We start from the raw sequence: 84525 nt of genomic DNA on the forward strand, positions 1-84525 counted from the left end.
GCGGGAACGAGGAATCCAGGCCGATGCCGAACTCGGTTTCCCATCCCGAGGCCACGCGGCGCACGCGCTGCTCGAGGTCGCCGGCGGCCTTGAGCAGGTGGCGGCCTTCGCGCAGCAGTTCGTGGCCGGCCGCGGTCAACGCCACCCGCGGCCCCATCCGTTCGAACAACTGCACGCCCAGTGCGTCCTCCAGCGTCGACACGGTGTAGGAGATCGTGGACGGCACCCGGAACAGTTCCTTCGCCGCCCCCGAGAACGAACCGCGGCGATCGATGGCATCCAGTACCTGAAGCGCGTCGAGGCTGATCCTGAGCATCCCGGTGTCCCGCTCGCGGGGCAATGGTCCCGCCATGTTCGAAATTATCGATGATAAATCTGCAAAAAGCTCGCTTTCCAAGCGCGGGATGCTGGCGCAGACTGCACTCCAGCCGACAGAACAAGGTGATTCGCGTAGCTTCAAGGCCGCCCGGCCACTGTCGACAGAATCGAAACAGGAGCTTGCCATGCATCAGATCCGCAAAGCCGACGACCGGGGCCCCGCCGAGCACGGCTGGCTGTCGTCCCGCCACAGCTTCTCCTTCGGCCACTACCACGACCCCGCGCACATGGGCTTCGGCCCGCTGCGGGTGATCAACGAAGACAAGGTGCAGCCGGGCATGGGGTTCGGCACGCACGGGCACCGGGACATGGAGATCATTTCCTACGTGCTCGACGGCGCGCTGGAGCACAAGGACAGCCTGGGCACCGGTTCGGTGATCCGCTATGGCGACGTGCAGCGCATGAGCGCAGGCACCGGCGTGCAGCACAGCGAGTTCAACCATTCCCGCACCGACAAGGTGCACTTCCTGCAGATCTGGATCATCCCCGATCGCACCGGCATCGAGCCCAGCTACGAGGAGAAGCATTTCGATGCCGCCTCCAAGCGCGGAAAGCTGCGGCTGATCGCCTCCAGCGATGCCCGCGACGGTTCCGTGCGCGTGCACCAGGACGTCTCGCTGTTCGCCTCGATCCTCGATGGCGACAACCGGCTGGAGCATCCGCTGGCCGCAGGGCGGCTGGGCTACGTGCATGTCGCCCGCGGCAGCGTGACCGTCAATGGCATCGCGCTGGACGCCGGCGACGCGCTGAAGCTCGCCGACGAGGACGCCGTGGTGCTCGAACGCGGTACGGACGCTGAAATCCTGCTGTTCGATCTTCCCCGCTGATTCCACCGGGCGCTGTGCATTGGCCGACGTGCCCAACCCTCCCCAACACGCAACCCCCTTGCAAATGGACATCCCATGAACACCTTCAACCAATCGCTCTCGTTCGCGGCCCGCCGGCTCGCACCGGCCATGGTCGGCCTGCTGTTCCTCGTGGCCGGCTACAACAAGATCGGCGGCTTCGACCATGTCGCAGGCTGGATGGCGGCCTCCGGCCTGCCTGCCGCCTCGCTGCTGCTGGTGCTGACCATCGCACTGGAAATCGGCGCGGGCCTGATGCTGATCGTCGGCTTCAGGACCCGCTGGGCAGCGTTGGCGCTGGCCGCCTTCCTGGTGCCGACCACGGTCATCTTCCACGGCTTCTGGAGTGCCGAGGCTACGCAGGTGCAGGAGCAGCTGACGGCGTTCCTGAAGAACCTCGCCATCCTCGGCGCGACGCTGATGATCGCCGCGCAGCCGCAGGCCGCGACGGCGAATGCACCGACCGGTGTGCGTCCGGCGGCGGGCATTGCCTGAAGCTGGCTTCGGATGCCGCGTGCTTGCACGTAGCCAAAAGGCGAAGGCCGGCGTGATTGCCGGCCTTCGTGCATCTGTCATCGAACGCAAGTTTGGTTGGGCAGGCCGGACGACCGGCTATCCAACCGCATTGCAAGCGACGTGCAGCCGGTTTGCGCGGGTCAGTTCGCGGGCGGCGGCGTGGTCGGTGCCGGATCGTCGGTCATCGGTGGCTCCGGCGGCGGCAGCGGCTGGGTTTCGTCGATCACCGGCGGCGTGGCCATTTCGGCCTGGCGGCGCAGGCATTCGTCCAGCTCGGTGCCCATCAGTCCGGCACAGGGATCCATTTCCTGCATCGGTGCCGGCGGCGCCATGGTGTCGACCGGATCGGCGGGCGGCATCGTCGTCGCATCGTCGGTCGGCGCCATCAGCGTGTCGTCGGTGCGCTGCTGGCACGCGGTCGTGGCGAACACCAACGCGAGTGCGGCAATCAGGGGTTTGAACGGGATCAATCGAGTTTTGATGGTTTTCATGCGGTCGACTCCTTCAGGTCCTTCAGGCGAGGCTGGTCGCCCCGGGACAAGGTCGCAAAGCGCACGCTGCGCAAGCGTGAAAGAAGTAGGCGCGGTACTTCACGCCTCGACAACGGAATGCACGCAAGCCGGCGCCCATGAATGCGCCAGGCGCGGTGCAGCGGCTGGTTCCGGGCGCGTCGGATGACGGGTGCGCATTCATCCGCGCAACGCCCTCGGCATGTCGACGCCGCGATCACGCCAGCTACGCGCCGCGTTCACCGGGTGCTGCGTAACGTCGCCTTACGGACCAGGGATGCATCGCGGTATCGCACCGGTCGCATCCCTGCACCAGGCGACCAACGATCCATCCATTCCCAACGCGCTGGACTCAAGCCAGACACAACGAGACAGACAGGAGCTACGCCATGAACCTCCGCAACCGCCGCAACCGCCGCAACCGCAAGGCCATCAACCGCGTCCTCATCACGTCGCTGCTGGCCGCAGCCGTTGGCCTCGCCCATGCCAATGCCCAGGCGCAGGATGCCAGCGAGCACCACGATGCCACGCACGGTGAGTCCGAGCAGCCGGCCGGCGATACCTGGATCACCACCAAGGTGAAAGCCTCGTTGCTGGCCAACCAGGATGTGTCGGGGCTCGACATTTCGGTCGAGACCGTCAATGGCGTCGTCACCCTCACCGGTGAAGTGGATACGCAGGCAGAAGCGGATCGCGCCGTTGCCGTCGCTGGCGAGATCGAAGGCGTCACCCGCGTCGACGCAAGCGGCATCACGGTTCGAGGTGGAGAGACTGCACGCAACGAGCGATGAGCTGCGGATCGCGAAGGCATGGACGCCGGCCCACCGGCGTCAGGACAAGGATCCAGTGACCTGCCGCCATGGAGGGTGGCACTGCCCCCTGGTCCTGACGTCACTGCCTCGTGCGAAACGCGCAAGCCGCACCAAGTTGTGCCGGTAGTCCGGACGACTCTTCTTCCAAGCCGCAAGGAGGCTACTCAAATGACACACAAGCGTGTTTACAGCGCATCCACCGGCGAGCAGGTCGTGCGCGCCGTGGACCTGGCGCGTGCAAGCGGTCTGGATGAGGACGAAATCTCGTTGATCGCGCGTTCCGACATCGAGCTGGAAGCGATCCCCGATGCGTTCAAGTCAGCCGAAACCGACATGGTGCCGGCAGCCACGCGCGGCGCAGGCTACGGTGCCGTTGCCGGGACCTTGGCCGGCCTGGCCGCGTCCACGTTCCCACCGCTTGGGTTGACGCTGGCCGGGGCGATGCTGGGCGGTGGTGCCGCGGGTGCCCTGGTGGGCTCCTGGGCGTCCGCACTCGTCGGCGCATCATTGCCGGACCCGGTCCGCCGGCAGTTCGAGGCGGAGATCGAGGCTGGGCGCATCCTGGTGGTCATCGATGCCGATGACGAGCACCAGGTGCTGCTTGCCCCGCAGTTCGCCGACGCCGGGCTGGCGCGGCTGGAATACGAGGACAGCGTGGCCGCTGCAGCAGACTAAGGCCATCCGGGCCAAGGCCATTCTCCGGAGGCGCTGTGGCTGCGCGTCCTCCATCTTGTGGCGAAGCACGGAGCAGCGGGATCATGCGAGGCATGAATCCGCGCAAGATCCTTCACATCGACATGGATGCGTTCTACGCGTCGGTCGAGCAGCGCGATGATGCGTCGCTGCGCGGCCGCCCCGTCGTCGTGGCATGGCGCGGCGCCCGTTCGGTGGTCTGCGCCGCGTCATACGAGGCGCGCAGGTTCGGGGTGCGTTCGGCCATGCCGGCGTTGCGAGCGGAGCGTCTTTGCCCGGACGCGATCTTCGTGCCGCCGGACTTCCCGCGCTACAAAGCCGCCTCGCGCCAGATCCGCGACATCTTCCTCTCGCATACCGACCTGGTGGAGCCGGTGTCGCTGGACGAGGCGTACCTCGACGTCACCGTGCCGAAGATCGCCTCGCCCAGCGCCACCGCGACGGCTGAGGCGATCCGGACGCGCATCCGCGAGGAAACGCAGCTCACCGCGTCGGCAGGGGTGGCGCCGAACAAGTTCATCGCCAAGATCGCCTCGGACTGGAACAAGCCCGACGGCGTCTTCGTGGTCAAGCCGACGCAGGTGCAGGCTTTCCTGACGCCGCTTCCGGTGGCCAGGATCCCGGGCGTTGGCAAGGTGATGCAGGCGAAGCTGGCGGACATGGGCATCGCCACCGTCGGCGACCTGCGCGCCTTCTCGTTGCAGGACCTGCAGCAGCGCTTTGGCAGCTTCGGCGTGTCACTGCACCGGCGCGCGCGCGGCATCGACGAGCGCCCGGTGGAGCCGGACCAACCCGTCCAGTCGATCTCGGCCGAAGATACCTTCGCCACCGACCTGCCGCTCGGGGAACTGGAGCCGCACATCCGTCGCATCGCGGAGAAGGCATGGACCGCCACGCGCAGGACCGATCGCGTGGGCCGCACCATCGTGCTGAAGCTCAAGACCGCGCAGTTCCGCATCCTGACCCGCAGCTTCACGCCCGAGTCGCCGCCGGTGTCTCTGGAGGCGTTCACCGCGATCGCGCTGTCGCTGCTGGCGCGGGTGGAGTTGCCCGAATCCACGCGCTATCGGCTGGTGGGCGTTGGCCTGTCGGGCTTTCGCGAACGCGACGAGGTAGCGATGCAGGCGGCGCTGTTCGATGGCGATCGAGCGGGAGGTACGCATGCGCTGGTTCACGAGGAATCCTCTGGAAAGCCCTAGCATGTAAAGGGAATCCCGATCGGCGTGATCGATGCTTCGCCGCCCCTTGTCCGCCCTGCGGGCCTTCTCCCGGAGGGATGGAACAAGAAGCCCCTCTCCCTTCGGGGCGAAAGCGCACGGTTTGCGCGCCATTGGCGCGCGTGCGCAGGAGCGCCCGTGCCACTGGCGCGGGCCGGGGCGCGGAGCGGGGGGTTGGGGGTGAGGGGCGGCGAAGCGACCAAAGCGCCGATCGCCACGGCCCTGTCGCGAGATGCGCCAACCGAAACATCCCCCTTCGCAACTTCTGCTTTCCACGTGGAAGCGTCGCCGTGCGCGCAGGGCCGCATCGACGCCACTGGCTACACTGTGCTCCCCCACGGATCGCCAACCCGATGCCATCTCCCCTGCGTGCCGCGCTGTTCGATCTGGACGGCACCCTCATCGACAGCGCCACCGGCATTGCCAGTGCGCTCAACCACACGCTGCAGGCCCTTGGCCATGCCCCCGAACCGGAAACCCTGATCCGCACCTGGATCGGCGATGGCGCCCGACAGCTGTTGCGGCAGGGCCTGCAGCATGCCGGCGGTGACCTGCCCGACGGCGAAGCCTTCGAGTCGGCCTATGCCTTGCTGATGCGGCACTACGCCGACTCGCTACCGCTGCAGGCGCGCGCCTATCCGGGCGCCGAGGACGCGCTGCAGGGCCTGCATGCGCGTGGCGTGCGCGTGGCGCTGTGCACCAACAAGCCGCAGCGCTTCATCGCGCCACTCTTCGAGGCGTTGGGCTGGAACGACCTGTTCGATGCCGTGGTCGGGGGCGACACGCTGCCGGTGCACAAGCCGGATCCGGAACCGCTGTGGCACATCGCGCGCGGGTTCGGGATCGATCCCGCGCAAAGCGTGATGGTCGGCGACTCGCGCACCGACGCCGAGGCGGCGCGTGCGGCCGGCATGCCGCTGGTGCTGGTGGACTACGGCTACCGCCGTGGCTACGACCTGCAGACAGCGGGTGCGCTGCAGGTCACGGCGGACCTGCGCAGCCTGCTCGATCTTGCCGTGGAATGAGGCAACCGGCGCTCGGGTCGATGGCGTGGGCCGTCGCCATCGACCCGCGCACCGTCAGTCGCGCGCCTGGTAACGCAGGCTCAGGCCGTACTCGCGACCGGGCTGGTTGTACCAGGCGATGGTTTCGTAGTCGCGATCGAAGACGTTGGTGGCGCGCGCCTGCAGGGTCCACTGCGGGTTGATCGCGTATTCCACCCGCAGGTCGAGCGTGCCGTAGCCGGACAGGCGCACGCTGTTGGCGGCATTGTCGAAGCGGTGGCTGGCACCGAAGCCGGTGGCGCCCACGCGGAATGCACCAAAGGCGCGGTCGATGTCCACGCGCGCGGTGTTGCGCGAGCGCCTCGGCAGCAGGTTGCCGTCGTTCGCGCCCGTCGTGCGATTGCGCGGATCGGTATGGCTGAGCTGGGTGGACAGGTCGAAGCCCGCCAGTGACGTGGCGAACGTCGTTTCCGCGCCGCGGATGCGCGCTTCCTCGATGTTGCCCGGCATCCAGTTGGCGTCCAGCGCCACCAGGTCGTCGATGCGGGTTTCGTAGGCGTTGAAGGTCCAGTTCCAGCCTTCGGCGTACTGCGACACGCCCAGGTTGAACGTCTTCGACTGCTCCGGCAGCAGGTCGGGATTGCCGGAGAACGGGAAGTACAGGTCGTTGAACGAGGGAGCGCGGAAGCCCGTGCCCGCGCTGGCGGTGAGCTGCATGCCGTTGCCGAAACCGTAGCCCCAGCCGAGGTTGCCGGTGACGTGGTTGCCGAACTGTTCGTTGTCGTCGTTGCGCACGCTGGCCTGCACGCGTTGCGCGCCGAAGTGGCCCTGGTAGCCGACGAACACGCCGGTGTTGTCGCGGCGGTCCACGTCGAAGTCGGTGGTGCTGGTGATCTCGTCGCGCAGCCAGTCGGCCCCGGCGGTCAGCAGGTGGGCCCGGCCGAGCTCGAAGTCGCCCTGCAGCGAGGCGCTGTCGCGCCGGGTGTCGAAGGTGCTGACGAAGCTGCGCGTGCCGGCGGTGGCATCGGCAAAATAGTTGTCCGACCGGTCCGCAGTGCGCCCGAGCTGCAACACCACGCGCGCCGCATCCGACGGCGTCCAGGTCGCCTTGCCGCCGAGGACGCGCTGCAGGTTGTCGGCCTCGTTGCCGCCGAACACCGTGCCGTCGAACTCGTTGAAACTGTCGGCATTGAGGAAGTGGCCTTCCACGCTGAACGCCGGCGACAGCTGCAGGCCGCCGCGCAGGTTCAGCGACAGGTTGCGATAGCCGTCCAGGTCCGGCTCGTCGGCGAAGCAGCCCTGGAACAGCGTGCCCGAACCGCGGCAGGCATTGATGCCGCCGGTCGAACGATAGGCGGCGTCGGCGCCGACCCAGCCGCGCTCGCCGCCATGGCTGAAACCGCCGCTGTATTCGCGCAGGTCGTGGCTGCCGCCGCCGATGCGGAAATGCCGAGACAGGCCGGCGCCACCGCGGCGGGTGAAGATCTGGATCACGCCGCCGATGGCTTCCGAGCCGTACAGGCTGGAACGCGGACCGCGCACGATCTCGACGCGTTCGATCTGGTCGAGCGGCAGGTCCTGGAACGCCGCGAGGCCCGCGGTGGCCGAGCCGATGCGCACGCCATCCACCAGCACCAGTACGTGGTCGGCCTCGGTGCCGCGCAGGTTGAAGCCGGTCAGCTTGCCGGCGCCACCCTGGTTGGTGAAGCCGATGCCCGCGCGGCCCTTGAGCAGGCCGACGAGGTCGCGCGCCTGGCTGCGCTCGATTTCCTCGAGTTCGATCACTTCGACCGGCGCAAGGCTGTCGCGCACCCGCACTTCGGTGCGGGTGCCGGTCACCACCACCTGGTCGAGGTCGGTGGCGTCGAAGGATTCGGCCGAGGCGGCCAACGGGAGGGAGGCGGTGGGGACGAGCAGGGCGGCCGCGATGGCCAGGGACAGGCGTGACATGGGCGATCTTCTCCGTCGCGTGCACCCGCGCACGCGGTGGGTTGCGGGAATCGCGACGGGAAGGGACGGGCTGCGTGGGCCGCGCGGGCAGGCGTCGGCATCATCGCCGCCACGACGCCCTCCGCATCGCAACCAGTGGGCTTCGTGGCCGGTCTCCGGACTCGCGCGCTGAGCAGGGTGCTCCGGCCGTCGCGCCTTCCCATGCCCATCGGCACAGTGGCGGTTGCGTCGGCCTGACGCGCTTACCGTTGCGGGGGCAGTGCCGGACTGGACGCGTCGCGCGATGCGACGGCGTTGTCACCGGCTTCCCGTTTCAGCCCTTGGACGTATGTCCGCGGGCCACCTCGAAGCAGGCGGCATTGTAAGCCAACTGCCGTGGGGGATGCCTCAGTCGTCGCCGCTGCCGCTGCCACCCGGATCGTCGAGGAACCCGAATACAGGCGCGGCCGGGTGCTCTTCCTGCACCTGGGTGTGGGTAACGGGCGCGGCGGCGGGACGGCCGCGCGGCGGTGGCAGCAGCGCGGTGGCGGCTTCGGCCGCTTCCACCAGTTCGGCGCGACGTGCTTCGGGCACCTCCTGCCAGTGGCAGTCCTGCAGCGCGCCTTCCAGCGCGTACAGCATGTTGAGGCTGGGCTTGAAGCCGGCGCGGCGCACGCGCATGAAGGCATCGACGGGGCCGGCGGCTTCCAGGTCCTCGCGCGTGCGCAAGCCCACCTGGCGCAGCCAGGCAGCGGATTTGGGGCCGATGTTGCGCAGCTTGAGGGGGGCGGTCATTGAAGCGCCTCGACGTAGATGGCAGCGATGGTTTCGATCCCCCGTTGGTCTTCAACGTCGAAACGCGCCAATTCCGGACTGTCGAGGTCCAGCACGCCGACCAGTTCGCCGTCGCGCACCAGCGGCACCACCAGCTCCGAGCGCGAGGCCGCGTCGCAGGCGATGTGGCCCGGGAACGCGTGCACGTCCTCGATCCGTTGCGCCTGGCGCGTCGTGGCGGCTGCGCCGCACACGCCCTTGTCCAGCGGGATGCGCACGCAGGCGGGCAGGCCCTGGAACGGGCCGACCACCAGCTCGGTCCCGTCGAAGAAGTAGAAGCCCGCCCAGTTCAGCGCGGGCAGCGCGTGGTAGAGCAGGGCGGACAGGTTGGCGGCATTGGCGATGCGGTCGGGCTCGCCGGCCAGCAGGGCGCGCGCCTGCGCGGCGAGCTGGGCGTATTGCGCGGGCTTGTCGCCGCTTAGACTGGTGGCGGTGAACATCGCTGCAGTGTAGCAGCGGCCCCTGCGGACGGAGGACACGATGCACCCGGATGCAAAGACGGATCGGGACGCCGCCGGTTTCCGGTTGCGCGGCGCGCAGGTCACGCGCCTCGAGACCTTCGTGGATGCCGCATTTGCGTTCTCGCTGACCTTGCTGGTCATCTTCACCAACGACCTGCCGCAGACCGTGGCCGAGCTGCGCGAGGCGCTGGGGCGGGTGCCGACGTTCGTCGCGTGCTTCGCGGTGCTGATGATGTTCTGGGCGGCGCACAACCGCTGGAGCCGGCGCGCCGGCCTGGAAGACGGCAAGGCGACCGTGCTCAGCCTGGCCTTCGTGCTGGTGGTGATGGTGTACGTGTATCCATTGCGCATGGTGATGTCGAGTTTCCTCTCGCTGCTTACCGGCGGGTGGGTGCCGAACGAACTCGGCTTCGCGGACGGCGCGTTGATGCGCGACCTGCAGACCGCGTTCATCGTCTACAGCATCGGTTTCGGCCTGCTGGCATGGCTGCTGTGCCTGCTCAACGCGCATGCCTTGCGCCGCGCCGACGCGCTTGCGCTGGACGCCAACGAGCGCCACGTGCTGCGCACCGAACTGGGGTCGCACCGCATCCTCGCCCTCGTCTCGCTGGCGGCGCTGCTGGCCGCATCCGCGCTCTATGTCTTCGACCCCGTGTTTTCCGACGCATGGCGCGCGCTGGGCGGCCTGCCGATGTGGGCCTACGCGACGCTGGGCCTGTGGATGCCGTGGTACCACGTGCGCCGCGAGCGCTTGCGACTTGCATTGTCGACGCGCGAGGCGGACGCGGCATGAGCCGCACATGGCTGGTCACCGGCACCGACACCGGCATCGGCAAGACCTTCGCGACGACCTCGCTGCTGCACGCGTTGCGCCGCCAGGGCTTGCGCGCAGCCGGCATGAAGCCGGTCGCCGCCGGTTGCGACGCCACGCCGTCCGGCTGGCGCAACGAGGACGCGCTGGCCCTGCAGTCGGCCAGTGAACCGCAGCCCGCCTACGACGACGTCAATCCGTTCGCGCTGCCCGCAGCGACCGCGCCACAGCTGGCGGCGCGCGATGCCGGTATCGATGTCGCACTGCCGGCCATGCGCGCGGCGCATGCGCGACTCGCCGCGCATGCCGACGCGGTGGTGGTGGAGGGCGCCGGCGGCTGGGCCGCGCCGTTGGGCGACGGCATCGAACATGCCGACCTGGCCCGTGCGCTGGATGCCGGCGTGGTGCTGGTGGTCGGCCTGCGCCTGGGCTGCCTGAGCCATGCGCGACTGACCGCGCGCGCCATCGATGCCGAGGGCTGTCGCCTGGTCGGCTGGATCGGCAATCGCGTCGATCCAACGTTCGACCGCGTCGACGACTACCTCGACCTGTTGCGAGATGCCCTGGCGGCACCGTGCCTGGGCGTGTTGCCGCACGATCCCGCGGGCGATGCGCGCCTGGCGTCGGCGTGCCTGCGGCCGCCAGCACCGGCCTGAGCGGCGCGTCCGGCAGGCTCGTCCGCTCGCGCGCCTTCTACAATGCGCCGCATCCAACAGGAGAATGCGATGTCGCTGTCCGGCAAAACCCTCTTCATTACCGGCGCCTCGCGCGGGATTGGCCTGGCGATCGCGCTGCGTGCCGCGCGTGATGGCGCCAATGTCGCCATCGCCGCGAAATCGGACGTGCCCAATCCGAAACTGCCCGGCACCATCCACAGCGCGGCGAAGGCGGTGGAAGAGGCGGGCGGCCGCGCGCTGGCGATCAAGTGCGACATCCGCGAGGAGGCCGAGGTGAAGGCGGCGATGGCGAAGACGGTCGAGACGTTCGGCGGCCTCGACATCCTGGTCAACAACGCCAGCGCCATCTGGCTGCGCGGTGCGCTGGACACGCCGATGAAGCGCTTCGACCTGATGCAGCAGGTCAACGCACGTGGCAGCTTCCTGTGCGCGCAGGTGGCGATGCCGCACCTGCTGAAGGCAGGCAATCCGCACATCCTCACGCTGGCGCCGCCGCCGTCGCTCGACCCGAAGTGGTGGGCGCCGCACACCGGCTACACCCTGGCGAAGATGGGCATGAGCTTCGTCACCCTCGGGCTGGCGGCGGAATTCCACGACCAGGGCGTCGCCATCAACGCGTTGTGGCCGCGCACCCTGATCGCCACCGACGCACTCAACATGATTCCCGGCGTGGACAGCGGCAACGGCCGTTCGCCCGCGATCATGGCCGATGCCGCGCATGCGGTGCTGACGCGCCCGGCGGCGGGCTTCACCGGACACTTCCTGATCGACGACGAAGTGCTGGCCGACGCCGGCGTGACCGACCTGTCGCATTACGCCGTCGACCCGACGAAGCCGCTGCTGCCCGACCTGTTCCTGGACTGAGCGATCCCCATGTCGACGGCCTCCGCATCCTCTGCCCGCCAGTCGCTGGCGCTGATCCGCGTCGGGCTGGCGACCTTGCTCTTCGTGCATGGCATCGCGCGGGTCTACCACGATGCGGTCACGCCCTTCGGCGCCTTCCTCGACAATCGCGGATTCCCGTTCGGGCTTGGTTTCGCCTGGGCGGTGACGCTGTTGGAACTGTTTGCAGCGCCCCTGTTGGCCTGGGGGCGATGGGTGGCGCCGATCGCGCTGGTGTTCGCCGGGGTCTATGCCTGCGGGATCTGGCTGGTGCACGCGTCGTCGGGCTGGTTCGTGGTCGGCCTGGGGCGCAACGGCATGGAGTACAGCGTGCTGATCATCACCTGCCTGCTGGCCCTGGCCTGGGCGCATCGCGGGCGCTAGCGCGGGCCGACGCGGCCGGCGGCGTGCACGTGGCGCCCCGCTTGCGCACAATGGCCGCTTCCCTCCGCCCATCCCAAGCAACATGTCGAACATCGCCCACCTGCTGGCCCTCGGCCGCGACGTCTACCTGCCGGTGTACCGCCCGCGCGAAGTGATCCTCGAGCGCGGCCAGGGTGCACGCGTCTGGGACAGCGAAGGCCGCGAGTACATCGATCTGTCGGCCGGCATTGCCGTCTGCGGCCTGGGCCACAACGATCCCGACCTGGTGGCGGCGCTGACCGGACAGGCCGGCAAGCTGTGGCACACCAGCAATGTGTTCTACAGCGAACCGCCGTTGCGGCTGGCCGAGGAACTCGCCGCCGCCTCGCGCTTCGCCAGGCGCGTATTCCTGTGCAATTCCGGCGCCGAGGCCAATGAAGCCGCGATCAAGCTGGTGCGCAAATGGGCGTCGGCGCAGGGCCGCACGCCGGACAGGCGCGTCATCGCCACCTTCCGCGGCAGCTTCCATGGACGCACGCTGGCGGCAGTCACCGCGACCGCGCAACCCAAGTACCAGGAAGGCTACGAACCGCTGCCCGGCGGTTTCCGCTATGTCGACTTCAACGACGTCACGGCACTCGAAATCGCGATGGCCGGCGGCGACGTAGCGGCGGTCATGCTGGAGCCGGTGCAGGGCGAGGGTGGCGTGATGCCGGCCGCGCCCGGGTTCCTGCGCGCGGTGCGCGAGCTGTGCGACCACCATGGCGCGCTGCTGGTGCTGGACGAGATCCAGAGCGGCATGGGCCGCACCGGCACCCTGTTCGCGCACTGGCAGGACGACGTGAAGCCCGACATCGTCACCTTGGCCAAGGCGCTCGGCGGAGGCTTCCCGATCGGCGCGATGCTGGTGGGCGACAAGGCGGCCGAGGCGATGCAGTTTGGCGCGCACGGCACCACCTTCGGCGGCAACCCGCTGGCGGCTGCGGTGGCGCGCGCAGCGCTGCGCAAGCTGTCGTCACCGGCGATCACGCACAACGTCGCGCGGCAATCTGCGGCGCTGCGCGCGGGACTCGACGCGATCAACGCCGAACTCGACCTGTTCACGCAGGTGCGCGGACGCGGCCTGATGCTCGGCGCCGTACTGAAGCCTGCCCATGCCGGCCGCGCCGGCGAGATCCTCGACCTGGCCGCCGCCCAAGGGTTGCTGCTGCTGCAGGCCGGTCCGGACGTGCTGCGTTTCGTGCCGGCGTTGAACATCACCGACGAAGAACTCGCCGAGGGCCTGCGCCGACTCAAGCTGGCACTTGCAGGGATGGCTACTTGATGGATGGGGCGCTTCCGCTGACCGCTGCATTCTTGCTCGCAGTCATTCCGGCAAGCGCTGACGCGTGCAGCCTCGCGACATCGCCTGAATTCACTGCGCAGCCGAGTACAGAATGACGGCTGGTGCCGGCGCATCTCGTCATCCACGAAGTCGGGTTTGTGCCATGGATGGATGGCGATGATTCTTGTGCGGGACTGGGCTATCTCGCAATCGGGATCGGATTGCTTGGTCGATCCGGCCGAGTGGCACGAGAATATGGCTGCCGTGTGCGAGCGATCGACAAGCACGATGCTTCCATATGCGTCCCCGCGTTCGTACTCGGCACCAGTGGATTGGGGCAGCGGGCGACCGTTCATCCAGTGGCGCTGGCGTGGCCTGGCGCCAGGCGCCGATGGACATGTGCGTTGGAGACTTGAAGTGACCCCGGTGTCGCCACCAGGCGTCTACGGTGAGCCGGTGAGGGTTTGTGCATCCACAGACCAGACTTGTCCAGAAGCGGCAGCTGCGAAATCCTGAATCCAAGGGCGCTTGCTGGTCTGGCGAAAAGTGAGGTATCGACGTGTTTGATCGCAGCGAATGCCGGGATCCGGCGCCTTCGCCGAAACGCGAAATGTCTGAGCTTTGGCCGAGAATCCGTGTTCGCCGTGCCTTCTCGCTGCGCGGGCGGTACCCGCCCGCCTCGTCGAGATGACGACATGCTGCCTTACAGGTGTCGCCAGCCTGCCAACGGGCTCGTCCAAGCCAGAGGGCCGAAATGAGAAAACCCCGGCGCATCGGTGCACCGGGGCTCGGAGAGGCAGGCTTGCCTGGGATCGGCGTGGATATGGTGGTCAGAACTTCAACCGCAGCCCCACCGCATAGCCGCGCGGTGCATTGCCGCGTGCGCCGTCCGCGCCGCGGTGGGTGATGCGGCGCTCGTCGAGCACGTTGTCGATGCGCGCATAGACTTCTGCCGTCGACGACAGCGGATAGGCGGCCGCCACGTCCACGGTGAACAGGCTCTGGGTGCGCTGGTAGGTGTCGTCCACGCCAGGACGACCCGCGGTGTTGGTGGTGTATGCGCCGTCGGAGTAGTTCAGCGCCGCATAGGCATTCCAGCCGCCTTCGCCTTCCACGCCCAGCTGCAGTTGGCCGATGTGCTTCGGCGTGTACTCGATCACGTCGCCCTTGAGCACGCTGCCGGTGTCGGAGTCACGGGTGTACTCGCCATCGGTCCAGGTGTAGGCCAGGCGTAGCGGCACGCGGATCGCGCCGTTGTCGTACAGCGTGGCGAAAGCGCCCAGCTCCAGTCCGTACACTTCCTTCGATCCGGTCTGTTCGGTGCCGTCGACCACGCCACCGGAGCACGGATTGGCGACGAGGCAGGTGCGCATGGCGTTGTCGTAGTCGCTCAGGAAGCCAATGGCATCCATCCCGAAGCTGCCGTTGCGATAGCGCACCCCGGCTTCGAAGTTGGTGCTTTCCTCGCCCTTCGTGCCCTCCGCCGATCCGTTGCCCGGAGGCGCGAAGCCCTGGTGCACGCCACCCAGCAGCGTCCAGTTCGCGTTGAGGGCGTAATTGGCGCCAAAGCCGGCGGTGGTCTTGTCGATGCTGTTGCTGTTGCGTGCGGCGATCTGCGCCGGCGTGGCATCGGTGGCGAGGTTGGCGCGGCTGCGGATGCGCTCGTGGCGCAGGATGGGCAGCAGGCTCCAGTTGCCAACCTCGATGCGATCGGCCAGCCATGCCGACCACGCATCGGCATCACCGCGCTGCGGGGTGACGAAGTCCGTGCGCAGGTACACCAGGTCGCCGTTGACCTGGGCGTAGTAGCTGTTCGACCGGCCCTTGTCGACGTTCTTGGTGGTGTCTTCGTGGTAGCGCACGCCCGTGGTCAGTGTGTGCTGCACGTCGCCGGTGGCGAAGCCGTGCTCCAGTTCCACCTTCAGCCCCTTCGACACGAACGCCTGGTGGTTGTGGCCGTAGCGCACGCCGTTGGGGTGCGTGGTGTTGGCGGTGCCCTGCAGGATGCCCTGCAACAGCGCCGCATTGGCGCCGCCGGTGTTGACGATGTCGGTGATGCCGCCGAGGTTGACGCCGTTGACCTGGTTCAGCCGGTCGTAATAGCGGTAGGTGTCCACCAGGTAGGCCGTGGTGGTGAGCCAGGTGCTGTCGGTGAACCCGATCTGGTGCTGCAGGCTGGCCGACTTGCGGCCGCGGTCCATGCGCTCCAGTTCGCTCAGGCCGTAGCGACGGTCGGGGTCCGCTCGGAAATCGGCGTCGGTCAGGCCGAGGTAACTCACCCGCGCGGTTTCCTCGTCGTAGTGCAGCTTCAGGTCCACCTGCTGCGAGAAGCGCGCGTCGGGCGCACTGCTCCAGCGCACCTTGCCGACATATTCGTTGATGTCGTGGCCGGCGCCCAGGTCCGAACGGTCGATGTTGTGGAAGCCATCCCCGCGGTTCTGGTAGGTCTCCAGCAGGAAGCCCCACTGGCCGGCGGTGGTGCCGTAGTAGGCATGCAGCTTGCGCGTGTCGAACGAGCCCAGCTCTGCCTTCAGTTGCCCCTGCGCACTGTCGGGGATCGGCGTGGACAGCAGGTTGACCACGCCCGAAGTGGTGTGCGGGCCGTGCAGCAGGATCTCCGGACCCTTCAGCACTTCCACGCTGGACATGCGGCCGATGTTCGGGAAGTAGTACGCGGAGGTGTTGGCATAGGGCGCCATCGCCGCCGGTACGCCGTCTTCCAGCACCGAGATGCGATCGCTGCGCCCTGACGACGAGGCGCGGATGCTGATGCGCGGGAACACGCCTTCGCCACTTTCCTCGCGGGTGTACACCCCGGGGACGCTGCGCAGGACGTTGTTGACGTTGCCGCGCTCGAACTTGTCCAGCTCGCGCGGGGTGAGCACGTACGCCGAGCCGGTCGAGCTCTGCGGGTCCTCGGGATTGGCGATCACGCGCACGGCATCGAGTTCCTTGACCCGAGCCGCTTCGGCGTCGGTGGCCGTTTCGGCGAAGGCCATGCCAGTGGACAGGATCAGCGCCACGGCAACGGCGGCAGCCAGCGGGGTGGGGCGGGTGGAATGGACTGCTCCGCGCATGCGGGGGATCTCCGGAACGTGGGGTATGGGGTGGCGTCAACGCGCGGGGTCGGCTGCGTACAACGAATTGTAATTGTAATGATATTGATTCCCATTTTGAAGGATCGGTTGCCAAGGGCATGCCCTGGCGGACGCTCGGATGGCTCCGGATGGCCCGCCGGGCGGCCCGAGGGCCGTCAGGCCAGGCCGTGCCGCTTCAGCACGCGCCGCAGCGAGCGGCCGTCCTTCACCGTATCGGCGTGGATCCCCAGCGTCCGCGCGGCCTGCACGTTGGCGAAGCTGTCGTCCACGAACAGGGTGTCGCCGGCCTGCCACCCGAGCCGGTCGAGGGCCCGGCGGAAGACCGCCGGGTCGGGTTTGCGCAGTTGCAGCGCACCGCTGCACAGGATGCGGCCCTCGAACCGGCGGCAGCCAGGGCCGAGGATGCGCGGGATCGCATCCGCCATCAGTCCGCCATTGTTGGTCAGGATGCCCAGCGTGATTTCCGGGGCCAGCCCCTCGACATGGACGAGCACGTCGCGCGCGGCGTCGCTGCCCGCCATCCGTGAAGCGATCCAGTGCGCCTCGTCGACGGGCGCGCCGATGCCGTCGCCCAACCGCGCCAGGTAGGTCGCGGTATCGAGCAGCCCGCTGTCGTACGCCGCTTCAAGCCCTGAAGTGAACAACACCTCGCGCACCCGCTCATGCGCGCAACCGGCGGTGTCGGCCAGGTGCGCGATCCTGCGTTCGTGCCGGTACCGCGCCAGCACCTGGTCGAAGTCGAACAGGACGTGGCGGATGCGCGGTACCACGCGATGTCAGCCGGCAACCACCACCGCGAAGGCCTCGCGCGCTGCGGCCAGCGTGGCATCGACGATGGCGTCATCGTGCGCACTGGACACGAAGCCCGCTTCGAAGGCCGATGGCGCGAGATATACGCCGCGTTCCAGCATGGCGTGGAAGAACCGGTTGAACGCGGCGGTATCGCAGGCCACGGCCTGGGCGTAGGTATCGACCTTGCTGTCGGTGAAGAACAGGCCGAACATCGCGCCCACGGCATTGGTAGTCAGCGCCACGCCGGCCTCGCGCGCGGCGGCTACGAAGCCCTCGCACAGTGCCACGGTGGTCGCGGACAGGCGGTCGTGGAAGCCGGGTTCGGACACGAGGTCCAGCATCGCCAGCCCGGCCGCCATCGCCACCGGATTGCCGCTCAGCGTGCCGGCCTGGTAGATCGGGCCGGCGGGCGCGATCTGCTCCATCAGGTCGCGGCGGCCGCCATAGGCGCCGACCGGCATGCCGCCGCCGATGATCTTGCCGAAGGTGCTCAGGTCCGGCACCACGCCATACAGCGCCTGCGCGCCGCCCAGCGCGACGCGGAACCCGGTCATCACTTCATCGAAGATCAGCAGCGCGCCGTGTCGCGTACACAAGTCGCGCAGGTGCTGCAGGTAGCCTTCGCGCGGCGGCAGGCAGTTCGCATTGCCGACGACCGGCTCGATGATGACCGCGGCGACTTCGCCACCGATGTCCTCGAACAGCTGTGTCGCGCCCTCGAAATCGTTGTAGCTGAGGGTCGCCGTCAGTTCGCTCAGCCCAGCGGGAACGCCCGGCGACGTCGGCACGCCCAGCGTCAGCATGCCGCTTCCGGCCTTGACCAGGAACGAGTCGCCGTGGCCGTGGTAGCAGCCTTCGAACTTCACGATGCGCTGGCGGCCGGTGGCGCCGCGCGCCAGCCGGATCGCCGACAGCGTGGCTTCGGTGCCGGAGTTGACCATGCGCACCATCTCGCATGAGGGCACCAGCCGCGTGATCGTCTCGGCCATGGTGACTTCGGCCGCGCACGGCGCGCCGTACGACAGCCCGTCGCGGATCGCGCGTTCCACTGCTTCACGGACCTTCGGGTGGTTGTGCCCCGTGATCATCGGTCCCCACGAGCCCACGTAGTCGATATAGCGGTTGCCATCCACGTCGTACAGGTACGCGCCGTCCGCGCGCTGCACGAAGAACGGCTCGCCGCCCACGGACTTGAATGCGCGCACCGGCGAATTGACGCCGCCGGGGATCAGCGCCTTCGCGCGGTTGAACAGGGCGTGGGAGCGGTCGTGGTTCATCGTGGTCCTTCGGTCCGCCGCATGCATGCGGCATAGATACTGTGCGGGTTGCGCGATGCTGAAGCCGCGCGATTGTCGTCTGGATCTAGCCGCCGGCCTGCTCGAACACCTTTCGATAGGCCCGCGCGGCTTCCACGGGATCGGGTGCGTCGAAGACGCCACTGACCACGGCGATGTACTCGGCCCCGGCGGCGACCAGCGCGGGGCTATTGTCGGGCGTGATGCCGCCGATGGCCACGCGCGGCAGGCCGAGGTGTGCCGAAGCGCGGAGCAGCGACGGGTCGGCGCGGCGTGCACCCGGCTTGGTGTTGGAGGGAAAAAAGGCGCCGAAGGCAAGATAGCTCGCGCCGGCGCGTGCCGCCGATTCCGCGCGGTCCAGGCGGTCGTAGCACGATGCGCCGAGGATTGCGCGTGGCCCCAGCACTTCGCGCGCCCGTTCCAGGCCGCCATCGTCTTCGCCGAGGTGGGCGCCATCGGCGCCGATCTCCGCTGCCAGCTGCCAGTCGTCGTTGATGACCAGCGGCACACCCCGTTCCCGGCACGTTGCCAACAACGCACGCGCCTGCTCGCCGCGCAGCACGGCGTCCGCCTGCTTGTTGCGGTACTGCAGCAGTGCCGCCTGCGGCAATACCGCGGCAACGCGCGCCAACAGCCTCGTCGTCTCGGGGTCATCCGGCGTGATCAGGTAGAGGCCGCGGCGAGGTAGCGCGTGTGAATGGTCTGGGTGCGATGCGGACAAAAGGTTTCCTGCCACGTGGCGGAATGGGAGAATGCCGGCGGACACCACCGACAGGCCAGCATTATCCGATGAACGAGACCGCCACCGCCTTCCGCACGTGGATGTGCGTCGTCTGCGGCTTCATCTACGACGAGTCGGCGGGCCTGCCCGAGGAAGGCATCGCCCCCGGCACGCGCTGGGAGGACGTACCCGACACCTGGACCTGCCCCGATTGCGGGGTGACCAAGGACGATTTCGAGATGATGGCGCTTTAGAGCCCCTGCATCGGCATCAGTGCAGGCGCGCGCTGCCGCGCCCGGCCGCGATCAACTGCGTGCGCACTTCCCCCGCGTCCGCAGCGTGGGCGTGGCGTGACAGGTACTGCGACAGGTCTTCGAGCGCGCCGGCCAGGTGGCCGATCTGCAGGTACCCCAGGCCACGGTCGCGCAGCGCATCGGCATCCTCGGGGGACAGCTTCAGCACACGGTCGGCGCAGCGGGTTGCGCGCTCCCAGTCCTGCGCATCGCGGTACACGCCGTGCAGATTGCGCAGGACGCGCATCAGGATCGTGCGGTGCGATGCGGGATCAAGGAAGGTCGACAGTGCATCGTCATCCGGCACGTCGCCGCCCAGGTGGGGCTGTGCGCGTTCGCGCAGTTCGTCCACGCCCAGCGGGCGGCCACGATTGAACGGGTCCATCACCAGCACGCCGTCGTCCACCGGCAGGCGAACGAGGAAGTGGCCCGGGAACGACACGCCGTCCAGCGGCACGCCCAGCCGCCGCGAGACCTCCATCTGCACCAGCGCCAGCGAGATCGGATTGCCGAGGCGACGCTCGAACACCTGGTTGAGATAGCTGTTGCGCGGGTCGTAGTACTCGTCGTGGTCGCCGGCGTAGCCGAGTTCCTCGAACAGGTGGCGATTGATCGCCTGCATCTTCAGCGCCGAATGCTCGATCGCGCTGACGGTATTGTGCAGATGCGCGACATGGCCATCGACCACGGCATCGTAACGCCGTGCGTCCAGCGCCGGGTATTCGTCGCGCGCGATCAGCAGCGCGGTGCCGAGCAGCGGCAGCGACGCATCGTCGACGCCCGCGAGCGCATTCCAGTCGGGCAATCCGGAGCGGTCATGCATGGGGCAAGACTGCGCCGCGATTCGCAACGGCGCAAGCCCCGATCCCACCGCAGTCAGCGCCCATGCGGCAATCCCGGCGACAGCACCAGTTCCTCGCCTTCCTCAAGCCCCAGTTTCGCCGCCTGTCCCGCATTGAGCTCCAGTACGTAAAGCGCAGGCGCGCGACTGGGATAGGAAGGACACGCATTCCCCGCCGAGCAGGGCGGTACGTCGCGCTGCTGCGAGACCAGGCGGCGTTGTGCGTCGAAGTAAAGGATGTCCAGCGCGATCCGCGTGTTCTTCATCCAGTACGCCAGCGGCGCCTCGCGGTCATGGATGAAAAGCATGCCCGCGTCGTCCGGCATTGAGTCGCGGAACATCAATCCCTGCGCGCGCGCGGCATCGTCTGCGGCGACTTCAACGGTATAGCGCGTGCCCGCCAGTTCCACCCACGGCGTGCCTGCGCTGGCGCAGCCGGCCATGGCGATCGTCAGGAGGGCGGCGGAGATCAGGGTCTGCAGGCGCATGTTCGGTGTCCGGGACGGTGATGGCCGACCTTCCCCGACGGGCGGCAGGGCGTCAAGGCCATGGGGGGCTTTGCAAAACAGGAACGAACGTGCAGAATGCGCGCCCCGCAACGGCCGGGGCCTGGAAGCGACACCACCCAGGCCCACGGGACCCGAAAAAATCTTCGAAAGAAGGTATTGACGGTCCGGAAAAACGGGCTAGAATGTGCGGCTCACTTCGACGAAACGCCTTCGGGCGGCAAGCTGAAGCGAAGTCAACAAAGCCTTCACGGGGTGTTGACGAAAGCAAAAACCGCGCTATCATGTGCGGCTCCCTTCGGCGAAACGCCAGCGGGACAGGAGACGAGGCGCTGAGGCCTGTTTCCAGGATCTTTGACAGTGTGCGCAGGTGACTTGTGCGGGCGTCTGGCTGGTGGATGGTTGTCCATCTTGCAGACGTTCGTAACAGAGCAACAAGTCAATTCAAATGCAGAAATGCAAGCGAGTGATTCGAGCTCGGGACGACGACTGCACTCAAAGTAATTTGGACTTCGGTCCAGAAAGTTTAAGTGAAGAGTTTGATCCTGGCTCAGAGTGAACGCTGGCGGCAGGCCTAACACATGCAAGTCGAACGGCAGCACAAGGGAGCTTGCTCCCTGGGTGGCGAGTGGCGGACGGGTGAGGAATACATCGGAATCTGCCTATTTGTGGGGGATAACGTAGGGAAACTTACGCTAATACCGCATACGACCTACGGGTGAAAGCGGAGGACCTTCGGGCTTCGCGCAGATAGATGAGCCGATGTCGGATTAGCTAGTTGGCGGGGTAAAGGCCCACCAAGGCGACGATCCGTAGCTGGTCTGAGAGGATGATCAGCCACACTGGAACTGAGACACGGTCCAGACTCCTACGGGAGGCAGCAGTGGGGAATATTGGACAATGGGCGCAAGCCTGATCCAGCCATGCCGCGTGGGTGAAGAAGGCCTTCGGGTTGTAAAGCCCTTTTGTTGGGAAAGAAAAGCAATCGGTTAATACCCGGTTGTTCTGACGGTACCCAAAGAATAAGCACCGGCTAACTTCGTGCCAGCAGCCGCGGTAATACGAAGGGTGCAAGCGTTACTCGGAATTACTGGGCGTAAAGCGTGCGTAGGTGGTTCGTTAAGTCTGATGTGAAAGCCCTGGGCTCAACCTGGGAATTGCATTGGATACTGGCGGGCTAGAGTGCGGTAGAGGGCAGTGGAATTCCTGGTGTAGCAGTGAAATGCGTAGAGATCAGGAGGAACATCTGTGGCGAAGGCGACTGCCTGGACCAGCACTGACACTGAGGCACGAAAGCGTGGGGAGCAAACAGGATTAGATACCCTGGTAGTCCACGCCCTAAACGATGCGAACTGGATGTTGGGTGCAATTTGGCACTCAGTATCGAAGCTAACGCGTTAAGTTCGCCGCCTGGGGAGTACGGTCGCAAGACTGAAACTCAAAGGAATTGACGGGGGCCCGCACAAGCGGTGGAGTATGTGGTTTAATTCGATGCAACGCGAAGAACCTTACCTGGCCTTGACATGCACGGAACTTTCCAGAGATGGATTGGTGCCTTCGGGAACCGTGACACAGGTGCTGCATGGCTGTCGTCAGCTCGTGTCGTGAGATGTTGGGTTAAGTCCCGCAACGAGCGCAACCCTTGTCCTTAGTTGCCAGCACGTAATGGTGGGAACTCTAAGGAGACCGCCGGTGACAAACCGGAGGAAGGTGGGGATGACGTCAAGTCATCATGGCCCTTACGGCCAGGGCTACACACGTACTACAATGGGAAGGACAGAGGGCTGCAAACCCGCGAGGGCAAGCCAATCCCAGAAACCTTCTCTCAGTCCGGATCGGAGTCTGCAACTCGACTCCGTGAAGTCGGAATCGCTAGTAATCGCAGATCAGCATTGCTGCGGTGAATACGTTCCCGGGCCTTGTACACACCGCCCGTCACACCATGGGAGTTTGTTGCACCAGAAGCAGGTAGCCTAACCTTCGGGGGGGCGCTTGCCACGGTGTGGCCGATGACTGGGGTGAAGTCGTAACAAGGTAGCCGTATCGGAAGGTGCGGCTGGATCACCTCCTTTAGAGACTAAAAGACAGCTAATTGCCTGTCAGGCGTCCGCACAAGTAACCTGCACATTAATCCGTACAACAGACTGGGTCTGTAGCTCAGGTGGTTAGAGCGCACCCCTGATAAGGGTGAGGCCGGTGGTTCGAGTCCTCCCAGACCCACCACTATTCGGGGCCTTAGCTCAGCTGGGAGAGCACCTGCTTTGCAAGCAGGGGGTCGTCGGTTCGATCCCGACAGGCTCCACCAGTGTTGTATTGGATTGATTGCGCACACACATGAAGATTTGAAGCAATGCGGCGCTGAAGCCGGCATTGTGTTCTTTGAAAACAAGGGAAGTAGCGAGCGTTTGAGACGATTGTCCAAAACGTGTCGTAAGAGGCTAAGGCGAAGTATCGAGAGATACTTTTATTTGATGTTGTCGTTGATATTCGCGTCCGGGATTTGTACCCCTGGACATCACGATGACCCCGAGGCGACTTGGGGTTATATGGTCAAGCGAATAAGCGCACACGGTGGATGCCTTGGCGGTCAGAGGCGATGAAGGACGTGGTAGCCTGCGAAAAGTATCGGGGAGCTGGCAACAAGCTTTGATCCGGTAATGTCCGAATGGGGAAACCCACCTCGCAAGAGGTATCGTGCAGTGAATACATAGCTGCTCGAAGCGAACGCGGTGAACTGAAATATCTAAGTAACCGTAGGAAAAGAAATCAACCGAGATTCCCTGAGTAGTGACGAGCGAACGGGGAACAGCCCAAAAGTCTGTTTGGTTCTAGGAAAACGGTCTGGAAAGACCGGCCATAGAAGGTGACAGCCCTGTATTCGAAAGGGCCATACAGATGAAAAGTGAGTAGGGCGGGGCACGAGAAACCCTGTCTGAACATGGGGGGACCATCCTCCAAGGCTAAATACTCCTGACCGACCGATAGTGAACCAGTACCGTGAGGGAAAGGCGAAAAGAACCCCGGCGAGGGGAGTGAAATAGACCCTGAAACCGTGTGCGTACAAGCAGTAGGAGCCCTTCGGGGTGACTGCGTACCTTTTGTATAATGGGTCAGCGACTTATTGTTCGTGGCAAGCTTAACCGTATAGGGGAGGCGAAGGGAAACCGAGTCTGATAAGGGCGCATAGTCGCGGGCAATAGACCCGAAACCGGGTGATCTAGTCATGCCCAGGGTGAAGGTACCGTAACAGGTACTGGAGGCCCGAACCCACGTCTGTTGCAAAAGACGGGGATGAGGTGTGATTAGGAGTGAAAAGCTAATCGAACCCGGAGATAGCTGGTTCTCCTCGAAAGCTATTTAGGTAGCGCCTCATGTGAATCTTCTCGGGGGTAGAGCACTGTCATGGCTAGGGGGTCATCGCGACTTACCAAACCATTGCAAACTCCGAATACCGAGACAGACTGCATGGGAGACACACGGCGGGTGCTAACGTCCGTCGTGAAAAGGGAAACAACCCAGACCCACAGCTAAGGTCCCAAATTTTGTGCTAAGTGGGAAACGATGTGGAAAGGCACAGACAGCCAGGAGGTTGGCTTAGAAGCAGCCACCCTTTAAAGAAAGCGTAATAGCTCACTGGTCGAGTCGGTCTGCGCGGAAGATTTAACGGGGCTAAGCACAGAACCGAAGCTTGGGGTGCATAACTTTGTTATGCGCGGTAGAGGAGCGTTCCGTAAGCCTGCGAAGCGGTGTTGAGAAGCACCGTGGAGGTATCGGAAGTGCGAATGCTGACATGAGTAACGATAATGCGGGTGAAAAGCCCGCACGCCGAAAGCCCAAGGTTTCCTTGCGCAACGTTAATCGACGCAGGGTGAGTCGGCCCCTAAGGCGAGGCAGAAATGCGTAGTCGATGGGAAGCTGGTTAATATTCCAGCACCTCGCGTAAGTGCGATGGAGGGACGGAGAAGGTTAGGCAGGCCCGGCGTTGGTTGTCCGGGTGAGAGAGTTGAGGCGGTGCCCTTAGGCAAATCCGGGGGCGCAACGTTGAGACTAAGGACGAGTCCATTAGGACTAAGCTGCCGATATCACGCTTCCAGGAAAAGCTCCTAAGCTTCAGCTTACGCAGACCGTACCGTAAACCGACACAGGTGGGTAGGATGAGAATTCTCAGGCGCTTGAGAGAACTCGGGTGAAGGAACTAGGCAAAATAGCACCGTAACTTCGGGAGAAGGTGCGCCCCTTTTGGTTCATAGCTGAGAGGGGCCGCAGTGACCAGGCCGCTGCGACTGTTTATCAAAAACACAGCACTCTGCAAACACGAAAGTGGACGTATAGGGTGTGACGCCTGCCCGGTGCCGGAAGGTTAATTGATGGGGTCAGCCGCAAGGCGAAGCTCTTGATCGAAGCCCCGGTAAACGGCGGCCGTAACTATAACGGTCCTAAGGTAGCGAAATTCCTTGTCGGGTAAGTTCCGACCTGCACGAATGGCGTAACGACAGCGGCGCTGTCTCCACCCGAGACTCAGTGAAATTGAAATCGCTGTGAAGATGCAGCGTTCCCGTGGCAAGACGGAAAGACCCCGTGAACCTTTACTATAGCTTTACACTGAACGTTGAGTTCGTCTGTGTAGGATAGGTGGGAGGCTGTGAAGCTGTGGCGCTAGCTGCAGTGGAGCCATCCTTGAAATACCACCCTGTCGTGCTTGACGTTCTAACCTGGGCCCGTAATCCGGGTCGGGGACCGTGTATGGTGGGTAGTTTGACTGGGGCGGTCTCCTCCCAAAGAGTAACGGAGGAGCTCGAAGGTACGCTCAGCGCGGTCGGACATCGCGCACTGTGTGCAAAGGCATAAGCGTGCTTGACTGCAAGATCGACGGATCAAGCAGGTACGAAAGTAGGACTTAGTGATCCGGTGGTTCTGTATGGAAGGGCCATCGCTCAACGGATAAAAGGTACTCCGGGGATAACAGGCTGATACCGCCCAAGAGTTCATATCGACGGCGGTGTTTGGCACCTCGATGTCGGCTCATCACATCCTGGGGCTGTAGTCGGTCCCAAGGGTATGGCTGTTCGCCATTTAAAGTGGTACGCGAGCTGGGTTCAGAACGTCGTGAGACAGTTCGGTCCCTATCTGCCATGGGCGTTGGAGATTTGAGAGGGGCTGCTCCTAGTACGAGAGGACCGGAGTGGACGAACCTCTGGTGTTCCGGTTGTCACGCCAGTGGCACTGCCGGGTAGCTATGTTCGGAAGCGATAACCGCTGAAAGCATCTAAGCGGGAAGCGCGCCTCAAGATGAGATCTCCCGGGGCACAAGCCCCCTGAAGGAACCATCAAGACTAGGTGGTTGATAGGCTGGGTGTGTAAGCACAGCAATGTGTTGAGCTAACCAGTACTAATGATCCGTGTGGCTTGACCATATAACCTCAAGTGGCCTTGGACTCTGCGATTACGTCGCGGACGTTCGGACCAAACCAGTTCGCTACTTCCCCCCTTTGAGAGCGTGAGCGCTGCTCTTGGACGATTCCTGCACTTGCGTGCAGTGTCCAAAGGCTGGCGACCCTCCACGGTCTCCCTGGTGACAATAGCTGAGTGGAACCACCCGATCCCATTCCGAACTCGGAAGTGAAACGCTTACGCGCCGATGGTAGTGTGCAGCCGCATGCGAGAGTAGGTCATCGCCAGGGTCTTTACCCCAAAACCCCCAGCCACGGCTGGGGGTTTTTCTTTGTGCGCTTCAAGAGCCGGATTTGAGGTCGGAGCGCGGCAGGGCGTTGGTTATCGAAGTCAGAACAATGTCCGCTGCGCCGGCCTGGCGGCATCGTCAGATGGCTTGGCGCTGACGCCCCATCCGCCGGCGCCTGCGCGTGGTGCATTGCCGCCGCGAGTTGTCCGCCCGCGTCGTTGTGCCTCGCGGTGGCTGGCTTCCGCCAGCACCTTGAATTGCCGTTCGCGCAGCAGATAGAGTGCTTCGGCGGAGTCGGGGGCATTAGCGCGGGTCAACACGTCCTCGTCGCGCTCTCGCTCGGGGATGGCCTGGAACGGAATCCGCATCGGCGCCGCGCCGCGCGAAATGGCATCGTGCATCGCACCGAAGAACAGGGTGTTGTTGCCGTATTTCCGGTTGATGCGGTCAAGCGCTTCGGTCATCTGGCGGTCACGGCGTCGCGATGGCATCAGCTCACCGCTCGACTGTCCTCGCAGTTCGATGTCGACCAGGGTCACGGCGACCGACAGCGGCGGATTGCGCCGGGCGTTCCAGCGGCCGCGTTGCATCGCCGATTCCAGCGATGCGAGCTCGCCGGCCAGAAGCTGAAGCAACGCAGGCGTGTCGTCAATGGGCGCGAAGCGCAGGTCGCGCTCGAAACGATGTTCCATGCCGACGAAGCGGATCCGGATGGACATGCCGGCTGCAAGGAAGGGGCCTTCGCCGCCGCGCCCGTCGCGCAACCGCATCGCGGCCTTGGCCAGCAGTTTGAACAACACCGCACGCGCGCCTCCAAACGTGCGCAGCGCGGGATCGAGCACGTGGGAGTGCCCGATGGAGCTTTTGCGCGTGGAGCGTTCCGGCACGGCATGGCCGCGCAATTGCATCCAGTAACGCTCGCCCTCGAGGCTGCCCCAGGCTGCACGCAGGTGCTCGCGCGTGGCCGCGCACAGCTGTTCGGCCGTGTGGATGCCAGCCTTGCGAAGCCGCTGCTCCATCGATGGTCCGATCCCGCAGAAATCGCGTAGTTCGAGGACGTGCAGTGCATGCGGCAGGTCGTCCTCGGCGAGCACGGTCAGGCCATCACGCTTGGACATGTCCGATGCGGTCTTGGCCAGGAACCTGTTGGGCGCGATGCCGATCGAGCATTTGATCCAGTCGAACTCATCGGAGATCCGGCGCTTGATCGCGTGCGCGATGCCGATGGCATTGTCGCGCTCACGCTCGCGGCCGACCAGCCAGCATGGCACCTCATCGATGGACTCGGCTTTGCCGTGCGGGATGCAATCGCCGATCGCATTCATCAGCCGGTGATGGAGCTCGACATAGCGTGCCGGTCGCGCTTCGACGAGGATGATGCCAGGGCATTTCTCCACGGCTTCCCAGACTGGCGTGCCGGTCCTGACGGCGTAGTCCTTGGCCTCGGCACTCGCGGCGATGCAGCAAGTGGTGGGCGACATTACCGGGACGATGCCGACCGGTCGACCGCGCAGGCGCGGCTCGTCCTGCTGCTCGACGGCGGCAAAGAACGAGTTGAAATCGACGAACAGACAGCGCAGCGTCACGGGGCTTCCTTACCGGGAAGCCAGTCTCCCACGCGCGAGTCTCATCGTCGGAGATCCTTTTCGGATCAATGTTTTACAGGAGGATGGGGGGCTCGCCACCGACGATCACCACGTCGGCCGGACGGCGGGCGAACAGGCCCACGCTGACCACGCCGGGAATCTGGTTGATCGCCTGTTCCATCGCCACCGGATCCACGATCCGCAGCCCATGGATGTCGAGCACCCAGTTGCCGTTGTCGGTAACCACGCCCTCGCGCCAGGCCGGCTGCCCGCCGGTCATGGCCAGGATCTTGCGCGCCACCAGGCTGCGCGCCATCGGAATCACCTCGACCGGCAGCGGGAACCGTCCTAGTACGTCGACACGCTTGGCCGGATCGATGATGCAGACGAACTTGGTGCTGGCCTCGGCGATGATCTTCTCGCGGGTCAAGGCAGCGCCACCACCCTTGATCAATCGTTTGTGCGGATCGCACTCGTCGGCACCATCCACGTAGAGGTGCAAGGGGGCAGTGGCATTGAGGTCGAGCACTTCAATGCCGTGCTGCTTCAATCGAGCGGTGCTCTGCTCGGAACTGGAGACGGCGCCGCCGATGCGATCCTTGATACGGCCCAGTGCATCGATGAAATAGGCCACCGTCGAGCCGGTGCCGACGCCGACGATCATGCCATCCTCGATGTAATCGATGGCTTTTTCGGCCGCCAGGCGCTTGGCTCCGGACATCACTTCTTCTCCAGCGACAGCAGGATCTTCCACTGCGCGGCGGTTACCGGCAGCACGGACAGGCGTGTGCCCTTGCGGATCAGCGCGAACTCTTCGCCCAGCCGTTCGGCATGCAGGCGGATTTCATCCAGTGCGATACCGTGGCTCAACTTGCGCACGAACGACACGTCCACGAGCTCCCAGCGTGGCTGTTCGCGGGTCGCCTTTTCATCGAAGTACTTCGACTTCCTGTCGAATTGCGTAGGATCGGGATAGGCCGTGCAAGCGACTTCGGCGAGGCCGTAGATGCCTGGCACGTCGGTATTGGAGTGGTAGAACAGCACGCCGTCGCCGACCTGCATCTGGCGCATGAAGTTGCGCGCCTGGTAGTTGCGCACGCCGGTCCACGGCTCGGTGCCGACGCGTTCGAGGTCGTCGATGGAGAAATCCTCCGGCTCGGATTTCATCAGCCAGTGGCGCTTTCGTGTCATGGGCGTGTCGGTTCAGGCAGGTGCGTGGCGCGTTCGGTGCAGACGCCATCGAGCGGAATGTCCCACGCCTCGGCCTGCAACGTGTCCACCCGCTGTAGCTCGAAGGCGGCGCCGAGCAGCAGCGGGGGTGCGGGCGACTCCGCGCGGAACGCGAAGGTGCGATCGTACCAGCCGCCGCCCATGCCGAGCCGGTGGCAGCGCGCGTCGAACGCGACCAGCGGCACGATTGCGGCATCGAGGGTGTGTGCATCCAGCAGGAGCTCGCGCGGCACGTCGGGTTCGGGAATGCCGTGGCGATTGGCGGCCAGTGGCTCGCCCGGACGCCACGCGGCAAAGCGCAGCCGACCGTCTTCGTGCAGCACCGGCAGGCAGTACGTCGTCGCCGGAGGCAGCCCGAGTTGCCATGCGTGGAGGGCGATTTCGCCGTCCATCGCCCAGTAACCTGCGACGCGGCCGTGTATCGGTGCGCCGGGAAAGTCGAGCAGGCGACGGGCAACCGCATTCGCGGCGGAAACGCGGGAAGGCGGGTCGAGCGCACGCCGCGCATCGCGCATGCACCGGCGCAATGCGGCGCGCGGATCGGCCGTTCCCGTCATGCAGGATACGCTGGCAGGTCAGGGCAACCCATGCGCACGATCGAAAAGGAAGGAAAATACGTCCTCCGCCATGACGATGCCTGCGAAACGACCTTGAACCCGGGGTTCAAGTGGGGACGCTTGGATTCCATCGGGCTTCCCGCTGCAAGGCGGACCTGCACACCCGGTTTCCGCTGCATCCCCGTGGTCGTCATTAAGGGACAAGGCGAATGTTTGCGCATGCCGTCGACCACGGCAGAGGACGTAGGCGAAGTATAGCGCCGGCGCCGTGAAGCCGTGTTCCGTCCGTCGGCAGGCAGACAGCTCGCGGTGGGATTGCGTGGCGATGCATGCTCACCGCCGGGCGCCGGGCGCCGGGCGCTGGGTCCGGGGACATGGGGCGCGCGGGTCAGGCGTGCCCGTCGAGCAGTCCGTCGAGCTTGCGCTGCAGGTCTTCCAGGGTGCGCGAGAGTTCGCGATCGCGCCGTTGGCTGTCATCGCGCAGCTGTTGCAGTTCATGCGCAAGGTTGAGCGCGGCCAGTACGGCGACGCGATCGACTGCAGCCATGCGGTTGGCACCGCGCACCTCGCGCATCTTGCCGTCAAGCACGCGTGCGGCCGCCATCAGGCTGTCGCGCTCGTCCGGAGAGACGCCGACGGTGTACTCGCGGTCCAGGATGCGGACGCTGGTCGGCTCGCTGCTGTTCACGTGTGCTGCTCCAGCGACTTGAGCCGCGCGATCATCGCCTCGACCCGCGAGCGCGCCTGCTCGTTCTTGGCCAGCAGCTGCGAACGCTCGCTGCTGGCCTGTTCGTTCTGCTGGCGCAGGGCACGGTTCTCGTCGCCGAGTTTGCGGGTGCGCTCGGCCAGCCGGTCGATCCGGTCGGCGACGGCGCGGAGCTGGGCGATCACGTCCGGAGTGTCCATGTCGGCACGATAGGCAGGCGGCGGGGGGCGGTCAAGGCACGGCCGGCGTTGCAAGGGGCGCAGCCGGCAACGGCGCAGGCAGGCGATCCGGCGTCCAGTGGCGGATGAAGGCGAGGCAGGCATGCGCGTCGAGCGGCTGCGACAGCCAGAAGCCCTGGATCTCGTCGCAGCGATGGCTGGCGAGGAACCGCATCTGCGCCTCGGTCTCCACGCCTTCGGCCACCACGTTCAATCCCAGCGAATGCGCCATGGTGATCACGGTGCTGGTGATCGCTGCGTCCTCCGGATCGTGGGTCAGGTCGCCGATGAAGGCCTTGTCGATCTTGATGGTGGTGATCGGCAGGCGTTTCAGGTAGGCCAACGACGAGTAGCCGGTGCCGAAGTCGTCGATCGCCAGCGACACGCCGAGTGTGCGGAAGGCCTGGAGTTTCACCGCCGTGTGCTCGGCATTCGCCATCAGCACGCTTTCGGTCAACTCCAGCTCGAGCGCACTTGGCGGCAACCCGATGTCCTGCAGGACGCGCGCCACCACCTCGGGGAAATCGCCGCGCAGCAGCTGCAGGACGGACACGTTGACCGCCATCGACAGCTGGCCCAGGCCATGCTGGTGCCAGCGATGGAGGGTCAGGCACGCTTCCCGCAGCACCCATTCGCCGATCTCGAGGATCAGGCCGCTTTCCTCTGCCATCGGGATGAAGTCGGTTGGCGCGATCTCGCCATGTTCATCGCTGGACCAGCGCAGCAGGGCTTCGACTCCGGTGATCCGCGAAGAATCCAGCGCAAGCCTGGGCTGATAGACCAGGTGCAACTCGCCGCGGTCGAGCACCTTGCGCAGCGCGCCGGAGATGGTGGCTCGCTGGCGCACCACCAGGTCCATGGCGTCGTCGTAGCGCATGAAGGTGCGACGGCCCGCGGCCTTGGCCTGGTACATCGCGGTGTCGGCCTGCTTCAGCAGTTCGGTCGGGACTTGCGCGTGGTCCGGGTAGAGGCTGATGCCGATGGAGGGCGAGATCGCGATTTCGCGGCGGTCGTCCAGCAGCAACGGCGCTTCGAACGCCATGATGATCTCGCGCGCGACCTTGTCGGCATCCTCCGGGGATTCCAGGTTTTCCAGCACCACGGTGAACTCGTCGCCGCCGAGGCGCGCGACCGTGTGGTGCAGGCCGACGGTCTGCTGCAGGCGCGCCGCGGCCGCGCGCAGGATGCGGTCGCCGGCAGCGTGTCCGAGCGAGTCGTTGATGTCCTTGAACCGGTCCAGGTCGAGGAACAGCACCGCGATGCGATTGTCCTCGCGGTGCGCGCGGACGATCGCGCGCGACAGCCGGTCCGACAGCAGCGAGCGATTGGGCAGGTTGGTCAACGTGTCGAAGTTGGCAAGGTAGCGCAGCTCCTGCTCGGCGCGCTTCTGCTGGGTGATGTCGTTGAGCACCGCGACGTGGAGGACCAGCTCGCCATTCCTGTCGTGGACGGTGCTCGATTCGATCGAGCAGAGGAACTCCTCGCCATCCTTTCGCCGCTGCCAGATCTCGCCGCTCCAGCGCCCGGAACGCGAGATCTGCTCGCGGATGTGCTGGTAGAACGCGCTGTCGTGCTGCAGGCTGTCCAGGACACTTCCGTTGCGACCGACGATCTCGCTTTCCTGGTAGCCGGTCATGCGCGAGAACGCGGCGTTGACCGAGATGAAATCGAAGTTGCGGTCGAGCACCGAGACCGCCTCGTTCATGCTGCGCAGCACTTCACTGGCGATCTGTCGTTCGCGTTCGGCCGCGCGCGTGGCGGTGATGTTGAGGGCGGTGCCGGCGATGCGGCGCGCGCGGCCATCGGGCCCCTTGGCGACGATGCGGCCCCGCGCGCGCATCCAGATCCAGCCACCATTGCCGTCGGCCACCCGCAGTTCGGCCAGGAAGGTACTGGTTTCGCCACTGAGGTAGGCATCGAGGCGTTCGAGTGTCGCGGCGTGGTCGTCGGGGTGGACCACTGCGGACACGGCAACGGCATCCTCGGCCATGCGGCCGGGCGCATCGAGCAGCAAGCGGTGCAGCTTGCCGGTGGCGACGTCGTAGTCCCAGTAGCGCTCGCCGGTGGCCCACAGGGCGAGTTTCAGGCGCTCCTCGCGGTCGCGCAGCTGTGCCAGGTGCGTGCGCTCGCTGCGCTTGCGCCGGATCGCCAGCGTGGCCAAGGCCACGACCAGCAGTGCCAGCAACACCGCGCCGACCACCAGCTGCATTTGTAGAGTTGCGATCGGCAAGCGCCTACCCCAGGGCAACCGGCGCAGTGTAGGCGGCGGACGCGAGCGCCGACAAGCGAGCCGGCCGTCCGCCGTTGGCCGGTCTGCGGGTGTCGGCCATGCAACGCGGGAACGCAGGTCGGTGCGGCCTCCGGACACGGTGCTCGCGCGAAGTGCGTTGATACACTATCAGGCGTCATCGGAAGGACGTCGAAGTGAGCGCATCGCTGCCTGCACTGCCTGAAATCGCCGCTGCCTGCCAGGCAATGCGGCTGGGTGTCTCCGCCAGCGAATTACACGGCGGCCTGTGTGGCTGGCTTTGCGGGGGTGGCGAGAATTCACCGCAGTGGCTGCGCCGCGTCCTGGTCGATGAGGACCTGCCGGCGCCCGGCTCGGGCGATCCGTTGGACGCCCTGCGACTCGCCAGCGCGGCCCAACTGGAGGACCGTGATTTCGGCTTCGAACTTCTGCTGCCCGACGCCAACGACTCACTGGAGGCGCGCAGCGGCGCCCTGTTCGACTGGTGCCGCGGCTTCGTGGGCGGCTTCGGCCTGGCGACGGGTGCCGAGCCGCCGCTATCGGAAGAGGGCAGCGAAGCCTTGGCCGACCTGGCCCAGCTGGCGCGAGCCACGGCCGAACCCGATGGCGACGAGGAGGACGAGGCCGCCTATGCCGAGATCGAGGAATTCGTGCGCGTGGCGGCGCTGCTGCTGCACGGCGACTGCGCGCTTGGTCCGCGGCACCGTCGGAGCCTGAACTGATGCGACCGGCGGCCGGCATCTCGGCGGCCGAGTTCGCCCGGCGCCGCAAGCAACTGATGCGGATGGCCGGGGACGAGGCCATCCTGGTGCTGCCGGCCGCGCCCGAGCGCATCCGCAGTCGCGACACCCATTATCCGTACCGGCAGGATTCGGACCTGTGGTACCTGACCGGCTTCCCCGAGCCAGAGGCGGTGCTGGTTCTGGTGCCGGGGCGCAAACATGGCGAAACCCTGCTGTTCTGCCGCGAGCGCGACCCCGACCGGGAAGCCTGGGACGGGCCACGTGCCGGGCCCGAGGGTGCAGTGGAGGCCTTCGGTGCCGACGACGCCTACCCCATCGACGACCTGGACGAAATCCTGCCCGGCCTGCTGGAAGGGCGCACCCGCGTCTATTACCACTTCGGTCGCGATACCGAGTTCGACCTCAAGCTGATCGGCTGGTTGAACCGGGTGCGCGCACAGGTGCGCATGGGCGCGCAGCCGCCGCATGAGTTCCTGGAGCTGGGCCACCTGCTGGACGAGATGCGGCTGTTCAAGTCGCGCGACGAACTGAAGCTCATGCGCCGCGCCGCGGCAATCACGGTCCGCGCGCACCAGGCGGCGATGCGTGCAGCCAAGGGCGGCGTGCCGGAGTACGTGCTGCAGGCTGAACTGGAGCGTGAGTTCCGCCGCCATGAGGCCGAGCCCGCCTATGCCAGCATCGTCGGTGCAGGCGCAAATGCCTGCGTGCTGCATTATCGTGCCAACAGCGCCGTTGCCCGCGATGGCGCGCTGGTGCTGATCGACGCCGGTGCCGAGTACCGCGGCTACGCCGCCGACATCACCCGCACCTTCCCGGCGAATGGGCGTTTCAACAAGGAGCAGCGCGCGCTGCACGACCTGGTCTGCGCCGCGCAGGATGCCGCGATCGCCAAGGCCCAGCCGGGCCTGCCCTACGAGGCCGGCCACGCGGTCGCGGTCGATGTGCTCACCGATGGCCTGCTGGCGTTGGGGCTGCTGAAGGGCAAGAGGCAGAAGCTCGTTGCCGAGGGCGCCTACAAGCGGTTCTACCCGCACAAGACCGGCCACTGGCTGGGCCTGGACGTCCACGACGTGGGCGAATACCGCGTCGACGGTGAGTCGCGCCTGTTGGAGCCGGGCATGGCCTACACCATCGAGCCGGGCCTCTACATCCGTGCCGACGATACCAGCGTGCCGGCGAAGTGGCGCGGCATCGGCATCCGCATCGAGGACGATGTGGTGATCACCAAGGATGGCCACGAGGTGCTGACGACGGGTCTTGCACGCACGGCGGACGAGGTGGAAGCCTGGATGGCCGCGCGCTAGCGCGACACGCGATGCACGCCGAGAGCGTGGCCGGATGATGCGCGGGGAACCCGCCGTGCTCAGGCGGATTCGGCGTACACGTCCCGGGTCAGGTTCACCGGGTCGCCATCGGTGATGACGAGTTCGTCCTCGATGCGAACGCCGCCATAGGGACGGAAAGCGTCGATGCGTGCCCAGTCCACGGCGTCGCCATGGCCCTTGGCCTTGAGCTCTTCGAGCAGCATGTCGATGAAGTACACGCCGGGTTCGTTGGTCACCACCATGCCCGGTTCCAGCACGCGGGTCAGCCGCAGGTAAGGGTGTCCATCGGGCTTGGCAATGGTGCCGCCACTGTCAGAAGCAGCGAACCCGGCGACATCATGGACCTGCAAGCCGATGCCGTGGCCGATGCCGTGCGGGAAGAACGCGCTGCTGACGCCGGTGGCCACGGCCGCTTCCGGCGAGGCCTTCAGGATGCCGAAGTCGCGCAGCACGTTCGCCAGTGCCAGGTGCGCAAACAGATGGACCTGGCGATAGTCGCTGCCGGCGCGGAAGCGCTGGGAGATGTCCTCGCGCTGCACCTTGTCGACGGCGTCCACCAGCGCCTGGAACTCGTCGTTGCCGTCGGCGGCATAGGTGCGCGTGATGTCGCAGGCATAGCCGCCATGACTGGCGCCGGCGTCGATCAGGAAACTACGCACCGGCTTCGGAGGAAGCCGGCCCAGTTCGGTGTAGTGCAGCACGGCACCGTGTTCGTTCAGCGCGACGATATTGCCGTAAGGCAACTCGGTGGCATCCTGGCCAGCGGCCTGGCAGTAGGCCAGGTGGATCCCGAACTCGCTGGCACCGGCGCGGAACGCGCGCTCGGCGGCGCGGTGGGCACGCACGCCGCGTCGCGTCGCCTCGTGGATCATCCCGACTTCGTAGGGCGTCTTGTAGGCGCGGTGGTAATCGAGGTAATCGATGACCGCCTGCGGGTTGTTGGGCTTGAATGCGCCGTACTGTCCCAAGGCGCTTTGCGGCTCGCCAAGGATCGCGCAGCGCGACGCGTTCTTCGGCAGGTGTTGCAACGCCTCCTCGGGCTTGCGGATCACCACGATGTCGAAGTGATCCACCCAGTATCCGGAGGGCGCATCCGGCACGACGTGCCAGTAGTCGCGCGGCTGCAGGTAGACCAGCCTCGGCCGTTCGCCCGGCGTCGCCACCACCCAGCTGCCCGGGTTCCGGGTCAGTGGCAGCCAGTGCTTGAACTGCGGGTTGGCGGCGTAGGGGTAGTCGCGGTCGTCGAACACCTGGACGTGCAAGGTGCCACTGGGGACGACGAGGTGGTCGAACCCGCCGCGCTCCAGCGCAGTGGCGGTGCGCGCCTGCAGCGTCGCGAGGTGGTCGGCGTAGTGGCGGGCAACGGCAATGGACATCGTCTGTTCGATTCTTCGAGGGACGACCATTCTGCCGCAACCCATCCGACGCTGCAGCGCCGGGGCGCTATTCGTAGTGGCTGCCCGGCGCGTCGATCCAGGTGCGCATGCGCTTGGCATGGGCCTCTGGCACCGCGATGAAGCGAAAGCCGGCCCATGCCTGGCCTGGCGCGCTGGCGCCGTCGAGCCAGAGCAGATGCGCGCCGACGTCGACCGCGGTCGCGTCGCCATCGACGCCGGGCAGGGTGAACCTGAACTGGTAGAGCGCGTCGTCGGTCAGCGGTTCGCTGGCGATCAGCAGCAGGCCGGTCTGCGACAAGTTGCCGATGCGTCCGATCACGCGCTCGGTCATGGTGTCGGTGACCAGGACGTTCTCGGGCGCCTTGCGACGCTTTGCGCGGCGGAACTCGTGGATCATGGCTTGGCTCCTGCGGGCTCGCCGCCAGCATCACCCACGCCGGCGAAGCTGCGCAGCGCGCTGACGGCGGCCTGCCAGGCGCGGTCCACCAGGCGCGCGCGGTCGGCAGTGACGATGCGCGCCTGCCCGTTCGCGAGCATGCGCGCGACCGCATCAAGCGAATGTTCGCCGACGCGCTGGCCACGCTGGTTGACGAACAGCGCGTTGTCGGTGATCGGGCTGAACCACGAGAGGCGACGTCGAACCACGTCGCCTTGCTGGTTGGTGATGAACTCGATCCAGGTGCCGAACGGCAATACGCGCAACTGTTCGTACCTTGCCTGCTCCTCCGGGGTGCGTGGCGACAGTTTTGGCTTCTTCGCCTTGGCGTCCTCGCCCAGCCGGGTGCGTGCCTTGAGCTTCATCGCCAGCTCGGTGCGCGATGCCGGATCGTCCTCGTTCTCGGGTGCGCTGCTGGTCAGGCGCTGGGCAATGACGGCAGCTTCTTCCGCGTGGTAACCCACCTGGGCCAGCGATGACTCCACGTGCGCGGTCAGCGCAGGGTCGTTGGCAGCCTCGTCGCGGGTGCAGGTCTCGACGATCTGGCGGGTGACATCGAGCTGCTTGCGCCACGCATCGGAGTCTTCGCCCTGCCGAAGCAGGGTCAGCGTCAACACGTCCGCCCAGGCCTGGTTGAGGAGCGCGCGCGTGAACTTCGGGAGGCGCTGTTCGCCGATCGCGGCGTTCATCATTTCCGCCGCACGCAACTTGGCGACTTCCAGTTTTTCCTTGCCACGCGCGGCTTCGGTATGCCGGCGCTCCAGCATCTCGGCCTTGCGCACCTGCGCCTGGAGGTGGGTCTGCAACTGCTCGTTGGACGAGGCAAACACCTCGGTATCGCCGTCGTACTTCTCGACGACGTCGGTCACTGCCTTCTGCAGCGGGGCGAGGAAGTGCGGGTCGAAATCGTTGTCGTCCAGCCATCTCGCAGCGCTTTCGGCAACGGTATTCAGCAGCTGCCGCGCCGGATGGTGGTTGCGGACGAAGAATGCACGGTCCTGCAGCGCCACCCGCAACAGCGGCACCTGCAGGCGGCGCACGAGTGCAGCGGCCGGCGCATCGACGCGGATCTCCTCCTCGAGGTGCGTGTACAGCATGTCGAGCAATTCGAAAGTGTCGCTGTCCTGTGGCGACAGATCGGCGCCGGTGCCCTTGCGTTGCCTCGCCTGCGCCAGCAGCGTCTGCCTGACGTCTGCCAGCGTCTGTGGCGCGCCCGGGGTCGCCAGCGGTTGAGACTGCAGGTGCCCGAGCGCATGGAAGATCTCGCTGGTGCTCATCTGGTCCTGCGGAGCCACGGCCTTGCCTGGCCGTAGCTTGCCCAGCACCTCGCGACGCCCGGACAACAGCTGCAGCAACTTGTCGATCGCCGCGTTCTCGTCTTCGGCCAGCGGCTCGGGCGGCTCGCCCATCCAGGCGGTATGCGGTCGTTGACCGGGTGCCCAAGTGCCCCGGCCGCCACCGGGGCCGCGATCTCGCGCTCCGGCATGGACCTGGCCGCCTTCTTCGGCGCGGCCAGGATGACCTGCTCCGCCGCTTGCGCCTGGAGCGGGTCGGCTGCCGCGGCGCGGGCGCTGCGCGCCGTCCGCGTCTTCCGACGCTCCCTCCTCCTGCTCGTCGTCGGCCTCCACCGGCTTGGCACGGGTGCGCATCGGCACGTAGGTCAGGCCGGGCAGGATGCCCTCCCGATCCAGCAGCTCGTCCAGCCGCTCGAGGATGCGGGAGTAGGTCGCCATCACCTGGCGGTCGAAGATGCGATAGAGCAGCAGGCGCGAATCGTGCTCGATCCTCAGGGCCTGGCTGGCGGCACGCATGGCGCGGCATAGCGACTGCGGGCCAAGCGGAATGCGTTCGGCGTCGAAGGCGGGTGTGGCGGCCAGCACGCCGAAGCGTTGACCCAGCAGGTGAAGCGGGAGGTTGGCGCGGCCTTCCTGGCGGCTGGCGATCTCGCGCAGCACCGTGCCTTCGTCCATCACGGCCTCGTCGACAAGGCTGAGCTTGCCGAACCCGGGTGCAGGCGCGGCACCGGTGCCCGGTTCGTTGGCAACCGGCATGGCGGAGGCGGGTGCACTGCGGATGCCGGCAACCGAGGCTTCCAGCTCCAGCATGAAATGCGGCACCAGGTCGGAGCGGTTGAGGCGGAAGGTACGCAGGGTCTGCATGTAGCCGGATTCGGTGCCGGGGTTGCGCGCCTGGTCGGCGAGGCGGAACAGTTCCTGCTCGAACTCCGACAGCATCAGCCCAAGGTTGCCGTCCAGGTCCTCGGAGACGAGCGCCAGCGCCTGCTCCAGTACCCTGCGTACGCGACGCGGCAGGCCGGCCGTGGCCAGCGAGCGCGGTGCGGAGGATTCAGTGGTCGGCGGATTGGGCATGCGGTGTCGTGATCCTTGCGTAGCGATGCGTCCGGTATCCCGGGGACGCCCCGCCGGGCGATCCGCTTGCCGTTGTTCGACGGCAAGGCGGTGGCCCGCCGAGGTGCGACGGCTGGTTACATGCTGTCCCCTCGGTTGCCCCCGGCTGGCGCCGTCGTCGGCGGATCCATCGGCAGGCCTCCCCAAACCGGAGTTCCGGCGCCTTTCTTAACACGCTGGTGGCAGCGGGGCTAGCCCGAAGGGTTGCCCGCCGACGCCGCGGCCTCGTCGTGGAGGAACAGCGAGACCAGGTCGTTGTTGAAGCGTTGGCCCTGTGCCGTGGGTCGCCAGTCGCCATCGACGTGCTGCAGCCAGCCGCGCGCTTCGGCTTCGGCCATTTGCGCGGCGATGTTGCTGGCGGCAAGGCCGGTGCGCGCCGCGAACATGGACTCCCCGAAACCCTCCACCAGGCGCAATGCATTCAGCATGAACTCGAACGGCAGATGTTGCGGTGCAATGCGTTCGTCGCCGCCAATCGCGGCGGGGCTGCCGGCCGTGGCCAGCCATGCAGCCGGATGCTTGAGCTTCCAGCGGCGCAGGATCGCCTGCTCGCTGCCGAGCGTGAGCTTGCCGTGCGCGCCTGCGCCGATGCCGAGGTAATCGCCGAACCGCCAGTAGTTGAGGTTGTGCGCGCACTGCCGCCCCGGCCGTGCATAGGCGCTGACTTCGTACTGCACGAAGCCGGCCTGGGCCAGCTGCGCCTGGCAGTGTTCCTGCATGTCCCAGGCGAGGTCGTCGTCGGGAATCCCTTGCGGTGGCCGCGCGGCGAACACGGTGTTGGGTTCCAGCGTGAGCTGGTAGTGCGAGAGATGTGCCGGCTGCAGCGCGAGTGCGCGTTCGATGTCGATCCCGGCCATCGCCAGCGTCTGCCCGGGCAGTGCGTACATCAGGTCGAGGTTGAGGTTGTCGAAGCCGGCGTCCTGCGCCAGCTTCACCGCCGCATCGGCCTGCGCGCTGTCATGGATGCGGCCGAGCCGCTGCAGGCAGCCGTCGTCGAAACTCTGGATGCCGAAGCTGATGCGGTTCACGCCGGCGCGACGGTAGTCCTCGAAGCGGCCGTGCTCGGCGGTGCCGGGGTTGGTTTCCAGCGTGACCTCGGCGCCGGGCGCGAAGCGCAGGCGCGCGCTGGCCTGCTGCAGGAAGCGGTCGATCGCGTCGGCCGGGAACAGGCTGGGCGTACCGCCGCCGAAGAACACGCTGTGGATCGTGCGCCCCCACGCCAGCGGCAGGTCGTGGTCCAGGTCGGCCAGCAGCGCATCGACGTAGGCATCGAACGGCAGCGCGCCGCGCGCCTCGTGCGAGTTGAAGTCGCAGTACGGGCACTTCCGCACGCACCAGGGCAGGTGGACATAGAGCGAGAGCGGCGGCGGTGTCAGCATCGTTCGCATTGTAGGAGCGGGCGCCGCCGCGCAGAACCTCGCGCTGCCCTGGCCTGCCGCAGCCATGGCGATGGAGGCGCCGCCGCCCGAGACGATGGCGAGCCGGGGATTTCGTCGCGCCGCCGCTGGCGGTTAGAGCGAAGCCAGCCTCTCGCGCAGCGACGCCATCGCCTGCCCGCGATGGCTGATCCGGTTCTTCTCCGCCAGCGGCATTTCCGCCGCGGACTGCCCCAGCTTGGCGTCGAAGAACACCGGGTCGTAGCCATGGCCGCCGCTGCCGCGGCGGGCGTGCAGGATGCGGCCGTGCCAGCTGCCTTCGACGATGATCGGTTGCGGGTCCTCCGGGTGGCGCAGCAGCGCCAGCACGCAGACGAAGCGTGCGCCGCGCCGTTCATCGGGCACGCCGTGCAGTTCGGCCAGCAGCTTCTCGATGTTGGCATCGGCGTCGCCATGCATCCCGGCATAGCGCGCCGAGTACAGGCCCGGGGCGCCGTCCAGGGCGTCGACGCAGATGCCGGAGTCGTCGGCCAGTGCCGGCAGTCCCGTGGCACGTGCGGCGTGGCGTGCCTTGAGCAGGGCGTTCTCGACGAAGGTCAGCCCGGTTTCATCGGCATCGTCGAGACCGAACTCGCCCTGCGCGCGCACGGCGATGCCCGACTGCGCCAGCAGCCCGCGGAATTCCTCCAGCTTGCCCGCGTTGCCCGAGGCCAGCACCAGCGAGCGCACCGCGGTCATCGTGCCAACGCGTCCCGCTGCTTCTCCAGCAGCGTGGCGATGCCGGACTCGCCCAGGGCCAGCAGCGCGTCGAGCTCGTCGCGGCGGAACGCATGGCCCTCGGCAGTGCCCTGCAGTTCGATGAAGCCGCCGCCATCGTTCATCACGATGTTCATGTCGGTGTCGCAGTCGCTGTCCTCGGCGTAGTCCAGGTCGAGCACCGGCACGCCGCGATACACGCCCACCGACACCGCGGCGACGGCGCCGAACACCGGGTCGCGGCTGATCTCGCGCCGCGATTGCAGCACGCGCACCGCATCCACCAGCGCCACGTAGGCGCCGGTGATCGCGGCCGTGCGGGTGCCGCCGTCGGCCTGCAGCACGTCGCAGTCGAGGGTAATGGTGCGTTCGCCCAGCGCGGTGCGGTCCACGCAGGCACGCAGGCTGCGGCCGATCAGGCGCTGGATCTCCAGCGTGCGCCCGCCCTGCTTGCCGCGCGCGGCCTCGCGGTCGTTGCGGGTGTTGGTGGCGCGCGGCAGCATGCCGTACTCGGCGGTCAGCCAGCCTTCGCCCTTGCCCCGCAGGAAGCCCGGCACGCGGTTCTCCACGCTGGCCGTGCACAACACGCGGGTATCGCCGAAAGACACCAGCACCGAACCTTCGGCATGGCGCGTGAACCCGCGCTCGATGCGCACCTCGCGCAGCTGGTCGGGTGCGCGGCCACTGGGGCGGGCGATGCTCATGCAGGCGGGTCCGGAAAAAAAGGGGGCGCCAGATTACCATTGGCCTCCCACGGCACCGGCCTGAGCCGCGTGCGTCCACTGGAGACACGATGTCGATCCGCAGCATGACCGCCTACGCGTCGGGCGAGCGCACCACCGATCGGGGCACGCTTGGCTGCGAGATGCGCGCGGTCAACCATCGCTTCCTCGAACTGGGCGCGCGCCTGCCCGAGGAGCTGCGTGCGCTGGAGCCCGCCATCCGCGAGCGCGTGTCGGCGCGCGTGTCGCGCGGCAAGGTGGACCTGGTGCTGCGCCTGCGCCCCGCGGAAGGCGAGGGCGGGCTGGTGGTGGACGATGCGCTGGTCGATCGCCTCGCCCAACTGGCGATCGCGCTGTCGGCGCGGTTCCCGGGCATGCATACGCAGTTCGTCGACCTGCTGCAGTATCCCGGCGTGCTGCAGTCGCGCGCTGCCGATCCCGCCGCGTTGCAGGCCGAGGCGCTGGCGCTGGTGGATGCGGTGCTGGCGGATTTCGTGGTGGCGCGCGAACGCGAGGGCGCGCAGCTGGTCGCCGCGATCCTCGAGCGTGTCGACGGCATCGAACGCATTGCCGCCGAGGTGCGCACGCTGGTGCCGGCGATCCGCGCCGGGCAGCGCGCCAAGCTGGAGGCCCGGTTGGCCGAACTGGCGCAGGGCGCCGACCCGGCCCGCGTCGAACAGGAGCTGGTGCTGTCGCTGCAGAAGCTCGACGTGGACGAGGAACTGGACCGGCTGGCCAGCCATGTCGTCGAGATCCGCCGGGTGTTCACCCAGAAGCAGCCAGTCGGGCGCCGCCTCGATTTCCTGCTGCAGGAGTTCAACCGAGAGGCCAACACCCTCGGTTCCAAGTCGGTCGACGCGCGCACCAGCAATGCCGCCGTCGAGCTGAAGGTGCTGATCGACCAGATCCGCGAGCAGGTGCAGAACATTGAGTAGTCCTTCGACCATGCGCGGCACGTTGTTCATCGTCGCGGCACCGTCCGGTGCCGGGAAGTCCAGCATCGTCAACGCCTGCCTGGAACGCGATCGCAACATCTGCCTGTCGATCTCGTTCACTTCGCGCGCGCCACGCCCGGGCGAGCGCCACGCCGAGCACTACCACTTCATTTCCGCCGACGCGTTCAAGGCGATGATCCGCGCCGGTGATTTCTTCGAGTACGCCGAGGTGCACGGCGACTGGAAGGGCACGGCCAAGCAGTCGGTCGAGCCGCAGCTGGCGGCGGGGAAGGACGTGCTGCTGGAAATCGACTGGCAGGGCGCGCAGCAGGTCAAGGCGCAGGTGCCTGACGCGGTGAGCGTGTTCATCCTGCCGCCCTCGCGCGCCGCGCTGGAAGAGCGCATGCGCAAGCGCGGACAGGACAGCGAGGAGACGATCGCGCGGCGCCTGGCCAATGCGCGCGAGGAGATGTCGCACCACGCCGAATTCGACTACCTGATCGTCAACGAGGTCTTCGACACCGCGGTGGGCGAGATGTGCGCCATCTTTGCCGCCAGCCGGCTGCGGCTGGACCGGCAGGTCGAGCGCCATCGCGGCCTGGTCGAGGCGCTGCTGTCCCCGGAGTAAACCCGGCCCGACGCGACGACAGGCGCCAGAACGCCGCTTGGTTGGCCTGCTTTCCCTCGTAACCTGCTGATTTTTCAAGACGAAGCTTGATTTCGATACAAGCCGACCCTAGAATTGCCGGTCCTTTCGAACAGTATCGACGGCCTGCTGGCCGCCGGGAGACGTATGGCCCGCATCACCGTGGAAGATTGCCTGGAAGTCGTCGACAACCGCTTCGAGCTGGTCATGATGGCGGCCAAGCGCGCGCGCCAGCTGGCCAACGGCGTCGACGCCCAGATCGACAACGAGACCGAGGACAAGCCGACCGTGCTCGCCCTGCGCGAGATCGCTGCGCGTCGCGTGGATACGGACTACATCGACGCGGTCGAGAAAGCCGAGCGCGAGCGCAAGGAGCGCGAGGCGCTGGAGTGGGCCGCTGCCGAAGTGGTGGCCGCCGAAGACGACATGAAGGGCGACGACTGAGGTCGCGCCGCGTTCGGCGGGCGCAGGATGCGCCGCCCGGTCGCGATGGCCCGCACAGGGCATGGACGGCTCCGCTCGCGCGGGGCCGTTTTGGTTGTGGTGGCCGGTGCGCGCCGCGATGGCTACCGCCTGCCTGCGTTTGCCCGTAGGCTTCCGGCATGACCCGGGACGCCACCGTCCACGCCGACCTGCCCGCCGCGCCCGACGATGCCGCGACGCCCGACTACGTGCGCGCGCTGGAGCAGGCCGCGCATTACCTGCCGCCCGAACAGCGACAGCAGTTGCGGCGCGCGTGGGCGGTGGGCGCCGCGGCCCATGAGGGCCAGACCCGCAAGTCGGGCGAGCCCTACATCACCCACCCCGTCGCGGTGGCGCAGGTGCTGGCCGAGCAACGGGTGGACGTGGAGACGCTGGTCGCGGCGATCCTGCACGACACCATCGAAGACACGCCGTTGACCTACGCGCAGTTGGCGGAAGGCTTCGGCGAAACCGTGGCCGAACTGGTCGAAGGCGTCACCAAGCTCGACAAACTGCAGTTCAGCAGCCGCCAGGAGGCCGCCGCCGAAAGCTTCCGCAAGATGATGCTGGCGATGGCGCGCGACCTGCGCGTGATCCTGATCAAGCTGGGCGACCGCCTGCACAACATGCGTACGCTGGGCGCGCAGCCGGGACCCGCGCGCGAACGCATCGCGCGCGAGACGCTGGAGGTGTACGCGCCCATCGCGCAGCGCCTGGGCATGAACATGATCAAGGCCGAGCTGCAGGACCTGGGCTTCCACGCCCTGCACCCGCTGCGCCACCTGATCCTGGACAAGCACATCCGTTCGCAGCCGATGTTGCGCCGGGAAGTGATGGCGAAGATCGAAGCGCAGCTCGCGCAGCGATTGACGCACGAGGGACTCAAGTACCGCCTGGTCAGCCGCGTGAAGTCGCCGTGGAGCATCTACAGCAAGATGCGCAGCGAGGGAAAGAGCTTCGACCAGGTGATGGACGTGTTCGGCTTCCGCATCGTGGTGTCGTCGGTACCGGACTGCTACCACGCGCTGGGCGTGGCGCACTCGGTGTACAAGCCGCTCGACGGGCGCTTCCGCGACTTCATCGCGATTCCCAAGGCCAACGGCTACCAGTCGCTGCACACGGTGTTGTTCGGGCCCTATGGCTCGCCCATCGAAGTGCAGATCCGTACCGAGGACATGGACCTGGTGGCCGAGCGCGGCATCGCCGCGCACTGGGCCTACAAGCACGGCGGTTCGCCCAGTGGCGCGCAGGCGCGCGCGCATTCGTGGATCGCCAATCTGCTCGAATCGCAGCGCGCGACCGGGTCGTCGCTGGAATTCCTGGAGAACGTGAAGGTCGACCTGTTCCCGGACGAGGTGTACCTGTTCACGCCCAAGGGCGACATCCTGTCGCTGCCGCGCAACTCCACCGCGCTGGACTTCGCCTATGCGGTGCATACCGACATCGGCAACAAGGCCGTGGCTGCGCGGGTGGACGGCAAGCTGGTGCCCTTGCGCACCAAGCTGGCCAGTGGCCAGAAGACCGAGATCGTCACCGCCAAGTCGTCCGCGCCGCGGCCGCAGTGGCTGGAGTTCGTGGCCACCGGCAAGGCGCGCACCGCGATCCGAAGCCAGCTCAAGCAGCTCGAGCACGAGGATGCGGTGACGCTGGGGCATCGCATGCTCGACCGCGCGCTGGAAGACCTGCGCACGTCGCTGGACCGGCTGCCGCAGGAGCGCGTGGATGCCTACCTCGTGGAGGCGCGCTACCCCCGCCTGGAGGAACTGCTGGCCGACATTGCCCTGGGCAACCGCATGCCGGCACAGGTGGCGGTGGCGTTGGCCCAGCGCGAGGCCGACCAGGAGGATTTCGACGACATCGACGACGTGGTGCGCCACCGCGGCGAACGCATCCTGATCACCGGCAACGAGCGCGGCGTGATCAGCTTCGCCAACTGCTGCCTGCCGATTCCCGGCGACGAGATCATGGGCTACCACACCGCCGGGCGAGGCATCGTGGTGCACCGGCTCGATTGCCCGAACGTGGCCGAGTACCGCAAGTCGCTGGAGCGCTGGGTGGCGATCGGCTGGGATCGCGAGGTGACTGGCGAATACGGTGTCGCCTTGCGCATCGAGGCCGAGAACCGACCGGGCGTGCTGGCGCAGATCGCCGCGGCCATCGCACAGGCCGACTCCAACATCGAGGGCGTCGAATACCTCGAGCGCGACAGCAACGTCGCGGCGATCCGCTTCGCGATCCAGGTCAAGGACCGCGAACACCTGGCCGAAGTGATCCGCAAGACGCGCCGTCTGGGCGTGGTGCACGGCGTGCAGCGGCTGTAGGGCGGGCCCAGGCCCGCCTTTTCGCCGACGCGCCGTCTTGGCTGGCGTGCCGATCGAAACCGAAGATGCGTGGCTCTGCGCAAGGCCATGCCGCGGCACGACCTATAATCGACGCATCCCGAACGGAGTCGCCCCATGCCCCGCCATCCCATCCACACCGACCACGCGCCTGCCGCCATCGGGCCGTATTCGCAGGCCGTGCGCAGTGGCAATACCGTGTACTTCTCCGGCCAGATCGCACTGGATCCGGCGACGGGCGACGTGGTCGATGGCGGCATCGAGGCGCAGGCGCGCCGCGCCTTCGACAACCTCAAGGCGGTCGCCGAAGCCGCGGGCGGCTCGATGGACGACATTGTCCGCGTCGGCCTGTACCTCACCGACCTGTCGCAGTTCGGCGCGGTCAATGCGGTGATGGCGGAGTATTTCGCTGCACCGTATCCGGCGCGTTCCACCATCGAAGTGTCGGCGCTGCCGAAGGGCGTGGTGTTCGAGGTCGATGCGGTGATGGTGCTCGCCTGACCTGGCGGGGAACACGGACGGCATGTCCAAGCCCGCGCCGACCCTGGCGGCCGCCGGACAGGCGCCACTGACCACGCTGTCGGGCGTCGGGCCGGCGGTCGCGGAGAAGCTCGCCGCGCGTGGCTTGGTGACTTTGCAGGATCTGTGGCTGCACCTGCCGCGGCAGTACGAAGACCGCACGCGGATCACGCCGATCCGTAACCTGCAGGCGGGCGTGGCCGCGCAGGTCGAAGGCGTGGTGGAAGCGGTCGAACGCGGCTTCCGCTATCGGCCGATGCTGCGCGTGGCGATGGGCGACGACTCGCGCGGCACCCTGGTGCTGCGCTTCTTCCATTTCCGTTCGCAGCAGGTCAACCAGTTCCGCGTCGGCGCGCGCGTGCGCGCCTACGGCACGCCACGGCCGGGGCAGCATGGGCTGGAGATCGTGCACCCGAGCTATCGCGTGGTCGACGACGCCGAGGCGGGAGTCGTGGGCGAGGCGCTGGACCCGGTGTATCCGGCGGTGGAAGGCGTGGGCCCGGCGACCCTTCGCCGACTGATCGCGCAATCGCTGCAAGGCCTGCCCGGCGAGGACGAACTGGAACTGCTGCCGCGCGAGTGGCTGCAGGCGCAGGGCCTGCCTTCGCTGCGCGCGGCGGTGGCCACGATGCATGCGCCCCCCCGCGATGCCGACGTGCCTGCGCTGCTGGCCGGGCTGCATCCTGCGCAGCGCCGCCTGGCGCTGGAAGAACTGCTGGCGCATCACCTCAGCCTGCGTCGCCAGCGCATCGCGATGCAGGCGCATGCGGCGATCGTGCTGCGCGACGACCGGCTGGCCCGGCGATTGACGTCTGCGCTGCCGTTCGCGCTGACCGGCGCGCAGCAGCGCGTGTTCGATGAGGTCCGTGCGGATCTTGCGCAGCCGTCGCCGATGCTGCGGCTGGTGCAGGGCGACGTGGGCAGCGGCAAGACCGTGGTCGCGGCGCTCGCGGCGCTGCTGGCGGTGGGCGAGGGACGGCAGGCGGCTTTGATGGCTCCGACCGAGCTGCTGGCCGAGCAGCACCTGGCCAACCTGCGCGGCTGGCTGGAACCGCTGGGCGTGCGCGTCGGCTGGCTGGCGGGCAAGATCAGCGGCAAGGCGCGCGCCGCGGCGTTGGTCGATGTGGCGAGCGGCGCGATGCAGGTCGTCGTCGGCACGCATGCGTTGATGCAGGAGGGCGTGGCGTTCCACGGCCTCGCGCTTGCCATCGTCGACGAGCAGCATCGTTTCGGCGTGCACCAGCGCCTGGCGCTGCGCGACAAAGGGGCTGCCGAAGGCATCGTGCCGCACCAGCTGGTGATGACCGCGACGCCGATCCCGCGCACGTTGGCAATGGCGGCCTATGCCGACCTCGACGTGTCCGCCATCGACGAACTGCCGCCCGGCCGAACACCGGTGCAGACCGTGGTGCTCAGCGCCGAGCGCCGCCCGGAACTGGTGGAGCGCATCCGCGCCGCCTGCGCAGAGGGCCGCCAGGCGTACTGGGTGTGCACCATCATCGACGAGTCCGACGAGGTGGTGGCACAGGCCGCGCAGACCACGCACGAGCAACTGTCGGCGTCGCTGCCCGGCCTGCGCGTGGGCTTCGTCCACGGCCGGATGAAGCCGAACGAGAAGCAGGCGACGATGCGCGCGTTCAAGCAGGGCGACGTCGACCTGCTGGTGGCGACCACCGTCATCGAGGTGGGCGTGGACGTGCCCAATGCCTCGCTGATGATCATCGAGAACGCCGAACGCCTCGGCCTGGCGCAGCTGCACCAACTGCGCGGCCGGGTGGGCCGCGGCAGTGCGGCGTCGAGCTGCGTGCTGCTGTACCAGCCGCCGCTGTCGCAGGCCGCCAGGCAGCGCCTGGAAACGATGCGTTCGACCAGCGACGGGTTCGTGATCGCCGAGAAGGACCTCGAACTGCGCGGCCCGGGCGAACTGCTCGGCACGCGCCAGACCGGCATCGCCGACTTCCGCATCGCCGACCTGGCGCGCGATGCCGACCTGCTACCCGAGGTGCATCGCATCGGCGAGGCGCTGCTGGACGACTTGCCGCAGGTGGCCGACAAACTGGTGGATCGCTGGATCGGCGGCGCCGCGCGCTATGCCGCGGCCTGAGTGCCTGGTCGTCTAGACTCCATCGATGACAGACAAGATCCCGCTCCTGATCGATACCGATCCCGGCGTCGACGACGCGCTGGCCCTGCTGATGGCCTTCGATTCGCCCGGACACGACATCGTCGGCCTGACCATCGCCGCGGGCAATGTCGGTCTGCGCCATACCGTCGCCAATGCGTTGAAGCTGTGCGAGGTGGTGGGTCGTACCGACGTGCCGGTGTTCGCCGGTGCCGATGCGCCACTGCTGCACGCCGCGCCGGATGCGGCCTACGTGCATGGTGCCGACGGCTTCGGCGATGTCGGCCTGCCGCCGGCCACCCATGCCGCCGCCGGCGAGCATGCGGCGCTGGCGATCCTGCGGCTGTCGCATGCGCATGCCGGCCGCCTGCTGCTGGTCGCCCTGGGCCCGCTGACCAACATCGCGCTGGCGCTCAAGCTGGATCCGACGTTGCCGCAACGCGTGGCGCGGTTCGTGGCGATGGGCGGCGCGGTCACTGCGCACGGCAACATCACCCCGGCTGCCGAGTTCAACGTGTACTTCGATCCCGAGGCCGCCAGGATCGTGTTCGAGGCGTTCCCGCAGTTCGAGTTGGCGGACTGGGAGGCGACGCTGGCGCACGGCCTGCCGCATGCCGGTGTCGAGGAGTGGCTGGCGATCGACACCGCGCGGGCCCGGTTCTACGAGGCCATCTCGCGGCAGACGCGCACCTGGTCGGCCGACCGCCGCGGCGACGACTGGTTCGCCGCCGATGCGCTGGCGATGGCGTGGGTGCTGGAACCGGACGCCGCGCGCGAGGTGGAAGCGCGGCCGGTGGAGGTCGACATCGGCCACGGTCCGGGTCGCGGCACCACCGTGGTGGACTGGAACCGCCAGACCGGGCGGCCCGACAACGCGCGGATCCTGCTCCGCCTGGACCAGGCCCGGTTCCAGGCCCGGGTGCGGGCCGCGCTGGCGGCCGGGAACTGACGGCAAACCCGGTCTTGCGCCAAGGGTCGAATGCGGACTACAATGCCGCTCTTTCCTTGCGCAAACTGGTGCCCGCCGCCATGAAGGCCGACATCCATCCCGATTACCGTGAAGTCGTGTTCCAGGACGTGACCTCCGATTTCAAGTTCCTGACCCGCTCCACGCTGGCCGCTTCCTCGAAGGAAACGATCAAGTGGGACGATGGCAACGAGTACCCGCTGGTGAAGATCGAGGTGTCCTCGGCGACGCATCCGTTCTACACCGGCCAGAACAAGGTCATGGACACCAGCGGTCGCATCGACAAGTTCAAGCGTCGCTACGCCAAGTAAGCGGACGCGTGTCGCGCGCCGCGCGCGCAACGCAGCGTTGCACCAACGGCCGCCGCAGGGCGGCCGTTGGCGTTTGTGCGCCTGCAGGGTTTGAAGGCCAGCTTCGCGCCGCATGTCGTCGCCCCGCGGTACATGGTTCCCGCGCGACCAAAGTCCGAGTCGGCGCTCCAACCGGCTATGCGATAATTGGTGCGTCGCGGCACCCACGCGTGCCGCCGTCGCCGGGCCCCGCGCCCGCACGTCCGTACCAGGAGGAATGCTTTCGTGTCTGACCAGATCGCCACCCTGAACGCAGGCGGCAAGTCCGTCGACCTGCCGATCCTGAAGCCCACGCTCGGCAACGACTGCGTCGACATCTCCAGGCTGACCAAGGAAACCGGGCTTTTCACCTACGACTCGGGTTTCACGGCCACCGCCAGCTGCAAGTCGGCCATCACCTATATCGATGGCGACAAGGGCGTGCTGCTGTATCGCGGCTACCCGATCGAGCAGCTCGCCGAGCACTCCAGCTTCCTGGAGGTCGCGTACCTGTTGATGAACGGCGAACTGCCGAACAAGGACGAGTTCGCCCGGTTCGAGCATGAGGTCACGCACCACACGATGATGCACGAGTCGCTGAAGAACTTCCTCGGCGGCTTCCACTACGACGCGCACCCGATGGCGATGCTGGCCGGCACGGTGGCGTCGCTGTCGGCGTTCTACCACGACAACCTCGACCTCGAGGACCCGGAGCAGCGCCGCCAGGCCGCGATCCGCCTGCTGGCGAAGGTGCCCACGCTGGCCGCCGCGGCCTACCGCTATTCGATCGGCTGGCCGATCCGCTACCCGCGCAACAACCTCAATTACGTCGACCGCTTCCTGCACATGATGTTCGAGGTGCCCAGCGAGCCGCTGGAGATGAACCCGGTGGTCGCCAAGGCGCTGGACTTGCTGTTCATTCTGCACGCCGACCACGAGCAGAACGCATCCACCTCGACCGTGCGACTGGTCGGTTCCACCGGCGCCAACCCGTACGCATCGGTGGCCGCCGGCATCACCGCGTTGTGGGGCCCCGCTCACGGTGGTGCCAACGAGGCGGTGCTGAAGATGCTGGAAGAGATCGGCACCGCGGACAAGGTGGACAGCGCCGTGGCCCGCGCCAAGGACAAGAACGACCCGTTCCGCCTGATGGGCTTCGGACACCGCGTGTACAAGAACTTCGACCCGCGCGCGAAGATCATCCGCGAGATGACCCACAAGGTTCTGGGTGAGCTGAACATCGACGATCCGATGCTGGAAGTGGCGATGCGGCTCGAGGAAGCCGCGCTGAAGGACGACTACTTCGTCGAGCGCAAGCTGTACCCCAACGTCGACTTCTACAGCGGCATCATCTACAAGGCGCTGAAGATCCCGACCGAGATGTTCACCGTCATGTTCGCCATTGGCCGCACCGCCGGCTGGGTGTCGCACTGGCTGGAGCAGCAGGTCGATCCGGAAGCGAAGATCGGCCGCCCGCGCCAGATCTACACCGGCCATGCCAGCCGCGACTACGTGCCCACCGCCAGGCGTTGATGGCACAAGCGCACCCCGGTGCACCCCCGGAGCCGCGGACTGTCCGCGGCTTCGTGCTTTTCAAGTGGCTGGTCTACGCGCTGCTGGCGGCCAACGTGGTGCTGTACGCGCATGCCGGGACGGCCACCGAAACCATCGATACCGCGGCTTGGATGGTCCTGCTGCTGATGTTCGAGTGGGAAACCGGCGGCTGGCACCTGCCGACGTGGTCGCGCACGGCCAGTCGCGCGCTGCGTGCGATCGCATCGCTTGCCGTGCTGTGGGCGTGCATCGATTACGGCCTGTCCGGCGAGTGGCTGGACTTCGCCAATGCCAGCGCCTGGTTGGGGGTTGTGTTTGCGCTGGAGCTGGAAGTGCGATTGCCTGCCAGGCGGCGGTACCTGCACCACGTGCGCCGCGCTTCGTCGTGGGTGTTGTACCTCGCACTGGCCGGATTCGCGATCGCGTGGTGGCTGCTGGCGCTGCGCGTGGGCGATGCCGGCGACTGGCTGGATGCCTGGGACGCCACGCTGTGGCTGGCCGCATTCCTGGCCATCGAGCTCAATGTGTTCGGCCTTGCGAGCCGACAGCCGCGGATGCGCGACGCACCTTGAGTGGAGGACGCGGCACCTAGGTGCCGCGTTCGTAGCCTTCGATCTCGGCTTCGGCCAACAGTTCACGCAACTGCGTCGCCGACGCGCGCTTCATCGGCCTTTCGTCGAGGCCGGACAGTGGCGCTTGCCGCAGCGCCTGTTCGGGCAGCACCAGCAGGTCGAAGCTGAGCCCCTCGGCGGCGAACAGCCACACCGGGAAGTCGCCCTCGCGGGTGCGGTCCAGGCGCAGGTGGCGGCTGCGCGATTCGGCCGGGATGCCGGCATCCCCGAGGAAGCGCGGCACCGCATCGGCATCGTCGGCGTACAGGTGAAGGTGCACCGGCGAGTGCCCGTCCGCCGTGCCCTCCAGCACCGGACCCACCAGGCGCGGCGTGAATCGGTCGAAGAACTCGAGTGCGCGCAAGGCCGCCTCGCGCCGCAAGCGCAGGCCATCGGCATGCGCATCGCCCTGGAACAGCCGCTGGTACTCGCGCAGCGCCTGTTCGATCTCGCGGTTGCGCGGCAGCGAGGCATCGTCATGGATGCCGAGGCGATCGGCGGCCTTGAGCTTTGCCTGGTGGTAGTCGCGCATGCCGCCTTCGGCCATCAGCCGTGCGGCCTCGTGCGCGAGGCGGTGCCGGCGTTCGCGCGTGCGTGTCTCGGCATGCTGGCGGGCGCGGTGCATGTCGAACTCCCGTTGCGAACCCGGACCGACTGTACCGCATGCTGGGGTGGCGTCAATGTGCAAGACGCCACGTCGCACCACCGCGATCAGAAAATGTCGAACGCCTCTTCCGCGGGCAGGTCGTCGTAGTTCATCTCGACCTCGCTCTCCATGCGATCCAGGTCCTCGGCCTTGACCCATTCGACGATGCCGCCACCGCTGGCCGTCGGCAGCAGTCGGCCGCCTTCGGTCACCGAGACCCGGATCATGCCCTCGGGCGGCTCGTTGGTCGCCAGCGGCACGCCCTCCAGCGCCACGCGCATGAAGTCGATCCAGATCGGCAGCGCCGCGCGACCGCCGTATTCGCCGCGACCGAGCGGAAGGTTGTCGTCGCGTCCCACCCAGACCGAGGTGACGAGGTTGCCACCGAAACCGGAGAACCATGCGTCCCGGTGATCGTTGCTTGACCCGGTCTTGCCCCCGACGTCGTCGCGGCCGAGCACGCGGGCGGCGGTGCCGGTCCCCCGCTGCACCACGTCGAGCATCATCGACACCAGCTGGTAGGCGACGCGCTCGTCGATCGCGCGCGGTGCCAGCACCGCATCCTCGGGCAGCGGCGTGGCTTCGGGTTGCTCCGGTGCCTCGCTCACGGGGCGTTGCGCTGCCGAAGGGCCGAAATTGAACCCGTCCACGACGTGGCCGCTGCGCTGCGCGCCCGCGGTGCCGGCGCCGCAGGCGCGGCAGGCGATGGCCGGGTTTTCCTTGAAGATCACCTGGCCGTCCCGGTCCCTGACCTCGTCGATGAACCACGGGGTGACACGGAAGCCACCATTGGCGAACACAGCGAACCCGCGGGTCACGTCCAGGGGCGTCAGCGACGGTGAACCCAGCGAGATCGACAGGTTCGGCGGCAGCTGGTCTTCCGGGAAGCCGAAGTTGCTGATGTACTTGCGCGCATAGTCCACCCCGATCGCATCCAGCAGGCGCACGGCCACCAGGTTGCGCGACAGCGCCAGGGCCGGGCGCAGGCGCATCGGGCCCATGAAGCGGCCGTCGGCATTCTGGGGGCGCCAGTCCTGGCCGCGACGCATGCGGAACACCACCGGCGCATCGGGCACGATCGACGCCGGATTGAAGCCGCGCTCGAACGCGGCGGCGAAGATGAAGGGCTTGAAGCTCGAACCCGGCTGGCGCCGCGCTTGCGTGGTGCGGTTGAACGAACTGCCGGCGAAGCTGAAGCCGCCGACCAGTGCGCGCAATGCGCCGTTCTCCGGCTCCAGCGCGACCAAGGTCGCCTGCGCGCGTGGCAGCTGTTCGAGTCGCCACGCAATCGTCGGTGGCGGCGCTTCGGCCCCGGCGGATGCCGGCCTGGGCGGCGTGGCGATGCGCCGCACGCGCACCATGTCCCCGCGCTTGAGCAGCGTGCCGGGGGCGCGCCCGGTCCAGCGGCTGCTGGCCGCATCCAGGGTAAGCGTCGTCCCGTCGGTGAGCGCGACTTCAGCCGTGCCGCCGTCGCTGCGCAGCGCGATCGCGGGCAGCAACCCGCTCTGCGCGGGGATGCCGCGCAAGCGCGCACCGGCCGTCACGGCGTCCTCGTCGGCGGCCAGCTCGAAGGTCTGTTCGGCACCGCGCCAGCCATGGCGATGGTCGTAGACAGCCAGGCCATCGCGCACGGCCTGGTCGGCGGCCGCCTGCATGACCGGGTCGAGGGTGGTGGTGACGTGGTAGCCCTTGGTCAGCACGTCGCCGCCGTAGCGCGCTTCCATCTCCAGCCGCACCATCTCGGCGACATACGGGGCATAAGCCTCGACCGGGCGCTCGTGCGGCTTGGCGTGCATCGGCGTGGCCCTGGCCGCGTCCGCCTCGGCCGCGCTGATGAACCCCAGTTCCTGCATGCGCGCCAGCACGTAGTAGTCGCGCCGCTCCTTGGCACGCTCGGGGTTGCTGAGCGGGTTGCCGCTGGACGGGAACTTCGGGATCGCCGCCAGCGAGGCCATCTCGTCCAGGTCCAGCTGGTCCAGCGTCTTGCCGTAGTAGAACTCCGCGGCCGCCGCCACGCCGTACGCGCGGTTGCCGAAGAAACTCTTGTTCAAGTACAGCTCGAAGATCTCGTCCTTGGTGAGCTCCCGTTCCATCTTCATCGCCAGCAGCATCTCGGCGAATTTGCGGGTGAAGCTGTACTCGGGGCTGAGGTAGAACTGGCGCGCCACCTGCTGTGTGATGGTCGAGCCACCGGGGACGCGTTCGCGTCCACCGGTCTTGGCCAGCAGCCAGACCGCGCGCGCGACGCCCTTGTAGTCCACGCCGGCATGCTCGTAGAAGCGGGCATCCTCGGTGGCGAGGAAGGCTTGCTTCAGGCGGTCCGGCACGTCGTCCATCTTCACCGGGTAGCGCCGCATCTCGCCGAACAGGGCGATCAGCTTGCCGTCGCGGGAGTAGACGTACATCGGTTCCTGCATCTCGATGTCGCGCAGCCCGTCGATGTCCGGGAGCTTGGACGACACCGACAGGTACAGCGCGGTCGCGGTGATGCCGCCGGCGACCAGCAGGATGAGGAAGACAAGCAGCGCCCAGCGCAGCAGGCGACGGAAACGGGGCATCGGCCGGGGACCTCGAGCCAGGCGTGGCGGTGGCCGCGCAGTATAGAGGAGGGCGGTGTACCATCCCCGACCGCATGGGGGATGGCCTGTCGAGGACAGGGTTGCCGTATGCCTTGCGGCTGCAGGAGGCGGTGGGGGCGGGTCGAAGGGGTGACGCGGCGGGTCAGCAAGTGCCCAGGATCGCGCACTCCGGCACGGTCCCGCACCGTGGTTGTTGCCATCCCATGAAAAGTCCGTTATTTAAGGCTCTGGGGCACGTTGCGCGCGTAAGCGCCCGTGACAAAGGGGAAAATCGTGGGGCTGATCACAAAAAGCCAAGCACCGCTGGTCGGCGTCGACATCAGTTCGACTGCCGTCAAGCTCCTGCAGCTCTCGCGCTCGGGTGACCGCTATCGCGTCGAGCACTATGCGGTAGAGCCGCTGCCGCCGAACGCGGTGGTGGAGAAGAACATCGTCGAGGTCGAGGCGGTCGGCGAGGCGATCCGCCGTGCCATGTCGCGCTCGGGGAGCCGCGCCAAGCATGCGGCCGCGGCCGTGTCCGGTTCCGCGGTGATCACCAAGATCATCCCGATGCCGGCGGACCTGGACGACGACGACATGGAGTCGCAGGTCGAGCTGGAGGCGGTCAACTACATCCCGTACCCGATCGAGGAAGTGAACCTCGATTTCGAGGTGTTGGGGGCGATGCCCGGCAACGCCGAGATGGTGCAGGTGCTGCTGGCGGCGTCGCGTTCGGAAAACGTCGAGATGCGTGCGTCCGCGCTCGAGCTGGGCGGGCTGACCGCCAGGGTCGTCGACGTGGAGGCATTCGCCATCGAGAACGCGTTCGGCCTGGTGGCCAGCACCCTGAACTTCCCGCGCGACGGCATCGTGGCGCTGGTCGACGTGGGCGCCACCATGACCACGCTCAACATCCTGCGCAACGGCCGCAGCATCTATGCGCGCGAACAGGTGTTCGGCGGCAAGCAGCTGACCGACGAAGTGATGCGCCGCTACGGCCTGAGCTACGAGGAAGCCGGCCTGGCCAAGCGCCAGGGAGGGCTGCCCGAGAGCTACGAGATCGAGGTGCTGGAGCCGTTCAAGGAAGCCCTGGTCCAGCAGATCAGCCGCCTGCTGCAGTTCTTCTATGCGGGCAGCGAGTTCAATCGCGTCGACCAGGTCGTGCTGGCCGGTGGTTGCGCCTCCATCCCGGGAGTCGCCGAGATGGTCGAGGAGCAACTCGGCGTGCAGACCGTGATCGCCAACCCGCTGGCGCAGATGACGCTTGGTTCGCGGGTGCAGGCGCATGCGCTCGCACAGGACGCGCCGGCGTTGATGATCGCCTGCGGCCTCGCCCTGAGGAGCTTCGACTGATGGCACGGATCAACCTCCTCCCGTGGCGCGCCGAGCGCCGCAAGCAGAGGCAGAAGGAATTCGGCGTGATGTTGGGCGTGGCCGCGTTGGCCGGCCTGGCGCTGTGGTTCCTGTTCAACCTCTACTACAACGCGCAGATCAGCGGCCAGCGCGAACGCAACCAGTTCCTGGAGCAGCAGATCGCCGAGGTCGACAAGCAGATCACCGAGATCGAGGAACTCGATCGGCAACGTGGCCGCCTGCTGTCGCGCAAGGAAGTCATCGAGCAACTGCAGGCCAATCGTTCCCAGATGGTGCACCTGTTCGACTCGCTGGTGCGCACGATCCCCGACGGGGTGATCCTGACCACGATCAAGCAGGAAGGCCAGAAGCTGACGCTGGAGGGCCGCGCGCAATCCAACTCCCGGGTCAGCACCTATATGCGCAACCTTGAGGGTTCTGGCTGGATGACCCGGCCGGACCTGTCGGTGATCCAGGCCAACGCGGGCGTGGCAGGCCTGCCCTTCATGTTCAACCTGTCGGTGCAGCTGGCCAACCCCAATGCGCCGGTCGACAGCGATGGGGACGGCATTCCCGATCCGGTGCCGCCCGTCGGCACCGAGGCCTCGGCGGCCGACGCTGCCGCGCGTGAAGTCGCGTCGCCTGTCCCGGCCGAAGCTCCGGCGGGCACTCCAATCGAGACCCCTGCAGCGCCTGTCGAGTCGGCTGCCGCGCCTGAGGAAGGAGCTGCGTCGTGAGCAACAAGAAGATGTCGCTGAAGGACCTGGACTTCAACAACACCGGGTCTTGGCCGCAGGAATACAAGATCGGTTTCTGTGTCTTGCTCGGATTGCTGATCTTTGGACTGCTCTGGTACGTGGTCACCCGCCCGAAGGGCGCGGAGCTGGATCGATTGGAGCGCCAGGAGGCCACGCTGCGTGCGGATTTCGAAACCAAGCAGGGTCGTGCCGCAAACCTCGAGCCCCTGAAGCAGCAGTTGGCGCAGATGGAGCAGCAGCTACAACAAATGTTGCGCCAGCTGCCCAGCCGGACCGAAATGCCGGCGTTGATCAACGACATTTCGCAGACGGCGCTGGCCACCGGGATACAGAACGAGCTGTTCCGCCCGGGTCCGGAAGTGCCGCGCGAATTCTACGCCGAGAAGCCGATCGAGCTGAAGATGGTGGGTAGCTACCACCAGTTCGGGGCCTTCGTCAGTGGGGTCGCGTCATTGCCGCGCGTGGTGATCATGACCATGCACGATATTTCGCTCAGTGCGCGTGGTGGCCCACCCGGCACCGTCCCCTCGATCGCCAACAACTCGGCGCTTGAGCTGGCGGGGACGGTCAAGACGTATCGCTACCTCGACGAGGATGAGGCGGCGGCGCAGCAGCAGGCTGCCGATGCCGGGGGGAATCGCTGACATGCGCATCAAGATCGACACCTTGCCGCGGGTCGCGGTGCTTGCCGGCGCGATGCTCATGCTGGCTGGCTGGCTGCGTGCGCGGCGTGACAAGTACGCCCGGTGGCGCGCCCAACCTGCAGGAGTGGGTGGCCAACGTCCGTGCGCGTCCGGCGCCGCCACTCGATCCGCTGCCCGTCATGCAGCAGTTCGAGACGTTTGAATACGCCGCGCAGGACATGCGCGACCCGTTCAGTACCGCTTTTGGACGGGACGAGGGGGCCGGCGGTCCGCGACCGGATTCGAACCGCCGCAAGCAAACGCTGGAACAGTTCCCGCTCGACAGTCTCGACATGGTCGGCACGCTGCACACCGGCGCGTCGATGGTCGGGCTGGTGATGGCGCCGGACAAGGTGACCTATCGGGTGCAAGTGGGGTCGTACCTGGGGCAGAACGACGGACGCGTGACCAGCGTGCGTGAAGACGGGATCGAGCTGGTCGAACTGGTGCCGGATGGCGCGGGCGGATGGCTGGAACGGCCGGCGTCGATTGCGCTCGAAGACAATTGAGATTAGGGGAAGTCGAGATGATCGTGATCAAAGCGCATGGCCCGAACACGCACCGGCGCGCACTGCCGCTCCGTGCGGGCGCCATCGGCGTCGCCGCGGGACTTCTGTCCGCATTCGCCGGCGTCCAGGCCCAACCGGCACCGGTCGGCCTGCAGTGGATGCCCGTGATGGGGATGCAGGCGGCCGCTGACCCGGCAACGCGGCGTCCGGCCACCGTCGCGGTATCGAATGTCGATTTCCGCCGCGGGGAAGGCGGAGCCGGCAAGCTGATCCTGCGCTTCGATGGAGAGGGCGCCATGCCCGACCTGCGCACGCAAGGCTCCGACGTGGTGGTCGATATCGGCAACGCCAGCCTGCCGGCGTCGCTGCAACGGCCGCTCAACGTGGTCGACTTCGCCACTCCGGTGCAGCGCATCGACGCCAGCCAGGGCGGCAACGGCACGCGCGTGGTGCTGAGCACCCGCGGCGGCTTCGAGTCGATGGCCTACCAGACCGGACGCGACTACATCGTCGAGATCGTGCCGCGGGCGACCTTTGCCGACCGCGCCGTCGGCACTGCCTCGGCCGCCGTGGCCACCACCGCCCAGTCCAGCGCGCAGACCGCCACGGGCCGCGCCTACAGTGGCCGACCGGTGACGTTCAACTTCCAGGATGTGCCGGTGCGCACGGTGCTGCAGCTGATCGCCGAAGAGTCCAACCTCAACATCGTCGCCAGCGATACCGTGCAGGGCAACGTCACCCTGCGCCTGGTCAACGTACCGTGGGACCAGGCGCTGGACATCGTGTTGCAGGCCAAGCAACTGGACAAGCGCCGCAATGGCAACGTCGTGTGGGTGGCACCCCAAGTCGAGATCGCGAAGTTCGAGCAGGACCGCGAGGACGCCCGGCTCGCCATCGAGGAACGCGCCGAGAAGGTGACGGAATACATCCCGATCAGCTACGGCAATGCCGAGGACATCGCCAAGCTGCTGACCGAAGAGAGCCTGAACAACTCGCAGGGCACCGGTGGCGGTGGCGGTTCGCAGCAGGGCCAGCAGCGTGACCAGGGTTTCCTGTCGTCGCGTGGCAGCATCAGCTTCGACCGCCGCACCAATACCCTGCTGGTGATCGACATCCCGCAGCGCGTCGCCGAGATCCAACGACTGGTGACGATGCTCGACAAGCCGGTGGACCAGGTGGTGATCGAGGCGCGCATCGTGATCGCGACCGAGTCGTTCGCCCGCGATATCGGCGCAAGGTTCGGCATCACCGGCATCAAGGATCGCGCGGTAGTCTCGGGTTCGCAGCTCGAGAATACGCACAACATCCGGACCGGCGAGTGGCGCTTCCCGGACGCGCTGATGTACAACAATCCGGTGGCCGGTGGCGGTGCCCTGGCGCTGACCATCCTGGGCAATACCATCGACTGGGACGTCGAGATTTCCGCGCTGCAGGAGGAAGGTCGTGGCGAGGTGGTGTCGAACCCCCGCGTGGTGACCAGCAACCAGCGCGAGGCGGTGATCCGCCAGGGCCAGGAAGTCGGCTACCTGACCGTGACCGGCGGACAGAGCGGCAACATCCCGACCGTCGAGTTCAAGGATGTCCTGCTGGAACTCAAGGTCACGCCCACCATCACCAACGATGGTCGCGTGTTCCTGGCGATGGCGCTGAAGAAGGACGAGATCGAGGGGTTCGTCAACGTTGGCCAGAACCTCGGCTCGGTGCCCCAGATCAACAAGCGCGAGATCACCACCGCGGTGCTGGTCGAGGATGGGCAGACGGTGTCGATCGGCGGTGTCTACGAGTTCCGAGACCGCAGCGAACTGTCGAAGGTGCCGTTCTTCGGCGACCTGCCGATCCTCGGCAACCTGTTCAAGAACCGCGGACGCAACCGTGAAAAGGCCGAGCTGCTGATCTTCGTGACGCCGAAGGTGTTGCGCGTCGCGCAACGCTGATTCTCAGCGAGCGGTTGTTTCCGGGACGGGGCCTTCGGGCCCCGTTCCCATTGCAGGGTGCCATTCATCGGGCACGCCGGCTTCCCGCACTGAACCATTCCGGGTGGTTCCGGGTCAAACTCGGCCCCGGCGCAGCCCGCGCCGCCTGACCGGATGCCGATGGACGTTCCACGCGACGACGACACCCCGCGTCTGCACGCTGCCTTCCGCGCGCTGCGCGAAGGCCTGTCCACCGAGATCGTCGGCCAGTCTGCGCTGGTCGAACGCCTGCTGATCGCGCTGCTGGCCGATGGCCACCTGCTGGTCGAGGGGGCGCCGGGGCTGGCCAAGACCACGGCGATCCGCGCGCTGGCCGCGCGGCTGGAGGCGGACTTCGCCCGTGTGCAGTTCACTCCCGACCTGCTGCCTGCCGACCTGACCGGCACCGAGATCTGGCGCCCGCAGGAAGGACGGTTCGAGTTCATACCGGGGCCGATCTTCCACCCGCTGCTACTGGCAGACGAAATCAACCGCGCGCCGGCCAAGGTGCAGTCCGCGCTGCTGGAGGCGATGGGCGAGCGCCAGGTGACCGTCGGCCGCCAGACCTATGCCCTGCCCTCCCTGTTCCTGGTGATGGCCACGCAGAACCCGATCGAGCAGGAAGGGACGTTCCCGCTGCCCGAGGCGCAGTTGGACCGTTTCCTGATGCATGTGCGCATCGGTTATCCGGAAGTGGAAGCCGAGACCGAGATCCTGCGCCTGGCGCGCGAACGCGCGCGCGATGCCCTGCAGCCGGTGGAGCGCGCGCCGGAGCGGATCGCGCAGGCCGACGTGTTCGCCGCACGGCACGCGGTGCTGGGCCTGCATGTCGCGCCGCAGGTCGAACGCTACCTCGTCGAACTGGTGCTCGCCTCGCGCGATGCCGCACGCTACGACGCCGCGCTGGCGCGTCGCATCGCCTGGGGCGCCAGCCCGCGAGGATCGATTGCGCTGGAACGCTGCGCACGTGCCCGCGCATGGTTGTCCGGGCGCGACTTCGTCACCCCGGACGACGTGCGCGACGTGGCGGCCGACGTGCTGCGCCATCGCGTGCTGCCCAGCTACGAGGCGACGGCCGAAGGCTGGGACGGCGAGCGGCTGGTCGCCGAGTTGCTGGCAAGGGTGCCGTTGCCCTGAGGCGGTGATGGGCAAGGGCGGACTCCTCGATGCGTTGCGAACCGGTGCGCCCGTGGCGGACCGCGATGTCGAGGCCGCGCCTCCGGGCATCGTGCCCACGCTGCCCGAACTGGTCGCGCTGCGCCGCGTTGCGTTCGGCCGACGGCCGCCGCGGCATGGCCGCCACGGCATGTCGGGGCAGGCGCCGTCGCCGCAGCGCGGGCGCGGCATGGAATACGCGGAGTCGCGCGAGTACGCGGCGGGCGACGATGCGCGCCACATCGACTGGAAGCTCACGGCGCGCAGCGGACGCGCGCACACCAAGTTGTACCAGGCCGAGCGCGAACGGCTGACCCTGGTGGTCGCCGACACCGCGCCGGCGCTGTACTTCGGCACCCGGGTCCGCTTCAAGTCGGTCCAGGCCGCGCGTGCCGGTGCGATCGCCGCGTGGGCGGCGTTGCGCGATGGCGACCGCATCGCCGCGTTGCGCGGCAGCGACGCCGAAGCGCCGGTGCCACCGGCCGGGGGCACGCGTGGTGCATTGCGCGTGCTGGATGCGCTGGTGCGCTGGTACACGCAGCGCCCGGACGATGACCTCGGCCTCGCGGTCGCACTCGACCACGCCCAACGCCTGTTGCGCCCGGGTTCCCGGCTGCTGGTGCTGGCTGATCCCGCGAGCCTGGACAACGTGGCTGACCAGCGCTGGTCGGCGCTCGCCGCGCACAACGAAGTGCTGGTGCTGCTGCTGGACGATCCATTGGAGCGCATGCCACCACGCGCGTTGCTGCCGTTCACGGGCGCGGGCCACCGCGTCGAGTTGGACCTCGCCGACGGTGCGCGCCATCGCCGTTGGCAGCGCGAGTTCGGCGGTCGCTGCGATGCCGTGGTCGCGCGCCTGCGTGCCCGCGGCGTCCGCGTCGAGGTGGTGTCGACGGATGCGGCCAGCGACAGTTGGCTGCCGCTGTTCGCAGGGGTGCGTGACGGATGAGCATGGCGCCCGACCTGGTCCTGCGCGATATCCATTCACCACCCACGCCGCCGTGGTGGCCGCCCGCGCCCGGATGGTGGCTGGTGGCCGGGGTCGTGTTGCTGGCGTTGGCGTTCGTACTGGGGCGACACTGGCGGCGCGCGCGCGCGCGTCGGCGTGCCGAAGCCGTATTCGATCGGGCGCTGGCACAGGCGACATCGCCCACGCAACGCATCGCCGCGATGTCGGAGCTGCTGCGGCGCGCGGCGCGCACGCGCGTGGCTGGCGCGGATCGATTGCAGGGCGAGGACTGGCTGGCGTGCCTGGATGCCGCCGATCCTGCGCGCCCGTTCTCCGACGGCATCGGGCGCGCGCTGCTCGACGGTGGCTTCCGTCGCGATGCCGGCGATCTCGACATCGATGCGCTGCAGGCCCTGGCGCGTGCACGCTTCCTCGGCTGGACGGCGCCGCGATGACCGACTGGATCGCCAGCCTGTTGCCCGCAGGCTTCGCCGGATTCGCATGGCCTTGGCTACTGCTGGCGTTGCCGCTGCCGCTGCTGGTGCGCTGGCTGGCACCGCCGGTGCGCAGCGGCGCGACGGCCTTGAAGGTGCCTTGGGCCGGTCGGCTGGACGGCATTGCGGCCGGAGGCGACGGGATGCGGCGCGTGCGTGCAATGCCGCTGCTGGCCTGGGCCGGCTGGGCCTTGCTGTGCATCGCTGCCGCGCGTCCGCAGGGCTTCGGTGAAGTGATGCAGCCGCCGCAGGCGGGCCGCGACCTGATGCTGGCGGTGGACCTGTCCGGCAGCATGGCCGAGGAAGACATGCGGCTGGGTGGGCGCGTCGTCGACCGGCTGACGGCAGCCAAGGCGGTGCTGGCGGACTTCCTCGACCGCCGCGAAGGCGACCGCGTCGGTCTGATCGTGTTCGGCGGGCGCGCCTATGCGCTCGCGCCGCTGACGCTCGACCGTGACACGGTGCGCGACCAGTTGCTCGACAGCAGCGTGGGACTTGCCGGGCGCGAGACCGCGATCGGCGATGCCATCGGCCTGGCGGTCAAGCGCCTGCGCGCGCAGGACGCGCAGCAGCGCGTGCTGGTGTTGCTGACCGATGGCGTCAGCAATGCCGGCCTGCTGGACCCGGATCGCGCCGCGCGGATCGCGCGCGACGAGGGCGTGCGCATCCATACCATCGCCTTCGGCGGCGACGTACAGCCGCTGTCGATGTTCGGGTTCCGCCTGCCGCGCGCGGGTGCGGACCTGGAGATCGACGAGGCGGCGCTGGCACGCATCGCCGGCGCCACCGGTGGGCGTGCCTTCCATGCCCGCGATGCCGAGGAACTGGGCGGCATCTATGCCGAGATCGATCGCCTCGAACCGGTGCAGCGCGCCGGGCCGGGCGTGCGCCCGCTGCTGGAACTGTATCGCTGGCCGCTGGCATTGGCCCTGCTGTGCGGCGCGTTGGCGCTGTGGCCGCTGCGCCTGCGTTGGCCGGCGCGCGTGCGCGAGATGCAACCATGATCGCCGCCTGGGAAGGCCTGCAGTGGCTGCGCCCCGCATGGTTCTGGGCGCTGGCGGCGCTGCCGGTGTTCGCCTGGCAATGGTGGCGCGTGCAGCGACGCGAGCAGGTCTGGCGCAGCGCGGTCGATCCGCAGCTGCTGCCGCACCTGATCGATCGCAGCGTGACCCGGCAAGGCCATGCCAGCCTGTGGCTGCGCCTGCTGGCGTGGACGCTGGCGGTGCTGGCGCTGGCAGGGCCGAGCTGGCGCAGCATCGAACAGCCGCCGACCGCGGGCGGCACGCCGCTGGTGCTGGCGCTGGAGCTGTCGCAGGCCACGCTGGCGGCCGACCTGCCGCCGTCGCGCCTGCTGCAGGCACGTGCGCGGCTGGCGACCTTGCTGCAGCAACGGCAGGGCCAGCCGACTGCGCTGGTCGCCTACGCCGACGATGCGTTCACGGTCGCACCGCTCAGCGACGACACCGGTAACATCGCGCTGTTCCTCGACGCCCTGGCGCCGGACATCATGCCCGTCGATGGCAGCGCCGCGTCGCGTGCGATCGCGCACGCCATGCGCCTGCTGGCGCGTGGCGACCACGCGCGCGGCGACATCCTGCTGCTGGCCGCAAGTGCCGACGGCGATGCCGAAGCGGCCGCCACGCGCGCGGCTGCGGCCGGGCATCGCGTCTCGGTACTCGGCCTTGGCCGTGGCGAAGGCGTGGCCTACCGGCGTGGCGATGGCAGCATCGCGCAGGCACGGCTGGACGTGGTCGCGCTGCAGCGTGTCGCCGCGGCGGGTGGCGGTCGCTATCTCGATTGGGACCAGGACGCCATGACGGTGTTGCGTGCAGGCCACGACGTGGATCGCGTCGCCGATGGCCGCGGCGTGCGCGCGCGGCAGGATGGCGGCTACTGGCTGCTGTTGCCACTGTTGCTGCTGTCGCTGTTCGCGTTCCGCCGTGGCGCCGCGGTGGTGGTGCTCGCGGCTGGCTTGCTGGTGCCGATGCTGCCGGCGCACGCGGTGGAAGGCGGCCTGTGGCAGCGCGCGGACCAGGCGCGTGGCGCGCGGATGCGCGAAGGCATCGCCGCCTATCGCGAAGGCAACGATGCAGCGGCACTGCAGGCGTGGCAGGGATTGCCCGGTGCCACGGCGGCCTACAACCGCGGCAACGCGCTGGCACGGCAGGGCCGCTACGAAGACGCCATCGCCGCCTACGACGAGGCGCTGCGCGCGCAGCCCGGGATGGAAGATGCGATCGCCAACCGCCAGGCGGTGCAGGCCGCGATGCAGCGTCGCCCGCCCAGTGGCGGCGACCGCGACGACAGCCGCGCCAAGCCGGATGATGGCGAGGGCACCTCGCCGCAGGGGCAGGGTGAAGACGGTTCGCCGCGCGACGGTTCGCCCGAACCCGGTGGCGACAGAGCGCCAACGCCGCCCTCGGAGCAGGCCACACCGCCTGCAGAAAGCGAAGACCGGCCATCATCCCGCGATCGCGACGAACAGCCCGACGCGCAGCAAGCCGCCGATGCCGCGCAGCGAGAGGCGATGGAGCAGGCCCTGCAGCAGGACGGCACGCAGCGGGCCGACGATGCATCGGCTGGCACGGAAGGCACGATGGCGCAGGAAACCGACGCCGAGCGCGAGCAGCGCCAGGCCAACGAAGCCTGGCTGCGGCGCATTCCCGACGATCCGGGCGGGCTGCTGCGTGCGCGCTTCAAGCGTGAGCACGACCGTCGCAACGGCCTTGGAGAAGAACGATGACGCGCCGTCACCCAGCGACATGGTGGATGCTCTCGCTGCTGCTGCTGCTGCTGCTGCCGGTGCTGGCACAGGCGCAGGCACGCGCCTGGCTGGACCGCGACCGCATCGAGTGGGGCGAGACCGCCACGCTCAACATCGAGAGCGACCAGGCCGGCGTCGAGCCGCCGGACTACGCCGCGCTGGCGCCCGACTTCGAAGTGAGCGGGCACAGCAGCCGGCGCAGCGAGGCGCTGGTCAACGGCCAGCGGCGGACGCGTTCGCTGTTCGGCGTTGCGCTCACGCCGCGGCGCGAGGGCGTGCTGACCATCCCGGCGCTGCGGATCGGCGGCGCCACGACGCAACCACTGTCGTTGACCGTGCTGCCGGCCGCCACCGCGCCCGCGCGGGCGGGGCAGCCGGCCTTCATCGAGGCCGAGGTCGACAGTCGTACGCCCTACGTGCAGCAATCAGTCGGCTACGTGCTGCGCCTGTACTACGCCACGCCGCTGGTCTCGGGCCAGCTGGACCAGCCGCCGCCCGAGGGCGCATCGATGCAGCGCATCGGCAGCGACGTGCAGTACACCCGCGAGGTGGCCGGGCGCCGCTACACGGTGGTCGAACGGCGTTTCCAGATCGTGGCGGAACGCAGTGGCGACATCACCGTACCCGGCGCGCGTTTCGAGGGGCGCGGCGTGGGTGGCTTTTTCGACGACATGTTCGGCAACACGCGACGCGAACTGCGCGCGACCAGTGCACCGATCACAATGCAGGTGCGGGCGATGCCCGATGGCGCGCCGCAGCCCTGGTTGCCGCTGCATGCGCTGGAGCTGCGCTATCTGGAAGCGCCCGACGCGGTGCGCGCCGGCGAGGCGGCCACGGTGGTGGTGGAAGCCATCGCCGATGGCGCCGCCGGCACCCAGCTTCCGCCGCTGCAACTGCGCGTGGGCGACAACGCGCAGGTGTTCGCCGAACCGCCGCAGGTGGATGAAACCTTCGACGGCGGCCGGCTGCGCAGTCGCATCGTGCAGCGGTTCTCGGTGGTGCCGGGGCGTGCGGGGCCGCTGCGAGTCGCCGGGCCGCGCGTGGCATGGTGGGACGTGCGCTCTGGCGTGGCGCGCGTCGCCGACCTGCCGGAGCTGGCGTGGCAGGTGGAGGCGGGCCCCGGCATGGCGGCGGCCTTGCCCGTGCCGGACGATGCGACGTCGGCGGTGGAGCGCACGGGTGCCGGTGCATGGCCCTGGATCGCGCTGGCTTTCGCGCTGCTGTGGCTGGCGACGCTGGCCTGGCTGCTGCTGCGTCGCGGGCCTGTGCCGCCCTGGCGGCGCAGTGGGCCGACGGAGGCGTCGGCAGATGCCGTCGTGGCGCCTGCGCCGCGCATCGGCGCGCGCCAGTTCGCCCAGGTGGTGCAGACCGGTGACCTGGGTGAAGTGGCGGATGCCCTGCGCCACATGCTCACGCCGCCTGCGTCGGACGTGGAGGCCCTGGCCATGCATCTCGATGATCATGCGCAACGCAACGCGATCGCGCTGCTGCAGCGCGCGCGCTGGGGCGATGGCGATGCGGCCGCGGCGCGACAGGCGTTGCGCGAAGCGTTCCGCGCCGGCCCTGCCATCCGGGTTCCGGCCCGTGTGGCACAGGACGCGTTGCCGCCGCTGTATCCGCGTCGGTGATTCGGCTGTCTTGATGTTCTTCTCGCGACCGGCAGGAAGGCGTCGCGTTTCGGCGGCACAGGCCGGATGCCATCGCAAGTCGCGGCCCGATCTCCGCTTGGTTGCGATGGCATCGGACCTGCGCTGGATGGACCGTCGCCCGTTCGGTGGAAATGACGCCGTCCCGATCCTGGGTCTCCGGGCGGCCTCCGGGAAACGGTGAGGCAGGCGCTTTCGGCGTCCCGGGCCGGATCGGCGGATCGACGCCTGTCGCGCCGGGTTAGCCGCGGCAGATGACGTCATTGCGGGCCCGGCGGGCGCGTTTCCCGCCTTTGCTAAGCTGCCCGCTGGATTCCGCAGGACCCTGCCATGCAATCGAACGACGTCGCAGCGAAGCCGGGCATGCCCCTGCACTGGAAGATGGGCATCGGTTTCGCGGTCGGCGTGGTCGGTGGCCTGATCGCCAACCTCTATTTCGCCGATGCCGGCTGGCTGGCGGCGCTGACCACCTATGTCACCGACCCGGTGGGCCAGCTGTTCCTGCGACTGCTGTTCATGCTGGTGATCCCACTGGTCTTCTCGGCGCTGATCCTGGGCGTGGTGGAGATCGGCAATCCGCAGTCGCTGGGTCGCATCGGCACCAAGACCCTGCTCTGGATCATGGTGGTCACCACCATCGCCGTGGTCATCGGCCTGGTGGCAGTCAACGTGTTCCAGCCGGGCACCGGCCTGCCCGACGAGGTGCGCGATTCGCTGATGGCGCAGGGCGCCGAACGCGGCGGCGAGATCGCCCAGCAGGGCCGCGAGGCGCCGTCGGGCATCCAGCTGCTGCTCAACATCGTGCCGCGCAATCCGATCGCGGCGGCGGCGGGCGGCGACCTCATCGCGGTGATGTTCTTCGCGCTGATGTTCGGCATCGCCGCCACCGTGATCCGCAGCGAGGGCACGCGCAGCTTCGTCTCGGCGGTGCAGGGCGTGTACGACATCTGCCTGAAGCTGATCGGCTGGGTCATCAAGCTGGCGCCGTACGCGGTGGCCGCCTTGCTCTTCACCATCACCGCGCGATTGGGCGTGGACGTGCTGGTGCAGCTGGCGCGTTTCGTCGGCACCGTGGTGGCGGCGCTCGGCGTGCACTTCTTCATCGTGTTCCCGCTGCTGCTGTGGATCTTCGGGCGAATGTCGCCGCTGGCGTTCTTCCGCGGCGCGCAGCCAGCGATGCTGACTGCGTTCTCGACGTCTTCGTCCAGTGCGACCCTGCCGACGACGCTCAAGGTGGCCGAGGAGAACCTGGGCGTACCGCGGCCAGTCGCGCGCTTCGTCTGTACGCTCGGTGCCACCGCCAACATGAACGGCACCGCCCTGTTCGAGGGCGTGACCGTGCTGTTCCTCGCGCAGTTCTACGGCGTGGACCTGAGCATGGGGCAGCAGGTGATGATCCTGGGCCTGTGCGTGATGGGCGGGATCGGTGCCGCCGGCGTGCCGGGCGGCTCGCTACCGGTGATCGCGATGATCCTGGCGATGTTCGGCATCCCGCCCGAGGGCATCGGCCTGATCCTGGGCGTGGATCGCTTCCTCGACATGTGCCGCACCGTGGTCAACGTCACCGGCGACATGGCCGGTGCGGTGGTGATCGGCCGCAGCGAGGCCGCGGAACTGCCCTTGGCGGCCACTTCGCCGCCGGATTGAGGCCCGCGCACGCGACAGAGCGGGGCATGGATGGGACAATGGCGGCCCGCGCCCGCCATGCCGGCCGCGGCCTTCCCCGCTCCCACGCCTCCGGACGCCCATGACGACGCCCAGCCGCCGCGACCTCGCCAACGCCATCCGTTTCCTCGCCATCGACGCGGTGCAGGCCGCCAACTCCGGCCATCCCGGCATGCCGATGGGCATGGCCGACATCGCCGAAGTGCTGTGGAACGACTTTCACCGCCACAACCCCGGCAATCCGCGGTGGTTCAACCGCGACCGTTTCGTGCTGTCGAACGGCCACGGCTCGATGCTGCAGTACGCGCTGCTGCACCTGGCCGGCTACGACCTGCCGCTGGACGAGTTGAAGAATTTCCGCCAGTTCGATTCGAAGACCCCGGGCCATCCCGAGAACTTCATGACCCCCGGCATCGAGACCACCACCGGTCCGCTGGGGCAGGGGTTCGCGAACGCCGTGGGGTTCGCGCTGGCCGAGAAGCTGCTGGCGCAGCGCTACAACCGGCCCGGCTTCGACATCGTCGACCACCGCACCTGGGTGCTGATGGGCGACGGCTGCCTGATGGAAGGCATCTCGCACGAGGCCGCCTCGCTGGCCGGCACCTGGGGCCTGGGCAAGCTGGTCGCGTTCTGGGACGACAACAACATCTCCATCGACGGCAACACCGACGGCTGGTTCACCGACGACACCCCGGCGCGCTTCGAAGCCTACGGCTGGCGCGTGGTGCGCGACGTCGACGGCCATGACGCCGCGTCGATCAAGGCCGCCATCGACACCGCGCTGGCGCACGACGACAAGCCGACGCTGATCTGCTGCCGCACCACGATTGGTTTCGGCTCGCCGAACAAGGCCGGCAAGGAGTCCTCGCACGGCGCGCCGTTGGGCAAGGACGAGATCGCATTGACCCGCGAGGCGCTGGGCTGGAGCCACGGCGACTTCGACGTGCCGCAGCCGATCCGCGATGCCTGGAGCGCGCGCGAGGCGGGCGCGAAACACGAAGCGCAGTGGCAGGCGCTGTTCGACGGTTACTCCGCGAAGTTCCCCGAGCAGGCCGCCGAGCTGCTGCGCCGTTCGCATGGCGAACTGCCGGAAGGCTTCGCGGCCGCGGCCGACGCGTACATCGCGAAACTGCAGGCCGATGGCCCCACCATCGCCTCGCGCAAGGCCTCGCAGATGGCCATCGAAACCTTCGCTCCGCTGCTGCCGGAACTGGTGGGCGGTTCGGCCGACCTCGCGCACTCCAACCTCACCCTGTGGAAGGGCAGCAAGTCGGTCGCCACCGACGACCCGGATGCCAACTACGTGTACTACGGCGTGCGCGAGTTCGCGATGACCGCGATCAGCAATGCGCTGGCGCTGCATGGCGGCTTCATCCCGTACGACGCGACCTTCCTGGTGTTCAGCGACTACGCGCGCAACGCGGTGCGCATGAGCGCGCTGATGCACGCGCACGCCATCCACGTGTACACGCACGACTCCATCGGCCTGGGCGAGGATGGGCCGACGCACCAGCCGGTCGAGCACATGGCGTCGCTGCGCTACATCCCCAACAACGACCTGTGGCGCCCGTGCGATGCGGTGGAATCGGCGGTGGCGTGGCGCGCGGCGATCGAGCGCAAGGACGGCCCCAGCTGCCTGGTGTTCAGCCGCCAGAACCTGCAGCACCAGTCGCGCAGCGAGGCGCAGGTACGCGACATCGCGCGCGGCGGCTACGTGCTGAAGGATGCCGATGGCACGCCGGACGTGATCCTGATCGCCACCGGTTCGGAAGTCGGCCTGGCGATGGACGCCGCGGCGAAGCTGGGCGGCCAGGTGCGCGTGGTCTCGATGCCCTCGACCGACGTGTTCGACCGGCAGGATGCGGCGTACCGCGAGTCCGTGCTGCCCAAGGCCGTGCGCAAGCGCGTCGCCATCGAAGCCGGGACCGCGGATTACTGGCGCAAGTACGTCGGACTCGATGGCGCGGTCGTGGGCATGGACGGGTTCGGCGCCAGCGCCCCGGCCGAGAAGCTGTTCCCGCACTTCGGGTTCACCGTCGACAAGGTGGTCGAGGCCGCGCAGTCGCTCTGACGCGTTTTTTTCCCTTTCCCGCATGCGGGAAAGGGCTGGGGTGAGGGCAAGCGCCCAGGCGCCAGTCCCGTCAGCCGCCGGACGCCGCCTTGTCGAACCTGCTGCCACCCCGGCACGTCGGCGAGTCCGGCGCCGCGCCGGTCGCCGCCCATTCGTCGGCGGTGTAGGTGTGCAGCGCGAGGGCGTGGAGTTCGCCCATCAAAGGCCCCAAGGTGCGATACACCAGCTGGTGCCGCTGCAGCAGGCGCTTGCCATCGAAGGCGTCGCCCACCACCACGGCCTTGTAATGCGTCTCCAGCCCGCGGCTGTGCATGTGGCTTTCGTCCTGCACGTCGAGGTGCGACGGCGACAGGGCCTGCAATGCCTCGCGGATGCGGTCGATCTTCATGGCCATGCGGCGAATCCTATCACCGGCGCGTCTCGCGCAGGGCCAGCGCCAGCAGCCGCGCTTCCAGCCGGGAACGCAGGTCGCCTGGCACAGACAGCGCCATGCGCTGCATCGCCTCGTCGTCGCCTGCATCGCCTGCGAGCATCGCTTTCGCAACGGTCGCCAGCTTGCCCGGCGTGGTCGCCGCTTCCCGCTTCAACCATGCCAGCGCGCGCACCAGTCGCTGTTCCACCACCGTGAAATCACTGCCCAGCGGATAATCGGGCAAGGTGTCATCCGCGCGTAGCGGCGCCAGCGCCTCGCGCAAGCGTCGTGGCGTGTTGCGTGCCCAGGCCTCGGGGGCGGTGAAACCGGCGCGCAGTTTCTTCGATGCCTTCGCCTTGTCCAGCAAGCCGCCCTGGAAGCGCGCGTCGGTGATGGCGGCCATCGCCACCACACAGTCCTCGTCGGCCAGCCCCCGCACATCGGCGATGCCGTACTCGGTGATGTAGAGGTCGCGCAGGTGGCGCGGGATGGTGGCGTGGCCGTAGTTCCAGCGGACGTTGGATTCGGCGTGGCCACCGGCATCGCGCGTGGTGCGCAGCAGCAGCGCCGAACGCCCGCCCGGCAACGCATGCGCCATCGCCACGAAGTTGTACTGCCCGCCCACGCCGGACACCACGCGGCCGTCGTCGAGGCCGTCGGACACGGCCGCGCCCAACGCAGTGGCCATCATGCAGGTGTTGAAGAAGCGGCCATCGCGGCGCTGCAGGCGCTCGAGTCCTTCGTCGAGGCCATACAGTTCATTGACCTCGCCGACGCGCTTCATGCCGATGCCGCGTCGCGTGTCGTCGTCCAGGTCGTGCAGCCAGTCGTAGAAGTCCTGCGAGCCCAGGTAGAACGCACCATGCAGGAACTCGCCATCGCGTTCGATCAGTTCGAGGTCCAGCTCGCTCGCCGTGCCTTCGTTGGCGCGTCGCATCAGCGCGGACTTGTCGACCACCTTGCGCCGGATCACGCCAGTCTCGACCAGCCGCCGGAATCCCTCGTTGATCATCTCGCTGCAGCCGTACAGCCCCTGAGCGAATGGATCCAGTCCGCCACTGGCCTGCACGGCGGGATGCGTGGCAAGGCCGGGGTCGAGTGCATCCAGTGCGCGCCGGTAGGCGGCGTTGTCGGTGTGGCGCAGCGCCAGCGCATGGCACAGCGCATCCGACAGCGCGCCGATGCCGATCTGCAGCGTGCCGCCATCGCGCACCAAGGTGCTGGCATACAGGCCGATGGCGTGCTCGGCATCGCCCACCGGCTGCCGCGGCAGCGCGAACAGTTTCGGATAGGGTGCAGGTGGTGCGACGATGATGTCGAACCAGTCCGCATCCACGGCCGCGGTGCCGCCCAGCCACGGCAACAGCGGATCGATCTCGGCCACCAGCAGCGGACGCGGCTTGCCGGCCGCGACCAGTGCATCGACCGCGTCGAAGGTCAGGTCGGTGTTCGACGACAGCGAGAGCCGCGTGCCGTCCGCATTCGCAGCGACCTTCTGCACCAGGCAGTTCACGCCGCGGTCCACCAGCGCGCGCGCCACATGGGTGTAGTTGAGGCTGGCGTACCGGCGCTGCGCCTGCGCCGAGCCGAGCATGGCGCCGGACTGCAGGTAGAACTCTTCCACGCTCACGTGGTCCGGCAACGCATCGCGCCGCATTGCATCGACATAGGCCAGTCGCTCGAAGTCATCGCCGAACTGGCGGGCGAGGAACGGGCCGAGGAAGCGGCCCTCCAGACCCTCTCCCGGCCGCGGTGGGTCCAGCGACAGCGCGGTATACAGCGTCAGTGGTCGCGACGGATCGCTTTCGACACGAGCGTACAGTGCATTGAGCAGTCGATGCGGCTTGCCAAGCCCAAGCGGCGCGCCGATCCGCAATGCTTCCGGCAGCCTGTCCAGCAGGTGTTCGACGGCGGCGTCGAGCGTGTGGAAGGTCGCGGTCATGGGTGCCCTCCGGTCATTGTTCCAGCATGTCGGGGCGGAACAGCCGGCGACGGGAAACCTCCTTTCCCGACACCATGAACCGTCCCTCGCCACGATAGTGCACCGTGCGCGGCGTTTCCGGCGTCCGCGCCACGCGCGCATGTGCGATGCGCCAGACGAACAGCGGGTAGTCGCGGGTGATGCGCGTTTCCTGCAGTTCGCATTCGAAGATCGCGTGGCACTCGGCGATGCCTGGGGCGTCGACGACGCGCGAGGGCACAGGCGTCAGCCCGAAGCGCTCGAACTTGTCGCCCTCGCGGCTGGAGCAGTTGCCGATGCGTACCACGGCGTCCAGCAGGTCGGCGGTAGGCAGGTTGAGCGTGCAGGCACGACTGTGCCGTGCAAGCCGATGGCTGTGGTTGGCATTCCAGATGTACGTGCCCACCAGGTCGTAGCCCAGCATCATGTGCCAACCGAGTGTCATGATGGCGCGTTCTTCCTTCCACCGGGTGCAGAGCAGCAGCACCGGGCCGGGCTCGAGGAAGCGGCGGGCCCGGTCGATGGGGAAGGCTGCCTTGCGCTGCGTCTGTGTCATCGCGATGCCTGCAGGAACACGTGGACAGCATGCATCGGGGCGTGGCAAGGGAGTGTCGTCGCCTGCGTGCGGTCGTTCAGTCCAGTCGGTGGATCGCGTGGGCGATGCGGCGCACGTCGTCCTCGGTATGGCTGACGTAGACCATCGGCAGCCGGATTTCGTCGCGGACACGCTGCAGGTAGGGGATCAGTTCCTCGCGGCGGTCGCGGTCCAGCGACGACAGCGGTTCGTCGAACAGCAGGATCGCCGGTTGCGACAACAGGGCACGGCCGATGGCGACGCGCTGCGCCTCGCCGCCGGACAGGTTGGCCGGGCGGCGGTCGAGCAGGGACCCGATGCCCAGCAGCGCGACCACGGCATCGAGCTGGAAGGCATCATCACTGCCGCGACGCCCGTGCCGGCCGTAGAGCAGGTTGGCGCGTACGCTGCGATGCGGGAACAGGCGCGCATCCTGGAACACGTAGCCCACGTGGCGGCGCGGCGTGGGCACGTCGATGCCGGCCGTGCTGTCGAACAGGGTGCGGCCGTCGATGGCGATGCGTCCCGCTGCGGGCCGCACCAGCCCGGCGATGGCATTGAGCACCGTGGTCTTGCCCGCGCCGGACGGCCCGGTCAACGCCAGCACGCGCGCATCCTCGGCGATGCGGACATGGCGTTCGAACGCGCCCCGGCGCAGTTGCAGGTCGATGTCCAGCATCAGTCGTGCTCCCCGCGGCGCTGGCGGCGCACCAGCCACTCACTGGCCAGCAGTGCCAGCAGCGAGATGGCGACCGCGACCGCCGCCAGCCGCCAGATGCCGGCTTCGCCACCGGGCACCTGCATCAGCCCGTACATTGCGGACGAGAGTGTCTGCGTTTCGCCCGGGATGTTGGACACGAAGGTGATGGTGGCGCCGAACTCGCCCAGCGCCTTGGCGAACGCCAGCACCACGCCGGCAACGAGGCCCGGCCACGCCAGCGGCAGGGTGATGGTGAAGAACACGCGCAGCCGCCCGGCGCCCAGCGTGGACGCAGCCTGTTCCAGCCTGCGGTCGACGGCTTCGATCGACAGCCGGATCGAGCGCACCATCAGCGGGAAGCCCATGATGGCGCTGGCCAGCGCGGCACCCGTCCAGCGGAAGGCCACGCTGATGCCGAAGGCCTCGGCCAGGAAGCGCCCGCCCGCGCCGTTGTTGCCCAGCCACACCAGCAATGCATAGCCCACCACCACCGGCGGCAGCACCAGCGGCAGGTGGACCAGCGCATCCAGCAGCGATTTGCCGAAGAAGCGTCCGCGCGCCAGCAGCCAGCCCACCACGATGCCGAACGGCAGGCTGGCCAGCGACGCGGCCACGGCCACCTTCAGGCTCAGCAGGATGGCGGTGGTTTCCTCGGGCGTGAACATCGTCAGCATGCCGTCAGTTCAACACGAAACCGTGACGACGGAAGATGGCGCCGGCATCATCGGACTGCAGCCAGTCGATGAAGTGCGTCGCGTCTTCGCCGCGTGCGCTGCCGGCCACCCGCGCCACGGCGTACACGATGGGCGGGTGCGAGCCCTCGGGGAACGTGGCCAGCACCTTGACGCGCGGCTCGGCCGCCGCATCGCTGGCATACACCACGCCCAGTGGCGTCTCGCCGCGGGCCACCAGCAGCAAGGCGGCCCGCACGTTGTCGGATTCGGCCACGCGTGGCTCCAGTGCGCTCCACAGGCCCAGCGATTCGAATGCGGCTCTCGCATACTTGCCGGCCGGCACGCTGCTGGTCAGCCCCAGCGCGATGCGGCCGCGCTCGCCAAGCGCGGGCAGCAGGTCGGTACCCGGCGTGAGTGCGAATGGTTGCAAAGGGCTGTCGGCAGGTGCCACCAGCACCAGCGTGTTGCCCAGCAGGTCGACACGCGAGCCGGGATCGACCAGGTCGCGTGACTGCAGCCAGTCGATCCACTCGACATCGGCGGAAACGAACACGTCCGCCGGTGCGCCCTGCTCGACCTGCCGCGCCAGTGCGGAACTGGCGGCGTACGCGACCTGCACGGGCCGGCCGGTCCCGGCAAGCCAGGCGTCGGCGGCGGCATCCATCGATTCCTTGAGACTGGCGGCGGCGAAGACCACCAATGGCGTCGTGTCATGGGCATCGCCGGCACCTGTCGGGGTGGCGCGCTCACCGCACGCGCCCAGGCCGATGGCCGCGGCGAGGACGATGCAGGTGGCTGTCAACGAACGGAGCGGATGGCGCTTCATGTCGCGCGCCTCTTCCACGCGGCCCGGCTCGCACCGTGCGTGTGCGAGGTCGCGGCAAGACAGGATGAGGCGCGGCGTGCACCCGCGGCGACGGCAATCGTATGCATGGGCAGGGGCATCCGGGGGGAAGGGGAGCCTACAGCGTGTCCAGCGGGATCTTCAGGTAGCGTGTTCCGTTCTCTTCGGCGGGTGGCAGCGCACCCGCACGGATGTTGGTCTGCACCGAAGGAAGGATCAAGGCCGGCATCGACAGGGTGCGGTCGCGCGCCTCGCGCATCCGTACGAACTGTGCCTCGTCGGTGCCCTCCCGGACGTGGATGTTGGCGCGCTTCTGCTCGCCGATGGTGGTCTCGCACGCGACCTCGCGCCCGCCCGGCCCGTAGTCGTGGCAGACGAAGACACGCGTGTCGTCCGGCAATTCGAACAGGCGCCGGATCGACCGGTACAGCGTGGCCGCGCTGCCACCGGGGAAATCGCAGCGCGCCGTGCCGCCATCGGGCATGAACAGCGAGTCGCCGGTGAACAAGGCATCACCGACCAGGTAGGCGTTGCTGTCGCTGGTGTGGCCCGGCACCGCGATCACGCGCGCGTGCAGCGTGCCGATGCCGAACGTCTCCCCATCGGCGAACAGGTGGTCGAACTGGGAACCATCGACCGGGAAGTGCTCGCCCAGGTTGAAGATCGGCCGGAAGGTCTTCTGCACCATGCGGATGCCCTCGCCAATGGCCAGGGTGGCAACGGGCAGGCGGTGCTTCAGCCAGTGGCCCGCGGACAGGTGGTCGGCATGGGCGTGGGTTTCCAGGATCCAGCGCACGTCCAGCGCGTGCTGCCGCACGTGCGCCAGCAGTGCCTCGGCGGCCGGGGTGGACGTGCGCCCGGAGGCCAGGTCGAAATCGAGCACAGGGTCGATGATCGCAGCCTGGCGCGAAGCCGGATCGACGACCACATAGCTCCAGGTATTGCTGCCGCCATGGAAGAACGGCACCACATCGGGATTCATCGGCGGCCTCGCTGTCGGCAGGATGACCGGGATCGTGGCACGGGAGCCATTGGGGAAGCGTAAAGTGGCGGCTACCCTTTGCACTGGAGCCGCCATGCACGCCATCCGATCCCTGACCATCGCCGGTCTCGCAAGCCTGCTGGCGGCGTGCGCAAGCCATGCGCCCATGACCGTCGCGGGGGCGCCCGTGGCCGGGGAACGCCATGCCGCGGTGGTCGCCGCCATCCCCGGCCTGCACAGGCCAGGCAACGGCCTGATCACAGCCGCACAGCCGGGGCAGGAGGCCTGGTCTGCGCTGGCGGCGGAGGGCGTGACCACGGTCATCAACCTGCGCACCCACGACGAGATGGCCGGGCGCGACCAGGCCGCCGAGGTCGCTGCGGCCGGGATGGCCTACCACCACCTGCCGATCGCCTCGGCCGACGACCTCACCGACGACAACGCCGCACGCCTGCGCGCGCTGATCGACAACGCAGGCGGGCCGGTGCTGGTGCATTGCGCCAGCGCCAACCGTGCGGGCGCACTGCTGGCGATCGGTGCAGCGCGGTCGGGCGGAATGACGCCGGTCGAAGCGGTTGCGTTCGGACAGTCGGCAGGGATGACCAGCGCGCGGTTGGAGGCAGAGGTGCGCAAGCGGTTGGGATTGGCTGAAGACGCGCAGGCAGAATAAGTCGCGTTCGCGGCCTTGCGGCTCGAAGAACTCTCAGGACTGGTGCAGTTGAGGTGTTGATTTCCCAGTCATTTGCTGGAAACCACCGTTGTTACAGCGGCTTTTGCAAAAATGCCACGGCCATCTGTGCTGACAACAACATCGTAGCCCTTTCGGTTGCCACCAGACTCCCAAAGCCACCATGTGCATTGGACAGCCTCATGCTGGTCAACGCAGCCTGGTTGGGCGGTTGCGAAAGACATACTTTGAGCCGAAACCGGCTTGCCGGAGAACATGGCCTCAAGGCCATTTGCTACCACTGCGGGCGTTAGCTGCTCAGCGTCGGTGAGATCGAACCTGTTGATGCCACTGGCAATGTCTTGCCAAGGAGGTGAGCAACTGCAGGCTACAGGCGCCCAGACAGAGCCGGAGGCGCCAACACAACCGGCCAGAAGAAGGGGGAGAACTTTAACGTACTTGATATGACGCCTAACGCCTGAATCAAGCCGCGCCGCGAAGCGGCATCGGCTTGAATGAACTGTCAGGCGCCACTCACGTGACCCCCCGGCTAATGCTGTTGCCACGGTCACCAGTGGCAAGTAACTCAGACGCTTGGCTGAAACATTGCTCAATTCTAGCGACGGTTCGTAATGAAGATTTCTGCGATCACAGCGAAGCGGGAAACCACCATGGCTGGCCCCAGCGATGACAGTACTGGGAGTGCCGAGCTACAAGATTGCTTGACCATACGAAATGGCGGCTCCGCCAAGCGTCGGGAGAGATGAACTTGAAATCGGGGTGCTCCATGCTTATCAAAACTGAACGTGACGGACTCGACCGAGGAGTCGGACCAGCGCTCCAGCCCGATCTCACGGCTCGAAACAGGCCAATCAGTTTTGCGGAGCGTGTGATTCACCCTAATAAAGCCCTCCGTTTCAAGCAGGGGAATCAGACGGGCCTCCACGCTTGAGGATAGAAAGCGGGTCTCCGCAGGGACCATTCACTGCCACTTTTCAAAGCGTGCCTTGTGGCTTGAATTGCCGAGAACCATCTATGCCGCCTGACGCCTGAATTAAGCCGTGCCGCGAAGCGCGTTCGGTTTGAATGAATTTTAGAGCGCATTCCTAGCACTTGAAGAAGAAATTCACAAACGCTAGAGCGAATCCGCCGACACACACAAGTACCATCCCAGAGAATCCAAGGACGATAACGAGAGAGCGAGAGAGCCAGCGCATACTGCGAGAACGTCGGATCATGTAAGTGAAAAGTAAGCCGCTAGCGATGATGCCAACCGCGACAACAAGCCAGCCAAGCGCGTTGAAGAGGGGATGTTTCTGGCCAAACTCAGGTGGGCACTGCTTCATTGCATATGCAGATGGGGAGAACATCAGCAGTGTTGCGAAGAGCTCAACACCTTTTGAACGAATCCGAGAAATTCCCATGCGGCCTAACGCCTGAAATAAGCCGCGCCGCGAAGCGGCGTCGGCTTGAATGAATGGTTATGCATCATTGCTGCGATGCCTCAACGCCCCAAGCCCAAAAGCTAGGCAGGCCAGACTGGTTGCCAGTAGAGAACTGCGTCCGAAGTCTGACGTAAACAGGATAGCCGCCGCCGACCCAAGCACCCCGAACACGGTAAATAACCAAGAAACACCTTTGAGTTCCCCGGTCGAGAGCGCACGCCTAGCGGTATATGTCGCTCGATAAAGCAGGAAGAAGCCAGCCAGCGAGAGTGCTGTAAAGATGGCTAACGATGCTGGGTGAAAATCCGAAGCTACGAACCATAGAAAGTAAGCGACGGCGCCAAAGAGAGATGCCGCAACCAGCGACAAGAATGTCGCCACGTACGCTTCGGCTCTCGATGGTGGACGTTTGAGAGATTCCATCCTTTGATACCTAACGCCTGAACTAATCCGACCTGCGAAGCGGGCTCGGCTTGAATGAATTGTTAGGCCTCACGCAGGATCAAACCCATACATCCAGGTATTGAGAAGACCGTCAGAGCTGTAGAGACCCAGTGGCTCCAGCATCGCCTCAAATGCTGACGCCACCTTCTCCGCATTCTCAGTATCCAGCGAATCGCGGTCTATGGCGGCGATCCGAGTGCCCATCTCTTCAAGAAGCTCCGCGTCGCTAGCACCGTGGACCGCTTTGCTCGCCAAGGCCTCGGCCGCCGCATCGATCTGGGAGTTCAGCCTCGCTTTCAGCGCTGGCTCGGTCGTGCCTAGGCCTCCCGCCATGTGATCGCGCCCGATCATGTCGCGGAGTGCGTCAGGTGAACTAGCGACCATGGCTGTACATCCCACAGTGATGAGCAGGAGGAGAGTGCTAAGAAGAAGCTTGCTAGCTCGTGATAGTTCCATGAGGCCTAACGCCTGAACTAAGCCGCGCCGCGAAGCGGCGTCGGCTTGATTGAATTGTTATGCGATGATGGCCGGGATGCAGGCATTAACCCAAGCCCTGAGTCACGACACCGCACGCCAAGCCAAGCATGCCACAGTTCGCCGGGGCAGGCTTGCCCGAAAGACTGTCGGGCATGGACTAACCGAAGCCCCCCCCGGAAGCGACTGCGCCATGACAGTGAATTGCGCTTTGGCGAAGCTGGCATGCCGCTGACAGAGATCAGGGCCGTGCATGCGGCCCGGAGCCCATGCGGAACATAGCGAAAGTGCTGCAGAAGATCACCGAGGCGACTCTCTTTGCCCCACCACCGCATAAGGCCTGAACTAAGCCGCGCCGCGAAGCGGCGTCGGCTTGAATGAACTGTTAGGCCCCATTGCCCGTAACACACTCGGCCGATTCGCGTGTGTCATAGCTGACCAAGCGCCAGCCAGAAATCTCTCGCTCGTACTTGAATGTGGTCATTGCGTTTCCGCTGCAATGTGAGAACTCCAGCTCTGCTCCCACTGGCGCTGCGCTTCCGGCATCCTTCTCAATGCAGCCTAACGCCCGACAAGACGGTGACCATGAAGAGACTGTTGTACAGCCTGCGAAGAAGGCGACCAGGAAGATTGCGCTGTGGAAACGTTTCATTGCAGTCTCAAATGGGGCCTAACGCCTGAACTAAGCCGCGCCGTGAAGCGGCGTCGGCTTGAATGAATTGTCGGGCATCATTGGCCGTGGTCTCTCTGCGCTGATTTCTGCGACGGTCTGGATTGTTTGTTGCTATAGATCAAACCGAATGGAACGCCGAAGGCGACGCCGAGAATGATGCCTAATGCTACGCTGTCAAAAGCTGTTCCAACGGCAGCGCCGATGGTCACACCTAAGGCAAGACCGATGCCGACACTGACACTTTGTGATTCTTGCCAACCATAATGCGTCTCCTTGATGCCTAGCGCTTGAATTAATCCGACCCGCGAAGCGGGGTCGGCTTGAATGAATTTTTAGGCGGCATCCGGGTCAACGCCGCCCGCTTGCATGATACGTCGTGATTTGACTGCTCCGGGAGCGGCTGACAAGCCCCACACGAAGAGAAAAGCTGCTAGCGCCGGAGTGGATTGGTTGGCACGCCACCATTGGGAGGTGAGAAAGACTGCAGGAGGCAATGCACCGAAGATCAAGGCGAGGATCATCGGCACGATATCTCTGCGCAGCACGGGCGGTTCGCCAGAGGTCACAAACTGGAGGTGACGGCGAGCCAGCCAAGACCAGACAGCGAACACGGCTACTGCGTAAGCCAGGAAGAACAAGCACCAACCAATGGCCTGCTGGAGAGTTTCCATGCCGCCTAACGCCTGAATTAAGCCGCGCCGCGAAGCGGCGTCGGCTTGAATGAATTGTTAGGTGCTTGTCCGGTGACCTCAATGCCAAGTGTCATTGGCGGCATGAGATGCCGAAACAGCAGCTGCGATCCGTCCGGACTGAGCAGCACAACTTCACTAATCGCTCCTTCCCCGAGTGGATCAGACTCTTTGAACTGCGACACAGTGAAGGGCAGCAAGTCGGCTGCCTCAACGAGCGGGCGCATGGAGTAAGTCTTTCCGTTCCCAACCCATTGCAACGCACTTGAGTCGCAAGCCTGCAATGAGAGGCTCAGCGAAGGATACTTACCAGGCTCTAGCTCTACCTCACAAGGAGCCAGCTGAATCAGCTCGCCGCCGGTCAGCCGAAGCACTGCCATAGACGTAGCGATGGGTGTCGTGTGCTCGTTGGCCCACGCAGGATGCACCGGCTCACAGAGGGGATTCAGAATCTCAAGTACCACTTTGCCGATGAGCGACTGGGTTTCCACAAGCACCTAACGCCTGAATTAAGCCGCGCCGCGAAGCGGCGTCGGCTTGAATGAATGATTAGGCCCCAAGCCTACCGGATAAGTAGCCATACAAGCGATATAAACGGTGATGCGGCCAGAAGGACCAAGATGGAGCCAACGGCAATCCTGAGCGGGCGGAACCGGCCAGGACGGCCACTGAAGAACGACAGACCGGCAAAAGCCAAGCCAAGACAGAAGACAGGCATGGCGATGAAAAGCTCAAGGTAGCCATGTGGAGAAGAGCTGAACAGCTTGTACAACCCGAAGCCAGCAAGCATGAGTGCGAGGCCACCCCCGAGGATCCACGGATTGATCGGGTACTGAGACTCTTCGATCATTCTCTTGGGGCCTAACGCCTGAATTAAGCCGCGCCGCGAAGCGGCGTCGGCTTGAATTAATTGTTAGGCGACATGGTGAGGTGCATCCGGCCCCCAAGCAACACCCTTGGCGCTTACCTCTAAGCCCGCATAGCGTTTGACCAACGCCCATGGAACAGACGAAGTGTCGTACTCAATGATCTGGTAATCGCGGCCGCAAGTGCGCCAGCTTTGACAGGGAGCGGCGTTGGGCTGCTCATCCCAAGGAACTTCTGATAGCCGCCGCAACTCCGCCCAGGCCAATTGAAGCGTAGAGAACTCTCCGACCTGCTCGGCGTGGCTCTCATCTTCGATCACGAAGGTCTTTGGCATGACGCCTAACGCCTGAAATAAGCCGCGCCGCGAAGCGGCGTCGGCTTGATTGAATTGTTATGCGATGGTGGCCCGGATGCGGGGGTGAAGCCGAGCCCTGAACCACGGCACCGCACGCCAAGCCAAGCATGCCACAGCTCGCCGGGGCAGGCTTGCCAGAAAGACTGCCGGGCATGGACTAACCGAAGCCCGCCGGGATCAATTGTGCCGCGACAGTGAATTGCGCTTTGGCGAAGCCGGCACATAGCCGGTAGCGGTGCGGGGAATGCATGCGGCCCGGAGCCCATGCGGAACGACGCGAAAGTGCTACCGAAGGTCACCGACGCGACTGCCTTTGCTCCACCACCGCATAACGCCTGAATTAAGTCGCGCCGCGAAGCGGCGTCGGCTTGAATGAATTGTTAGGTGTCACCCTACGCCCCGAACCCATCTGGGAGCAACCGAACTTCCGTTGCTAAGCAGATGGCATTGCCGCCAGCGAGGGGACGAACGCCAAGAAGGGTGCCTTTTGGAGCAAGCTCGGCTTGAATGACGACAACGGGTTGCTCAGTGCCGTCCTCAAGTTGCTGGTAGGCGCAGCACGGCAATGACATTGGTGCGGGAGAAGACTCACCTGGCACGTAGAAGACAGCGAGGCCTGCCACAACGTCTGCTTCTGTGGCTTGGCGACCGGAAATGCACGGCGTGTCACGCCAGTCGCTTGCCGAGATTGTTCCCCAAAGTTCCGACATAGTCTCTGTGACACCTAACGCCTGAATTAAGCCGCGCCGCGAAGCGGCGTCGGCTTGAATGAATTGTTATGCGATGGTGGTCGGGAAGCTGGGGCCCACCCGAGCCCAGAACCACGACACCGCCTGCCGGGCCAAGCATGCCACAGGTCGCTGGTGCAGGCTTGCCCGAAAGACTGTCG

76 protein-coding genes, 2 tRNA genes, 3 rRNA genes, 1 other RNA gene and 1 riboswitch (1 of these 83 only partly in view) are annotated in these 84525 nt (G+C 66.9%); of the genes, 43 read left to right on the forward strand and 39 right to left on the reverse strand.

Features of this window, described 5'->3' with window-relative positions:
* Positions 1–316: the 5' end (the start) of a LysR substrate-binding domain-containing protein gene (locus E2F46_RS11425; RefSeq protein WP_133322284.1), read on the reverse strand. Its footprint begins 602 nt before the window's first position; 316 of the gene's 918 nt are visible here — the first part of the coding sequence; it begins with the start codon at positions 314–316; its stop codon lies beyond the left edge, outside the window.
* A 187-nt stretch (positions 317–503) separates the two neighbouring features.
* Here E2F46_RS11425 and E2F46_RS11430 point away from each other — a divergent pair, with 187 nt between their 5' ends.
* Positions 504–1205 carry a pirin family protein gene (locus E2F46_RS11430; protein ID WP_133322213.1) on the forward strand — a complete coding sequence of 234 codons (702 nt, stop codon included), beginning with the start codon at positions 504–506 and terminating at the stop codon, positions 1203–1205.
* Positions 1206–1280: 75 nt separating this feature from the next.
* On the forward strand, positions 1281–1718 hold the full coding sequence (locus E2F46_RS11435; RefSeq protein ID WP_133322214.1) for a DoxX family protein: 438 nt from the start codon (positions 1281–1283) through the stop codon (positions 1716–1718).
* Between the two features lie 161 nt (positions 1719–1879).
* On the opposite strand, the gene E2F46_RS11440 is transcribed toward E2F46_RS11435, so the two are convergent.
* Positions 1880–2230, reverse strand: coding sequence for a hypothetical protein (locus E2F46_RS11440; protein WP_133322215.1), 351 nt, complete (start codon positions 2228–2230; stop codon positions 1880–1882).
* A 407-nt stretch (positions 2231–2637) separates the two neighbouring features.
* On the opposite strand from E2F46_RS11440, the gene E2F46_RS11445 reads away from it, so the two are divergent.
* From E2F46_RS11445 to gph, 4 genes are all read left to right on the forward strand, one after another.
* Complete coding sequence (locus E2F46_RS11445) at positions 2638–3039, forward strand: BON domain-containing protein (RefSeq protein WP_133322216.1); 402 nt, start codon at positions 2638–2640, stop codon at positions 3037–3039.
* Positions 3040–3228: 189 nt separating this feature from the next.
* Positions 3229–3735 carry a hypothetical protein gene (locus tag E2F46_RS11450; protein WP_133322217.1) on the forward strand — a complete coding sequence of 169 codons (507 nt, stop codon included), beginning with the start codon at positions 3229–3231 and terminating at the stop codon, positions 3733–3735.
* 92 nt (positions 3736–3827) lie between these two features.
* A complete protein-coding gene (dinB, locus tag E2F46_RS11455; protein ID WP_133322218.1) occupies positions 3828–4952 on the forward strand; it encodes a DNA polymerase IV in 1125 nt (374 codons plus the stop codon).
* Positions 4953–5323: 371 nt separating this feature from the next.
* On the forward strand, positions 5324–5995 hold the full coding sequence (gene gph, locus E2F46_RS11460) for a phosphoglycolate phosphatase (RefSeq protein WP_133322219.1): 672 nt from the start codon (positions 5324–5326) through the stop codon (positions 5993–5995).
* A gap of 54 nt (positions 5996–6049) precedes the next feature.
* Here gph and btuB read toward each other — a convergent pair whose 3' ends face one another.
* The 3 genes from btuB to E2F46_RS11475 all read right to left on the reverse strand — a co-directional run bounded on the left by btuB (position 6050) and on the right by E2F46_RS11475 (position 9177).
* Positions 6050–7924: a TonB-dependent vitamin B12 receptor gene (gene btuB, locus E2F46_RS11465; protein WP_133322220.1), complete on the reverse strand. Its 1875-nt coding sequence runs from the start codon at positions 7922–7924 to the stop codon at positions 6050–6052.
* Positions 7925–8053: 129 nt separating this feature from the next.
* Positions 8054–8286: riboswitch (cobalamin riboswitch) on the reverse strand.
* A 25-nt stretch (positions 8287–8311) separates the two neighbouring features.
* Positions 8312–8698, reverse strand: coding sequence for a TfoX/Sxy family protein (locus tag E2F46_RS11470; RefSeq protein WP_133322221.1), 387 nt, complete (start codon positions 8696–8698; stop codon positions 8312–8314).
* On the reverse strand, positions 8695–9177 hold the full coding sequence (locus E2F46_RS11475; protein WP_133322222.1) for a GAF domain-containing protein: 483 nt from the start codon (positions 9175–9177) through the stop codon (positions 8695–8697). Before E2F46_RS11475 ends, E2F46_RS11470 begins: the two co-directional genes overlap by 4 nt.
* Positions 9178–9217: 40 nt before the next feature.
* Between E2F46_RS11475 and E2F46_RS11480 the strand changes: the two genes are divergently transcribed.
* From E2F46_RS11480 to E2F46_RS11500, 5 genes are all read left to right on the forward strand, one after another.
* Positions 9218–9991, forward strand: coding sequence for a TMEM175 family protein (locus E2F46_RS11480; protein ID WP_133322223.1), 774 nt, complete (start codon positions 9218–9220; stop codon positions 9989–9991).
* Positions 9988–10665 (forward strand): dethiobiotin synthase, encoded by a 678-nt coding sequence (gene bioD, locus E2F46_RS11485; RefSeq protein ID WP_133322224.1) that lies wholly within the window; start codon positions 9988–9990, stop codon positions 10663–10665. Before E2F46_RS11480 ends, bioD begins: the two co-directional genes overlap by 4 nt.
* A gap of 69 nt (positions 10666–10734) precedes the next feature.
* Positions 10735–11550 (forward strand): SDR family oxidoreductase, encoded by an 816-nt coding sequence (locus tag E2F46_RS11490; protein ID WP_133322225.1) that lies wholly within the window; start codon positions 10735–10737, stop codon positions 11548–11550.
* A gap of 9 nt (positions 11551–11559) precedes the next feature.
* On the forward strand, positions 11560–11952 hold the full coding sequence (locus E2F46_RS11495; RefSeq protein ID WP_133322226.1) for a DoxX family protein: 393 nt from the start codon (positions 11560–11562) through the stop codon (positions 11950–11952).
* Between the two features lie 82 nt (positions 11953–12034).
* Positions 12035–13255, forward strand: coding sequence for an acetylornithine transaminase (locus E2F46_RS11500; RefSeq protein WP_133322227.1), 1221 nt, complete (start codon positions 12035–12037; stop codon positions 13253–13255).
* Positions 13256–14085: 830 nt separating this feature from the next.
* On the opposite strand, the gene E2F46_RS11505 is transcribed toward E2F46_RS11500, so the two are convergent.
* The 4 genes from E2F46_RS11505 to thiE form a co-directional block, all read right to left on the reverse strand.
* Positions 14086–16332: a TonB-dependent receptor family protein gene (locus E2F46_RS11505; protein ID WP_133322228.1), complete on the reverse strand. Its 2247-nt coding sequence runs from the start codon at positions 16330–16332 to the stop codon at positions 14086–14088.
* Positions 16333–16508: 176 nt separating this feature from the next.
* Positions 16509–17123, reverse strand: a complete 615-nt coding sequence (locus E2F46_RS11510) for an HAD-IA family hydrolase (protein WP_133322229.1) — start codon at positions 17121–17123, stop codon at positions 16509–16511.
* A 6-nt stretch (positions 17124–17129) separates the two neighbouring features.
* On the reverse strand, positions 17130–18422 hold the full coding sequence (hemL, locus tag E2F46_RS11515; protein WP_133322230.1) for a glutamate-1-semialdehyde 2,1-aminomutase: 1293 nt from the start codon (positions 18420–18422) through the stop codon (positions 17130–17132).
* A gap of 85 nt (positions 18423–18507) precedes the next feature.
* Complete coding sequence (gene thiE, locus E2F46_RS11520) at positions 18508–19161, reverse strand: thiamine phosphate synthase (RefSeq protein ID WP_133322231.1); 654 nt, start codon at positions 19159–19161, stop codon at positions 18508–18510.
* 23 nt (positions 19162–19184) lie between these two features.
* Between thiE and E2F46_RS11525 the strand changes: the two genes are divergently transcribed.
* On the forward strand, positions 19185–19415 hold the full coding sequence (locus E2F46_RS11525; protein WP_133322232.1) for a rubredoxin: 231 nt from the start codon (positions 19185–19187) through the stop codon (positions 19413–19415).
* A gap of 16 nt (positions 19416–19431) precedes the next feature.
* Here the strand turns inward: E2F46_RS11525 and E2F46_RS11530 are convergent, their stop codons facing one another.
* Both E2F46_RS11530 and E2F46_RS11535 read right to left on the reverse strand, forming a co-directional pair.
* Positions 19432–20277, reverse strand: a complete 846-nt coding sequence (locus E2F46_RS11530; RefSeq protein WP_133322233.1) for a SirB1 family protein — start codon at positions 20275–20277, stop codon at positions 19432–19434.
* Between the two features lie 53 nt (positions 20278–20330).
* Positions 20331–20783 (reverse strand): DUF192 domain-containing protein, encoded by a 453-nt coding sequence (locus tag E2F46_RS11535; protein WP_133322234.1) that lies wholly within the window; start codon positions 20781–20783, stop codon positions 20331–20333.
* Positions 20784–21328: 545 nt separating this feature from the next.
* Here E2F46_RS11535 and E2F46_RS11540 point away from each other — a divergent pair.
* The 5 genes from E2F46_RS11540 to rrf all read left to right on the forward strand — a co-directional run bounded on the left by E2F46_RS11540 (position 21329) and on the right by rrf (position 26482).
* Positions 21329–22873: ribosomal RNA gene (locus tag E2F46_RS11540) — 16S ribosomal RNA — on the forward strand.
* Positions 22874–22947: 74 nt separating this feature from the next.
* A tRNA-Ile gene (locus E2F46_RS11545) sits at positions 22948–23024 on the forward strand.
* A 6-nt stretch (positions 23025–23030) separates the two neighbouring features.
* A tRNA-Ala gene (locus E2F46_RS11550) sits at positions 23031–23106 on the forward strand.
* Positions 23107–23349: 243 nt separating this feature from the next.
* A 23S ribosomal RNA gene (locus E2F46_RS11555) occupies positions 23350–26215 on the forward strand.
* A 154-nt stretch (positions 26216–26369) separates the two neighbouring features.
* Positions 26370–26482, forward strand: a 5S ribosomal RNA gene (rrf, locus tag E2F46_RS11560).
* Together the 16S, 23S and 5S rRNA genes with 2 tRNA genes alongside form the textbook arrangement of a ribosomal RNA operon.
* Before the next feature lie 100 nt (positions 26483–26582).
* Here rrf and E2F46_RS11565 read toward each other — a convergent pair.
* The 8 genes from E2F46_RS11565 to E2F46_RS11600 all read right to left on the reverse strand — a co-directional run bounded on the left by E2F46_RS11565 (position 26583) and on the right by E2F46_RS11600 (position 33008).
* Entirely contained in the window at positions 26583–28067 is a 1485-nt protein-coding gene (locus tag E2F46_RS11565; RefSeq protein ID WP_133322235.1) for a DNA polymerase Y family protein, read from the reverse strand.
* 73 nt (positions 28068–28140) lie between these two features.
* Entirely contained in the window at positions 28141–28788 is a 648-nt protein-coding gene (rpiA, locus tag E2F46_RS11570; protein WP_133322236.1) for a ribose-5-phosphate isomerase RpiA, read from the reverse strand.
* Positions 28788–29258 carry an EVE domain-containing protein gene (locus tag E2F46_RS11575; protein WP_133322237.1) on the reverse strand — a complete coding sequence of 157 codons (471 nt, stop codon included), beginning with the start codon at positions 29256–29258 and terminating at the stop codon, positions 28788–28790. The genes rpiA and E2F46_RS11575 overlap by 1 nt, the downstream gene beginning before the upstream one ends.
* Entirely contained in the window at positions 29255–29854 is a 600-nt protein-coding gene (locus E2F46_RS11580) for a 5-formyltetrahydrofolate cyclo-ligase (protein ID WP_133322238.1), read from the reverse strand. The genes E2F46_RS11575 and E2F46_RS11580 overlap by 4 nt, the downstream gene beginning before the upstream one ends.
* Before the next feature lie 58 nt (positions 29855–29912).
* A non-coding RNA gene (gene ssrS, locus E2F46_RS11585) (6S RNA) lies at positions 29913–30098 on the reverse strand.
* A 144-nt stretch (positions 30099–30242) separates the two neighbouring features.
* Positions 30243–30542 (reverse strand): cell division protein ZapA, encoded by a 300-nt coding sequence (locus E2F46_RS11590; protein WP_133322239.1) that lies wholly within the window; start codon positions 30540–30542, stop codon positions 30243–30245.
* A complete protein-coding gene (locus E2F46_RS11595) occupies positions 30539–30760 on the reverse strand; it encodes a TIGR02449 family protein (protein WP_133322240.1) in 222 nt (73 codons plus the stop codon). The genes E2F46_RS11590 and E2F46_RS11595 overlap by 4 nt, the downstream gene beginning before the upstream one ends.
* Before the next feature lie 31 nt (positions 30761–30791).
* Complete coding sequence (locus E2F46_RS11600; RefSeq protein WP_243720400.1) at positions 30792–33008, reverse strand: putative bifunctional diguanylate cyclase/phosphodiesterase; 2217 nt, start codon at positions 33006–33008, stop codon at positions 30792–30794.
* A gap of 245 nt (positions 33009–33253) precedes the next feature.
* Between E2F46_RS11600 and E2F46_RS11605 the strand changes: the two genes are divergently transcribed.
* Positions 33254–33748, forward strand: a complete 495-nt coding sequence (locus E2F46_RS11605; RefSeq protein WP_243720402.1) for a UPF0149 family protein — start codon at positions 33254–33256, stop codon at positions 33746–33748.
* The gene (locus E2F46_RS11610; protein ID WP_133322241.1) at positions 33748–35073 is read left to right on the forward strand and encodes an aminopeptidase P N-terminal domain-containing protein; all 1326 of its coding nucleotides are present in this window, start codon (positions 33748–33750) and stop codon (positions 35071–35073) included. Before E2F46_RS11605 ends, E2F46_RS11610 begins: the two co-directional genes overlap by 1 nt.
* Before the next feature lie 59 nt (positions 35074–35132).
* On the opposite strand, the gene pepQ is transcribed toward E2F46_RS11610, so the two are convergent.
* The 6 genes from pepQ to rph all read right to left on the reverse strand — a co-directional run bounded on the left by pepQ (position 35133) and on the right by rph (position 42171).
* Positions 35133–36470, reverse strand: coding sequence for a Xaa-Pro dipeptidase (gene pepQ / locus E2F46_RS11615; RefSeq protein WP_425599827.1), 1338 nt, complete (start codon positions 36468–36470; stop codon positions 35133–35135).
* Between the two features lie 67 nt (positions 36471–36537).
* On the reverse strand, positions 36538–36888 hold the full coding sequence (locus E2F46_RS11620; protein ID WP_133322243.1) for a PilZ domain-containing protein: 351 nt from the start codon (positions 36886–36888) through the stop codon (positions 36538–36540).
* Positions 36885–39296: a DUF1631 domain-containing protein gene (locus tag E2F46_RS11625; RefSeq protein ID WP_133322244.1), complete on the reverse strand. Its 2412-nt coding sequence runs from the start codon at positions 39294–39296 to the stop codon at positions 36885–36887. Before E2F46_RS11625 ends, E2F46_RS11620 begins: the two co-directional genes overlap by 4 nt.
* A 230-nt stretch (positions 39297–39526) precedes the next feature.
* Positions 39527–40723, reverse strand: coding sequence for a radical SAM family heme chaperone HemW (gene hemW, locus E2F46_RS11630; RefSeq protein ID WP_425599828.1), 1197 nt, complete (start codon positions 40721–40723; stop codon positions 39527–39529).
* 123 nt (positions 40724–40846) lie between these two features.
* Positions 40847–41440: an RdgB/HAM1 family non-canonical purine NTP pyrophosphatase gene (rdgB, locus tag E2F46_RS11635; RefSeq protein ID WP_207949572.1), complete on the reverse strand. Its 594-nt coding sequence runs from the start codon at positions 41438–41440 to the stop codon at positions 40847–40849.
* Between the two features lie 5 nt (positions 41441–41445).
* A complete protein-coding gene (gene rph, locus E2F46_RS11640; protein ID WP_133322247.1) occupies positions 41446–42171 on the reverse strand; it encodes a ribonuclease PH in 726 nt (241 codons plus the stop codon).
* A gap of 104 nt (positions 42172–42275) precedes the next feature.
* Between rph and E2F46_RS11645 the strand changes: the two genes are divergently transcribed.
* The 10 genes from E2F46_RS11645 (at position 42276) to E2F46_RS11690 (ending at position 52634) form a co-directional block, all read left to right on the forward strand.
* The gene (locus E2F46_RS11645) at positions 42276–43124 is read left to right on the forward strand and encodes a YicC/YloC family endoribonuclease (protein ID WP_133322287.1); all 849 of its coding nucleotides are present in this window, start codon (positions 42276–42278) and stop codon (positions 43122–43124) included.
* 10 nt (positions 43125–43134) lie between these two features.
* Positions 43135–43752: a guanylate kinase gene (gmk, locus tag E2F46_RS11650; protein WP_133322288.1), complete on the forward strand. Its 618-nt coding sequence runs from the start codon at positions 43135–43137 to the stop codon at positions 43750–43752.
* A 165-nt stretch (positions 43753–43917) separates the two neighbouring features.
* Complete coding sequence (gene rpoZ / locus E2F46_RS11655; RefSeq protein WP_133322248.1) at positions 43918–44214, forward strand: DNA-directed RNA polymerase subunit omega; 297 nt, start codon at positions 43918–43920, stop codon at positions 44212–44214.
* Positions 44215–44372: 158 nt separating this feature from the next.
* Complete coding sequence (locus tag E2F46_RS11660; RefSeq protein WP_133322249.1) at positions 44373–46553, forward strand: RelA/SpoT family protein; 2181 nt, start codon at positions 44373–44375, stop codon at positions 46551–46553.
* A gap of 135 nt (positions 46554–46688) precedes the next feature.
* Positions 46689–47072, forward strand: coding sequence for a RidA family protein (locus tag E2F46_RS11665; protein WP_133322250.1), 384 nt, complete (start codon positions 46689–46691; stop codon positions 47070–47072).
* 22 nt (positions 47073–47094) lie between these two features.
* Positions 47095–49194, forward strand: coding sequence for an ATP-dependent DNA helicase RecG (recG, locus tag E2F46_RS11670; RefSeq protein ID WP_133322251.1), 2100 nt, complete (start codon positions 47095–47097; stop codon positions 49192–49194).
* A 25-nt stretch (positions 49195–49219) separates the two neighbouring features.
* Positions 49220–50161 carry a nucleoside hydrolase gene (locus E2F46_RS11675; protein ID WP_133322252.1) on the forward strand — a complete coding sequence of 314 codons (942 nt, stop codon included), beginning with the start codon at positions 49220–49222 and terminating at the stop codon, positions 50159–50161.
* 80 nt (positions 50162–50241) lie between these two features.
* The gene (locus E2F46_RS11680; RefSeq protein WP_133322289.1) at positions 50242–50490 is read left to right on the forward strand and encodes a type B 50S ribosomal protein L31; all 249 of its coding nucleotides are present in this window, start codon (positions 50242–50244) and stop codon (positions 50488–50490) included.
* 264 nt (positions 50491–50754) lie between these two features.
* The gene (locus E2F46_RS11685) at positions 50755–52041 is read left to right on the forward strand and encodes a citrate synthase (protein WP_133322253.1); all 1287 of its coding nucleotides are present in this window, start codon (positions 50755–50757) and stop codon (positions 52039–52041) included.
* A complete protein-coding gene (locus E2F46_RS11690) occupies positions 52041–52634 on the forward strand; it encodes a hypothetical protein (RefSeq protein ID WP_133322254.1) in 594 nt (197 codons plus the stop codon). The genes E2F46_RS11685 and E2F46_RS11690 overlap by 1 nt, the downstream gene beginning before the upstream one ends.
* Positions 52635–52650: 16 nt before the next feature.
* Here the strand turns inward: E2F46_RS11690 and E2F46_RS11695 are convergent, their stop codons facing one another.
* Together E2F46_RS11695 and E2F46_RS11700 are read right to left on the reverse strand one after the other, a co-directional pair.
* Positions 52651–53298, reverse strand: coding sequence for a hypothetical protein (locus tag E2F46_RS11695; protein WP_133322255.1), 648 nt, complete (start codon positions 53296–53298; stop codon positions 52651–52653).
* Between the two features lie 86 nt (positions 53299–53384).
* The gene (locus tag E2F46_RS11700; protein WP_133322256.1) at positions 53385–55877 is read right to left on the reverse strand and encodes a penicillin-binding protein 1A; all 2493 of its coding nucleotides are present in this window, start codon (positions 55875–55877) and stop codon (positions 53385–53387) included.
* A 294-nt stretch (positions 55878–56171) separates the two neighbouring features.
* Here E2F46_RS11700 and E2F46_RS11705 point away from each other — a divergent pair, with 294 nt between their 5' ends.
* The 13 genes from E2F46_RS11705 (at position 56172) to tkt (ending at position 71876) form a co-directional block, all read left to right on the forward strand.
* Positions 56172–57230: a pilus assembly protein PilM gene (locus E2F46_RS11705; protein WP_133322257.1), complete on the forward strand. Its 1059-nt coding sequence runs from the start codon at positions 56172–56174 to the stop codon at positions 57228–57230.
* Positions 57230–57967, forward strand: coding sequence for a PilN domain-containing protein (locus E2F46_RS11710; RefSeq protein ID WP_133322258.1), 738 nt, complete (start codon positions 57230–57232; stop codon positions 57965–57967). The genes E2F46_RS11705 and E2F46_RS11710 overlap by 1 nt, the downstream gene beginning before the upstream one ends.
* Positions 57964–58632 (forward strand): type IV pilus inner membrane component PilO, encoded by a 669-nt coding sequence (locus E2F46_RS11715; RefSeq protein WP_425599829.1) that lies wholly within the window; start codon positions 57964–57966, stop codon positions 58630–58632. Before E2F46_RS11710 ends, E2F46_RS11715 begins: the two co-directional genes overlap by 4 nt.
* Positions 58633–58673: 41 nt before the next feature.
* A complete protein-coding gene (locus tag E2F46_RS11720) occupies positions 58674–59180 on the forward strand; it encodes a pilus assembly protein PilP (RefSeq protein WP_133322259.1) in 507 nt (168 codons plus the stop codon).
* Between the two features lie 17 nt (positions 59181–59197).
* The gene (locus E2F46_RS11725) at positions 59198–61114 is read left to right on the forward strand and encodes a type IV pilus secretin PilQ (protein WP_425599830.1); all 1917 of its coding nucleotides are present in this window, start codon (positions 59198–59200) and stop codon (positions 61112–61114) included.
* Positions 61115–61267: 153 nt separating this feature from the next.
* Positions 61268–62269 (forward strand): AAA family ATPase, encoded by a 1002-nt coding sequence (locus tag E2F46_RS11730; protein WP_133322260.1) that lies wholly within the window; start codon positions 61268–61270, stop codon positions 62267–62269.
* Positions 62270–62276: 7 nt separating this feature from the next.
* A complete protein-coding gene (locus E2F46_RS11735; RefSeq protein ID WP_133322261.1) occupies positions 62277–63236 on the forward strand; it encodes a DUF58 domain-containing protein in 960 nt (319 codons plus the stop codon).
* Positions 63237–63238: 2 nt separating this feature from the next.
* Positions 63239–63691: a DUF4381 domain-containing protein gene (locus E2F46_RS11740; RefSeq protein WP_133322292.1), complete on the forward strand. Its 453-nt coding sequence runs from the start codon at positions 63239–63241 to the stop codon at positions 63689–63691.
* The gene (locus E2F46_RS11745) at positions 63688–64734 is read left to right on the forward strand and encodes a vWA domain-containing protein (protein WP_133322262.1); all 1047 of its coding nucleotides are present in this window, start codon (positions 63688–63690) and stop codon (positions 64732–64734) included. Before E2F46_RS11740 ends, E2F46_RS11745 begins: the two co-directional genes overlap by 4 nt.
* On the forward strand, positions 64731–66473 hold the full coding sequence (locus E2F46_RS11750) for a tetratricopeptide repeat protein (RefSeq protein ID WP_133322263.1): 1743 nt from the start codon (positions 64731–64733) through the stop codon (positions 66471–66473). The genes E2F46_RS11745 and E2F46_RS11750 overlap by 4 nt, the downstream gene beginning before the upstream one ends.
* Positions 66470–68122, forward strand: a complete 1653-nt coding sequence (locus tag E2F46_RS11755) for a BatD family protein (RefSeq protein WP_133322264.1) — start codon at positions 66470–66472, stop codon at positions 68120–68122. Before E2F46_RS11750 ends, E2F46_RS11755 begins: the two co-directional genes overlap by 4 nt.
* Before the next feature lie 348 nt (positions 68123–68470).
* A complete protein-coding gene (locus tag E2F46_RS11760; RefSeq protein ID WP_133322265.1) occupies positions 68471–69787 on the forward strand; it encodes a dicarboxylate/amino acid:cation symporter in 1317 nt (438 codons plus the stop codon).
* Between the two features lie 100 nt (positions 69788–69887).
* Positions 69888–71876, forward strand: coding sequence for a transketolase (gene tkt, locus E2F46_RS11765; protein ID WP_133322266.1), 1989 nt, complete (start codon positions 69888–69890; stop codon positions 71874–71876).
* 70 nt (positions 71877–71946) lie between these two features.
* Here tkt and E2F46_RS11770 read toward each other — a convergent pair whose 3' ends face one another.
* The 7 genes from E2F46_RS11770 to E2F46_RS11800 all read right to left on the reverse strand — a co-directional run bounded on the left by E2F46_RS11770 (position 71947) and on the right by E2F46_RS11800 (position 78022).
* Positions 71947–72270 (reverse strand): BolA family protein, encoded by a 324-nt coding sequence (locus tag E2F46_RS11770; RefSeq protein WP_133322267.1) that lies wholly within the window; start codon positions 72268–72270, stop codon positions 71947–71949.
* Positions 72271–72283: 13 nt separating this feature from the next.
* Positions 72284–74230, reverse strand: coding sequence for an acetyl-CoA hydrolase/transferase C-terminal domain-containing protein (locus E2F46_RS11775; RefSeq protein WP_133322268.1), 1947 nt, complete (start codon positions 74228–74230; stop codon positions 72284–72286).
* A gap of 13 nt (positions 74231–74243) precedes the next feature.
* On the reverse strand, positions 74244–74804 hold the full coding sequence (locus E2F46_RS11780) for a flavin reductase family protein (protein WP_133322269.1): 561 nt from the start codon (positions 74802–74804) through the stop codon (positions 74244–74246).
* Positions 74805–74880: 76 nt separating this feature from the next.
* Positions 74881–75501 carry an ATP-binding cassette domain-containing protein gene (locus E2F46_RS11785; protein WP_133322270.1) on the reverse strand — a complete coding sequence of 207 codons (621 nt, stop codon included), beginning with the start codon at positions 75499–75501 and terminating at the stop codon, positions 74881–74883.
* Complete coding sequence (gene modB, locus E2F46_RS11790) at positions 75501–76193, reverse strand: molybdate ABC transporter permease subunit (RefSeq protein ID WP_133322293.1); 693 nt, start codon at positions 76191–76193, stop codon at positions 75501–75503. Before modB ends, E2F46_RS11785 begins: the two co-directional genes overlap by 1 nt.
* 7 nt (positions 76194–76200) lie before the next feature.
* Positions 76201–77022 carry a molybdate ABC transporter substrate-binding protein gene (modA, locus tag E2F46_RS11795; protein ID WP_133322271.1) on the reverse strand — a complete coding sequence of 274 codons (822 nt, stop codon included), beginning with the start codon at positions 77020–77022 and terminating at the stop codon, positions 76201–76203.
* A 136-nt stretch (positions 77023–77158) separates the two neighbouring features.
* Complete coding sequence (locus E2F46_RS11800; RefSeq protein ID WP_133322272.1) at positions 77159–78022, reverse strand: MBL fold metallo-hydrolase; 864 nt, start codon at positions 78020–78022, stop codon at positions 77159–77161.
* Between the two features lie 94 nt (positions 78023–78116).
* On the opposite strand from E2F46_RS11800, the gene E2F46_RS11805 reads away from it, so the two are divergent.
* Positions 78117–78692 (forward strand): protein tyrosine phosphatase family protein, encoded by a 576-nt coding sequence (locus E2F46_RS11805; protein WP_165967443.1) that lies wholly within the window; start codon positions 78117–78119, stop codon positions 78690–78692.
* A gap of 1934 nt (positions 78693–80626) precedes the next feature.
* On the opposite strand, the gene E2F46_RS11810 is transcribed toward E2F46_RS11805, so the two are convergent.
* From E2F46_RS11810 to E2F46_RS11830, 5 genes are all read right to left on the reverse strand, one after another.
* A complete protein-coding gene (locus tag E2F46_RS11810) occupies positions 80627–80929 on the reverse strand; it encodes a DUF4844 domain-containing protein (protein WP_165967444.1) in 303 nt (100 codons plus the stop codon).
* Between the two features lie 852 nt (positions 80930–81781).
* Complete coding sequence (locus tag E2F46_RS17910) at positions 81782–82051, reverse strand: glycine zipper domain-containing protein (protein WP_486624441.1); 270 nt, start codon at positions 82049–82051, stop codon at positions 81782–81784.
* A gap of 6 nt (positions 82052–82057) precedes the next feature.
* On the reverse strand, positions 82058–82396 hold the full coding sequence (locus E2F46_RS11820) for a hypothetical protein (RefSeq protein WP_133322275.1): 339 nt from the start codon (positions 82394–82396) through the stop codon (positions 82058–82060).
* A 17-nt stretch (positions 82397–82413) separates the two neighbouring features.
* Positions 82414–82641: a hypothetical protein gene (locus E2F46_RS17465; protein ID WP_165967445.1), complete on the reverse strand. Its 228-nt coding sequence runs from the start codon at positions 82639–82641 to the stop codon at positions 82414–82416.
* A gap of 686 nt (positions 82642–83327) precedes the next feature.
* A complete protein-coding gene (locus tag E2F46_RS11830; protein ID WP_133322277.1) occupies positions 83328–83615 on the reverse strand; it encodes a hypothetical protein in 288 nt (95 codons plus the stop codon).
* Positions 83616–84525: the final 910 nt, after the last annotated feature.

The sequence above is a fragment of the Luteimonas aestuarii genome, assembly GCF_004357985.1.
GTDB lineage: Bacteria > Pseudomonadota > Gammaproteobacteria > Xanthomonadales > Xanthomonadaceae > Luteimonas > Luteimonas aestuarii.

Excerpts from the sequence above, each read along its gene's own strand:
- E2F46_RS11430 (WP_133322213.1), top strand. The coding sequence starts at position 504 with ATGCATCAGATCCGCAAAGCCGACGACCGGGGCCCCGCCGAGCACGGC.
- E2F46_RS11435 (WP_133322214.1), top strand. The coding sequence starts at position 1,281 with ATGAACACCTTCAACCAATCGCTCTCGTTCGCGGCCCGCCGGCTCGCA.
- E2F46_RS11440 (WP_133322215.1), bottom strand. The coding sequence starts at position 2,230 with ATGAAAACCATCAAAACTCGATTGATCCCGTTCAAACCCCTGATTGCC.
- E2F46_RS11445 (WP_133322216.1), top strand. The coding sequence starts at position 2,638 with ATGAACCTCCGCAACCGCCGCAACCGCCGCAACCGCAAGGCCATCAAC.
- E2F46_RS11450 (WP_133322217.1), top strand. The coding sequence starts at position 3,229 with ATGACACACAAGCGTGTTTACAGCGCATCCACCGGCGAGCAGGTCGTG.
- dinB (WP_133322218.1), top strand. The coding sequence starts at position 3,828 with ATGAATCCGCGCAAGATCCTTCACATCGACATGGATGCGTTCTACGCG.
- gph (WP_133322219.1), top strand. The coding sequence starts at position 5,324 with ATGCCATCTCCCCTGCGTGCCGCGCTGTTCGATCTGGACGGCACCCTC.
- btuB (WP_133322220.1), bottom strand. The coding sequence starts at position 7,924 with ATGTCACGCCTGTCCCTGGCCATCGCGGCCGCCCTGCTCGTCCCCACC.
- E2F46_RS11470 (WP_133322221.1), bottom strand. The coding sequence starts at position 8,698 with ATGACCGCCCCCCTCAAGCTGCGCAACATCGGCCCCAAATCCGCTGCC.
- E2F46_RS11475 (WP_133322222.1), bottom strand. The coding sequence starts at position 9,177 with ATGTTCACCGCCACCAGTCTAAGCGGCGACAAGCCCGCGCAATACGCC.
- E2F46_RS11480 (WP_133322223.1), top strand. The coding sequence starts at position 9,218 with ATGCACCCGGATGCAAAGACGGATCGGGACGCCGCCGGTTTCCGGTTG.
- bioD (WP_133322224.1), top strand. The coding sequence starts at position 9,988 with ATGAGCCGCACATGGCTGGTCACCGGCACCGACACCGGCATCGGCAAG.
- E2F46_RS11490 (WP_133322225.1), top strand. The coding sequence starts at position 10,735 with ATGTCGCTGTCCGGCAAAACCCTCTTCATTACCGGCGCCTCGCGCGGG.
- E2F46_RS11495 (WP_133322226.1), top strand. The coding sequence starts at position 11,560 with ATGTCGACGGCCTCCGCATCCTCTGCCCGCCAGTCGCTGGCGCTGATC.
- E2F46_RS11500 (WP_133322227.1), top strand. The coding sequence starts at position 12,035 with ATGTCGAACATCGCCCACCTGCTGGCCCTCGGCCGCGACGTCTACCTG.
- E2F46_RS11505 (WP_133322228.1), bottom strand. The coding sequence starts at position 16,332 with ATGCGCGGAGCAGTCCATTCCACCCGCCCCACCCCGCTGGCTGCCGCC.
- hemL (WP_133322230.1), bottom strand. The coding sequence starts at position 18,422 with ATGAACCACGACCGCTCCCACGCCCTGTTCAACCGCGCGAAGGCGCTG.
- E2F46_RS11525 (WP_133322232.1), top strand. The coding sequence starts at position 19,185 with ATGGGAGAATGCCGGCGGACACCACCGACAGGCCAGCATTATCCGATG.
- E2F46_RS11530 (WP_133322233.1), bottom strand. The coding sequence starts at position 20,277 with ATGCATGACCGCTCCGGATTGCCCGACTGGAATGCGCTCGCGGGCGTC.
- E2F46_RS11535 (WP_133322234.1), bottom strand. The coding sequence starts at position 20,783 with ATGCGCCTGCAGACCCTGATCTCCGCCGCCCTCCTGACGATCGCCATG.
- rpiA (WP_133322236.1), bottom strand. The coding sequence starts at position 28,788 with ATGTCCGGAGCCAAGCGCCTGGCGGCCGAAAAAGCCATCGATTACATC.
- E2F46_RS11575 (WP_133322237.1), bottom strand. The coding sequence starts at position 29,258 with ATGACACGAAAGCGCCACTGGCTGATGAAATCCGAGCCGGAGGATTTC.
- E2F46_RS11580 (WP_133322238.1), bottom strand. The coding sequence starts at position 29,854 with ATGACGGGAACGGCCGATCCGCGCGCCGCATTGCGCCGGTGCATGCGC.
- E2F46_RS11595 (WP_133322240.1), bottom strand. The coding sequence starts at position 30,760 with ATGGACACTCCGGACGTGATCGCCCAGCTCCGCGCCGTCGCCGACCGG.
- E2F46_RS11605 (WP_243720402.1), top strand. The coding sequence starts at position 33,254 with ATGCGGCTGGGTGTCTCCGCCAGCGAATTACACGGCGGCCTGTGTGGC.
- E2F46_RS11610 (WP_133322241.1), top strand. The coding sequence starts at position 33,748 with ATGCGACCGGCGGCCGGCATCTCGGCGGCCGAGTTCGCCCGGCGCCGC.
- pepQ (WP_425599827.1), bottom strand. The coding sequence starts at position 36,470 with ATGTCCATTGCCGTTGCCCGCCACTACGCCGACCACCTCGCGACGCTG.
- E2F46_RS11620 (WP_133322243.1), bottom strand. The coding sequence starts at position 36,888 with ATGATCCACGAGTTCCGCCGCGCAAAGCGTCGCAAGGCGCCCGAGAAC.
- E2F46_RS11625 (WP_133322244.1), bottom strand. The coding sequence starts at position 39,296 with ATGCCCAATCCGCCGACCACTGAATCCTCCGCACCGCGCTCGCTGGCC.
- hemW (WP_425599828.1), bottom strand. The coding sequence starts at position 40,723 with ATGCGAACGATGCTGACACCGCCGCCGCTCTCGCTCTATGTCCACCTG.
- rph (WP_133322247.1), bottom strand. The coding sequence starts at position 42,171 with ATGAGCATCGCCCGCCCCAGTGGCCGCGCACCCGACCAGCTGCGCGAG.
- E2F46_RS11645 (WP_133322287.1), top strand. The coding sequence starts at position 42,276 with ATGACCGCCTACGCGTCGGGCGAGCGCACCACCGATCGGGGCACGCTT.
- gmk (WP_133322288.1), top strand. The coding sequence starts at position 43,135 with ATGCGCGGCACGTTGTTCATCGTCGCGGCACCGTCCGGTGCCGGGAAG.
- rpoZ (WP_133322248.1), top strand. The coding sequence starts at position 43,918 with ATGGCCCGCATCACCGTGGAAGATTGCCTGGAAGTCGTCGACAACCGC.
- E2F46_RS11660 (WP_133322249.1), top strand. The coding sequence starts at position 44,373 with ATGACCCGGGACGCCACCGTCCACGCCGACCTGCCCGCCGCGCCCGAC.
- E2F46_RS11665 (WP_133322250.1), top strand. The coding sequence starts at position 46,689 with ATGCCCCGCCATCCCATCCACACCGACCACGCGCCTGCCGCCATCGGG.
- recG (WP_133322251.1), top strand. The coding sequence starts at position 47,095 with ATGTCCAAGCCCGCGCCGACCCTGGCGGCCGCCGGACAGGCGCCACTG.
- E2F46_RS11675 (WP_133322252.1), top strand. The coding sequence starts at position 49,220 with ATGACAGACAAGATCCCGCTCCTGATCGATACCGATCCCGGCGTCGAC.
- E2F46_RS11680 (WP_133322289.1), top strand. The coding sequence starts at position 50,242 with ATGAAGGCCGACATCCATCCCGATTACCGTGAAGTCGTGTTCCAGGAC.
- E2F46_RS11690 (WP_133322254.1), top strand. The coding sequence starts at position 52,041 with ATGGCACAAGCGCACCCCGGTGCACCCCCGGAGCCGCGGACTGTCCGC.
- E2F46_RS11695 (WP_133322255.1), bottom strand. The coding sequence starts at position 53,298 with ATGCACCGCGCCCGCCAGCATGCCGAGACACGCACGCGCGAACGCCGG.
- E2F46_RS11700 (WP_133322256.1), bottom strand. The coding sequence starts at position 55,877 with ATGCCCCGTTTCCGTCGCCTGCTGCGCTGGGCGCTGCTTGTCTTCCTC.
- E2F46_RS11710 (WP_133322258.1), top strand. The coding sequence starts at position 57,230 with ATGGCACGGATCAACCTCCTCCCGTGGCGCGCCGAGCGCCGCAAGCAG.
- E2F46_RS11725 (WP_425599830.1), top strand. The coding sequence starts at position 59,198 with ATGATCGTGATCAAAGCGCATGGCCCGAACACGCACCGGCGCGCACTG.
- E2F46_RS11730 (WP_133322260.1), top strand. The coding sequence starts at position 61,268 with ATGCCGATGGACGTTCCACGCGACGACGACACCCCGCGTCTGCACGCT.
- E2F46_RS11735 (WP_133322261.1), top strand. The coding sequence starts at position 62,277 with ATGGGCAAGGGCGGACTCCTCGATGCGTTGCGAACCGGTGCGCCCGTG.
- E2F46_RS11740 (WP_133322292.1), top strand. The coding sequence starts at position 63,239 with ATGGCGCCCGACCTGGTCCTGCGCGATATCCATTCACCACCCACGCCG.
- E2F46_RS11745 (WP_133322262.1), top strand. The coding sequence starts at position 63,688 with ATGACCGACTGGATCGCCAGCCTGTTGCCCGCAGGCTTCGCCGGATTC.
- E2F46_RS11750 (WP_133322263.1), top strand. The coding sequence starts at position 64,731 with ATGATCGCCGCCTGGGAAGGCCTGCAGTGGCTGCGCCCCGCATGGTTC.
- E2F46_RS11755 (WP_133322264.1), top strand. The coding sequence starts at position 66,470 with ATGACGCGCCGTCACCCAGCGACATGGTGGATGCTCTCGCTGCTGCTG.
- E2F46_RS11760 (WP_133322265.1), top strand. The coding sequence starts at position 68,471 with ATGCAATCGAACGACGTCGCAGCGAAGCCGGGCATGCCCCTGCACTGG.
- tkt (WP_133322266.1), top strand. The coding sequence starts at position 69,888 with ATGACGACGCCCAGCCGCCGCGACCTCGCCAACGCCATCCGTTTCCTC.
- E2F46_RS11770 (WP_133322267.1), bottom strand. The coding sequence starts at position 72,270 with ATGGCCATGAAGATCGACCGCATCCGCGAGGCATTGCAGGCCCTGTCG.
- E2F46_RS11775 (WP_133322268.1), bottom strand. The coding sequence starts at position 74,230 with ATGACCGCGACCTTCCACACGCTCGACGCCGCCGTCGAACACCTGCTG.
- E2F46_RS11780 (WP_133322269.1), bottom strand. The coding sequence starts at position 74,804 with ATGACACAGACGCAGCGCAAGGCAGCCTTCCCCATCGACCGGGCCCGC.
- E2F46_RS11785 (WP_133322270.1), bottom strand. The coding sequence starts at position 75,501 with ATGCTGGACATCGACCTGCAACTGCGCCGGGGCGCGTTCGAACGCCAT.
- modA (WP_133322271.1), bottom strand. The coding sequence starts at position 77,022 with ATGAAGCGCCATCCGCTCCGTTCGTTGACAGCCACCTGCATCGTCCTC.
- E2F46_RS11800 (WP_133322272.1), bottom strand. The coding sequence starts at position 78,022 with ATGAATCCCGATGTGGTGCCGTTCTTCCATGGCGGCAGCAATACCTGG.
- E2F46_RS11805 (WP_165967443.1), top strand. The coding sequence starts at position 78,117 with ATGCACGCCATCCGATCCCTGACCATCGCCGGTCTCGCAAGCCTGCTG.
- E2F46_RS11810 (WP_165967444.1), bottom strand. The coding sequence starts at position 80,929 with ATGATCGGGCGCGATCACATGGCGGGAGGCCTAGGCACGACCGAGCCA.
- E2F46_RS11820 (WP_133322275.1), bottom strand. The coding sequence starts at position 82,396 with ATGGAAACTCTCCAGCAGGCCATTGGTTGGTGCTTGTTCTTCCTGGCT.
- E2F46_RS17465 (WP_165967445.1), bottom strand. The coding sequence starts at position 82,641 with ATGCGCCCGCTCGTTGAGGCAGCCGACTTGCTGCCCTTCACTGTGTCG.
- E2F46_RS11830 (WP_133322277.1), bottom strand. The coding sequence starts at position 83,615 with ATGCCAAAGACCTTCGTGATCGAAGATGAGAGCCACGCCGAGCAGGTC.